The organism is Treponema sp. OMZ 803 (genome assembly GCF_024181165.1).
In the GTDB taxonomy this organism is placed as follows: domain Bacteria; phylum Spirochaetota; class Spirochaetia; order Treponematales; family Treponemataceae; genus Treponema.
The window spans coordinates 2,479,035-2,594,377 of sequence record NZ_CP051195.1; the positions used below are offsets into that span (position 1 = coordinate 2,479,035).

114 protein-coding genes, 4 tRNA genes and 3 rRNA genes (2 of these 121 cut by a window edge) are annotated in these 115,343 nt (G+C 45.7%); 39 read left to right on the forward strand and 82 right to left on the reverse strand.

The genetic code is table 11. The features are described 5' to 3' along the window. Window positions 1-999, forward strand: partial view of an S-methyl-5-thioribose kinase gene (locus ABH09_RS11260; RefSeq protein WP_253714502.1) — the 3' portion only. The gene continues 300 nt to the left of window position 1, outside the view; 999 of the gene's 1,299 nt are visible here — the last part of the coding sequence; its start codon lies off the left edge, out of view; its stop codon occupies window positions 997-999. Window positions 1,000-1,067: 68 nt separating this feature from the next. Here the strand turns inward: ABH09_RS11260 and ABH09_RS11265 are convergent, their stop codons facing one another. From ABH09_RS11265 to tuf, 30 genes are all read right to left on the reverse strand, one after another. Next, on the reverse strand, window positions 1,068-2,219 hold the full coding sequence (locus tag ABH09_RS11265) for an SAM-dependent methyltransferase (protein ID WP_253715770.1): 1,152 nt from the start codon (window positions 2,217-2,219) through the stop codon (window positions 1,068-1,070). A gap of 803 nt (window positions 2,220-3,022) precedes the next feature. Next, a complete protein-coding gene (locus ABH09_RS11270) occupies window positions 3,023-3,211 on the reverse strand; it encodes a hypothetical protein (RefSeq protein WP_006188395.1) in 189 nt (62 codons plus the stop codon). A 3-nt stretch (window positions 3,212-3,214) separates the two neighbouring features. Then, window positions 3,215-3,658: a 50S ribosomal protein L17 gene (gene rplQ, locus ABH09_RS11275; protein WP_162664393.1), complete on the reverse strand. Its 444-nt coding sequence runs from the start codon at window positions 3,656-3,658 to the stop codon at window positions 3,215-3,217. Continuing rightward, entirely contained in the window at window positions 3,648-4,703 is a 1,056-nt protein-coding gene (locus ABH09_RS11280) for a DNA-directed RNA polymerase subunit alpha (protein ID WP_162664394.1), read from the reverse strand. The genes rplQ and ABH09_RS11280 overlap by 11 nt, the downstream gene beginning before the upstream one ends. Before the next feature lie 15 nt (window positions 4,704-4,718). Beyond that, window positions 4,719-5,102 (reverse strand): 30S ribosomal protein S11, encoded by a 384-nt coding sequence (rpsK, locus tag ABH09_RS11285; protein WP_006188392.1) that lies wholly within the window; start codon window positions 5,100-5,102, stop codon window positions 4,719-4,721. 16 nt (window positions 5,103-5,118) lie between these two features. Then, complete coding sequence (gene rpsM, locus ABH09_RS11290; RefSeq protein ID WP_016519026.1) at window positions 5,119-5,484, reverse strand: 30S ribosomal protein S13; 366 nt, start codon at window positions 5,482-5,484, stop codon at window positions 5,119-5,121. Between the two features lie 16 nt (window positions 5,485-5,500). Further along, on the reverse strand, window positions 5,501-5,614 hold the full coding sequence (rpmJ, locus tag ABH09_RS11295; RefSeq protein ID WP_002672206.1) for a 50S ribosomal protein L36: 114 nt from the start codon (window positions 5,612-5,614) through the stop codon (window positions 5,501-5,503). Window positions 5,615-5,656: 42 nt separating this feature from the next. Continuing rightward, entirely contained in the window at window positions 5,657-6,976 is a 1,320-nt protein-coding gene (gene secY, locus ABH09_RS11300; RefSeq protein ID WP_162664395.1) for a preprotein translocase subunit SecY, read from the reverse strand. A 17-nt stretch (window positions 6,977-6,993) separates the two neighbouring features. Further along, complete coding sequence (gene rplO, locus ABH09_RS11305; protein ID WP_162664396.1) at window positions 6,994-7,446, reverse strand: 50S ribosomal protein L15; 453 nt, start codon at window positions 7,444-7,446, stop codon at window positions 6,994-6,996. Then, window positions 7,446-7,631, reverse strand: a complete 186-nt coding sequence (gene rpmD, locus ABH09_RS11310; RefSeq protein ID WP_006188388.1) for a 50S ribosomal protein L30 — start codon at window positions 7,629-7,631, stop codon at window positions 7,446-7,448. The genes rplO and rpmD overlap by 1 nt, the downstream gene beginning before the upstream one ends. Before the next feature lie 3 nt (window positions 7,632-7,634). Continuing rightward, entirely contained in the window at window positions 7,635-8,156 is a 522-nt protein-coding gene (gene rpsE / locus ABH09_RS11315) for a 30S ribosomal protein S5 (RefSeq protein ID WP_016522586.1), read from the reverse strand. An 8-nt stretch (window positions 8,157-8,164) separates the two neighbouring features. Further along, on the reverse strand, window positions 8,165-8,527 hold the full coding sequence (gene rplR / locus ABH09_RS11320; protein ID WP_044014173.1) for a 50S ribosomal protein L18: 363 nt from the start codon (window positions 8,525-8,527) through the stop codon (window positions 8,165-8,167). Between the two features lie 11 nt (window positions 8,528-8,538). Next, window positions 8,539-9,081 (reverse strand): 50S ribosomal protein L6, encoded by a 543-nt coding sequence (gene rplF / locus ABH09_RS11325; protein WP_253714503.1) that lies wholly within the window; start codon window positions 9,079-9,081, stop codon window positions 8,539-8,541. Between the two features lie 9 nt (window positions 9,082-9,090). Further along, window positions 9,091-9,489, reverse strand: a complete 399-nt coding sequence (rpsH, locus tag ABH09_RS11330) for a 30S ribosomal protein S8 (RefSeq protein ID WP_162664397.1) — start codon at window positions 9,487-9,489, stop codon at window positions 9,091-9,093. Window positions 9,490-9,499: 10 nt separating this feature from the next. Then, window positions 9,500-9,685 (reverse strand): type Z 30S ribosomal protein S14, encoded by a 186-nt coding sequence (locus ABH09_RS11335; protein WP_081984397.1) that lies wholly within the window; start codon window positions 9,683-9,685, stop codon window positions 9,500-9,502. A gap of 11 nt (window positions 9,686-9,696) precedes the next feature. Continuing rightward, window positions 9,697-10,248: a 50S ribosomal protein L5 gene (rplE, locus tag ABH09_RS11340; protein WP_162664398.1), complete on the reverse strand. Its 552-nt coding sequence runs from the start codon at window positions 10,246-10,248 to the stop codon at window positions 9,697-9,699. Further along, window positions 10,248-10,562 (reverse strand): 50S ribosomal protein L24, encoded by a 315-nt coding sequence (gene rplX, locus ABH09_RS11345; protein ID WP_006188381.1) that lies wholly within the window; start codon window positions 10,560-10,562, stop codon window positions 10,248-10,250. The genes rplE and rplX overlap by 1 nt, the downstream gene beginning before the upstream one ends. Before the next feature lie 15 nt (window positions 10,563-10,577). Continuing rightward, window positions 10,578-10,946: a 50S ribosomal protein L14 gene (gene rplN / locus ABH09_RS11350; RefSeq protein WP_044014180.1), complete on the reverse strand. Its 369-nt coding sequence runs from the start codon at window positions 10,944-10,946 to the stop codon at window positions 10,578-10,580. A gap of 21 nt (window positions 10,947-10,967) precedes the next feature. Further along, window positions 10,968-11,240, reverse strand: a complete 273-nt coding sequence (rpsQ, locus tag ABH09_RS11355) for a 30S ribosomal protein S17 (RefSeq protein WP_006188379.1) — start codon at window positions 11,238-11,240, stop codon at window positions 10,968-10,970. A 10-nt stretch (window positions 11,241-11,250) separates the two neighbouring features. Further along, a complete protein-coding gene (rpmC, locus tag ABH09_RS11360; protein WP_016522590.1) occupies window positions 11,251-11,457 on the reverse strand; it encodes a 50S ribosomal protein L29 in 207 nt (68 codons plus the stop codon). 15 nt (window positions 11,458-11,472) lie between these two features. After that, window positions 11,473-11,892: a 50S ribosomal protein L16 gene (gene rplP / locus ABH09_RS11365; RefSeq protein ID WP_162664402.1), complete on the reverse strand. Its 420-nt coding sequence runs from the start codon at window positions 11,890-11,892 to the stop codon at window positions 11,473-11,475. Window positions 11,893-11,895: 3 nt separating this feature from the next. Then, the gene (rpsC, locus tag ABH09_RS11370; RefSeq protein ID WP_253714504.1) at window positions 11,896-12,636 is read right to left on the reverse strand and encodes a 30S ribosomal protein S3; all 741 of its coding nucleotides are present in this window, start codon (window positions 12,634-12,636) and stop codon (window positions 11,896-11,898) included. 2 nt (window positions 12,637-12,638) lie between these two features. Next, a complete protein-coding gene (rplV, locus tag ABH09_RS11375) occupies window positions 12,639-13,004 on the reverse strand; it encodes a 50S ribosomal protein L22 (RefSeq protein ID WP_212565611.1) in 366 nt (121 codons plus the stop codon). A 9-nt stretch (window positions 13,005-13,013) separates the two neighbouring features. After that, on the reverse strand, window positions 13,014-13,304 hold the full coding sequence (gene rpsS, locus ABH09_RS11380) for a 30S ribosomal protein S19 (protein WP_016522594.1): 291 nt from the start codon (window positions 13,302-13,304) through the stop codon (window positions 13,014-13,016). A gap of 10 nt (window positions 13,305-13,314) precedes the next feature. Beyond that, window positions 13,315-14,136 (reverse strand): 50S ribosomal protein L2, encoded by an 822-nt coding sequence (gene rplB / locus ABH09_RS11385; protein WP_162664404.1) that lies wholly within the window; start codon window positions 14,134-14,136, stop codon window positions 13,315-13,317. A 33-nt stretch (window positions 14,137-14,169) separates the two neighbouring features. Further along, window positions 14,170-14,454 (reverse strand): 50S ribosomal protein L23, encoded by a 285-nt coding sequence (locus ABH09_RS11390; RefSeq protein WP_006188372.1) that lies wholly within the window; start codon window positions 14,452-14,454, stop codon window positions 14,170-14,172. Further along, on the reverse strand, window positions 14,454-15,092 hold the full coding sequence (gene rplD / locus ABH09_RS11395; protein ID WP_162664405.1) for a 50S ribosomal protein L4: 639 nt from the start codon (window positions 15,090-15,092) through the stop codon (window positions 14,454-14,456). The genes ABH09_RS11390 and rplD overlap by 1 nt, the downstream gene beginning before the upstream one ends. A 15-nt stretch (window positions 15,093-15,107) precedes the next feature. Then, entirely contained in the window at window positions 15,108-15,734 is a 627-nt protein-coding gene (gene rplC / locus ABH09_RS11400; protein ID WP_162664406.1) for a 50S ribosomal protein L3, read from the reverse strand. 73 nt (window positions 15,735-15,807) lie between these two features. Further along, window positions 15,808-16,116, reverse strand: a complete 309-nt coding sequence (rpsJ, locus tag ABH09_RS11405; protein WP_253714505.1) for a 30S ribosomal protein S10 — start codon at window positions 16,114-16,116, stop codon at window positions 15,808-15,810. 59 nt (window positions 16,117-16,175) lie between these two features. Continuing rightward, window positions 16,176-17,363: an elongation factor Tu gene (gene tuf / locus ABH09_RS11410; protein WP_162664408.1), complete on the reverse strand. Its 1,188-nt coding sequence runs from the start codon at window positions 17,361-17,363 to the stop codon at window positions 16,176-16,178. A gap of 538 nt (window positions 17,364-17,901) precedes the next feature. On the opposite strand from tuf, the gene ABH09_RS11415 reads away from it, so the two are divergent. From ABH09_RS11415 to ABH09_RS11450, 8 genes are all read left to right on the forward strand, one after another. Then, window positions 17,902-19,920, forward strand: coding sequence for a DUF4139 domain-containing protein (locus tag ABH09_RS11415; protein ID WP_253714506.1), 2,019 nt, complete (start codon window positions 17,902-17,904; stop codon window positions 19,918-19,920). 255 nt (window positions 19,921-20,175) lie between these two features. After that, entirely contained in the window at window positions 20,176-21,153 is a 978-nt protein-coding gene (locus tag ABH09_RS11420; protein WP_253714507.1) for a molybdopterin-binding protein, read from the forward strand. Beyond that, window positions 21,144-21,761, forward strand: a complete 618-nt coding sequence (locus ABH09_RS11425) for a MogA/MoaB family molybdenum cofactor biosynthesis protein (protein WP_253714508.1) — start codon at window positions 21,144-21,146, stop codon at window positions 21,759-21,761. The genes ABH09_RS11420 and ABH09_RS11425 overlap by 10 nt, the downstream gene beginning before the upstream one ends. A 109-nt stretch (window positions 21,762-21,870) precedes the next feature. Further along, complete coding sequence (gene modA, locus ABH09_RS11430) at window positions 21,871-22,659, forward strand: molybdate ABC transporter substrate-binding protein (RefSeq protein ID WP_253714509.1); 789 nt, start codon at window positions 21,871-21,873, stop codon at window positions 22,657-22,659. 60 nt (window positions 22,660-22,719) lie between these two features. Continuing rightward, window positions 22,720-23,379 carry a molybdate ABC transporter permease subunit gene (modB, locus tag ABH09_RS11435; protein ID WP_253714510.1) on the forward strand — a complete coding sequence of 220 codons (660 nt, stop codon included), beginning with the start codon at window positions 22,720-22,722 and terminating at the stop codon, window positions 23,377-23,379. Next, window positions 23,376-24,035, forward strand: coding sequence for a sulfate/molybdate ABC transporter ATP-binding protein (locus tag ABH09_RS11440; RefSeq protein WP_253714511.1), 660 nt, complete (start codon window positions 23,376-23,378; stop codon window positions 24,033-24,035). Before modB ends, ABH09_RS11440 begins: the two co-directional genes overlap by 4 nt. A 77-nt stretch (window positions 24,036-24,112) precedes the next feature. Beyond that, on the forward strand, window positions 24,113-24,901 hold the full coding sequence (locus tag ABH09_RS11445; protein WP_253714512.1) for a hypothetical protein: 789 nt from the start codon (window positions 24,113-24,115) through the stop codon (window positions 24,899-24,901). Window positions 24,902-24,903: 2 nt separating this feature from the next. After that, on the forward strand, window positions 24,904-26,688 hold the full coding sequence (locus tag ABH09_RS11450; protein WP_253714513.1) for a hypothetical protein: 1,785 nt from the start codon (window positions 24,904-24,906) through the stop codon (window positions 26,686-26,688). On the opposite strand, the gene pheT is transcribed toward ABH09_RS11450, so the two are convergent. Continuing rightward, window positions 26,685-28,427: a phenylalanine--tRNA ligase subunit beta gene (gene pheT / locus ABH09_RS11455; protein ID WP_253714514.1), complete on the reverse strand. Its 1,743-nt coding sequence runs from the start codon at window positions 28,425-28,427 to the stop codon at window positions 26,685-26,687. The genes ABH09_RS11450 and pheT overlap by 4 nt on opposite strands. Window positions 28,428-28,643: 216 nt before the next feature. Then, entirely contained in the window at window positions 28,644-29,321 is a 678-nt protein-coding gene (locus ABH09_RS11460) for a YoaK family protein (protein ID WP_253714515.1), read from the reverse strand. A gap of 611 nt (window positions 29,322-29,932) precedes the next feature. Between ABH09_RS11460 and ABH09_RS11465 the strand changes: the two genes are divergently transcribed. The 5 genes from ABH09_RS11465 to ABH09_RS11485 all read left to right on the forward strand — a co-directional run bounded on the left by ABH09_RS11465 (window position 29,933) and on the right by ABH09_RS11485 (window position 39,556). Further along, window positions 29,933-30,970 (forward strand): Hsp70 family protein, encoded by a 1,038-nt coding sequence (locus ABH09_RS11465; protein WP_253714516.1) that lies wholly within the window; start codon window positions 29,933-29,935, stop codon window positions 30,968-30,970. Beyond that, on the forward strand, window positions 30,951-33,191 hold the full coding sequence (locus tag ABH09_RS11470; RefSeq protein ID WP_253714517.1) for a flagellar assembly lytic transglycosylase: 2,241 nt from the start codon (window positions 30,951-30,953) through the stop codon (window positions 33,189-33,191). Before ABH09_RS11465 ends, ABH09_RS11470 begins: the two co-directional genes overlap by 20 nt. Further along, on the forward strand, window positions 33,188-33,997 hold the full coding sequence (locus ABH09_RS11475) for an undecaprenyl-diphosphate phosphatase (protein WP_253714518.1): 810 nt from the start codon (window positions 33,188-33,190) through the stop codon (window positions 33,995-33,997). The genes ABH09_RS11470 and ABH09_RS11475 overlap by 4 nt, the downstream gene beginning before the upstream one ends. Before the next feature lie 222 nt (window positions 33,998-34,219). Beyond that, window positions 34,220-37,396 carry a DNA translocase FtsK gene (locus ABH09_RS11480; protein WP_253714519.1) on the forward strand — a complete coding sequence of 1,059 codons (3,177 nt, stop codon included), beginning with the start codon at window positions 34,220-34,222 and terminating at the stop codon, window positions 37,394-37,396. Window positions 37,397-37,462: 66 nt separating this feature from the next. Then, window positions 37,463-39,556: a methyl-accepting chemotaxis protein gene (locus tag ABH09_RS11485; protein ID WP_162664420.1), complete on the forward strand. Its 2,094-nt coding sequence runs from the start codon at window positions 37,463-37,465 to the stop codon at window positions 39,554-39,556. Window positions 39,557-39,570: 14 nt separating this feature from the next. Here the strand turns inward: ABH09_RS11485 and ABH09_RS11490 are convergent, their stop codons facing one another. From ABH09_RS11490 to ABH09_RS11515, 6 genes are all read right to left on the reverse strand, one after another. Beyond that, window positions 39,571-40,323 (reverse strand): class I SAM-dependent methyltransferase, encoded by a 753-nt coding sequence (locus ABH09_RS11490; protein ID WP_162664421.1) that lies wholly within the window; start codon window positions 40,321-40,323, stop codon window positions 39,571-39,573. A gap of 48 nt (window positions 40,324-40,371) precedes the next feature. Continuing rightward, the gene (locus ABH09_RS11495) at window positions 40,372-42,111 is read right to left on the reverse strand and encodes a tetratricopeptide repeat protein (RefSeq protein WP_253714520.1); all 1,740 of its coding nucleotides are present in this window, start codon (window positions 42,109-42,111) and stop codon (window positions 40,372-40,374) included. Then, window positions 42,092-42,535, reverse strand: coding sequence for a transcription antitermination factor NusB (gene nusB / locus ABH09_RS11500; protein WP_162664423.1), 444 nt, complete (start codon window positions 42,533-42,535; stop codon window positions 42,092-42,094). Before nusB ends, ABH09_RS11495 begins: the two co-directional genes overlap by 20 nt. 2 nt (window positions 42,536-42,537) lie before the next feature. Beyond that, the gene (locus ABH09_RS11505) at window positions 42,538-43,623 is read right to left on the reverse strand and encodes an MOSP complex formation periplasmic protein, TDE1658 family (RefSeq protein ID WP_253714521.1); all 1,086 of its coding nucleotides are present in this window, start codon (window positions 43,621-43,623) and stop codon (window positions 42,538-42,540) included. Between the two features lie 74 nt (window positions 43,624-43,697). After that, window positions 43,698-45,500 (reverse strand): alanine--tRNA ligase, encoded by a 1,803-nt coding sequence (locus ABH09_RS11510; protein ID WP_253714522.1) that lies wholly within the window; start codon window positions 45,498-45,500, stop codon window positions 43,698-43,700. 171 nt (window positions 45,501-45,671) lie between these two features. After that, entirely contained in the window at window positions 45,672-46,547 is an 876-nt protein-coding gene (locus tag ABH09_RS11515; protein ID WP_253714523.1) for a TatD family hydrolase, read from the reverse strand. 42 nt (window positions 46,548-46,589) lie between these two features. On the opposite strand from ABH09_RS11515, the gene ABH09_RS11520 reads away from it, so the two are divergent. Both ABH09_RS11520 and ABH09_RS11525 read left to right on the forward strand, forming a co-directional pair. Beyond that, window positions 46,590-46,675: transfer RNA gene (locus ABH09_RS11520), tRNA-Leu, on the forward strand. Between the two features lie 219 nt (window positions 46,676-46,894). Beyond that, window positions 46,895-47,827: a septal ring lytic transglycosylase RlpA family protein gene (locus tag ABH09_RS11525; protein WP_253714524.1), complete on the forward strand. Its 933-nt coding sequence runs from the start codon at window positions 46,895-46,897 to the stop codon at window positions 47,825-47,827. Window positions 47,828-47,938: 111 nt separating this feature from the next. Here the strand turns inward: ABH09_RS11525 and ABH09_RS12880 are convergent, their stop codons facing one another. The 11 genes from ABH09_RS12880 to ABH09_RS11575 form a co-directional block, all read right to left on the reverse strand. Then, window positions 47,939-48,070, reverse strand: coding sequence for a hypothetical protein (locus ABH09_RS12880; RefSeq protein WP_256481805.1), 132 nt, complete (start codon window positions 48,068-48,070; stop codon window positions 47,939-47,941). 339 nt (window positions 48,071-48,409) lie between these two features. Continuing rightward, window positions 48,410-48,571 (reverse strand): hypothetical protein, encoded by a 162-nt coding sequence (locus tag ABH09_RS11530; RefSeq protein WP_253714525.1) that lies wholly within the window; start codon window positions 48,569-48,571, stop codon window positions 48,410-48,412. Between the two features lie 12 nt (window positions 48,572-48,583). Next, a complete protein-coding gene (locus ABH09_RS11535; RefSeq protein ID WP_253714526.1) occupies window positions 48,584-49,213 on the reverse strand; it encodes a zinc ribbon domain-containing protein in 630 nt (209 codons plus the stop codon). A gap of 62 nt (window positions 49,214-49,275) precedes the next feature. Next, window positions 49,276-49,842, reverse strand: coding sequence for a hypothetical protein (locus ABH09_RS11540; RefSeq protein WP_253714527.1), 567 nt, complete (start codon window positions 49,840-49,842; stop codon window positions 49,276-49,278). 26 nt (window positions 49,843-49,868) lie between these two features. Further along, window positions 49,869-50,606, reverse strand: a complete 738-nt coding sequence (locus ABH09_RS11545) for a zinc ribbon domain-containing protein (RefSeq protein WP_253714528.1) — start codon at window positions 50,604-50,606, stop codon at window positions 49,869-49,871. A gap of 106 nt (window positions 50,607-50,712) precedes the next feature. Continuing rightward, on the reverse strand, window positions 50,713-51,222 hold the full coding sequence (locus tag ABH09_RS11550) for a hypothetical protein (RefSeq protein WP_162664429.1): 510 nt from the start codon (window positions 51,220-51,222) through the stop codon (window positions 50,713-50,715). A 2-nt stretch (window positions 51,223-51,224) separates the two neighbouring features. Then, on the reverse strand, window positions 51,225-51,641 hold the full coding sequence (locus tag ABH09_RS11555) for a hypothetical protein (protein ID WP_162664430.1): 417 nt from the start codon (window positions 51,639-51,641) through the stop codon (window positions 51,225-51,227). Between the two features lie 35 nt (window positions 51,642-51,676). Then, on the reverse strand, window positions 51,677-52,144 hold the full coding sequence (locus tag ABH09_RS11560) for a DUF2715 domain-containing protein (protein WP_371922113.1): 468 nt from the start codon (window positions 52,142-52,144) through the stop codon (window positions 51,677-51,679). 186 nt (window positions 52,145-52,330) lie between these two features. Next, a complete protein-coding gene (locus ABH09_RS11565) occupies window positions 52,331-52,891 on the reverse strand; it encodes a DUF2715 domain-containing protein (RefSeq protein WP_253714529.1) in 561 nt (186 codons plus the stop codon). 293 nt (window positions 52,892-53,184) lie between these two features. Continuing rightward, window positions 53,185-53,787, reverse strand: a complete 603-nt coding sequence (locus ABH09_RS11570) for a DUF2715 domain-containing protein (protein ID WP_253714530.1) — start codon at window positions 53,785-53,787, stop codon at window positions 53,185-53,187. A gap of 121 nt (window positions 53,788-53,908) precedes the next feature. Continuing rightward, a complete protein-coding gene (locus ABH09_RS11575) occupies window positions 53,909-54,334 on the reverse strand; it encodes an META domain-containing protein (RefSeq protein ID WP_253714531.1) in 426 nt (141 codons plus the stop codon). A 219-nt stretch (window positions 54,335-54,553) separates the two neighbouring features. On the opposite strand from ABH09_RS11575, the gene ABH09_RS11580 reads away from it, so the two are divergent. Both ABH09_RS11580 and ABH09_RS11585 read left to right on the forward strand, forming a co-directional pair. Further along, a complete protein-coding gene (locus tag ABH09_RS11580; RefSeq protein WP_253714532.1) occupies window positions 54,554-54,796 on the forward strand; it encodes a DUF6364 family protein in 243 nt (80 codons plus the stop codon). Then, window positions 54,777-55,196, forward strand: coding sequence for a PIN domain-containing protein (locus ABH09_RS11585; RefSeq protein WP_253714533.1), 420 nt, complete (start codon window positions 54,777-54,779; stop codon window positions 55,194-55,196). Before ABH09_RS11580 ends, ABH09_RS11585 begins: the two co-directional genes overlap by 20 nt. 125 nt (window positions 55,197-55,321) lie before the next feature. Here the strand turns inward: ABH09_RS11585 and ABH09_RS11590 are convergent, their stop codons facing one another. The 7 genes from ABH09_RS11590 to ABH09_RS11620 all read right to left on the reverse strand — a co-directional run bounded on the left by ABH09_RS11590 (window position 55,322) and on the right by ABH09_RS11620 (window position 62,645). Continuing rightward, window positions 55,322-55,534 carry a BrnA antitoxin family protein gene (locus tag ABH09_RS11590; RefSeq protein WP_016522635.1) on the reverse strand — a complete coding sequence of 71 codons (213 nt, stop codon included), beginning with the start codon at window positions 55,532-55,534 and terminating at the stop codon, window positions 55,322-55,324. A 1-nt stretch (window position 55,535) separates the two neighbouring features. Further along, on the reverse strand, window positions 55,536-55,823 hold the full coding sequence (locus ABH09_RS11595) for a BrnT family toxin (RefSeq protein ID WP_253714534.1): 288 nt from the start codon (window positions 55,821-55,823) through the stop codon (window positions 55,536-55,538). Window positions 55,824-56,009: 186 nt separating this feature from the next. Then, window positions 56,010-57,848, reverse strand: a complete 1,839-nt coding sequence (locus ABH09_RS11600) for a tetratricopeptide repeat protein (RefSeq protein WP_253714535.1) — start codon at window positions 57,846-57,848, stop codon at window positions 56,010-56,012. Further along, a complete protein-coding gene (locus ABH09_RS11605; protein WP_253714536.1) occupies window positions 57,845-59,830 on the reverse strand; it encodes a transglutaminase TgpA family protein in 1,986 nt (661 codons plus the stop codon). The genes ABH09_RS11600 and ABH09_RS11605 overlap by 4 nt, the downstream gene beginning before the upstream one ends. Further along, entirely contained in the window at window positions 59,814-61,238 is a 1,425-nt protein-coding gene (locus tag ABH09_RS11610; RefSeq protein ID WP_253714537.1) for a DUF58 domain-containing protein, read from the reverse strand. The genes ABH09_RS11605 and ABH09_RS11610 overlap by 17 nt, the downstream gene beginning before the upstream one ends. A 3-nt stretch (window positions 61,239-61,241) precedes the next feature. Next, the gene (locus tag ABH09_RS11615) at window positions 61,242-62,222 is read right to left on the reverse strand and encodes an AAA family ATPase (RefSeq protein WP_253714538.1); all 981 of its coding nucleotides are present in this window, start codon (window positions 62,220-62,222) and stop codon (window positions 61,242-61,244) included. Between the two features lie 63 nt (window positions 62,223-62,285). Further along, on the reverse strand, window positions 62,286-62,645 hold the full coding sequence (locus ABH09_RS11620) for a NifB/NifX family molybdenum-iron cluster-binding protein (RefSeq protein ID WP_253714539.1): 360 nt from the start codon (window positions 62,643-62,645) through the stop codon (window positions 62,286-62,288). Between the two features lie 149 nt (window positions 62,646-62,794). Here ABH09_RS11620 and ABH09_RS11625 point away from each other — a divergent pair, with 149 nt between their 5' ends. Beyond that, window positions 62,795-65,182: a peptidase U32 family protein gene (locus tag ABH09_RS11625; protein WP_253714540.1), complete on the forward strand. Its 2,388-nt coding sequence runs from the start codon at window positions 62,795-62,797 to the stop codon at window positions 65,180-65,182. Here ABH09_RS11625 and ABH09_RS11630 read toward each other — a convergent pair. Next, window positions 65,133-66,293, reverse strand: a complete 1,161-nt coding sequence (locus tag ABH09_RS11630; protein WP_253714541.1) for a haloacid dehalogenase-like hydrolase — start codon at window positions 66,291-66,293, stop codon at window positions 65,133-65,135. The two genes, ABH09_RS11625 and ABH09_RS11630, sit on opposite strands and share 50 nt — an antisense overlap. A 54-nt stretch (window positions 66,294-66,347) precedes the next feature. After that, the gene (gene sufU / locus ABH09_RS11635; RefSeq protein ID WP_253714542.1) at window positions 66,348-66,770 is read right to left on the reverse strand and encodes a Fe-S cluster assembly sulfur transfer protein SufU; all 423 of its coding nucleotides are present in this window, start codon (window positions 66,768-66,770) and stop codon (window positions 66,348-66,350) included. A 186-nt stretch (window positions 66,771-66,956) separates the two neighbouring features. On the opposite strand from sufU, the gene ABH09_RS11640 reads away from it, so the two are divergent. Next, on the forward strand, window positions 66,957-67,943 hold the full coding sequence (locus ABH09_RS11640; RefSeq protein WP_253714543.1) for an RluA family pseudouridine synthase: 987 nt from the start codon (window positions 66,957-66,959) through the stop codon (window positions 67,941-67,943). Between the two features lie 11 nt (window positions 67,944-67,954). Here ABH09_RS11640 and ruvB read toward each other — a convergent pair whose 3' ends face one another. Further along, window positions 67,955-69,013 (reverse strand): Holliday junction branch migration DNA helicase RuvB, encoded by a 1,059-nt coding sequence (gene ruvB, locus ABH09_RS11645; protein WP_253714544.1) that lies wholly within the window; start codon window positions 69,011-69,013, stop codon window positions 67,955-67,957. 90 nt (window positions 69,014-69,103) lie between these two features. Beyond that, on the reverse strand, window positions 69,104-69,496 hold the full coding sequence (locus tag ABH09_RS11650) for a thioesterase family protein (RefSeq protein WP_162664497.1): 393 nt from the start codon (window positions 69,494-69,496) through the stop codon (window positions 69,104-69,106). A 138-nt stretch (window positions 69,497-69,634) separates the two neighbouring features. Here ABH09_RS11650 and mnmG point away from each other — a divergent pair, with 138 nt between their 5' ends. Continuing rightward, window positions 69,635-71,536: a tRNA uridine-5-carboxymethylaminomethyl(34) synthesis enzyme MnmG gene (gene mnmG, locus ABH09_RS11655; protein ID WP_253714545.1), complete on the forward strand. Its 1,902-nt coding sequence runs from the start codon at window positions 69,635-69,637 to the stop codon at window positions 71,534-71,536. A 52-nt stretch (window positions 71,537-71,588) separates the two neighbouring features. Here the strand turns inward: mnmG and ABH09_RS11660 are convergent, their stop codons facing one another. From ABH09_RS11660 to ABH09_RS11675, 4 genes are all read right to left on the reverse strand, one after another. Next, window positions 71,589-72,491, reverse strand: coding sequence for an amidohydrolase family protein (locus ABH09_RS11660; protein ID WP_253714546.1), 903 nt, complete (start codon window positions 72,489-72,491; stop codon window positions 71,589-71,591). 227 nt (window positions 72,492-72,718) lie between these two features. Further along, window positions 72,719-73,366, reverse strand: coding sequence for a deoxyribose-phosphate aldolase (gene deoC, locus ABH09_RS11665; RefSeq protein WP_253714547.1), 648 nt, complete (start codon window positions 73,364-73,366; stop codon window positions 72,719-72,721). A gap of 47 nt (window positions 73,367-73,413) precedes the next feature. Further along, the gene (locus tag ABH09_RS11670) at window positions 73,414-76,755 is read right to left on the reverse strand and encodes a tetratricopeptide repeat protein (protein ID WP_253714548.1); all 3,342 of its coding nucleotides are present in this window, start codon (window positions 76,753-76,755) and stop codon (window positions 73,414-73,416) included. 14 nt (window positions 76,756-76,769) lie between these two features. Next, a complete protein-coding gene (locus tag ABH09_RS11675; RefSeq protein ID WP_253714549.1) occupies window positions 76,770-78,269 on the reverse strand; it encodes a hypothetical protein in 1,500 nt (499 codons plus the stop codon). A gap of 583 nt (window positions 78,270-78,852) precedes the next feature. Here ABH09_RS11675 and ABH09_RS11680 point away from each other — a divergent pair. The 6 genes from ABH09_RS11680 (at window position 78,853) to ABH09_RS11705 (ending at window position 81,409) form a co-directional block, all read left to right on the forward strand. Continuing rightward, window positions 78,853-79,170, forward strand: a complete 318-nt coding sequence (locus ABH09_RS11680) for a PadR family transcriptional regulator (protein WP_162664502.1) — start codon at window positions 78,853-78,855, stop codon at window positions 79,168-79,170. Continuing rightward, entirely contained in the window at window positions 79,167-79,706 is a 540-nt protein-coding gene (locus ABH09_RS11685; RefSeq protein ID WP_162664503.1) for a DUF1700 domain-containing protein, read from the forward strand. The genes ABH09_RS11680 and ABH09_RS11685 overlap by 4 nt, the downstream gene beginning before the upstream one ends. A 71-nt stretch (window positions 79,707-79,777) precedes the next feature. Continuing rightward, window positions 79,778-80,017, forward strand: coding sequence for a PspC domain-containing protein (locus ABH09_RS11690; RefSeq protein ID WP_162664504.1), 240 nt, complete (start codon window positions 79,778-79,780; stop codon window positions 80,015-80,017). Window positions 80,018-80,027: 10 nt separating this feature from the next. Then, on the forward strand, window positions 80,028-80,225 hold the full coding sequence (locus ABH09_RS11695) for a hypothetical protein (RefSeq protein ID WP_162664505.1): 198 nt from the start codon (window positions 80,028-80,030) through the stop codon (window positions 80,223-80,225). Window positions 80,226-80,267: 42 nt separating this feature from the next. Further along, on the forward strand, window positions 80,268-81,200 hold the full coding sequence (locus tag ABH09_RS11700) for a DUF4097 family beta strand repeat-containing protein (RefSeq protein ID WP_162664506.1): 933 nt from the start codon (window positions 80,268-80,270) through the stop codon (window positions 81,198-81,200). A gap of 137 nt (window positions 81,201-81,337) precedes the next feature. Continuing rightward, window positions 81,338-81,409, forward strand: a tRNA-Glu gene (locus tag ABH09_RS11705). 163 nt (window positions 81,410-81,572) lie between these two features. On the opposite strand, the gene ABH09_RS11710 is transcribed toward ABH09_RS11705, so the two are convergent. The 6 genes from ABH09_RS11710 to ABH09_RS11735 all read right to left on the reverse strand — a co-directional run bounded on the left by ABH09_RS11710 (window position 81,573) and on the right by ABH09_RS11735 (window position 89,063). Continuing rightward, a complete protein-coding gene (locus ABH09_RS11710; protein ID WP_253714550.1) occupies window positions 81,573-83,108 on the reverse strand; it encodes a tetratricopeptide repeat protein in 1,536 nt (511 codons plus the stop codon). Between the two features lie 243 nt (window positions 83,109-83,351). Further along, window positions 83,352-83,466: ribosomal RNA gene (gene rrf, locus ABH09_RS11715) — 5S ribosomal RNA — on the reverse strand. A 115-nt stretch (window positions 83,467-83,581) separates the two neighbouring features. Then, window positions 83,582-86,545 (reverse strand): 23S ribosomal RNA (locus ABH09_RS11720). Window positions 86,546-86,740: 195 nt separating this feature from the next. After that, window positions 86,741-86,814, reverse strand: a tRNA-Ala gene (locus tag ABH09_RS11725). Window positions 86,815-86,916: 102 nt separating this feature from the next. Beyond that, window positions 86,917-88,467, reverse strand: a 16S ribosomal RNA gene (locus tag ABH09_RS11730). The 16S, 23S and 5S rRNA genes sit together here with 1 tRNA gene alongside, the layout of an rRNA operon. 523 nt (window positions 88,468-88,990) lie before the next feature. Further along, window positions 88,991-89,063, reverse strand: a tRNA-Ala gene (locus ABH09_RS11735). A gap of 208 nt (window positions 89,064-89,271) precedes the next feature. Between ABH09_RS11735 and ABH09_RS11740 the strand changes: the two genes are divergently transcribed. Together ABH09_RS11740 and ABH09_RS11745 are read left to right on the forward strand one after the other, a co-directional pair. Next, a complete protein-coding gene (locus ABH09_RS11740) occupies window positions 89,272-89,718 on the forward strand; it encodes a PTS sugar transporter subunit IIA (RefSeq protein WP_016522864.1) in 447 nt (148 codons plus the stop codon). Window positions 89,719-89,770: 52 nt separating this feature from the next. Next, complete coding sequence (locus ABH09_RS11745) at window positions 89,771-90,004, forward strand: thioredoxin domain-containing protein (RefSeq protein WP_162664509.1); 234 nt, start codon at window positions 89,771-89,773, stop codon at window positions 90,002-90,004. A 110-nt stretch (window positions 90,005-90,114) separates the two neighbouring features. On the opposite strand, the gene galE is transcribed toward ABH09_RS11745, so the two are convergent. After that, complete coding sequence (gene galE / locus ABH09_RS11750; RefSeq protein ID WP_253714551.1) at window positions 90,115-91,083, reverse strand: UDP-glucose 4-epimerase GalE; 969 nt, start codon at window positions 91,081-91,083, stop codon at window positions 90,115-90,117. A gap of 68 nt (window positions 91,084-91,151) precedes the next feature. Further along, entirely contained in the window at window positions 91,152-93,212 is a 2,061-nt protein-coding gene (locus ABH09_RS11755; protein WP_253714552.1) for a 4-alpha-glucanotransferase, read from the reverse strand. Between the two features lie 187 nt (window positions 93,213-93,399). Between ABH09_RS11755 and ABH09_RS11760 the strand changes: the two genes are divergently transcribed. Continuing rightward, window positions 93,400-95,364, forward strand: coding sequence for a fructose-1,6-bisphosphatase (locus ABH09_RS11760; RefSeq protein ID WP_253714553.1), 1,965 nt, complete (start codon window positions 93,400-93,402; stop codon window positions 95,362-95,364). Here the strand turns inward: ABH09_RS11760 and ABH09_RS11765 are convergent. From ABH09_RS11765 to ABH09_RS11785, 5 genes are all read right to left on the reverse strand, one after another. Then, window positions 95,361-96,788 (reverse strand): xylulokinase, encoded by a 1,428-nt coding sequence (locus ABH09_RS11765; protein WP_253714554.1) that lies wholly within the window; start codon window positions 96,786-96,788, stop codon window positions 95,361-95,363. The genes ABH09_RS11760 and ABH09_RS11765 overlap by 4 nt on opposite strands. A gap of 4 nt (window positions 96,789-96,792) precedes the next feature. Then, complete coding sequence (creD, locus tag ABH09_RS11770) at window positions 96,793-98,307, reverse strand: cell envelope integrity protein CreD (protein ID WP_253714555.1); 1,515 nt, start codon at window positions 98,305-98,307, stop codon at window positions 96,793-96,795. A 17-nt stretch (window positions 98,308-98,324) separates the two neighbouring features. After that, the gene (prs, locus tag ABH09_RS11775; protein ID WP_253714556.1) at window positions 98,325-99,602 is read right to left on the reverse strand and encodes a ribose-phosphate diphosphokinase; all 1,278 of its coding nucleotides are present in this window, start codon (window positions 99,600-99,602) and stop codon (window positions 98,325-98,327) included. Window positions 99,603-100,046: 444 nt separating this feature from the next. Next, a complete protein-coding gene (locus ABH09_RS11780) occupies window positions 100,047-101,696 on the reverse strand; it encodes a hypothetical protein (protein WP_253714557.1) in 1,650 nt (549 codons plus the stop codon). Between the two features lie 27 nt (window positions 101,697-101,723). Beyond that, on the reverse strand, window positions 101,724-104,267 hold the full coding sequence (locus tag ABH09_RS11785) for a hypothetical protein (protein ID WP_253714558.1): 2,544 nt from the start codon (window positions 104,265-104,267) through the stop codon (window positions 101,724-101,726). Between the two features lie 347 nt (window positions 104,268-104,614). Between ABH09_RS11785 and ABH09_RS11790 the strand changes: the two genes are divergently transcribed. After that, window positions 104,615-106,324 (forward strand): methyl-accepting chemotaxis protein, encoded by a 1,710-nt coding sequence (locus tag ABH09_RS11790; protein WP_253714559.1) that lies wholly within the window; start codon window positions 104,615-104,617, stop codon window positions 106,322-106,324. Window positions 106,325-106,400: 76 nt separating this feature from the next. Here the strand turns inward: ABH09_RS11790 and ABH09_RS11795 are convergent, their stop codons facing one another. Beyond that, complete coding sequence (locus tag ABH09_RS11795) at window positions 106,401-106,625, reverse strand: YdbC family protein (RefSeq protein WP_162664516.1); 225 nt, start codon at window positions 106,623-106,625, stop codon at window positions 106,401-106,403. Between the two features lie 666 nt (window positions 106,626-107,291). On the opposite strand from ABH09_RS11795, the gene ABH09_RS11800 reads away from it, so the two are divergent. Beyond that, window positions 107,292-107,522 (forward strand): hypothetical protein, encoded by a 231-nt coding sequence (locus ABH09_RS11800; RefSeq protein WP_253714560.1) that lies wholly within the window; start codon window positions 107,292-107,294, stop codon window positions 107,520-107,522. Window positions 107,523-107,616: 94 nt separating this feature from the next. Here ABH09_RS11800 and ABH09_RS11805 read toward each other — a convergent pair whose 3' ends face one another. After that, on the reverse strand, window positions 107,617-107,793 hold the full coding sequence (locus tag ABH09_RS11805; protein WP_253714561.1) for a hypothetical protein: 177 nt from the start codon (window positions 107,791-107,793) through the stop codon (window positions 107,617-107,619). Window positions 107,794-107,920: 127 nt separating this feature from the next. On the opposite strand from ABH09_RS11805, the gene ABH09_RS11810 reads away from it, so the two are divergent. Both ABH09_RS11810 and ABH09_RS11815 read left to right on the forward strand, forming a co-directional pair. Beyond that, on the forward strand, window positions 107,921-108,109 hold the full coding sequence (locus ABH09_RS11810; RefSeq protein ID WP_162664517.1) for a type II toxin-antitoxin system HicA family toxin: 189 nt from the start codon (window positions 107,921-107,923) through the stop codon (window positions 108,107-108,109). A gap of 3 nt (window positions 108,110-108,112) precedes the next feature. After that, window positions 108,113-108,496 (forward strand): type II toxin-antitoxin system HicB family antitoxin, encoded by a 384-nt coding sequence (locus tag ABH09_RS11815; RefSeq protein WP_162664518.1) that lies wholly within the window; start codon window positions 108,113-108,115, stop codon window positions 108,494-108,496. Between the two features lie 18 nt (window positions 108,497-108,514). Here ABH09_RS11815 and ABH09_RS11820 read toward each other — a convergent pair whose 3' ends face one another. Beyond that, window positions 108,515-108,889 (reverse strand): hypothetical protein, encoded by a 375-nt coding sequence (locus tag ABH09_RS11820; protein ID WP_253714562.1) that lies wholly within the window; start codon window positions 108,887-108,889, stop codon window positions 108,515-108,517. A gap of 126 nt (window positions 108,890-109,015) precedes the next feature. On the opposite strand from ABH09_RS11820, the gene ABH09_RS11825 reads away from it, so the two are divergent. The 4 genes from ABH09_RS11825 (at window position 109,016) to ABH09_RS11840 (ending at window position 113,405) form a co-directional block, all read left to right on the forward strand. Continuing rightward, complete coding sequence (locus ABH09_RS11825; protein WP_253714563.1) at window positions 109,016-111,001, forward strand: ATP-dependent helicase; 1,986 nt, start codon at window positions 109,016-109,018, stop codon at window positions 110,999-111,001. A gap of 47 nt (window positions 111,002-111,048) precedes the next feature. Beyond that, window positions 111,049-111,546 (forward strand): hypothetical protein, encoded by a 498-nt coding sequence (locus ABH09_RS11830; RefSeq protein WP_162664523.1) that lies wholly within the window; start codon window positions 111,049-111,051, stop codon window positions 111,544-111,546. A gap of 10 nt (window positions 111,547-111,556) precedes the next feature. Then, entirely contained in the window at window positions 111,557-112,384 is an 828-nt protein-coding gene (locus ABH09_RS11835) for a purine-nucleoside phosphorylase (protein WP_253714564.1), read from the forward strand. A gap of 88 nt (window positions 112,385-112,472) precedes the next feature. Beyond that, window positions 112,473-113,405 carry an RluA family pseudouridine synthase gene (locus tag ABH09_RS11840; protein ID WP_253714565.1) on the forward strand — a complete coding sequence of 311 codons (933 nt, stop codon included), beginning with the start codon at window positions 112,473-112,475 and terminating at the stop codon, window positions 113,403-113,405. Here ABH09_RS11840 and ABH09_RS11845 read toward each other — a convergent pair. Then, window positions 113,371-113,916 (reverse strand): histidine phosphatase family protein, encoded by a 546-nt coding sequence (locus tag ABH09_RS11845; RefSeq protein ID WP_253714566.1) that lies wholly within the window; start codon window positions 113,914-113,916, stop codon window positions 113,371-113,373. The two genes, ABH09_RS11840 and ABH09_RS11845, sit on opposite strands and share 35 nt — an antisense overlap. Window positions 113,917-113,975: 59 nt before the next feature. Next, window positions 113,976-115,124, reverse strand: a complete 1,149-nt coding sequence (locus ABH09_RS11850) for a hypothetical protein (protein WP_371922114.1) — start codon at window positions 115,122-115,124, stop codon at window positions 113,976-113,978. Window positions 115,125-115,266: 142 nt separating this feature from the next. On the opposite strand from ABH09_RS11850, the gene ABH09_RS11855 reads away from it, so the two are divergent. Continuing rightward, window positions 115,267-115,343 carry the 5' portion of a Holliday junction resolvase-like protein gene (locus ABH09_RS11855; protein WP_253714568.1) on the forward strand. 361 nt of this gene lie beyond the right edge of the window, so 77 of the gene's 438 nt are visible here — the first part of the coding sequence; its start codon is at window positions 115,267-115,269; the stop codon falls past the right edge of the window.

Genomic DNA, 115,343 nt, shown 5'->3' on the forward strand with positions numbered 1-115,343 from the left:
AATACGATGAGCGCTATCTGTATGGAAGATATTTCCTATTGTGGTAATCTACGGAAAGAGCTGATGGCGGGACATTCGCTTCCGGCGAACTTCGCGGAAAACGTGGCATCCTTTTTGGCGGATGCGGTTTTCGCAACAAGCGATTTGTTTTTGTCTCCGGAAGAAAAGAAGGAGCGGGTAAGTGCTTTTATCAATCCCGAACTATGCGCAATTTCCGAAACGCTTGTTTTTTCCGAGCCGTACTGCAACGGAAAAAACCGCAACCGTATTACCCCCGGTAACGAGAACTTCATTCAAAAAACGCTTTACAATGACGAAGCGCTTAAAGTCGAGGTTGCTTCGCTACGGGAAATCTTTATGAATAAAGCAGAGGCGCTTATCCACGGCGATTTGCACACCGGCTCAATTTTTATCGGCAATACTATCGGCGTGCCTATCGATACGAATGCCACTCCCGATAGGAATACAATGAGCGAACCGTGTACCGAGCCGTGCATGAAAATTATCGACCCCGAATTTGCCTTTTACGGCCCAATCGGATATGACCTCGGCAATATTATCGCAAATCTTTATTGTGCGTGGATGTACGCCGCTTTTACCCGCAAAAAGTTCTCCGCCGCCGATGCTTTTGATAATTTTATTGAACGAATAGCCGCCACAATAGAAGCACTCCCGCAGCTTTTTACCGCAAAGGCGTTGGAACGGTGTAAAACAGTTCCATTAAGCGACCCGCTCTACAACGAACGGTATATCCGGCGGCGGCTTGCTGAAATACTTGCCGATGCCTACGGCTTTGCCGGTACGGAAATAATCCGCCGCGCTGCCGGGGACACAAAAACCGCTGAATTCGATGCGATGGGGCAGGACACACGCCGCATTACTATGGAACGCATCATCATAAAGACAGCCTGTAGGTTAATTAAGCAGCGGCGGCAAGCGAACATCGGAGCACTCACGATTACATACTTTAGGGAAGCGCTTTTACACAGCGGTATATAAATGAGAAAGGCCTTCCGCTAAACTTGCGAAGATATCGGCGATACCCCCAGATCAACAACCATTACCCATTATGTAACGGTCACCCCGCCAATGAACGGTGCACATAGCCACGTCAGTTCGTGTTTGTTTGCAGTAAGATGAACGATTTTTGAATGAGGGATTTCCGCAAAACGGCGAATCGTATCGAAGTCGGGCGCCCCCTGCATTTTAATTGTACAGATAAATTTTGAACAAAGGCCGCTTGACCGCCACCGTCCAATCCATTCCAGTAAGCGAGGCGGATAACAAATAACATCGGAACATACCCAATCCTGTTTACCGAGACTCTCGGGAGTTAATGTAAACGCATCATGCTGCATAAAGGTAATCCGCGGTTCACGCATCAAAAAATCCGCCAGTGGGCTCCGATCGATAGCAGTTATCTCTGCGCCCAGGTTATTCAGCACCCATGTCCAGCCGCCGGGACAGGCCCCCGCATCCACACAATGGGAGCCGCGCTGAGGTAATGCCCAGTCTACCGGTATTATAGATGGAACAGCCGTTCCCTTTTGCTCTGCAGCACGCCGATAGTAAAAGTCTAACAGAGTTAAGGCTTCCCATAGTTTAAGGTAGGCACGGCTTGGCGGATTTTGATGGTCTTCGGTAAAGCGGATAACGCCGAGCGGAAACGGTGAGGAGGTTTTCGCAGACGCAAGCAAGGTATGTTCATCTAGCAACGACCACACCCCCATACCGGCAAGCGGCACGGTATAAGGAAACGGTTTTTCTTTTTTGCTGATATACGGCAGCTTTGCACCAATCAATTCCGCCCGCCTAAAACAGTTAAGCGGATAGTGCGCCCAATTTCGTTGAATACCTCGCAACAGCTCCGCAGCTTCTCCAATACTACGGAACCGCACCACAAACGGTTCTTCCCAGCACAGCTGTTTCCAAAATACTTCCTGCCGTATATCTTCACAGTACACAAGCTTACTTGATTGAACAGTACTATCGTTCAACTTAAAATCACTACAACCCTCGGAAACGGAAGAAAAGCGCCACATACGCTCGGGCAACCCGTGAGCCTGCAAAGCCAGCTCATCATCCAAATGCGATTCAAAACCTTTTACCGGTATCCATGCCTTACCGGCTAACTTACAAATAGAACCATAAGGGTTGGCAGCGGCAATTTTACACAAATCAACAACCCCGACGCAAGCGTCGGAGTATGTTGTTCTCATAAGGTGGTTGCAGTCGGCTTTAATACCCTTTGTTACGACGCAAAGCGTCGGGGTATTAAATCCTCCGCACGAATCAATCATCATCATAATAGTCTTTTCTTTTGTATCGGCAAAAACAATAGGGCATAAATGAGATTAAATCAATAGTATGGTATAATAAGAATCCGAGGTATAAGCAATGAACAGATATAAACAATTGTATTATAAGCTTTTTACAAAATTTGATCATGTTCATCACGGTTGGACAAACTTACATTTCTATTATTATGATTATTCCATAACAGTAAATTTTTCGGCGATAATGGATTCATTTCCGAATTTTTTACAATGGATTAAGCATGTTGAAAATTTAGAAATACATAAAAGTGCATATGTGAATATCGATCAGGAAGGATACTATAAAAGATTAACATGCAAAAAAATTAGTGAAACGTTGCTGAGTTTTACTATTCAATCCAATGACCGTTTTAGTTTCAAAATTGAGGGAATTGATTCAAGATATTTTATATGTCAATTACTTAAAACGTTACATAATTACACTGTACAGTTTCCGAACGAGCCATGGACAGGAATCAAGCTTGATAAATTAATATATACTGAATGCGGCTCTCTAATAGAAAAATATAAAACGGCCTGTAATGCCTGCCTAAAACAATGCGAGCAATTTCAAAATTCAGTTTGTTTATGTGATACATGAGCAAAACTATCAGTATGACAAGTCGCACTACCGCTATGGCAAAAACAATAGGGCATAAAAAAACGCTCGGCAAAGCGAGCGTTTTTTGCAAAACATAGCGTTATATTTACGCCTTAGCTTCGGCGGCCTTTTTGTTTTTCAGCATTGCACGGCCGACTTTTGAGATATTGACTTTCTTTCCGTCAATTTCCTGTTCATACAGGAGTTTAACACCGGTTTGGCCGGTTACGGGGCAGGTTCCCCGCCCATGATTGGGAACGCTTTTAATTCCTTTCCCGCGATGTGCTTTCGACATAGTTTAGCCCTCCGCTGCTTTTGACTTTGCAGCGCCCTTGTCTGCACCGTCTTTCTTTGCATCTGCCGACTTCTTCGTGCTCTTATCGAGCGTATAGTCAACCAGCTCTAAAATTGCAACCTGTGCGGCATCACCCTCACGCAACCCTAATTTAAGTACGCGGGTATATCCGCCGTTCCGATCCTTCATGCGCGGACCGATGTCGGTAAACAATTTATTCAAGATTGCCTCATCCCAAATATAGGTTGCAGCCTGCCGCCGATTATGTACTGAATCGACCTTAGCACGGGTAATAAGCTTTTCTGCGGTTCTCCGAATCTCCATCGCCTTTTGTTTTGTCGTAGTAATCCGCTCGTACTTAAACAGTGATGTAACCATGTTACGATGCAATGCGCGGCGATGTGCACTGGTACGTGAAAGCGGATTAAAGCCGTTTTTATGCTTCATCTGTTTCTTCCTTTTGTCTCGATAACTTGATCGAATTCTTTAAATGACTGTAATCAGTCATACCCAAACTCAAATTACGTTCCGCCAACTTTTCTTGTATTTCCTGCAAACTCTTCTTTCCGACATTTCGAGTTTTCGAAATCTCATCCTCGGTCATCATGGTCAAATCGCGGATTGTTGAAACGTTTGCGTTTTTCAAACAATTGGAAGCCCGCACGGAAAGATCAAGCTCGGTGATCGGAGTGTCAAGCAACTGCTTTATCATTTCATCACTTTCATCGGATTCATCATCACTGAGCAATTCATTTTCGTTGAAATTGACAAAAACGGTAAAATGTTCTTTCGCAATTTTTGCAGCTTCCGCTAAAGCGTCTTCAGGCCGTATAGTACCGTCCGTCCAGATTTCAAGTACAAGCTTGTCATAATCGTTGCGCTGCCCTACTCTGCACGGCTGAATTTCATAGCTGACTTTTCGAACCGGGCTAAAAATGGTATCCAACGAGATTGTTCCAACCACTTCGACATATTTTTCGTTCGTCTCTGCCGGTACATAACCGCGGCCGAAATCAACTTGAATCTCCAATTCAACATGAGCATTTTCCATCAGCTCCATAATATGGAGATCGCCGGATAAAATTTCAAGTTGACCGGGTTTTGCAAAATCGGCCGCACTAACGGAGCAGGGACCTTTAAAATCAAACAAAAAGACATCTTGTTCAATCTCATTCGGGAGCCGCAGCCGCATTTGTTTCAGGTTATTCAAAACCTCCATCGTGTCTTCGGTTACATTTGGAATTGCTTCAAACTCGCTTGAGATACCATGCGGGACATCATCATCACCGTAAGAGGTAATTTTTACAGCGGAAATAGCGTACCCTTGTATCGAAGACAACAAAACACGCCGCAAACAATTGCCGATCGTTGTACCGAAGCCTGTTTCAAAGGGAGACGCCGTAAACTTACCATAGCTGTCGTTTGAGACATCGGCCGCAAACTCCAGACCTTTTGGTTTTTTGAATCCTTTCAAAAGATTTTTACGAGCCATTTAAACTCCTTTTTATTAGATACGGCGGGTCTTGCGGGGACGACAACCGTTATGCGGAATAGGCGTGACGTCATTGATAGAGCGAACCTTTAACCCCATAACGCCAAGCGTTCTGATTGCGGATTCGCGGCCGACACCGGGTCCCTTCACAAATACGTGAACTTCCCGTAATCCATACTGCTGGACGCGCTGTACAGCCGTTTCAGCGACTGTCTGTGCAGCAAAGGGGGTTGATTTTTTCGCACCGTTAAAGCCCAATCCGCCGGAGGATGCCCAAGACAACGCATTGCCCTTCAAATCGGTTATGGTAATAATGGTATTATTAAAGGTAGCCTGAATATAGACATTTCCTTCATATACGCTTTTCTTTTCTTTTCGTTTTTTTGCAGTTGTAGCCACAGCTTATCCTCCAAAATTACTTCTTCTTACCGGCAACGGTCTTCTTCTTACCTTTGCGAGTACGGGAATTGGTTCTTGTACGTTGTCCGCGGACGGGCAAACCCTTTCGATGCCGAAGACCGCGATAGCAGCCGATATCCATCAAGCGTTTGATGTTTAAGGCAACTTCGGTGCGAAGCCGACCTTCAACCTTGTAGTCTTGATCGATAACGGCACGGATAGCGGCAAGTTCATCCTGATTTAAATCGTTGATCATCCGCATCGGATCAATTTTTGACTTTTCACAAATTGCTTTTGCAGATGAGTGAGATATTCCATAGATATACGTCAACGCGATATTAACATGTTTATTGGGGAGGTCGACCCCAGAAATACGAGCCATTCTTCAGTTTCCTCCATTAGCCTTGGCGCTGCTTGTGTTTGGGATTCGTGCAGATAATTCGCACAATTCCGTTGCGTTTAATAACCTTACATTTATCGCAAATAGGCTTTACGCTGGTTCTTACTTTCATATTGTTTTTCTCCTTAACAAAAGAATCACCTTTCCCGAAATACTACAGATTCCGTGATCTGAGCTTTCCTCGTTTTACCAACCCCTCGTGATGGTGCATTTTAAGCTGCGCTTCGATTTGACTCATCGTATCAAGATCAACGCCAACCAAGATGAGAAGCGAGGTTCCGCCCATCAGCATCGAAATCGATTGAGGGAAACCGAAAATGGTCTGTATTACAGTCGGCAAGACGGCAATCAGCGCCAAATACAACGAACCGGGTAAAATCAGCCGGTTTAAAATTCGCTGCAAGTATTCCTCGGTTTTATCGGTTCTAATTCCGGGAATAGAACCTCCGTTTTCCCTTATCTGCTTTGCAATTTCTGTGGGGTTTAACGAAATCTGTGTATAAAAATATGCAAAAAACACAATAAGGATCAAATAGAAAATATTATACCACCAGCCGTTCGGGCGTAAGAAATGCGCAAGGCTGTTCAGCCATCGAACATTCGGCCCTATCGTTGTCGCAATCGAAATCGGGAACGTCAAAAACGATGAGGCAAAGATGATCGGGATAACACCCGATGGATTGATCTTAAACGGAATGTAGGTATTTTGACCGCCATACATTTTCCGTCCGACAACCCGCTTCGCATAGTGCACCGGTATCTTCCGTTGCCCTTGCTGCTCATAAACAACCAGTACGATAATACCGACAAACATAATCAACGCGATAACGACAAAAACGAGGTTCAATTCACCGAGCCGCACCAGCCGAATCATCTGCGAAACGGCATGGGGTAACCGGACAATAATACCCGCAAAGATAATCATCGAAATACCGTTTCCGATACCGCGCGCCGTAATCTGCTCGCCCAACCAAACCGTTATCATAGTACCCGTCGTTACGGTAAGCATCGTAACAAAGATGTACATAAACCGGCTTTGAAGCACGATAGCGCCGGGTATCATATACGCATAAAAGGTTACCGCATACGATTGAATCAATGCGACAAACACGGTGAGAATACGCGTCCATACCTGTATCTTTTTCCGGCCGCCGTCATCTTCCGCAATCTTTTTCAAACTCGGAAATACGAATAACGCAAGCTGCATCAAAATTTGAGTTGAGATATACGGCATAACGCCAAGCATGAATACGGAAAAGTTGGAGAATGCTCCGCCGACAAAGAAGTCCATATAATCGACAAAAGCATTTCCCCGTACCTGCGATTGGAAATATGCCGATAAGGCGTGGGGATCAATACCGGGAATAGTCAGTACCGATCCCAAGCGAAATACGATCAAAATTCCAATCGTAAACAGAATACGATCGCGTAATTCTTTTATCCGAAATACATTTACAAGTGCATTGTTAGCCATGTATGAAGCCCGCCTGTTTAGCCGTTTTGTTTAACGACCGTCCCGCCGGCTTTTTCAATCTTTGCCTGCGCCTGTGCGGAAACTTTATCTACATCAACCGTCAACTTTTTCGTAAGCTCTCCGGAAGCGAGCACTTTTACCAAAGTAGTCTGTTTTTTTACCAGCCCCTTTGCTTTCAGCGTTTCTTTATTAACGGTTTCCCCATCGGAATATTTTTCGTCGATCATAAATAAATTGACGACCGAATACGTTTCCTTAAAGGGATAGTTGGAAAAGCCTTTTTTTGCAACACGACGATACAACGGCATTTGTCCGCCTTCAAAACCGATATAGGTTTTACCGCCGGAGCGTGCATTCTGGCCTTTGTTTCCCTTACCCGATGTCGTTCCCCGACCGGATGAAGAACCGCGGCCTACAATGCGCTTCTTTTTATTTGCCCCTTTCGGCGCATTCAATATAAAATCAGACATTAATCAAGCTCCTCTGTTTCAACTAAGTGAGAAACCGCCCGTACCATACCCAAGATGGCGGGAGAAGCGGAGTGCTCAACTACGGAATGCAATTTTCCAAGCCCCAAGGAACGGACGGTTGCACGAACCGGCTTTTTTTGTCCAATGGTACTTTTAACTAACGTAATCCGAATTTTCTTTGCCATAGTTTACCCCCAGACATCCGTAATAGACTTTCCGCGGTTCTTAGCAATCGTTTTAGCATCCATCAATTCCGATGCAGCCTCGAAAGTCGCCCGCACAACATTTACTGCGGAGTTTGACCCCAAGGATTTTGAAAGAACATTCGCTGCTCCGGCTGCTTCCATAATTGCACGAATAGTACCGCCTGCAATAATTCCCGTACCGGAACGAGCAGGGCGAAGCAATACCGAAGAACCCTTGAACTTAGCCTGCACTTCATGCGGAATAGTGCCGTTTTTCAGTGGGATATAAATCATATTGGCTTTCGCCTTTTCAATGCTCTTCTTAATGGCCTGGCTTACATCATTCGCCTTGCCGAAGCCGTATCCCACGTGTCCGTTCTGATCACCGACAACCGTTAATGCGGAAAAAGAGAAACGGCGGCCACCCTTTACAACCTTTGCAGTCCGGTTTAACTTAACCAGCTTTTCTACCAGTTCCTTCTCGCGATGCGAACTGTCTCTGTTAAAATCTTTCTGACGATCCATATCCGCTCCTAGAAATTTATTCCCGCTTTCCGGGCACCGTCTGCAACCGCCTGTACCACACCGTGATACAGATAACCGTTCCGATCAAAAACAACCGTCGTAATATTCTTTTCCTTGAGGCGCCGACCGAGTTCTTCCCCGATTTTTGCTCCGGATTCGATATTTGCCTTTAAAGGCTTAAAATCTTTTTCGAGCGTGGATACCGATGCAACAGTTACACGTGCGTCATCATCGATAACCTGTACCGAAATATTCTTATTACTGCGGAACACAGTCATACGCGGACGTTCAGCTGTTCCATAAATCCGTTTACGGATATGAACCTTACGCTTAAATCTCTTTCTATCTTTCTCGATTCGCTTTTTAAACATAGTACCTATCCTTATTTAACACCGGTCTTACCGACTTTACGCTTAATGACTTCGGTTTCATAACGGATACCCTTTCCCTTGTAGGGTTCAGGTAATCTGAGTTTACGGATCTGCGCTGCAAATTCGCCGACTTTTTCCTTATCAATACCGGAGATAATAATTTTATTCCCCTGCGGTTCAACCTTTACTTCAATGCCTTCGGGGATCAACGCGATAAAATCGTTTGAATAACCCAAAGCCATTACCAACAGTTTGCCCTGCACTTCTGCACGGTAACCGACACCGTTAACAACCAAGGTCTTAGAAAAGCCCTGACTGACGCCCACGACCATATTGTGAATTAAATTCCGATACAACCCGTGAAATGAGCGGGCTTCTTTGGTATCGTTTACCCGCGTTACGGAAACCTCAGAGTTTTCAAACTTTACCTGTACCAGCGAATTATAGCTACGGGAAAGTTTCCCCTTGGGGCCTTCAACGGTCAACGCACCATCGGCAATATTGATTTTTACTCCGGCAGGAACAGCCACCGGAAGTTTTCCAATTCTTGACACACTCGCCTCCTACCAAACTTTGCAGATAAGCTCGCCGCCGACCTGCTTTTCGCTTGCGTGCTTGCCGGTGATAACGCCCACCGAAGTTGAAAGAATAAGAGTACCGTACCCGTTATATACGCGGGGAAGCATCTTATATCCTGAATATACGCGGCGTCCGGGTGTAGACACTTTTTCAATACCATGGATAACGGGTAATTCATTATCATCGTATTTTAAGAACATCCGGATCGTACTTGCGCCGGCTTCGTTAAGTCTTTTAAAGTTCTTAATAAAACCTTCGGTTTTCAAAATCTTCACAATTTCAAGTTTTAACTTTGAAGAAGGCACATCGACTTTCTCATGACCGGCTGCCGCTGCATTCCGAATCTTTGTAAGCATATCTGCGACGGGATCTGAAACGCTCATTTTTTACCTCCTACCAACTTGATTTTGTAACGCCAGGTATCTGGCCTTCACTTGCTAATTTGCGAAAACAAATACGGCACATCTGAAATTTTCTCATATATCCGCGCGGACGACCGCATACTCTACAGCGATTATATTGGCGGCTGGAATACTTCGGCGTGCTGTTTGCCTTATTTATCATTGCTGTTGTTGCCATGAAAACCTCTCTTACTTTCTAAAGGGCATGCCGAACTTCAAAAGAAGCGCCCGCGCTTCTTTATCGGTTTTTGCCGTCGTTACGACGTTGATATTCAAACCTGCAATCTTTTCGATTTTATCAAAGTCGATTTCAGGGAAGATAATCTGTTCCGTAACACCTAAGGAATAATTTCCTCTCCCGTCAAACCCATTCGGATTGACACCGCGGAAATCTTTAACACGAGGCAGCGCAATATTAATAAAGCGATCCAAAAATTCATACATTTTGGCGCCACGCAACGTTACCATTGCCCCGATTTCATGTCCTTCACGAAGTTTAAAGTTAGCGATACTTTTCTTTGCCTTTGTTTTTACCGCTTTTTGGCCGGTAATAGTACCGAGATCGGTTACAGCCGCATCAAGCAATTTTTTATTTGTCAATGCTTCGCCAACCCCCATACTGAGTACGATTTTAACAAGCTTCGGCACCTGCATAACCGTAGTATAGCCGAACTCTTTTGTAAGCTCAGGCGTTATCGTTTCCGTATAGATTTTCTTAAGCCGTGGCACATAATTGCTCATTATAATACTTCTCCACCCTTACGGCAAAAACGCACTTTTTTATCGCCGTCCATCTTATATCCAATGCGGGATACGCCGCTTTTCTTACCGACTATCATGACATTTGAAATATGTATCGGCATCTCGATTTCAGCAATTCCGCCCTGATCCTGCTGAGAACGCTTGCGCATTGCTTTTTTCCCCATATTGATGCCCTGAATAATCACTTGATTCTTTTCAGGCAAAACACGCAATACGGCGCCGCGCTTTCCTTTCTCGCTTCCCGCAATCACTTCTACCGTATCGTTCTTACGGATCTTGATTTTTCCTTCCATAAATGCTCAATCTCCCTATAGAACTTCAGGCGCAAGCGATACGATTTTCATAAAATCCATATCACGCAGTTCACGCGCAACAGGCCCGAAAACACGCTTACCCTTGGGGTTCTTATTCGCATCGACCAACACACAGGCGTTATCGTCAAAGCGGATATATGTCCCGTCGGGACGGCGATATTCTTTAGAAACGCGGACGATAACCGCTTTTTCTACAGAACCCTTTTTAATTGTAGACGTCGGAAGTGCATCCTTGACCGCTACTACAATAATATCACCGATACCGGCATACCGGCGGTGAGATCCGCCGAGCACCTTAATACACTGTACAATTTTTGCACCCGAGTTATCGGCAACGTTTAATCTTGTTTCTACTTGAACCATAATATAGACGCTCCTTACTCGTTATTTTGCACGCTCAATAATCTCCGCCAAACGCCAGCATTTTTCCTTGCTGATCGGACGGTTCTCTACAATACGCACCGTATCACCAATGTGAGCTGTATTTTGTTCGTCATGCGCCTTATACTTTTTTGTATTGAGCACATACTTTTTATACAGCCGATGAAGTTTCTTGGTAGCGACCTGCACAACAATGGTTTTATCCATTTTATCGCTGGTTACTAAACCAACAAACTCGCGGTTCCCGGATTTCTTTTTTGCCGTTGTTTCTTCCACGGGCCTGCTCCTACTCTGCACTTACACCGGCCAGTTCTTTCTGCCGGATAAATGTGTTCAGCGCTGCAATTTCGCGGCGCATAGACCGTTTCAGCATAGGGTTCTCTACGTGTCCCACTACAAACTGAAACCTCAAATCCATATATTTTTGTTTAAGTTCGCTCCGCTTTGCCACTAATTCGGCAAGGGATAAATCTTTATAGTTCGGCTTTTTCATTCGGAAAACTCCATCTTAGTTCTCGCGCGGCTGCTCGGCAAAGCGCGTCTTAAACGGAAGTTTACTTCCTGCCAAACGCATAGCCTCTTCCGCAAGCGAGCGATCAATACCGGTAAGCTCAAACAGCACCGTTCCGGGTCTTACAACAGCGACCCAATATTCCGGAGCCCCCTTACCTTTACCCATACGTGTTTCAGCCGGTTTTTTTGTATACGGCTTATCGGGGAATACACGAATCCACAACTTACCGCCGCGCTTTACCTTTCTGTTTAAAGCAACACGAGCAGCTTCGAGCTGGCGATTAGTCAGCCAAAAGGGTTCAAGCGATACCAATGCAAATTCACCGAAGTCGATATGATTACACCGTGTTGCGTTTCCCTTAACTCTACCGCGCTGAATTTTGCGGTATTTTACTCTCTTAGGACTTAAAGCCATCGCTTAATCCCTCCCTGCTTCCGCACGCTCACCGCGACCTTTTTCTGTCCGAGGAGCGCGTTCCTTGCGCTGTTTTTTTAACAATAAACCGGCGTCATCTTTTTGGTCGCTGCCGTACATCATACCGCTATAGAGCCAAACTTTTACACCGATTTTTCCGTAGGTGGTATGCGCTTCCGCAAAACCGTAGTCGATATCCGCACGGAGTGTGTGCAACGGTATCCGCCCTTCCTTCATTTCTTCGGTTCGGGACATTTCCGCACCGCCAAGACGGCCAGAAACACGGATCTTAATACCCTGAGCACCGGCCTTCATCGTGGAAAAGCAACCTTGCTTTAAGGCTTTTCTAAAGGAAGCACGTCCCATCAGCTGACGGGCAACATTCTGGGCAACGAGAGAAGCATTCAATTCAGCACGCTTCACCTCTTTAATCTTGATCTGAACCTTTTTATTCAGTTCTTTCTGAATAATAGCGCCGATTTTTTCAATATTGGCACCTTTGGTTCCGATGATTACACCCGGCCGCGCGGTATGAATAACAATTGTTACACGCTGGGGATGACGGATGATTTCGATGTCGGCGACATCCGCATTTTTACACTCAGGCATCGTCTGGAGCATTGCGCGAATCTTTAAGTCTTCGTGCAACAAATCTGCGTATTCTCTCGGACTTGCATACCAGCGAGACGCCCATGTTTTGTTAATTCCAAGTCTTAACCCGATAGGGTTTACTTTCTGTCCCATACTTACGCTCCCGCCTTTTCGTCAACTATTACCGTAATGTGACACATTCGTTTTAATTGAACATCCGCACGTCCGCGGCCGCGGCACCATAAGCGCTTGAGTCTCGGTCCTTCATCAATACGGATCTCTTTGATATAGAGCATATCTTCATCCAGTTTTTTATTACCGTTCAAAGCATTCGAGGCAGCCGACTTAACCGTCTGTGAAATCAGCGCTGCCCCTTTATTGGGTATGTGCTCTAAGATCGCCATTGCATCGGTATAAGACTTGCGTTTAATCACATTCGCAACCGGTCGAACTTTTGTCGGAGAAGCAATAAAATACTTTATCGTAGCGCGGTAACCGTTTTTTGCAGTTGTTTCAGCCATTATTTCCACCTACTTTTTCGCCGCTTTTTTATCCGAGCCGCCATGCCCGCGGAAAATACGGGTAGGAGCAAACTCGCCAAGCTTGTGTCCAACAAATTCCTCTGTGATATACACAGGGATCCATGATTTACCGTTGTATACCGAAATAGTAAAACCAACCATTTCAGGTATAATCGTGGAGCATCGGGAGTAAGACTTAACCATCTTTTTTGTTTTCTGATCTCCCGTCTTGCTCATTTCAACAACCTTTTTGTACAGGCTTTTTTCTACAAAAGGGCCTTTTTTAACAGATCTTGACATTCTCTACTCCCTACTTCCGCCGTGAAACAATAAACCGATCCGAAGTATTCTTCTTCTTACGGGTTTTATATCCCTTACAAGGCTGACCCCACGGAGTAACAGGATTGCGTCCCTTTCCGCGTCCTTCACCACCACCAAGCGGGTGATCGACAGGGTTCATAGCCATACCGCGTACGGAAGGACGAATACCGCGCCAACGAGCACGCCCCGCCTTTCCCAAATTGATATTCATGTGATCGGCATTTCCAACTTCACCGATTGTTGCATAGCATTTTTTATGCACCAAGCGGGTCTCACCTGAAGGAAGGCGCAATGTTACATAATCACCTTCTTTTGCAGCAATGAGCGCAGCCGCACCGGCGGAACGAGCCATTTGCCCGCCCTTTCCCAGCGTCAACTCAACATTATGGACGGTAAAACCGACCGGTATGGATTCAAGCGGCAATGCATTCGCAAGCTCAAGTGCAGCCATTGTTCCGCTCATAATTTTTTGTCCAACCTTCAAGCCCTTGGGAGCAAGGATGTATCGTTTTTCGCCGTCAGCGTAAAAGATCAATGCGATATTTGCACTACGGTTCGGATCATATTCGATAGTTCGAACCGTACCCGGAATACCGTACTTATTGCGTTTAAAATCGATCTCGCGATACTTCCGCTTATGTCCACCGCCCTGATGCCGAACGGAAATACGCCCATGGCTATCCCGCCCTGCATTGGATTTTTTTCCGGTTGTAAGGCTTTTTTCAGGTTTCTGCGCAGTGATTTCATCACGCAGCAAGTCAATTCGACCGCGCATACCCGGTGTTATAGGCTTATATAATTTAAGAGCCATTTATCTTCCCCTTCAAAGCAGCGATAAGTGCTGTTATGCACCTTCAAAAACTTTAATCGATTCGCCTTCAGCAAGCGTCACAATAGCTTTTTTCCAGCTTGCAGTCTTACCTGCCCGATAGCGAACTCGACGCATTTTTCCGTCGACGTTTACAACAGCACAATTAAGCACTTTCACATTAAAAAGCTTCCGTACTGCTTCCTTAATCTGCACCTTTGTAGAGCGCGGATCCACCTTAAAAACATATTTACGCTGCTCACGCATTTCGTTTGATTTTTCCGTAAGCACAGGCGCTATAATAACATCAGTATATTGCATTACTCAGCCCCCTCGACCGCATAAAAACTCGAAAGATTTTTTGCAGCAGACTCAAGCATCAGCACTTTCCGTCCATAAAACAGATCGTGCGCACGCAAACGGTTATACGTTAAAAACGACAGCGTAGGAATATTTTTTCCGGCACGCTTCAACATTGCATCATCATCTTTCAAAACAAGCACCGTGCGCTCATCCTGAACAAATGCCTGCAATATCTTCACCAGATCTTTCGTTTTACCGGTTTCAACCGTAAAATCTTCTATAACAACAAGACGGTCTTCATCCTGAGCTTTCAAGCTCAAAATAGACTTCATTGCCAACCGCTTTGCTTTTTTTGGAATTGCATAGCTGTAATCACGCGGCTTCGGTCCGAAAATCGTACCGCCGCCGATCAGAAGCGGTGATTTTTTATCACCACGGCGCGCACGCCCTGTACCCTTCTGCTTATACGGCTTTGCATTAGAACCGTTTACCTCAGCACGGCCTTTTGTGCACGCCGTACCGACACGCATATTTGCTAATTCATTTGTAATGGCATAGTAAATGACATCTTCATTCACAGGCAAACCGAACACCGCATCGTTAAGTTCAATTGTCCGCAATTCCTTACCATCAATCGAATAGACTTTCTTTTCCATTCTCTTCTCCTGCCGTTATCTTTCCCGTTTTACAGCGGATTTTAGGAACACAACCGCATCCTTTTTACCGGGAACGGAACCACGTACCATAACGACGCCCAATTCGGGATCTATTTTTTCAATCCGCAAATTCTGTACCGTTACTCGTTCGGCACCCATATGACCGGGCATTTTAACGTTTTTAAACGATCGCCCCGGACTGGTGCACTGCCCTGTCGAACCGGGCTCACGGTGAAACTTTGAACCGTGAGAAGCACGTCCACCGCCGAAACCATAGCGCTTTACAACACCCTGAAAGCCCTTTCCTTTTGAAATCGCGGTAATATCAAGATACCGGACAGATTCCAAAACTTCGACACCGATTTTTGCACCAACGGTAACTTCTTTATCAAAACCTCTAAATTCTTTTAAAAGACGGACAGGAGCAACACCTTCTGCAAATTGATTTGCATACACCTTTGAAACACGTCCTTCTTTTAATTCACCCGCTCCTAATACAACCGCTTCATAACCGAAATGATCCGCATCTTTTACTGCGACCACCGTATTCGGCACTACTTGCAAAACGGTAACAGGTGTCAGCCGCCCCTCGTCATCAAACAACTGGGTCATGCCGATTTTTTTACCAATCAGACCAACCATAACTCACAACTCCTTGAGAAACTCATCGCTTCTCCGGTACGCACATCCTGATTAAATGCCGTCTACCGTTCTTTTATTGTTTAATTTCTACGTCAACCCCTGCCGAAAGCTCCAACGCCATTAAAGCATTCATCACATCCGCAGAAGGTTCAATAATATCGATCAACCGTTTATGCGTCCGCATTTCGAACTGTTCGCGCGACTTTTTATTTACGTGCGGAGAACGAAGCACAGTAAACTTATTAATGCGCGTAGGGAGCGGAATAGGCCCCAACACCTTTGCTCCAACTTTCTGTACTGCCTGTACAATTGCTTTAGAACTTTGATCAACCAACTCAACATCAAATCCGCGAAGTTTAACGCGAATCTTTTCCTTAGCCATATTTCCTCCGTACAAAAACAAGCGGCCGAATAGCGCCTACCCGACCGCCCTGTTTTTTATTACGCTAAAATCTCCGTAACCTGTCCGGAGGCGATAGTCCGGCCGCCTTCACGAATAGCAAGCTTCAAACCCTTATCCATAGCGATAGGATGAATCAGCTCACCGATAATCTTGGTGTTATCACCCGGCTTAACCATATCAACGCCTTGAGGCAGTGTAACGGTTCCGGTAATATCGGTTGTTCTAAAATAGAACTGCGGACGATAACCTGTAAAGAACGGGCTGTGACGACCGCCCTCATCCTTGGAAAGAACGTAAATTTGCGCTTCAAACTTAGTATGGGGCTGAATGGTACCCGGCTTAGCCAATACCTGACCTCTTTCAACCTCTTTCTTATCAATACCGCGAAGCAAGAGACCGACGTTATCACCAGCCATACCTTGATCAAGCAGCTTGTTGAACATTTCGATACCGGTAACAACAGTTTTCTTCGTCGGCTTAATACCGACAATTTCAACTTCTTCGTTAAGATTGATGACACCGCGTTCAATACGCCCGGTAACAACAGTACCGCGTCCGGAAATCGTAAAGATATCTTCAATCGGCATCAAGAACGGCTTCGCATCATCACGAACAGGATCAGCAAAATAGCTATCCATCGTCTTCAGCAATTCTTCGATACAAGCAGTATCTTCAACAGAAGCGCCGTCAGCCAAGGCCTTGAATGCGGACCCTTTGATAATCGGCGTGTCACGCGGAAAGCCGTAAGACTCAAGGGTTTCACGAACTTCTTCTTCTACCAATTCAATAAGCTCAGGATCGTCAACAAGATCAACCTTATTAAGGAAAACGATAATAGAAGGAACACCAACCTGACGAGCAAGCAGGATATGCTCTTTAGTCTGAGGCATAACCGAGTCCGGAGCAGAAACAACAAGGATTGCACCATCCATCTGAGCAGCGCCGGTAATCATGTTCTTAACATAGTCGGCGTGTCCGGGACAGTCGATGTGTGCGTAGTGACGCTTGTCGGACTGGTACTCCAAGTGACGAGTATTAATAGTAATACCACGAGCCTTTTCCTCCGGCGCATTATCAATCTCATCATATTTAAGAAGCTTATCACCATACTTTTTCGCACAATAAGTAGTGATCGCTGCCGAAAGAGTTGTCTTACCATGGTCAACGTGACCGATGGTACCAACATTCATGTGAACTTTTGTTCTCTCGAACTTTTCCTTTGCCATGTAAATCCTCCTAACAGACAATAGGCAACTAACAAAAACCCCGCCCATCAAACAGCGAGACCATTTCCATATTGAAAATGAAAAAACGTTATAAACCGGATACCAAATACAGAAAAGAATAGAATGAGGAATAATCAGACAGTAAACACCGTTGTAAAAGACGTGTTGCGTAAGCTCGTCATAGCAATTCGACAAGCCTTATTCGGATCCACCTGATCATCATCAGAATCCATTCCGATGACTGGTTTGGCATCCTGCAGAGTAATAGGCCACAGCCCTTAACGCTTTCAAAAAGCGTTAACACGGAAACCTGCCTAAAAAGGCTTTACGGCACCGGAAAACTCTTAAAGAATACCGGACAAACAGTATTCACCTGTTTATCCAATTGAATAGCGCGACTATACTATTTCAAGTTAGAAATGTCAAGGGCTTTTAAAAATATACGCGCATTTCTATAAATTACAAGAGGGGATTGCCGTGCGCCCTTTCATTTTTCCCCATCGGTTAGTATAATCAAAATATGAATAAGGGAGCTTTCATGAAGAATATGATTTCTATGATTTTATCTGCTGCTTGTATAGTCGGCATCACAGCCGAACCTGCGAAAAACTTTAGTGCGGACGATATTCCGCTTAAAAAGGTAACGTTGTACTCATCGGGCGTTGCGCACTATGTACATGAAGGGACGGTAACCGGTTCGGGGAATATAGCGCTCTTGTTTTCACCCGCTCAAATTAACGATGTGCTGAAATCGCTTGTTGTAACGGATCCCGGTGCAAAAAGTTTAGCCGTCAATTATCAGTCCGAGGACACGCTGAGGAAAACGCTGGAAAGTTTAAAAATCGACCTTTCCGCCGCTACAACACTCTACGATATTTTAAAAGCGCAAAAGGGCGCCGAAGTGGAACTGTTTACACCTCATCAAATTACCGGAAAGATTTTGAGCGTCGATAAAAACAGCTCAAAAGAAACGGACTCTTTCTTTATTTCGCTTGCAGCGAAAGACGGCATCCACCTTATCGCCTTTTCAGACATTCAATCCTTTAAATTTACCGATGCCAGACGGAATGAAGATTTAAATACCGCTTTGGCGCTTATCCTCGACGCTTCGGCAAAGAACCGCAAAAAACTGGACATTAAAATCGATGCGCAAGGTGAACGGAAAATCGGTCTTTCTTATGTTATGGAAGCGCCGGTATGGAAAGCAAGCTATCGGCTCGACATGGGTACCGATAAAGCGGCGTTTCAGGCATGGGCGATTATCGACAATTCAACCGACCTCGACTGGAAGAATATTACGCTTACCCTCACAACGGGAAGGCCGGTCGGTTTTACGCAAAACCTCTATGCCCCCTACTATACGTATCGCCCCGAAGTGCCGCTTGCAATTGCACAAGCCGCGAAAGCAGAAACATTTGCCTCGGCTGATACGGCTGTCGAATATGCCGCAGCTATGCCTCTCGCAGAAAAACGGTCGATGATGATGAAAAAGGAAGCGTCTAGGTATGCATCTGAAGCGTATGATGAAGCGGAGTATCAAGACTTAGAGGAAAAAAATACTTCGGCCTATTTTGAAAATCAAGCTGAAGCCGGTAATGCGGGAGAAATGTTTGCCTTTACGCCGTCAAAACCGATTACACTTGAGCGGCAGCAAAGCACGATGATTCCCCTCACCCTTGCCACTCTTCCTGCAGAAAAGTATTCGGTGTTTTCATCCATTCCATATAACGAGCGTGTTAATCCTAAGTTCTGCATCAGCATTGAAAACACATCGGGCTTAAAACTGCCTGCCGGCCCCATTACGGTTCTTGACGGGGGTGAATATTCAGGCGATGCTCTTTTGGAGTTTTTACCCGAAGCCGAAAAACGTCTGATTGCTTACGGAGACGATATCGAAGTAACCGGTTCAAAGCGAGCCGATTCCACAAGGACGATTGAAACCATAAAGATGGCTGACGGAGTGATGACAACGTCGTACCGGCAAGTCCAAAGCACGATTTATTTGATACGAAATACCAATAAAAAAGAGAGAACCGTTATTGTTGAACACGCAAAGAACGCAGGGTTTGAGCTGACATCAAAACAAGCTCTTGCGGAAACGACTGCAAACAAATACCGATTTAAGTTTAAAGCTGCCGGGAACACCGGAACCGAACTGAAAGTGGAAGAAGCTCGCACCTATCAATCAACTCAAAAAATATTCGATATGAATTCAAATACCTTTATTTCCTACACGACCAATTCTGAAATTCCCGAAAAGGTGCGGAAGGCATTTGCGTCTATTATAACGGAGAAAGAAAAGGTTTCCGCGGCGGAAAAAGCCCTAAAGACTTTGCAGGATCGTCAGACGGAAATCGGAAAAGAACAAGACCGTGTACGTAGGAATCTTGAGGCGGTCGGTTCGGAAAGTCAGCAGGGTAGAGCGTTCTTAACCAAGCTGCTCAAGCTCGAAACCGAACTGGACGAGCTGAAAACAGACATCACAACCGCAACGGAGCAGCTCACCAACGCACAGCAAAAATTTGCCGCATTCGTAAAGAATATCAAGATAGATTAGTAAAATCGGTACGCAGGGCAACCGCACCGAAAATAATTTAAGCGGTTACCTTCCTTTCGTGCAAAATTTTAGAAAAATTTTACACTATTTTTAGAAGAGGGGGTAAACGCATCAGACCAATAAAGAAAACGCGCAGAATAAAGAGGCTGTGAGACCATTTGAACCGCGAAGAGGTTCAACTCTGGTTGAATAGTCTCTTTATTCCGCGGAGCTGTAAAAATATGCCTGATGCGTTTACCCCAAATGGAGAATTTAATGAAAGAAATACCGCTTTCCGAAGCGGTCGGGCATGTGTTGTGCCACGACTTGACTCAGATTATCGTAGGGGTGTCGAAGGACGCTCGGTTTAGAAAGGGGCATATCGTTACGGAAGAGGACATTCCGGTGCTTCGCTCGATGGGCAAAGAGCATCTGTTTGTCTGGGAAAAGAGTGAAAACCTGCTGCATGAGGATGAAGGGGCTGAAGTTCTGGCCGCTGCGGCGATGGGCGCAAATCTGGAAAAGACCGCCCCCAAGGAAGGCAAGATTGAGTTGAAGGCAACGGTTGACGGTATGCTTAAAATCGACACCGATCGGCTCTTTGCAATCAACAAGCTCGGTAAGGTGATGATTGCAACGCAACGCAATTATGTGCCGCTTAAAAAAGGGCAGACGGCAGCGGGAATGCGGGTTATTCCGCTTCTTATCGAAAAAGAAAAAATGACTGAGGTCGCGGCGATTGCCGATGCCTCCAATCCGCTGATGTCCGTCATCCCTTACAGTATCAAAACCTGTACGATTCTGGTAACGGGACATGAAGTTCTGACCGGGGTTATTAAAGATACTTTCGCGCCGGTCGTGCAGGCAAAGCTGGCAGAGTACGGCGTGGAAACATTAAAAACCGTGAATACCGGAGATGATGTAGAAACCATTACGGCAGAGATACAAAAGGCCATACAGGCAGGTTCCCAGATGGTGCTTTGCACGGGGGGTATGAGTGTCGACTCCGACGACAAAACCCCCGCCGCTATCCGCGCAAGCGGCGCACGCATCGTTAGCTACGGTGCCCCCGTCCTTCCCGGCGCGATGATGCTGTTGGCCTACGCGGGCGATGTTCCTATCGCGGGGCTGCCCGGCTGTGTGATGTATGCCAAGCGCACCGTCTTTGACCGGCTGCTGCCGCGTATCCTTGCCCGCGACCCCATCACCGTTGAAGATATTGCGCTCTTGGGAGAGGGCGGCTTATGCCCGTAACGGATACATCCCTGATTACCGGAAGCACGGTTGCCGGGGATGAAGCCGCTGCCGGTAATGTCCGAACCGCTCATATCTCCCAAAACTCTCAAAACAACAGCCCTACCCGGTATAGAGCGGCTATTATCTGCGCGTCCGACCGATGCTTTCAGGGCTTGCGCGAAGATGCAAGTAGCCCTATAATAGTAGAAATGCTCACCGGTCAAGGATATGAGGTTACCGCTACGGTCGTACTCCCCGACGAGTACGAAGCGCTGCGGAAGGCGATGGTGCGCATAGCCGATGAAGGCAGTGCCGATCTTATCGTTACGACGGGCGGTACCGGATTCGCTCCCCGCGATATAACCCCCGAAGCGACCGCTGCGGTTATCGACCGCGCCGTCCCCGGTATTCCCGAAGCAATGCGTGCGGAAAGCATGAAGATAACACCGCACGGAATGCTCTCACGCGGTATCGCAGGCATACGAAAACGCACGCTGATTATCAACCTTCCCGGAAGTCCCAAGGCGGTAAAGGAAAATCTTTCCTGCATTCTGCCCGTTTTGGAGCACGCACTTTTGATGCTTACCGGCGGCACGCAGGACTGTGCTGCAAGCCGGGGCAGATAGAAAAGAGCATCTTTAAAACTTCCGTTTTTAAAGATGCCTGAAACATTTTGCGAAAACTTTTCAGAGAAATTCTTTTTAGAGTTTTTTGCAATCACGTAAGGAGTATCTTATGAAGAAAACCGTTGTAGCGCTGCTTATTGGCAGCATCATTCTTGCCCCGCTCTGTGCGGGAGGTAGCAAAGAAAATGCCGCCCCTGCCAAAAAGACTGAAATTATGATTTCGGCGGCAGCCAGCCTGAAAAACTGTATTCAGGATCTTTCGGCCATGTATACCGAAAAAAATCCGCAGGTGACCGTTACCGCGAATTTCGGTGCATCGGGAGCCTTGCAGCAGCAGATTGAACAGGGCGCTCCGGCAGATATTTTCTTTTCCGCCGGCATTAAGCAGATGAATGCACTAAAGGAAAAGGGGATGATGCTCGATTCAAGCATAAAGAACATCCTTGAAAACAAAGTTGTGCTGATTACCCCAAAAACTGCGGCTGCTCTTGATTTCTTTGAAGATCTCGCAGGAGACTCCGTAAAGAAAATCGGCGTCGGCGAACCGAAATCCGTACCAGTCGGCCAGTATACCGAACAAATTTTCCAAAACCTCGGCCTTACCGATAAGGTTGCTTCCAAGCTCATCCTTGCAAAGGATGTTCGCGAAGTCCTTTCGTGGGTAGAAACCGGCAACGTCGATGCAGGCGTCGTATACGAAACCGATGCGAAGATCAGCAAGGATGTTACCATCTGTTCAACCGCGCCCGAAGGCAGTCATAAAAAAGTTATCTATCCGATCGGTGTCGTAAAGGCAAGTAAACACGCGGCAGAAGCGCAGAAGTTTGTAGACTTCCTGTTCTCCGACGCGGCAAAAGAAGTCTTTGCACGTTACGGATTCACCGTTATTTCCAAGTAACTTTCATCGTTTATATCAGTTCGGCTGAAACCGGACTGATACTCAAGGATTACCTACACTATGTTTGACTACGCGCCGCTTTTTATCTCGCTGCGCGCAGCCGTTCTTTCCGGGATTTTCGTATTCATACTGGGAACGGCAGCGGCGCGGCTCTGTTTGAATATCCGCGGTAAATTACTCGTTCTGATCGATGTACTCTTTACCTTGCCGATGGTATTGCCGCCGACGGTACTGGGCTTTTTCCTACTCGTCATATTCGGACGAAACAGTCCGCTCGGTATGCTGCTTGCAAAAGCAGGAATTTCGCTCATATTTACCTGGCAGGCAACGGTTATTGCCTCGATCGTGGTTTCCTTCCCGCTGATGTATAAGGGAGCAAAGGGCGCGTTGGAACAGGTAAATGAGGATCACGTGTGGGCGGCGCGCACCCTCGGCATGAGTGAGCTTTCCATCTTTATCCGCATTATGCTGCCGGAAGCATGGCCGGGCATCCTTGCAGGGCTTGCCTTGAGCTTTGCCCGCTCGCTCGGCGAATTCGGTGCGACGCTGCTGGTTGCCGGAAACATCCCCGGACGTACTCAAACCATCCCGATGGCTATTTACTTTGCGACCGCCGGCGGCGATATGCACACGGCGTGGGTGTGGGTCGGTGTTATCACCGTTGTTTCGTGCGCGGCGCTTTTTATTATGAATATGTTTTCGAGGGAAAAACGGGTATGAAGCTTGAAGCATCGATTGTAAAAAAAATGAAAGGTTTTACCCTTGATGTGAGTCTTTCGGCCGCGCAGGGGGAAATTGTCGGCTTGCTCGGAGAATCCGGCGGCGGCAAATCTATGACGCTGAAATCCATTGCCGGTATCGTAACCCCCGATTCGGGTAGAATTGTCTTAAACGAGCATGTCCTTTTCGATTCCGAGCGGAACATCAACGTACCGGTGCGGGATCGGAACGCCGGTTATATGTTTCAGTCGTATGCGCTCTTTCCATATATGACCGTGCGGGAAAACATTTGCTGCGGAATAAAAGACCGTAATCGTAAAAAAGAAATTGCCGACCAATTTCTAGAGCTTTTACACATCACCCCCTTTGAAGGACGCTACCCGAAAGAGCTTTCGGGCGGACAGCAGCAGCGGGTTGCCCTTGCGCGTCTCCTCGCCGCCTCCCCCGCACTGATTATGCTGGACGAACCGTTTTCCGCCCTCGATAACGAACTGAAAGATTCCCTCCACGAAGATTTAAAAGCAACGCTCGAACGCGCCGCGTGCCCCGTCCTCTTTGTTTCGCACAATAAAGATGAGGTTGAACGGTACTGCACCCGCTCACTGTTCATCAAAAACGGCAGGATCACGACCGAACAAACGCAACAGATCGTTTAACAATAAGGCATCTGTACCGTTGATTTCAAAAGGTACCCTTGAGATTGTATCTATAACGTGTTACTCTAAGGATACCTATGAAGAATGCTTTACTGGTTCCCGGCGTTTTTTTCTTAAGCCTTTTAAGCGCGGTTGTTATCTTTGCCTTTTTTGGTGGAATAGCCTTGCGCTATGAAATGGCCGTTCCATTTGCATCAGAATCGGCGGGGTTGCTGCTCCTCTGCATGGCACAAAAGGCGTGTTACGTACTCCCATTCGCGGTAATGATGGCCATTATCGGGGTGTATACATTCTTGATGAGACACCCTGCAAAGCTGAGCGTAGCACTTACGCTGTTTCTTGTGTGTTTGATATTTACCGTAACGGTTATTGCACCGATCTGTTATGCGCAGTTTTCCGTCATCGAGAAAGCAATAGCAGCCTACAAAACAACGGCACCCATCGACAAAGCGTTGGCCGCTTTTACAAGCAAACCGTTATTTCTGGCTTTATTACAGCAAGGTTCCGGCAGCCTCTTTTCTGATGTATATACTGCCTATACGTTATATTTTACAACATACCTTTTGTTCACAGGTGCGCTTTTTTTCTGCGTTAGCTCATTTTGGTTTGCATGCATCATAACACGATGGAATCTGTTCAACCTTCTTTTCTTACTTCTCCTTTCCGGTTGTTTGTTGCTCGTATACCCCTATATGCAGCTGGAAGGATTCCGAACCACGCTCTTTAATCTCCATATAACAAATTCGGAAAACAGCATATACGGGATTCCACTCGTTTTGTGCGTTGTTGCCGTAGTGTTCCATTCTCTAGGCGTTTTAAAAATACTGCTAATATATTCAAAGACCAAAAAAAGGAGCGCTGCATAAAAATGCCTGAGATGCTAAAAGGGACTCTATCCGTTCTTATTCACTTTGTGATCGGACTTGGCTGCTGCCTTATATATGTGTTTTTTTTCAAAAAGATCGATGTACTGCCTCAGTTTTTGTTAAGCCGGAGATTAGCGGAAACAGGAATCTTATTTATACGAATTATGCCAAGCTTACTGGTTTCCGCCGTATTGATAGGATATGCCGTCATCTTCGGTACTTGCGGTCAAAATACCGTACCGAGGTTTTCCGACATATTACTTCGTTACTTAAAGGATGCATTTATTATGCTTTTTTCGTGTGTTACTATTTATATCATCTTTATAGAAATAGTATCGCCATTGCTGATGGACTATCGACGCTACAGCGACTTTAAAACACATGATTACTACGATTTTATAAAAGAGACCGATATCTCATTACGTAACGGGGATGCCGAAAAAGCGTACGATAATGTGAAGGCTGCCCTAGGGATTTGGAAAAACAACCCCGACGCGTTACAGCTTTTTGATAAAGCTAAAGTATTGCATGAAGCATACGTGGCCGATCACAAGCGAAACAATATCAGCGAGACTGCTTCTGAGAGTGCCGACCCTGAAAATCTGACGGCGGAAGGCGCATTGTTTATCAGCAAGCGATTTATGAATAAATATGATTTTTACACCGCGCATTATTATGCCATGCGGGCATACCAACTCAGCACCGAAAATGAGCCCTATCGTGAAGAAGCCTTACGACTGGCAGCACAAGCATGGAACCAGATAGAAAAGGGAATTGCCGATTTAACAGCCGAATTCGATATCCGTTTATACCAAGCAAAAAAAGCCGGATACGAGATGATCCAGCAGGGGAACTACATCAAAGCATATTACCAATTTGTAAATGCACAGCGTATGCTTGAGCAAAATAATCCGCTCAAAAGAGACCCCGATATAGACCGTTTTATAGACATTACCCGAAAAAAAGTGTTGGAAGAAGTTTTCTTTATTGATGAAACAGCCTCTCTGCCGCTTTTTGAAACAGCACGGAATATTCATTTTACCGCTCCGGCCTCGGGTACGAGAGCACCGGCACAGATAACAATAGAAGGTCTTTCTTATATCACCAACAACAATATTAAGGTAATATATGGAAGGAATTGTGAACTTACACAATACACCACCGACGGTAAGATTCTTTATCGGTCGCGGATTCCTTTCATCAAACTTATTCCGATTGAGAGTGCAGAAGGAGAGCCCATGCTCCGTATGCTATTCCAGGCCGTGGATAAACAGCGCGATAAAGTAGTGCTAAAACCTATCGTTCTGGAAGGAACAATGCCGATTGAGCGGCAGACATCTTTAAGACTGCCGTTTTCTTATAGCGATTTTGAACTTATTATTGCAGCTAATGAGGGTGAAAAGACCATGACGTTGCCGCAGCTGTACGCCTTCCGCCAGCGGGGAGGGCAATACGGCTTCCCCGGGCAAATATACCATCGGGAACTGTTAGCAAGAATCAGCGATGTTTTTCTGATTTTGATTGTTTCAATTTATATGCTAGTATTGGCGTGGCGCTTCCGTATCCCGCCGCACCGTCAATTTAAGCATTCATGGGCGCTGGCTTTTCCGCTCTTTTTTGTAGCAGCGACCGGATTTGTAGAGGCAGGACGGTATTGTGCCCGCCTCGTAATTGCCCTGCTTACCGACATATCTTATAGCCTATCACCGTTACTGCTATTACTTGCATACACACTCTGTTTTATCGGAATGTGCTTCCTTTTTATCGGTCAGCGCTCGGAAACCTAAGAGTTCTTCTTCAGATGACCAAGGATACTTTCGATATCGAGCTCGCCCGCAAAGGCCGGAACGGTAACAGACCAGTTTTCTAACACTTGCGGATGCAATTCGCCGAAAATGCCGATTTGTTTCCCATCGGCAAGAACCCCCGCCTGTCGCCCTTCGATAAAGCGCGGGTCGTGCGTTTCACATACGTTGTAGTCCATTTGCAGATAGTACAATAAACCGGCGACAAGGCTGGCGGCTTCGTTAAAGTTAGCGTCTTGGTTTACGGTCAGAAAGCCGAGGCTTTGGCGGGTGCGCGTACCGGTATTTTCTTCGGGAGCAAGGTACGCGATTTTCCCCGTTTCAAAGATACGGTGCGGATAGACCGCATTTCCCGAAACCGTTTCTGCGGATAAGAGCGACGGAATGATGGACGGGCGAACAAACTGATAGTTTTCCGACATGGGGTTTGCAATTTCAATTACTGCTGCTCCGTCTATATTCATGCGGTCGATGTAGTCTTTCTTTGAACCGAGATAGTTAAAAATCATCTCTTGATAGCCGAAGCCAACCATCAAACTTTTAATTTTTCTGCTGAGCTGGGTAACCGGAGAGAGCCGCCCGATAGTAAATTCCCGCGGCGTTTCCGGTTCAAAGAACTCGACGGTTTTGCCCATCATCACGTCTTCAATAATATCCACTTCGTGTAAAAAGTCATTCCGGTATGCAGGCGGCATCAGCGACAGGCAATCCCCCTCGACGGTAACGGTGTTGTCCATACGCTCCAATGCTTCCTCAATATCCTGCGCCGAAAGCTCCGTTCCGAGGAGCTTATTAACGGCATGAACCGTCGTCTTTGTCGGCTCTTGGAAGTAAAGCGGCGTAGTAATTGTCTTACCGAAGCCCGTGTCATACGGATATTCTACGCTGACCGGTAAAATCGTGTATCCCGCATCGGAAAAATCACAGGCAACAATGTTGGTTGCAAGCAGCAGAGAGGGCATATCGGTACCGGTCAGCTCAACCAACAGGTCGGCATCCCCCGGCTGTACCGCGCCGATCTCCGCACTGTTGATAATCGGCGCCATTGAAAGCACACCGCCCTTTGAATCCGATAAGAGCGGTACCTTCTTCATATCTTTGAGTATCCAGCCGTATTCCTTGCCTTTCGGGTGTTCGGTGATAATGCGCTCACACGCCATTTCGGTGTCGAATCCGAGCGGTCTAAACGAGGTTGTGTGCGGGTCAACAGCGCGGTAGTGTAGCGGCCAATTGATCAGTTCGCTGCGGTACACTCCCATCGACACGGAACGGCGTTTTCGGCCGAAGTTCCAGCACAGTTTTTCCTGTGTTTGGATAATATCTTTTAGCATAGCATCGTCGATGGGCTTGCCCGAAATGACAAAGGCCGTCATAAAGGGGCGGATATGCTGTAATTCGGGGTCTACGGTTACTATCCGTTTTCCGGAATCCTTCCGCTCGCTCAATGTCGATAAAAATGCTTGATACCGAGCTTTGTTTGAAGCGCCGCCGGTATGCATACGCAAAAGGCGAGCAAGCCCCGCTGTTGACCACAGGTCGGGACGGTTGGTATCGTTTAATTCAATTTTTATAATGCGTTCATTTTGCGGTGCTGCGGCGGAAGGAGCTTCGTCCAGCTCAGCCTTTGCAGAGCTTAATAAATGTTCAAATTTAGGGGAATAATCGTATTTTTTTCCTAACAAGTTGAAAAAAAGCTGTTCATTTACATCGATCTTGGGCATAGTCTATCCTTTTTTAATATGACTGAGCTGAGGCAAATGCTAAAACACACGGTTCACAATGCCTCTGAGACAATTCACATATAATAATATTGAAAGAGTATATGCAATATAGCTCTGTTTGACAAGAATAGTACGAGGTTGGTTATCGGGCACCTCTAAAAATATAACCGAGCTTTTAGAGGTCATTATCGTATTTTCAAGCAGCCGCTTTTTGCTCTACGCAAGCCGTTCCTCTCTTTGTAACATTATAAATGCGATGAGAATAAAGAGCTCACACAATAAAATCGATTTCTCCGCATAGTATTTTATGGCAATAAATCCAAATGAAACGCCAATGCCGAAACTTGCAATGATGAGGAAGTATTTAAAGCACGAGTGCAGGTATTTTATATCTTTTGTTGTTCGATACTTTGCAAGATTTATCATGCAGCTTTTTAAGTTGCCGGTAATCATTGTGGTTGCTATCGGATTGCCGTCAACCTTATCGAAGTTGGCAACCTGTAGCGCTGCAATAAAAGAAATAACGGAATTAATAATATCATGTCGGAAGTAAGAACCGATTAATCCGATTGTAGCAATAACCAATAATTCAAATACTAATACCATAACCATCCGTGCATAATTTTTAACATAATGCTTGTTTTTAAAAAATTCTGAGATAAATATACCGATCGCAAACGTAACAATGGGTATGATATATTTAAGGGCTTTATGAGGTTCCCAACTAGCAACTGAGATAAATAGCAGCACAACATTACCGGTTTGTGCATTCGCAAATACTCTACCTTTTAATAGATAAGAGTAAGCATCCAAGAAGCCTCCTACCAAAGAGAGGCATACACCGATTACAATATTGTCATGCAGTTTTTCTTCTTGTATTTGTACCGTATCCACCTGTACATCCGTTAAAAAGTCTTTAAAAGTTAAAATCTTTAAAAATGTATAGGTATGATAGGATTAAACTTATCACCTGTCAACAGTTGCAGAAACAGATGTCATAGAAACAGAGAACCCCTTCCGTAAGCCTTTTGAAATAGCCTGTCCAGAAGTGTACATCCGTGTACACTTCTGGACGCGAGTTTTTGCGGCGCAAAAACGTCGCTTCTGCGTGGAACCACCGCCATCCGTGCCAAGTTCAAAAATTGACCTCCTTGTCAATTTTTGAACGCGAGTTTTTGCTGCGCAAAAACATCGCTACTGCGTAGAACCACGGACATCCCTGTCCGTTCTGAAACGTCAAGTATTTATTTTTGTGCAGCACGAAGTAGATGCACACACCGCTACCGCTTTTAAAAACACATTTTCCGTAAGCCTTTTGAAATAGACGATACAGATGCTAGGAGCTTAGCAAATTCCAACCGGAGGCGTATCTATGATACGTTGAGGATTGGAATTTGCGTAGCAACGCAGTAGATGAGTCGTATATTTCAAAAGGAATTTCCTTTTGTATTGACTAAGATACGCCGATACTATAAAAGTAAGGTTTTAACAGAAGGAGTAGTGCAATGGCAGCTAAAATAGGCATAAAACTCGCGGATGGGACGTTTTTTCCCATTATGGACGACGATGCATCCGCCTCTGAAACGCTTGAATTAACTACGGTACGCGATAATCAACGGAGTGTACAAATTAATTTGTTCAAAAAAGAGGATGATACTTCTGATCCCTTGTATATCGGTTCGCTGATTGTTGAAGATATTCAAGAGAAGACAGCCGGAGAACCAACAATAGAATTAAAATTGGTCCTTGACGAAGATAAAAATCTTTCTGCTGAGGCTGTCGATAAAGATTCGGGTTCACACCAAGCGTTGCGAGTGTCATTGGAAACATTTGCAGATCAAGCATTCGATGATCTTGATTTTGATTTGAGTTCGGAAACGGCTGATGCTGATATCGACCTTTCCTCTGCCAACATAAACGCTGATGATAATTCTGAAACTCATCCTGAGTTTTCTGCTGCAACTTTTTATACCGATGAAGACGATGAAAAAGAACCGCAGCCGAAACGTGGAATACCGGCTTGGCTTTTAATTTTACTTATTCTACTCGGTATTGCCGCATTAGTTCTCGGTATTCTATTGTTAACGAAAAAGAATCTTAGCAATGATGACCATCCGATGGCCGTGCAACCTGAGGTGGCTGCAGTTATACCGTCTCAAAAACATCCCATACAAGAACAACCAGCATCAAATACGGCACCTTCATTACCGGCGGATAAAGCGGTAACCGAACCTCCTGCTCCTCAACCGGCAGGCCCCGCTCCAATAGAGCAGCCGGTGCCGTCGCAGCCTGTTCAGCCGGAACAACCGGTAAAACAAGAACCGCCCGTTCAGCAGACTAAGCCAGCGGTAAAAGAACCGGCTGCGTCCGGATCAGGACAGAAAGCAATCCGTTATAAACTTCGTTGGGGCGATACGCTCTGGGATCTATCCGAAACGTATTACCGCAATCCGTGGCTGTATACGAAGATTGCAAAGCATAACAAACTGAAAAATCCTGATTTAATCATTTCGGGAACCTATATTGAAATTCCTCCGCAGTAAGATATTATTTGGCAAGCAAGAGCGTTTTTCGCGCTCTTGCTTGCCTCTTTTTCCGTTCCGGCTTTCCCTCTTTTCTCTATTTCTCTTCATAACTTCCGTTGCAGCCTGTGCAGCCGATAAAGGCGCTGTTCTATTAAAAAACTTAAAAGCAGGAAACTATGACTTTTTTTTAAAGGCGGACAACGCGGCTTACCGCAGCGTCAAAATGATGGGACGCGGCAGCGCCTACTATGTCGGGTTGCACTTGAAACGTGCAGGATATGAACAAGCCGCTCGTTTTTACTTTGACCTTGGAGAAAAGCAATATGAGGCACCGCTGAACCGACTGTGCCGCGAAGAATTATACGCAACAGGCGCCCCTGCCGACCGCTTACAATCCGTACAAAAACGCTTGCAAGAACTTACCGGAACGCCTACTGCATTTGGGCAAGAAGATCCGGCACAGGCTGAAAAAGAGCGGTTATCGTTATTGAAAATTCGGCTCCTTTTGCAAATGGGCGCTTACGACAACATTACACAAGCGCCGGAAACCTTGTATCTTACCGGCCCGCTGACGGCGGAGCTTGTCGATGCCTTTCCTCACTTCGGTAAAGACCTGCCGCCATTTTTATATAAGCTCGCCGAAGCCCGCATAGCGGTTTTTGAAAAACGCTATACGGGAGCATGGAGTTCCATACAAGAAGCTTTCGGCATAGAGCATACGTTTGCAGGACTCGCCTCCCCTGCACTGCTTTCCGATATCGGTAAGACGGGCGTTTACGGCGCCGAAAACAGCGCCGAGGCGGCTGCTTTTTTTGAAGATTTCGCAGCGCAGGTACGGGTAGCAGTTTCCAACAGCCAGCTTTCCGATATCGATGCACACCGTTGTCTCTTCTATACTCTATTCTATGAAGCCCGTTGCCGGGCGAAAATCGGCGGCGCTGCGCAACGTGAACAAGCCGTAAAACTTTTCTTACAGGCAGCAGAACTGGCCGATTCCGCTTCCGACTTTGATTCTGCGATGTGGTACTATCTGGATACCATGCGAATGCTCGGCTTATCCCGTTACCTCAAAGCGCTGGCGGATACGGCAGCCCGCTGGAAAAACCCTGCATGGTACGCCGATTTGGTACAATCGTTACGGGCGCAGCTGACCGCAGCAAAAGACTGGAAAAACTTAGAAACACTCCATACGATGTTAGCAAAAACACAACTGCCGGAGCAGCAGGCTGCCGTTGCTTACACGCTTGCCTGCGCAGGGCATCTCCCGCCGGACAGAACGGCACGGTTACTACAAGAAGCCGCCGGTGAATCGCACGATGCGCTGTATTACCGAATTTTAGGAACATACCGGCTCGGCGGCGCTCAGCTGTTGAAAGACAGTTTTAACTTTCACAGTGCAAGCAATGGGCAAACGCAATCCGGCAGACGTACACAATCCCCCGGCACACAAGCGCAAGCCGGTGAATCGCACACTCAGGCCGACGCGGGCAAAGCGCAAACAACCACATTTTCTCCTCAAGAGGCGCGGACGTATATCGACGGCTTGCTTCATTTCGGCTTATACGATATGGTCTATCCCCGCATTGTTGCCGTGTATCCGTCGATTTCCGCTGAAGAGGCACTACAAATCGCCCGCACGTTGGCCGGTGAAAGCCGCTATGCCGATTCGATACGGGTGATCCGCTTCTCGTTAAAAAATCAGGAAGATGCGGCAACAAAGGAGCAGCTTGAGCTGTTGTATCCCCGTCCGTGGGGTAAACTGGTCTCGAAATACGCCGCGGAATATGGGCTGCCGGAATATCTGTTGTATGCGTTAATAAGAAGCGAGAGCTTTTTTCAGCATCAGGTCGTATCAGGGGCAGGCGCTATCGGTCTTACACAGCTGATGCCCGCTACAGCTGCGGACATCGCAAAGAAGTTAAAGGTTGCAGATTACAACCTTACCGATCCTGAAATAAATATCAGATTCGGTGCCTATTATCTTGCGGAAATGATCCGCCGATCCGATAACCGTATTATGCCTGCCTGCTTTGCGTACAATGCAGGTATCTCACGCGTTCGCGGATGGCAAAAAAAAGCGCAAGGCCTGCCGGAAGATCTCTTTTTGGAAAGTTTGGAATACGCCGAAACACGGGATTACGGGCGAAAACTACTGTCCGCTGCAACGGTATACGGAGTACTCTATTATTCGGAAGAGCCAGAAGATATTGTGCGGCTCTTTTTTAAGGAACTGTTATGACGATTATACAAGCAATTTTTCTCGGCGCCGTTCAAGGTGTTGCCGAATTTCTTCCTATTTCAAGCTCCGGCCATCTCGCCGTAGCCGAGTACTTTTTGGGACATACCGATGTTCCCATCATTTTTGATATTCTGCTGCATATCGCGACCCTCGGCGCAGTTTGTATCGTATTTTACAAACAGATATGGCGGCTTTTAACCGTACTCGGCCGGTTTATTATCAGGAAAAATACGATAGAAGACAGCGCAGACCTTAAACTAATCGGTGCACTGCTCATTTCTACCGTTGTTACCGGCGTTATCGGTATCGTTTTGAAAGATATTGTGCAGGCAAAAAACATGCTGTTTATCGCAGTTTGTTTTATTATTACCGGTATTGTGCTCTTGCTTTCGGCCAAACTGCAACCGAAAAAAAATGTTGCCGTGCCGTCCGTGCTGCAAGCGGTGATTATCGGAACAGCGCAGGGTATCGGCGTACTGCCGGGTATTTCCCGCTCAGGGTCTACCATCGCAGCGGCGCTTTTAACCGGCGTAAACCGCGAAAAAGCCGGAGAGTATTCGTTTCTTCTATCCATTCCGGCCATCCTCGCCGCGTTTATCTTTGAACTGAAATCAGCCGATACCATAAGCGGTTCAATCGGCATCGCAGCACTGATTGCGGGGATGCTGACTTCTTTTATCGTAGGCTTTTTTTCATTGACCTTTTTACTCAAATTGATAAAAGGGGGAAAGCTCGGCTTATTCGCCTACTATCTTATCCCCGCGGGGATTATATTATTCGCTGCAGTCGGCATTTTACAATTATAGGACTGCGGGTAAACGCATCAGGCATTTTTTTGTATACCCCCGCAGAATAATATAGGCTGTTCAACCAGAGTTGAACCTTTACGGTTCAAATGGTCTCACTGCCTATATTATTCTGCGGAATTTGATTTACTCTGCCTGATGCGTTTGCCCGCTTATCGGAAAAAAATGTGCGAAATTTTATTCCTTAAAATTTCGCACAGAGTGGAGGGGGAAATAACATTAATGGGAAACCGAGAGAATCGATTTAGAGTTTTAGCGGTCATTTTAAGCGTGCTGTTCTTTTGTGCCGGTATTGTCTTGACGCTTGGCATTTTTTTACCGATTGCCGGATTTACTGCATCGCACTATGCGTTATTTGCGATGGGGCAGCGGGTCTTTTCCGTGTATGGGTTCTCTTCTTTTTTAATTCCTCTCCTTTTTTTGTACGGAGCGGTGTTACTGCTTATCCCCGGCTGGTCGCGCGAATCCAAAGCGGTGTTGCTTGGCGTGCCGTTCTATTTTGTTACCGCGATTATCGGTGAGCGGCTCATCTATGCTTTTGTTCCGTCCGTTTCGATTCCGCTTATCCGACAGTTTGTAACCGTTTCAATACTGATCTGTGCGTTGCTGCTTGTCTGTTTTGAAATTTTTTTAATGCTGACGCTGAGTGAAAAACTATCCGGCCGTCGTCCCTCTTTAGGCGGTATCCCGGAGAAAGATAGTGTCATTGAAAATGAAGAAACAAGCGGCGGCAATACGGATACGGAGGAAGCGTCAGCTTTACCGGAAGATACAACGACCGAGGCATCATCTCCACAGGCACAGACAACGGATACGGATACCGAAACTCCTTCGGAACCGGATACCGCCACAGAATCGGACGGTATTCTCTGCGAGGCGACCGGAACCGGCATTTCGGACATTACAGATGCACAAAGCGAAATACTGCAGCGTGAGCAGATGCTGCCGATTCAATCGGGAGACAGCGCAGAATCGTCGGCTACAGAGGAAGAACTGCCGTTACTAGAAAGGGTTGATGATGAAGACTTGAGCCCTGAGTTTTCCGAACAAGAAATCGAGGTTAACACGCCTAAACCGGAAAAGGATGACAAAACGATAGTAAGAACCGAAGACCAGCCGCTTCCGCTGCCAACCCCGTTATCGGCTGTTATGGATATACAGGAACAAGAGGTTGTCCGTCCGGTATTTGACCCATCCGATCCGAACAACCTGTTTGCAAGTTTGGAGGAAATCACCGCTCCCGTTGAGCGCATTAAACAGACTGATCATTCAGAAGCGCAGTCTAATCCCTTGCCGCAGGAAGACGAAGCGTCGCCTACACCACCGGTCGAAAATGCACCGACTATGGCAGATAGCCCCGAAGCTCTTGCTCCAGTAGCAGAAGAAAGGACTTCTCTACTACCAGAGAACGATGCACCGGCTACAGCGGAAGAGGTCGCAGACGCCGTTGCTCAAATGGATATTATTCCGGAAGAAACAATTTCGGAAAATGAAACTATAGCAGATGTCTCTCAAACGGAGAGTGATTTTTCGGATACCGGTACGGCTACCGAAAACGAAAGCGTCGCTGTATCGAAATCAACTTCTCTGCAGCCGGTTGAAAATGTACCGGCAGCAGAGGATAGTTCTGTTGCTGAGCTTCCTCAAGCAGAACCGGAGATGCCGCTTGTTTTTGTAAACGGCGTACCGCTGCCAAATGAACGTTCAGACCTGCTCGATACAATGGTAGTGATCGACTCGGAAACCGACATTGGCGCCGAAGCCGCGGCTGTACCGGTTGAAGACACTGCGAGAGCGGATATTGCAATTACCGGTTTCGACACACAAAATGAGGATGGCATTGCAAGCAACGAAGCCGAAACAGATGCTGAAAGTGACAAAGCGGAAATCGAAAGCGACACATCGAATACCGATGATGAGTTCTTGGAAACCATCGAACAAACCGTACCGATCATTCCGGCGAAACCGGCACCTCCCCCGCCGCCGCGGAAAAAATATGCCATCCCGTTTGATCTTTTAACGAATTATCCCGACGGCGAATATTGGATTGTTGACGATGCAACAAGGCGAGCAGCGCTGATGCTGAAATCGACCTTTAACGAATTTAAAATCGATGTATCCATCACCGGTATCCGTAAAGGGCCTGTCGTAACGATGTTTGAAATGCTGCCTTCGCCGGGTATCAAACTATCGAAGATTACCAATCTACAGGATAATATCGCATTGCGTCTTGCTGCTTCCAGCGTTCGTATTGTCGCACCCATACCGGGTAAACATGCAGTCGGTATCGAAGTCCCCAATAAGAAGCGTTCGATTGTCAGCTTTCGGGAGCTGATAGAAACCGATTTGCCGGAAGCCGCTAAGATGGCGATCCCCGTTGCCCTCGGAAAAGATGTAACGGGAAATCCGCAAGTCCTTGACCTTGCACAAACACCGCATCTGCTCATTGCCGGTGCGACCGGTTCGGGAAAATCGGTCTGCGTTAATTCAATCATTTTGTCGATTCTCTATAACCGTCGTCCCGATGAGGTAAAGCTGATTTTGGTCGATCCCAAAATCGTCGAGCTGAAACTCTATAACGATATTGCGCATCTTTTAACCCCCGTTATTACCGAACCGAAGCGGGCGTTCCAAGCGTTGCAATATGCGCTCTGCGAAATGGAGCGGCGCTATGCCTTGCTCGATAATATGGGCGTGCGCGACATAAAGACCTTCAATGCGAAAATCAAATCGGAGCATATTGCAACTGAGACGTTGCCCTATATTGTCATCATCATCGATGAATTTGCAGACCTTATGGCCACATCGGGGAAAGAGCTTGAAGCTACAGTCGCGCGCTTGTGCGCAATGAGCCGCGCAGTCGGTATTCATCTGGTGCTTGCAACACAACGGCCGTCCATCGACGTCATCACCGGTTTGATTAAGGCAAATATTCCGAGCAGAATTGCTTTTATGGTTGCATCAAAAACCGATAGCCGAATCATCTTGGATGAGATGGGTGCGGAAAAACTGCTGGGGAAAGGCGATATGCTGTATGTAAGCGCTGCTCGTCCGTTCCCGACCCGTATACAGGGCGCTTTTGTTTCCGAACAGGAAGTAGAACGTGTCGTTGCCTGTGTAAAAGAATATTGCGAGCCTGAATATATCGATGAAGAAATCTTTGTCGATGATGATGACGAGCCCTATGATAACGCCGTGTTCTCCGACGATAATGATCCGCTCTACGATCAAGCGTTGGAAATTGTTACCTTTGCAGGCAAAGCGTCCGCTTCTTATGTGCAGCGCAAACTGAAAATCGGGTACAACCGCGCGGCACGTCTTATCGAAGAGATGGAAGCCCGCGGCATCGTTGGCCCTGCAAACGGTTCAAAACCCCGCGAAGTTATCAGACACGTGTAGTTTTTTCTTGCTGGACACCTGTAGGTAAAAGGTCTATACTTTTATGTACATAGGGAGAGATCAATAATGAAAAAACGCTTTTCTATTCGATATAAACTTATTCTCATTTTTGGGTTTCTTATTGTGACGGCTTTAACAATAGAAAGTGTTCTAGCCGTCCACACAGCACGCAAAGCTGTAATAAAAAATATTGAAGCGCATCTGCTGGATAAGGCGCATGATACAGCCGAAATACTGGACGGCAGAATTGAGCAGTGGTTTCAATTGCTTGAAGGTATTGCCCAGATGCCGGCATTACAAAGTACCGAATTATCGTATTTTGAAAAGGCGGTATTGTTAAAAGAACTCGCTGATAAAAATACTTCTTTCCAAATACTCAATATTATCACTCAAAACGGAATCGGTTATTTAGCTAACGGGCGAACAAGTGATATTTCTTCTACCGCTTGGTTTAAAAGTTATCGAGGAAAACCTTTGATGTGCGAGCCTTTTATGTCCCTTATCAGCGGTAAAATGATTATCATTATTGCTGTTCCGATTTATGATGATAATAATCAAGCACATGATATACTTGCAGCAACAATCGACGGATTCGCGATGTATGATGCTGTAAAAGATATCGTTATCGGACAAACCGGTAATTGTTCTATGATAGGAGATACAGGGATAGTCATTGCTGATCAAGATACGGAGTTGATAAAGAATCAGTTTAACCCAATAGAAGAAGCTAAAAAGAATCCGGCTTTTACTTCTCTTGCAGTATTTTTGCAAACAGCGCTTGAAGCAAAGGATTCTACAATCGGGTATTATGAATACGACAAAGTACGGAAAATTGCGGCGTACGCTGTAATGAAAACGACCGGATGGACAGTGCTTGTCAATGCACCGGCAGAGGAGTTTATGGGCACTGTCAACACCTTACGCGGAACTATGGTGATTATGGGGCTTATCATTTTGCTGCTGGCAATCGTTATTGTATATATTATCGCCCGTACAATGGTAAAGCCGGTACAGACGGCTGTTAATGCTTTAAAAAATATTGCACAAGGTGAAGGTGATTTGACAGTACGGCTACCGGTGATCGGCAATGATGAGGTAACCGATTTATCCGAATATTTTAACGAAACAATTACTAAAATCGGCGCTTCAATACAAGCGGTTGGTAGAAACAGCAATGAAATGGAAGAAATAGGAAATGAATTATCTACTAATATGATTGAAACAGCCGGCGCAGTGAATGAAATTAGCGCAAATATAGATGGAGTAAAGCAGCAGGTGCTTACCCAAGCAGCAAGTGTTACCGAAACAGCTGCTACCATCGAAGAGATTGTCCGAACGATAAAGCAGCTGAACACCAGCATCGAAACTCAAACGACAAGTGTTGCACAATCTTCTTCTTCCGTAGAAGAAATGGTCGCAAATATTGCTTCAATCGGGCAAACGCTCGGTAAAACCGACGATGTAATCAGGACACTCACTGCAGCGACCGGCGATGGCAAAGCTACGCTAGTTTCCTCCAATACTGTAACACAAAAGATTGCCGAAGAATCCGGTTCGTTGATGGATGCCTCCAGCGTTATTCAACATATTGCGTCACAGACAAACCTATTGGCTATGAACGCTGCGATAGAAGCTGCGCATGCGGGGGAAGCGGGTAAAGGCTTTGCCGTCGTTGCCGATGAAATCCGTAAACTCGCAGAAGAATCCTCCGCGCAAGGTAAAACTATTACTACAACGTTGAAAACGCTCAGCGGAGAAATTGAAATGCTTGCAACCTCTTCAAAAACGGTAGAAGAAAAATTCAATGTAATTTTTACCTTAGCCGAACAGGTAAAATCGATGAGTGATCGACTTACCGAAGCAATGAGGGAGCAAGAAAACGGCAGCAGAGAGGTACTCACTGCTATTAAGAGCATTAACACGGTAACAATAGAAGTGCAGGCAGGCTCTGAAGAAATGTTGAAAGGCGGAGAGAGTGTCGCGCAGGAAATGCGTAAATTAGATGATCTTACCCGCATTATCACTGACAGTATGAATGAAATGGCGGCTGGCGCAGTACAAATTAACAATGCGGTACAGGAAGTCAATCAGATTACGCAGAAGAATAAACACAGTATCGAAAGCTTGGCTCAAGAAGTGGGAAAATTTAAGGTCAATTAGAGGGGATATCTCTTCTATTTGTACCCAACCAGTATCATGGTTCGAGCACGTTCATTATAGGGTGAGCGGTCAAAGTCGCCGTATATTTCGACTGAGGTAAAACCGGCAGACAGCATAAGCTGCCGTAATTCGGTAGCGGCATAGAGGCGCTGCACAAAGGTATGATCGGCTTTGAGGCCGTCTTTTGAATAGAGCTGCCAATGCGATCGTAGTCCTTCCCATGCCCCTTCTACCATAAAATCGGTGAGCACGGTATAACCGGCCCGCTCAAACCATTCTCCGGCGGTGAAGTCCCGCACGGCAATTTCGCGCCCTAACATTTCGAGGATAAAACAGCCACCTTCTTTTAAGGATTGCGCAATATTGCTGATAATAAGGGCATCTTCTTCAATCGTTTTGCAGTAGCCAAAGCTCGTATACATATTGATCGCAATATCGAAGGCCCCCGGCCGTATAAACTCCCGTAAATCGGCTCGCACCCATTCTATCGTTACGTTCTCCGCCGCTGCCGCCTCTGACGCTGCATCTAAAAATGGTTTAATAAGATCGACACCGGTAACCCGCGCACCGAGAATAGCAAGCTCAACGGCAATGCGACCTAAACCACATCCCGCATCAAAAATTTTTAATTCCTGCGGCTGTCGTCCCGTCCCGGCAAGTTTAAAAATACCTTCGGCAACGGCAGGCGCCTCCTTCCATCGTGAAGTGTCAAACATGATAGGGGCATACTGTACCCAAAAAGATTCATTTTCAAACCAATCGTCCATATTGCGACCTTTCGATTCTCCTTTTTAAGCCCCACCCTGCTGCTCGTACTACTGCGGATTGGTATCTGTGCCGTTTTGCAAAATAGTATCTAAACCGGAATTCCGATTAACACTGCCGTCGGCAATAAGTTTTTGTTTGAGTACATTTGCTCGGTGGTTTTCGGAATCGAGTTTCAACGACTGATTCAACAATGCGATTGCTTCCGGCATCCCATTGTGTTCGGCATATATCCGTGCAGCTTCGTAGAGCATCTTACTTTTTATACGGTTATCGGAAAGCAGCTCTGCAGCATGGGAAAAATACTTAATTGCCATATCCGGTTCATTGCGTGCATCATAGATATAAGCTTGATCAACCACCGCAGGAATTGTATAGCGGTGTTCGTTTTCCACCTCGGTAAAATTCTTTAGTGCTGCAGTCGAGTATCCCTGCACTGCATGCCGGATACCGTTGTAGAATATATCTTCATCATGGTTGTCTGCTTTGTCGATTCCAAGGCAGGCATTAAAATCGCCCGAAGAAGCAAAGTACCAGCGTGCATACGCCTTTACCAGCGGGTTATGGGGATGGGCTTCTAGGATTTTCCACATCTCTCCGTTTCCCTGTGCATAGTTTTTCGGCTGCACATAACGGTATCGAAATTCTTCTAGCTGAAACCGTATATCGTCGCTATCGGCAGCCATGGCTTCCTCAAGCACTTGCTCGGCAGAAAGCGTAAAAGCCGAAGACACAAACAAGCCTTTTTCCATCTGTAATGAGAAAAAATCTTTGCTTTGCAGATATTCGTCTAAGGGATTTTTTTGATCATGCCCCGCATTGATAGCGGACCAAGCACGGACATACTGTGCCACCGCCGGATAGTATCCCGGATTTTGCGAAATACACTCGATCAATATCTCTGCTTTTTCGTCTTGGGTAGGAGCGGTCATCGCTAAGTTATAAAAAACTTCGCTTGAAGAATCCGCATAACGGTCGACATATATGTGCCAAAAACCACGCGCCTGCTCCATATCACCGAGCCCCGCACTTGCATCAGCGGCAAGCAAGAGATGACGACGGGCATATTCAAAAACCTTAGGATTGTTTTCAGGGAGCCCCGCCATGTCGGCATACGCAAGTGAATAGACTAAATCATCCAGTACCGGTTGGAAATTCCCCATATCATAAGCTAAGCACGACCAAAAATAGGGAGACCGAAGCGCTTCTTCTTTAGCAATTCGGAAACGGAGTGCGGCTGCCTGTGCAATGTCTCCTTGGTGAGCAAGCATTACGGCAGCATTCTCCAAGAAAATATGTTCGCCCGTAAGCCGAAAACTTTCTTGCCAAAAAGAAGCAGGCGTCTGATATGTTTGTTTTTCCTTATCTATATGGATAAGAGCCTCCGCCCCAATACCAACATAAGAGGAGCCACGCAAAGATTCGGCTGCTGTAGCAGCATCTTCTATCCGTCCTTCCTGCATCAATGTATGAGTAAGGGCAGCGTTAAGCATCGGGTCATCAGGATACTTTTTTAGACCGGTCTGAATTGATTGTAGAGCTTGTACAGGGTAATGCAACTGTAATTCCCGTTTTGCAATGCTTAAATAGTGAATGGGGATCTGTGCTTTTTTACGCAATGCACGTAAGTTATTCAGGGCTTTTTGAGTATTCCCCTCTTGCATAACACCGTCAATGACATTCAGTTTTTGTTGAAAAAGCTCATTTTTATCTGTTTTTGAACATGCTGCGGCAATAACGCAGAGGAAAAGACTTCCTATAAGAAAGAGATTAGTTTTTGTCCTTTTCATAAGAGCAGTCTAAACACTCTCGTTTAATGCTGTCAAGTACTGCGTTTACAAACTTAAAGGAATCATCGGTGCCATACGTGCGGGCAATAGTAACCGCTTCGTTAATTACGATCCTGGGATCGGTGTCTTGTTGAAAAAGGAGTGAATAAGTACTGAGGCGAAGAATTGCCTTGTCGACCAATTTAAGCCGATTAAAATCCCAATTTTCTAAGTTCTTGGTAATGAGGGTATCGATTTTATTGATATGCTCAACAGTACCTAAAAAAAGAAGCTGTGAAAATAATAGATCTTCGTCATGCACCTCTTTACTGGTACGTTCCGCCCATGGGAAGCGCAATAAATCATCAGGCGAAAGCGATCCCGCATCCCAAGCAAACAGCGCTTGAAACGCAAGAATCCTTCCGCGTCGTCTCCCGATCGCCATTTTTACCACGAAAGAGCTTTTTCAAGATCGGTGCCGGTTTTAAATATGACGAAATTTTCCGATTTACGGAGCTCATTGGTTACCGAAACCAGCGCGTTGTTAAGTGCTTCATTTTGGCGCTGCATAATCACCATCTTTTTTATATATTCGTAGAGACTGACATTTCCGCCCGGTTCTACTACATCACTTAAACCGAGTATCTTCGCATCTTTTTTCGCTAGGACGACAAAACACTGGTAATTAGCACCTGTTTCCGTTATCGGAGACACATCTCCTACCTTCATGTTAAAGATTTTGAGAAGTTCGTCCATCGGAATACCGAGCTGCTCAGCTGCTAATGAGGTTTTACTGACAAAAATCTCTCCGGCCTGATAACCTGAATTCTTTTCCTGCGATTTTGTCCGAATATCGGCGGTAGCCTTCGAGTTTGCCGTCAGTTTTTTTTGAATATCTTTTATCGTTTTTTCCGCAGTACTTGCTTTGTCGCCTTTCGGGGCTACCACAAGGAAAAGCTGTACTGTGTCAGGCTGCACAAAAGACTGTTTATTCACCTCATAATACGAACGGATTTGATCATCGCTCGGACTTGGAATCGATTGCAGCTCTTTTTGTTTCTTCTGCATCACATATCTTTGCGCAGTCAGTTGGGTTCGTAAAAAGCTCTTAAACTCTGCAAGGGTCATGCCATTTTGTGCTTTCATATATTCATCCAGCGACATATTGGTCTTTTCTTTAATCAGTTTTGCAAAATCTGCTTCGGACACCTGCTGCCCCAATTGATTGGATACGTATTCGGTGAAGTAATTATTTACTTCCGAATCCATGATTTTTATTCCGTCTTTTTCGGCAGCCTGTACGATTAAACGCTCATTGATAAGACCGTCCAGCGTTTGCTGTCGCTCTTCTAAAGTCATCTTCCGTCCGATTTCTTTTTCCAAGGCAGAAACACGAGTTTTTAGCTGACCAAGAGTAATCGGTGTCCTTCCTGTAAGCTTCACTTCTGCAATAGGCTGCAAATTGGTTTGGGCAAAGACGCCGCTTATAGACAAACTTAATACAATAAATAACATGATTACAGTTTTCTTCATCGTATCCTCTTCAAGTTTTGATATTTGTAAACAAATGAACCACCGATAAGTTACTTACCGGTGGTTCACATATCTCATTTTATAAGTACCGCACGGATACGTCTGATACCCGCCGATGACGATTGTTCTTTTTGGATTACGAACTTGCCTAATACACCGGTGTGTTCTACGTGCGGGCCACCACATACCTCTTTTGAAAAGTTCCCGATGGAGTACACTTTTACGGTATCTTCGTATTTTTCTCCGAAGAGTGCCATCGCCCCTGCACGCTTTGCTTCTTCGAGCGACATTATTTCCATCGTAACCGGTAAATCTGCTTGGATCTGCTCGTTGACAATACGTTCTACTTCCGCCTTTTCTTCGGCAGTCATCGGCTGCGGATGAGAAAAGTCGAAGCGGAGTCGCTCTGCCGTAATATTAGACCCTTTTTGCGCAACATGATCGCCAAGTACCATCCTGAGCGCTTTATGCAAAAGATGCGTCGCGGTGTGGTACGCGGTGGTCTGCTCGGAGTGATCTGCCAAACCGCCTTTAAAAATCTGTTCGCTTCCGGCGCGAGAGAGCGCTTGATGTTTTTTAAAGGCTTCTTCAAATTCCTCTTTATCAACGGTTAAACCCGATTCCCGCGCAAGCTCTTCGGTAAGCTCAATAGGGAAGCCGTAGGTATCGTAGAGTTTAAAGGCGAGCCTGCCCGGGATAATCTTTTTAGGATTTTTTAACAGGTTTGGCTTCATTTTTTCGTACTCAGTCTCGCCTTTTTTGAGGGTCTCGAGGAAGCGTTTCTCTTCGGCTTCAAGCTCGGCGGTGATGGTTGCTTCTTTTCCTTTTAATTCGGGATACGCGCCCTTGTATTGTTCGATGACAACCTTTGCCGGAATTGCGAGGAAAGTTCCCTCGATACCAAGCTTCCTGCCATGGCGGACAGCTCGTCTGATAATACGGCGAAGTACGTACCCTGCACCGACATTGGATGGCACCACAGTTTTCGGATCTCCCAAGATAACGGTAGCCGCACGGATGTGGTCACAGATAATACGGACGGATACATCTTTTTCAGCATCGCTGCCGTATTGGTAGCCGGTAATCTTTTCAATTACGGCAATCAGCGGGATAAAAATCTCGGTTTCGTACACGGATTTCTTGCCTTGCAGCATTGCAACGGTACGTTCAATTCCCATACCGGTATCGACACAGTGCCGCTCCAACGTGTGATAGGAACCGTCTTGCTCTTTGCGGTACTGCATAAAGACATCGTTCCATATTTCGACGTATTTACCGCAGCTGCAACCCGGGCGACATTCGGCGCCGCACGCAGGCTTTCCCGTGTCGATGAACATTTCCGTGTCGGGACCGCACGGACCGGTTTCCCCTGCGGGCCCCCACCAGTTATCCTCGCGGGGTAAAAAGTGAATCCGTTCTTTCGGGATACCGTGTTTTTCCCAAATCTCCGCCGATTCGGTGTCGCGTGGCACTTTATCATCGCCTGCAAAAACGGTTACGGAAAGGAGATCAACCGGAATGTTAAGATATTGTGGACTTGTCAAAAATTCAAAGCTGAATCCAATAGCTTCTTTTTTAAAGTAATCGCCAAGCGACCAGTTTCCCAGCATTTCAAAAAAGGTAAGGTGAGAAGCATCCCCTACCGCATCGATGTCGCCGGTGCGGATACACTTTTGATAGTCCGTTAAACGGGTTCCGGCAGGATGCGGTTCACCCATCAGATAGGGAACAAGCGGGTGCATACCTGCGGTGGTAAATAGTACGGTAGGATCGTTTTCGGGGATAACCGACTTACCGGAAATTTCCGTATGGCCTTTACTTTTAAAAAATGCAATATACTTGGAACGGAGTTCGTCTGCTGTAATGTGTTTATTCATATCTTACCATAGTAAGAAAAGCTATTAAGCCTGTCAACTGTACTTTTGAAAATAGGTGGCACATCTGCGTTGTCGCTTAACAAAAAACAGTCCTCGACGTACAACAAGTACGCCTGCGGGTGTTTTTTGTACGCTCCTAGCATCTGTACCGCCTATTTTCAAAAGCGCTGGCTATGCAGAACGGACACAGATGTCCGGGGTTTTACACAGCAGCGAAAAAAGACGGTGGCAGTTCCGGTACACGGTTTCGCATAAGTGTTCTACCGAACACTGCCGGTATTTGCTTGCAGCCTGATAGGTATACGAAATATTCAACGGGGTGTTTACCTCTCGTCTAACCGGTTGAGGGGCGAGGTACGGTGCATCCGTCTCCAATAGCAATTTATCGTCAGGCACCATGCGTACCAATTCCGCTATTGTGGAAGCCGTTTCCGCATTGTCAGTGTATGTGATGGTACCCGGAAATGACAGATACCAGCCTCGTTCTAAAAAAGCCTCCGCTTCTTTCTTCCCGTACGAGAAACAATGAATAACGCCTCGGTGCCAGCCTACTTCGTCGATACAACGGAGCGTCGGTTCAAAGCCGTCGCGTGAATGAATAATCACAGCCAATCCGTACCGTTTGGCAAGAGCAAGCTGTTCTTTAAACAGCGTTTCTTCACCGGCGAGATCATCGGTTCCCGTACCCGTTGCTCCGGCATGGTTCCAATACCGGTCTATACCGCATTCTCCGACTGCCGTATACAGCTGCCCGCTTTTAAGAATCGCTTGAATATCGGCTTCAAGCCTTTGCAATGCCTCTGCCGGATGTTCAATAGCGGCACGCCCCGGCCACAATCCCGCAGAAAAATGGATAAAATCGGGTATAGAGCCGTCTTTGTCGCAAGCTTCCGCAACGGTGCTATACCGAGGGATAAAATCTCCGGCATCTGTCCCGATATCCATTATAAAAGGATACCCTTCTTCCTGCATCGCTTTCAGTATCAGCGGAAAGTGTGCCGTTTTTTGAGAAATATGATGTAAATGACAATGAGAGTCTGTAAACAATCTTGACCGCCTCTATAATTTCCGGTATAGTATATCATCTTTGCCGGAGTGGTGGAATTGGTAGACACCAGGGACTTAAAATCCCTTGACTGGTAACGGTCGTACGAGTTCAAGTCTCGTCTCCGGCACTTCTTTTCATGGAAGTCACGAGCAACCCCGCTTTTTAATATATTTTCTTATCTGTGCTTTATTCTATGTCTTGAACTATTATACGCGACTGCGTCTAATCTATTGTGAACTTATCGATGGTACGTTTCTGCATTCCATTAAAAATCTCTTCCGACTTTTGCACTTAATTTTTTTTCTTGTTTTCCGATATTGTCTGTATGAAGCTATGGGAGGATCTTATGAGAAAATACCATGTACTGTCAGCTCTAGTGGGGGCATTGTTGTTATTACCCCTTGGAGCGGAAGAATTACTCACAGCAGAAACTTATGCATCTTATTACGGAGAGGCTTTTAACGGCCGGCCGACGTCAAGCGGCGAAATTTTCGATATGAATGCCTATACGGCAGCCCACAAAACACTGCCGTTCGGAACTTTTCTTGAAGTAACCAATCTTGAAAACGGGAAAAAAGTGGTGGTACGCGTAAACGACCGCGGCCCATTTGTCCCAAACCGCGAGATAGATTTATCAAAAGCTGCAGCTAAATCCTTGGGGATGATTAGCCGCGGTATCACACGAGTTTCGATTAAAAGGGTTGATTCGCTTGATCATGCAGCACTCGTTGCAACAACTGATGTTTACAGCGACACAACGACGGAATCCGCACCGAAAGGAGCTCATCCCGTTACCGATTCCCAGCCTGAAGCGGTGCCTGTTCAGAAGGAGGCGGTGTCCGATATGCCAGTTAAAGGCTCCGACACAGCGGCAGAAACGGCACCGTCTAAAGCGCCACAAGCTCAAGCATCGCAGCCTAACACAACACAAAGACAACCGGCATCTGTAGATAAACAAACGGCAAAGCCCGACGCCGTCAAAGGTGTTGCAAACCGTTCAGCTTCCGCACAACCGGCACAAACTCCGGCGCAGGTTTATTCACAAGGTACTTCAGGCGTGTTGTGGAGAATTCAGCTGGGCGCTTTTGCACGGGAAGAAAATGCACTGCGGCTTGTTGTCCAACTAAGAAAAGCAGGATTCGACCCTGCGTATGAGCGTACTGAAAAATCGGTACGGGTTGTCCTTCCGGGTATACAACCTGACGATCTTGAAAAAGTAAAAGAAGCACTGGCAAATCATTCTTTCACCGATTACGTAATCAGACAGGAAAGCTGGTAAGCCGATTTTTTTATCAAAGTAAACGTATCAGACAAATCGACAACTCCATGACGCAAGGTGCCGGGGTTGTCGATTGTTATGTGCTATACCCATTTAGTGAGGAGTGTTACATCATTTCTTCTTGCTAATACGACATAATACACCTATTACTTGTTGCGCTATAGTTCTATTTTCGGCTTTTGCAACGTATGAAATTTTTCTATAAATATCTTTAGGACATTCTCTTACTTGTAATACAGGCATACTCCGCCCCCCATTGCATACAATTCACAGCTACTTGTATGTTATATCAAGTAATTGCGGTCTTTGTTCATTTCTTCAAATTCTTCACACCGCAACGTGTTCATACAAGGAATGTTTTTGTCTGATTTATTTAATTCCTTCAATCTTTGATTTAAACATATCTCATGTTTAATTCCATCTACAACTTCAGTTTTGCAATATTTGCAATTATTCATAGAGTCTTCCTCCTAAGTATAAAAAACAAACTTTTACTTAGTTCAGTAAACACTGAACTAAATTTTATAGGAAAAATATATTGGATGATTTTTTCTCGCAACACAAACATACCAGAAGCAATATTTATCCAACATCCTTTGAAATACCAACCGTCGTCATGTTTCCATTTAAGTCGTACTCAAAGTCCGAAACGGGAGAGACGCTCTGCGCCAATACCGGTATCAAACCGATACCGCTGATCAAAACAGCAAGCAGTACCGCCATAGAAAAAAGTTTTTTGTTCATTTTTATAGCTCTTTATACAGTAGGTAATGATTCTGGCAAATCGCTATTACAGTACCGGCATTTAACGGCGGCTTTTTTTATATCTTCTCCGCAGTACGGGCAGGTTTTGTATTCATCAGGATGCGTATGTGCATTGTGTTCGGTATTTTCCGCTGCGGGTTGCGTAGGATGCGGCTCGGATAGGTTGCTGTTGCAGTAGCGGCACACGACGGCAATCTTTTTTATTTGTTCGCCACAGTAAGGGCAGATTTTTACATCGTTGTTCGGAGCGTTTTGAGTACCGTCCGCTTGAGTTTGCGCGACTTGTTTTGCCTGCTTCTCTTTTTGAATTGCTTTGTATCGCCATACGGCGCCGTCGGGGTTATCCGCCTGTAAAGAACATTTAGACACATATCCCGACTTTATCAGTTTCTCTTTAAGCCAGTCGTTACCGTTTATACCGTAGACAAGCGATACGCCTATCAAGCCAAATCCAACGGTAATAAAAGAAATTAAGTCAAGAATTATACCTATCACTGCTTGCAAAGATAAACTATGATACAGCGCCCAAAAACCGTCAAACAAAAACGCGGGCCATGACCAACCTTTTTTTACCGCCTTAATGTCTCCTGAAGGATGTTCATAAATAACAAATGTTTTCATCGGTATCTCCCGTTTAAAAATAAGCAAGACGACTTATCCGCCTGCCTGATATTTCGTATTCTTTACACGTCTCGCTTACAGTACCGGCACTTAACGGCAATCTTTTTTATCTGTTCGCCGCAGTAGGGGCAGGTTTTGTATTCGGCATCGGGGATTTCGCCGTTTATACCGGCTGCCGTTTGTTCGCCTACTTGCCCGTGCCCTGCAGCGGTTCCTTCCGCCATATCGATACTTGGTTCTGCAGCTATCGGGGCATTTTTAAACTCCATAACGGCAATGTCCGCATTATCGGCTTGCATAATGCCTGCAAATTGGTACCCTTCTTTTAATAGTTTTGTTTTGATCCAAGCATTGCCGTTCTTTCCGAAAGAAATAAATACAAAAATCCCAATTAGTGAACATATCGCATTTAGTGTCTGTAGAGCATCCTCATTAATACCTAGCATTATTAAGAACAATAAGAATAGATAAAAAAAAGCGCCGCTAAATCCAAATATTATGTATGGGATAGGCAGCTTTTTATATAATGCCCAAAAACTGCCAAACCAAAAGGCCGGATGTGACCAGCCTTTTTTTACCGCCTTAATGTCTCCCGAATCGGGGTGGACATACATAAAAAAATCTTTCATCGTTATCTCCTTATATGCTTAGGATGTCATTTATATTTAGAATATTTATCATATTCAATAATGAAGTATTTCCCGTATGAACCGACATCAAAACTGTTGGTGATCGCTGCCGCACTCTGGTAGGTTTTAAGCCTCTTAACAGAGTCCGCACCATCCCTACCGTAATGATTTGCCTGAACTTTATCGGAAAATAAGCCGCTGAATGGAATATTGGTAACGGCAATCCCTTTGACACCGTGGACACGATATTCCGGCCGATAGGTTATAAGAAGGGTAAATCCGTATTCCTGCGTGTATACCAATCTGTCTTTTGCATACTTTCCGTCGTAATTTATAACGAAGTCTTTATATAGAAAGGCGAGGCAGCCGAATATTACAACGCCAAATACCGTAATGCGTCTACGTCGCTTTCGCTCTTCCTGCTCGGTATTTTTAGGTCTGGTATATGCGTTTATTTTATCGGGCGGAATAAAATCCGGATGCGAAATATTCCATATCTGCGCCGGCTGCGTGTTTTGTGTTGCTTGTTGCTCTGTTGTCCGTGCCGATGCACTTCGGTGTTCCAGTTGTACCGGTGTTTCATCTTGTACTTCAACTTTTTCTACCGCCTCTGCTGTTTTTACAGTTTCTGCCGCAGTTTCAATTGTTGCAGCCGATTCTTCCTTGGGTAAGTCGCTATTACAGTACCTGCATAGTATGGCAATCTTTTTTATCTGCTCACCGCAGTAGGGGCAGATTTTGTATTCGGCACTTTGTTCCATCATTGTATCTCCTCTGTTATAAATCGTATCAAATAGGATTACCGGACTCTTTGACTCGCAAAAATATGTATACGAGTTCGACGATTTTTATATAATGGTGTTTGATCTGCTATTTATACAGATAATAAATAGTTGTTTTATACTGCCGCCATTTTGCAAAATATTCATTTATCACAACATACTCATAATCGACGGTTGCAATGAGCGCCACGCTGACATCGCAGCCGCGCTGTGTCATTAAAGCCTTTACGGAAGATGCCAAATCGGTATTGGGGTTATACACTTCTATATTGTCAAAATCGATAACGTACCCGAGTTGCTCAACCCAGCGAGGGACAATATTGTTGTATATGTCGGAAGCATCTCCGTCATGATATGTTATCGTATCGTACAGCCAGTAATGCAATTTATATCCTTGCACAATCGCATAACCGTCTTGTTCGCAGTATGAATCGGCAAACGTGTCCGATAGCCATGAATCAGCCTTTGCACCGTAAAAACGCCGACCATTCAGAGTTACTACTTCGGTATATGCCCAGTCATACATCGGTGATGCTTCTTGCGCAAAGCATAACGCTGTAATTACAATAAACAGTGCAATCATTATTCGATTTTTCATCTTTAATCTTTCCTCATATAACTTGAATTAACTGTTATCTTATCCCCTGCATCATCTTCTATTTTGACACAGATTATAAAGCCTTCTCTTATACCGGAATCAGGGGCGGTCGTATCTATTAAAATACTGTACACTTCATTTTTGGCGAGATAATATTCCTTAAGCGCTTCGCTAAACAGCCATATTATTTCTTTGGACAATTTCCGAGTATTGTGAACGCTATATCCTAGCCCGCGTGCTCCAGCTTGTAGCATATCCACCGTGCTATCAAGTAAATTACCATCCGTATCATCTCCGATGAAAGTGATTGAAGCTTCTCCGGAATATCCTGTTTCGTCGTCGTAATAGTATTTCCAGTTTTTAGCATGCGCCGTTCCGATGAAAGCAAGCAAACACATGCATGCGATAATCTTTTTCATAGCAACGCCTCCTTTATAGCAAAATTATTTGCCCCCTATCTTCGCTTATTTTGCAATTCACGAATTTTTTCATTTAACCCTTTTTGACCGGGAATTCTGATAGTCGGGCCTATTTTTACTGCAAAATTCTTACTGGTGGGATGGAACATTGATGCTCTCAGAAAGTATGCAGAAGCACTGTCAACAGGTATTTCGGAAGAAGTAATGAATGACCCTATGCCAAATGTCCCTATACCGGAAATACTTATTCCGACACTGCGGGTAAAATAGTATTTAAGATCCAAATCGATCGGTACGGTAAAAGAGACAAATGATGACCTGCCGAATATACTGGCAGAAAGCCCAATACCACCCGCCGCAGTAAGATAAAAATCTTTTACATTAAAAGTATAACCAATAAGAAGATATCCAGACAAAACCGACGAAAATGCCGCATACGGTTCTCCCCATTGCTTATGAAAAGGTTTCTTTAATGTTTCAACTATTTTGCTACCTAGCGCCAAATCGGCACCTACCATATATGACCAGCGGATAGGGGGCTGCGCGACCTGCAACCAGTCTATACCGAACGTAAATTGGTTGGTTTTTCGTGAAGCATTGAGGCTATAGTAAGAATAATTATACCCTATGGAAGGAGTAAGCAGAAGGACGCTGTTATTTGTTAATAAATCCGGTGCGGGATATTCTTTTCACATTTCACGATTAGGAAGATGTCCGTTTTTCACAACATAGTTAAACAGTTTCATATTAGCTGGGCTGACAAAACGACCTGCTTCACCGTATGCATTCCATTCATCGATATCCATGACTATATTATCAGGATGCGTATTGATCTGTTTTATAAAAAGCCCATTTTTAGAAAGCTCCCAACCGTGCATTGCAACAACATATACGGTTCCTTCGCCACTTTGCGGTTCAACATCAACGGCATGGCCGCGGATATTCAGTTGATTATATGCATGGTGCAAGGTGGGATTACCGACGAGCTTGCAATCAATGCGATAATACTTGCACAGCGCATAGAAAAGGAGAGCATAATCCTGACAGTCCACGAATTTATCATAGTTCATATTGTTGGCGGTTTTAACTGTACGGAAATACTGCGCTGCTTGCGGATTATTTGTACCGGAGGGATTATTGTACTCGAGCACTTCGGCAATATACGGAAGAATCTTATCTTCTATAATATTATGCTCTTTTATTGCTTTCGGCGTATCAATAAGAAAAGCACCGCGTCTATCTACTGTCATACAGGATATTGCTAAAAGGCAGTATATTACTGCGAACGCAGACATCATTATCCAGCGCTTTAGTGTTTTCATAACGTTCTTCCTTATAGTTGCTTACTACCTATTTCTTAACCTTCCCGTTCGGAAATTCGGTTAATCAACAATCCACATACGAACGGATACCGAGTCTTAACTAAAACCACCTAAATCCCGATAGAAAAAAGTATTTCCTACCAGGATTAGTTCATTAAAGGAGACAAAGCTTCTCGCAGTATTTTTCAGCCGTTATTTTTTATACGACTAACAATAAACATTTATTTCTTAGCCGCTTGACCTTTTCCTCCAAGCCTAAACGAGGGACCTACTTTTAAATTGAAGATATTGGCACTTCCGACTGGCAGGCCTGAAAAAATGGAAGGAATCTCGTTAATCGAAACACCGATACCGATCATATTCGTAAAAAAGTATTCAAAACCAACATGAAAAGCCAAGCCTACCGTAATTGCTGTGGATACAGCCTTTGCCTCCGTAACTTCATAACCGAAGGTACCTACGGCAAGTCCGCCTGCTAAACGGAGATATGCATTGTCTTTTGCAAACTTAAACGTATATCCCGGCATTATCCGCGAATTCCATGCTAGCCCCTTACTCACGCTCAGACCTACAGAGTTACCATCAACCTTAGTTGTTACTTTTCCAAAATACTGAAAATCATTATCCATGCAAAGCGTAAAGCCCGAATCCGTCAGGTACGAAAAGTCAAAACCGACCCCAAAGGGAACCATAGACACAGAAGACTTTTCCCCTGTTGAGCCGGAATAATAGCTAAGTCCAAGTCCCGGCACCATAACAAATTCTGCAAACGCATGTGCAGAAACCAACGCAAGACAGAAAAGCATAATAGCAATTTTCCTCATTTAAAAAAAACTCCTTTTTGGTATTAACCATACCGTAAAAAATTATAGACACCCTCTATTCCTATTTTAGAGGTTGTCATTGTAACTGCAAAAAATATGTTACGTTTCGACGTAAAATACCCTATGCTTTTTCGAATTGATACATGGGAGTATCCGTTGCGCCATCCAATAGTGTAAGGATATTCCCTTCAATCTTGTATTTAAATTCCCTATTGAAGAGCATTTGCAGTCCTGGATTAGTAAAACCGGTAAATGTTATTGTATTCCCTGTTATTGTATATGTACCGCTGTCAGACACCTCGACACCAACAGTACTAGTATATGTAACTTTCCCGTTTTTAAGTTGTAAAACCAACTGACCGCCATTAGCCTTCCAACGACCCTCGATACTTGATGCAGTATTTCCGCCTCCGGAACCTAAACCACCCCCTCCGGGAATGCCGCTCCCTCCGGCGGGAGCCCCCTGCCAGCACGCGGTAACCACGAATGCTGTACCGATAAGAGCCGCAAACAGCGCGGCTGTTAAACTAGATTTTTTGCTTTTCATATAAAGCTCCTTTCAAAATACTTTCTTCCATATTACCTCAAAGTCAAGAGGAAAATTCAAGATAGGCAGGGCAAATATAACGGAAATACTTAAAGCAGACGTATTCTTTCTATATGAAATTTCGGAGGTGTAAGGGGAGCAGCAGTAAAGTTAGCGAGAAAGTTCAATTCTTTGACAATTATTACGTGTATTATTATATTTTATACGTAGGAGAGGGCTATGCAAAAAAAACTGACACTTAATATCGACGATGAACTCATTAACTTCGCCCATACGTATTCTCGTCAAAACGGTTTATCCATTTCAAAGTTATTTGAACAATATTTAAGCAAATTAAAAATAAATAATCAAACGCAGCCGCTCCAGTCAAAGGTGCAGGCTTTATACGGAATCTTTCATAACTCACCCATTCCGGATAAAAACGAATTAAGGCAAATATTCAATGAAAAAAGTACTCATTGATTTAAATATCATTCTTGATTTTTTAAACAAACGAAATTTTCATCAAGAAGCTGCGCGACTCATTAATATGTGCGCTGAAAGTGTATTAACGGGCTACATTTGTGCACATGAAGTTACAACATTATCATATTTCTTATTCAAAGAACAAAAAGATAAAAATAAAGTAGTAACTACTATTTCAACATTGTTTGATATTTTTCAGATTATTCCAATTGATGAAACAATACTGAGAACTTCATTACTATCACCAATAACGGATTATGAAGACGCATTAATCGAAGCCAGTGCCGTTAAATTCAATATTGATTATATACTTTCCCGCAATATTTCCGATTTTAAATTATCACGCATTCCGACATACACACCTGAACAATTTTTTTTATTCGTGCGGAGGGTTTAATACCCCGACGCTTGCGTCGTAACAAAGGGTATTAAAGCCGACTGCAACCACCTTATGAGAACAACAACCCCGACGCTTGCGTCGGGGTTGTTGATTGTGATAGGGAATGGATATGACAGTACCGTCTATTCCCGAAATGCAACTTCCAAGTGTCTTTTTTCTTTTACACAATCCTTTAGATAATAATTAATTATATTCTGATACGGCATACCTGTTTCCTCTGCCATATTTTTAAAATAATTGATTACTTCGTCATCAAGACGGATGGTAATCTGTTTCTTTAATTTATCTGCATAGGGATTTTTGATTCCGTTTGAAAAATCATAATCGTCTCTCATATTAATTACCTCCGTATTGTTTTGCTTCCTGTAAATTTGCTTTTCTTGCAGAAATTATTCTGATTCTGTCATTTTCTCTATAGCAATGACAAACGAGCAGCATATGCATTTCTGAACTCAAGCCAAGCATAATAAACCGATCTTCATCTATATTTGAATGATCAGGATCTGCAATCAATATTGCATTTTCATCATAGAATACGGTTTTTGCTTCCTCAAAAGTTACTTTGTGCTTTGCGTAATTCAAATCTGCTTTTACCGGATCCCATTCAAAAATTATTGAATCCATAATTATATTATAATTCCCCCTTTGCTTTCGTCAATATAAAAAGAGCTGTTCCATGATCTGCCGATTATCGATGTAATACCGTATGATAACTTCGGTAAAGGAAACTTGAAGCTACGGAAACAAAATTATCAAACTGCCGGACATCTTGTTTTTGCACTGATGAGACTGTTTGTCCGTAATTAATTATTAATTTATACCTCTATTCACCGCAACTCTAAACAACTGCGCAGCAAAACGATTGACACAGGCGGCAGCCTCATGTTTATCGGCAACGGGAGCGGGATGTTCGTAGCGGAAATAGATGCTGCCGTCTTGACCGATAAGACTGAGCCGGATGCTGCTTTCGGTACATACTGCCGTGATGGAAAACGGCGCGTGTTTGGAAACCGTAAATAACGATTTGTTTAAAGCGGCGGCGATGCGTTTCTCGGTTCGTTTGCTAAAGCGTTCGTCTGAACCGGTACAGGTCAGCGTAACCGGCAGCCGTATCCAATGTTCGGGAAAGCAGGCGGGATTACTTTGCAACAGCTCTTGATAGAGCGCCGTTTTCAGTTCGGTGTTTCTCGTGCAGAGTATCAGCGCCGCCACAGTTTGTTCCCGCAGTTCTTTCTCCCATACGGGGTCGAGGGCATCCAGCGCTTCCCGCAGCAGTTGTTCATCGCGGAGCAGGATACCTTTTTCGGCAATGTATGACGGACGCGCCTGCGGAATAACCGAAGTTTCCAGCACTTCCGCACGGCGTAAATACCGCCGCGCCTTAAACGGTACCGATTGAAACGCCCGATAATAGAAGCTATTTTTATACAACCCGTGTGTATTGCCGTCCGTATCCGCTATCGTGTACTCCTTTGCCAATTTCAAATTATGTATACTAAAAGCCGCTCGATAATATCGAATCAAAGCAGAATACTTTGTAAGATTTTTAGACCGAACAAAAAAATCCTTGGCGCTTTCAGGTATCCGCATCTTTTCCGCCGCATATTTTTTTTCATATAACGCCTGATAGAGTCCGTACAGTTCGGTATAAAACTGCGCGGTACTCATCCCAAAGTTCGCAATCCACGAATAGTCGGTAACCCGCTCGATCTGTGTAATATAACGTTCCGCTTGCTCCCAATGCCCCATCCGCAGATAGATTTTTGCAAGATTGATCAGCGGCAGCGGCGTATAATTATCTTTTGTCGATTGCGCATAATAGGCAATCGCACGGTCAAAATTATTTTTCCGCTCTTCAAGCTCTCCGAGAATCAAATATCCCGATGAGCGTGAAAAATAGTCGGAAGCATTGCGGGCGTCTTCTTCAGCTTGATCAAAATGATAGAATTCGGTTTCCAAGATCGCCTTGTTGTAGGAATACACCGAAGCCGAGTACAGCGAATCGTTTTGCAGCGCGAGTTCAATGCCTTTCCGGTAATAGAGCGCCGCATTCCGATAGTCGAAGAGTTCTCCGTACAGATTTCCGAGCGCGTTCGCAATACAGCCGTCGTCGCCGTAGCTGCTGCGGGCATCGAGCATCGCTTTAATCCCTTCATCGGTTCGGTGTGTTTTAAAACAAAGCCATCCGTACGTTGACCATCCGAAAATATCGGTAGGATTATATGAAAGATATTCATGCAGGAGACCGCGCGCCTCATCTGCTTTATTCAACGCCGCTGCTGCGCTCGCTGCGCCGTACAGGAGTTTGATGTTATACCGATTGATACGCAGGCCTTCGGTAAAGCGGCGGTATGCGGGTTCGTACAGTCCGTTGCTAAAATACATATCGCCGAGCTTGAGTTGGAAGAGTTCATTTGTCGGGTATCGCGCGATACCTTCTTCGAGCAGCGCAGCAACAGTATCCCAGTTTTCAGCTTGCACCGCCGCGTCCGCTTTTTGCAGCAGCTCATCAGCGTTCGATGTGCTTGATGCAGGGAAGAGGTACAATGGTAATAGAAACAAAACCAGCACGAGGAGCAGCCCGTTCCGTGATGCATGGCCGTTATGATGTTTATCGGTCTGCCGGTATTTTCGGTATTGCGCTTTCATTTGCCGTCCCTCCGACTTCGTTTCCAAGCGTTTTTTCCCTGCTTTTTCTCCGAGTGATAGAGCTGCTTTGCAATTACAACATCTTCGCCGGTACAGGAGGGGGCAAATTTTGCTTTTTGAGTGAGTGCGTAAAAAGCATCGCTCGGATGCTTATGGAGCCGTTTCAGCGTGAGAATGATTTTCCGGTTATTCCTTGAAAATCTGATAATCAGGTACGGATAGGCACGGAAGGCGCCGTACAAGAGAATCACAACGAGTACAGCAATGCAGAATAGTATTCCACGGTGCATTTTGAAGAACTGCGAAACACGATGAGCAACGGTTTGGGCTTCTGCGGCCGAAAGCGTTTCGCCGTGCCTGATACGGAGCGTCGAGCGGTTTAATAGGATTTCGTCAAGGAGCTGCGTAAATTGATCGCCGCCTGCCTGAAAAGAAAAATCGAGCGATTCACCGTCTGCAAGCTGTTCGGTGGTCGGGTCTATGTCCACCCAGCCGAGATAGGGGAAAAAGACTTCCACCCACGCATGAGCCATATTCGCCCGCACCGGATAATAATTGAGGATGCCCGATTCAGGCTGTAGAAAAAAACCGGCGGCAAGCCGCGCAGGAATGCCGAGGCTACGGAGCATGAGGCAGTACGCAAAGGCGAAGTACGAGCAATAACCCTTTTTCGACTCGGTTACAAAATACCGGAGCTGATCGCCGTCGGGAGCCTGCCCGGGCCGAAGCGAATATCGATACTCACCCTCGCGGAAATAGTCGAGCAAGGCGTAAACCTTATCATAGTAGAGCGCAAAGGGAGCGGTAACCGATTCTGCGATAGGAAAGAGCAGCGCCTTTGTGCTGGAATCTACGGACGTATAAAAACGCAAGGCTTCCGCCGACAGCCCCTCTGCCGGATTTCCCGACGGAGGCTCCGCCGTAATAAGGTCGAGCGGCACGCCATGCAGCACCTCGCTTTCCGCCTTGTAAGCGCCTTTAAAACTCACCGTGTCCCAAACCGTATACGGCGTTACCGACAGCGGATAATCGAGCGCGACAAGAGAATCGGGATCAAGGTTGACGGTAAATATTTCTTGACTGACCCGCTCGCGGCACAGAAAAGACTGATGCGGAAGTTCCGCCGGTTGCTGAGTAATCCGCAGCGGCTGCTCCGGTTCGCCGGGCGCCGACTTTTCGTAAAAACCTTTTTGCGGACTCCAGCCTGACAGGTACATACGGCGGAACAAGTGTGAATCATATTCCTGATCAACATGCACCACCATCACCAGATTGGTGTTCATTTTTACTTCATCCTGCAACTGCAAAAACTGAGAAAAATCGAACTCGAAAAGCTTTTGTTCAAGCAGTCCGCCGTTATTACCGACGGAGCCTTTATTAAATGTCCTGATAAGGAGCGCGAGCAAAACCGCCGTTAAGCCGATAAAGATGAATGCAAACGCTGCGAACCGTCTGCGTTTTAAAAACGGAATACAGAGCAAGGCTGTTTGAAGCAGCATGAAAACACCGACAAAGCCCGCCGCAAAGATCGGATGGGAAAAGGCTGTCAGACGATAATGCTGCTGCGGAAAAAACAGCAGGGAGAACACGAGAATAGCAACAAGCGGTTCATAGCGCCGCCACCGTTCGGTAGAAATGAACAGTGCTGTTGAGGTAACGCTGATGAAGGCGGTGAGCGCAAGTAAGCCGAATATCAGCTTGATGCGCAAAAAGAGAGTATCCGCAATAAGCTGCGGTATCAACGCGAGCAAGCCGAGGACACATGTAGGGATAAGCAGCGCGGCGGAAAAGCCGATAATCCCCGCCGCTTCCGCACGAATTCCCTTTCTATACAGAAAGTGAATTACCGCCGTGCAGCAAAGCCCCCATACCGGCAACGCCGCTGCGGGTAGAATACCGGCAAGGTAGCGGTACGGTACCGAAAGGAGCAGCAGGAGTGAACAGATACGGAGCACGGCGGCAGGTTTAGAGTAGTTCTGCATGACAATTTCCTGCGGTAAAGATACGGAGTGCCCGTTCGGCAGCTTCCTGTACTTTTCGATAAAAAGCATCCTGCCGTGCGGAAGCGGCGGAAGAATACAGCAGCCGGTGTATCCCCCTCCGGCTAAGAACACGATGCGCTAGCTCATCAGCCTGCATACAGTTTTCCGATACCGGCGGCACGGCAACGCAAAACAACGTTTCAACGCCGCTCCGGCTGTAAGCGGTGATTTTCCGGTAAGCGGCAATATTTTGGTAAGCTGCGATGTGTTCGCCGCCGCCGGTTATACCTTCTGTATGCGGTGGGCGAAACGGCGCAACAGACGCATTTCGAAGGACGCCTCCGGTCGGCATATAGCAGTATAACAGTTCCCCGCCGTCCGGCACTGCACTAAAGACCGCCGCCGCATCGGGAAGCGCTTCCGGTGAAGCACGGAGCGCCGGTATGGCTAGCAGAGTTTGTATCTGCGCAGCAGCAGCGGACGCGCCTTCCTCGGTTATCTTGTACCGCTGCAAGGACTGCTGCGGATAATCATATAATAGAAGAGAGCATTGGATACCGGCATTGAGCAGCTCTATAATCACGCCGGAAAGGCGGCCGATAAAGGCGTCAAACACGGAGGCTGTCAAAGCTCGTTCTTTTTTTTTAACGCACACCGGCTCTTCTATATATATCGTTAAGCGCTTAACCGGCGGCGGTTCAAAAGCACCGAGCTTTATGGAAAGCGTATTGGTATGTGCATAGAGCTTCCAGTGAATTTTCCGCGGATCGTCGCCGGGAAAATACGGACGGGATTCATAGAGTTCATGCGTGCGCTCTTGTGAGGGAAGGTCGTTTACGGCACGGGAACGGAGGTCGGGAAATACCGCTTTTTGCGGCGGAATCACCGGCTGTACTACAATGTAGGGCACGGACAGGCAAGGCGGCTGCGTATATGCCGCGGCAAAAAAACCGGCAAAGTCCCGGATATTGAGATACTGCCGTTTATAAAAGTACCGTCCGCGGGTTAGATTTTCAGGATGATATTTTGTTTGTATTCCCTGCAAGGGGATGCAAAGACGTGCGGCCGTTTCTGCGGTAGGATCAGGCGATAGTGAAAACTCAATGGTATAAAAGGCTGCGGTTCCGGGAATACAGTGCGGGAAGGTCTTTGCAGATTCGGACTGAGTCGCTTTGGAACGGGCGGGAGTAACCGTAAAGCCGCCGCCGTCTGAGGCAAGGTCAGGCTCTTCCGATTTCCAACACAGGGCGCTAACCGCTACAGCGGTGACAGCAAAACCGGCATAGAGCATAAGAACCCCGCCGCATACCGCGCTCAAAAGCTCTCCGCGGAGCAAGCCGCTTATTAAGAGCAGCGCACCCATCACGGTGTATACTGCGCCGTGCCTCGTAATCCGTATCCGCATCATGCCTTATTGTGCCTCAGCCGGTTTTGTCCAATCCGTTTGTTTGTCGGCGGTGCGGATAACCGCTTCGGTAATGCTGCTGATGAGTTCCGAAGCCGCGCCGTCGCCGGTTTTTATCAAACATCGGTGCGCAAGGACGAGGGAGCTAAGCGTGCGGATATCTCCGTCCTCAACCCAATTGCGTCCGTTGACAAGCGCAAAGGTGCGGGCGAGGTACAGCAAATGCAAACCGGCGCGGGGAGAGGTTCCGAGCTTAAACGCAGGATGAGCGCGGGTCTCTTTTCCGATTCGCGCGATTATCTTTTCGAGTACGGGATGCACAAATACCTGCCGCTGTTCTTCCCGCGAAGCTGCGATATCCTCTATGGAAACAACCGGCGTAACCGGCTCCGGTTCTGCAGCGGGAAGGTGTGTTTGTTCATGCAGCAATTCGGTTTCCGCTTCTTCATCGGGGTAGCCGATCGACAGGCATACACTGAACCGATCCAGCTGAGCGGCGGGAAGCGGATAGGTACCTAAACTTTCCACAGGGTTTTGCGTAGCCGCCGTAAAAAAGTAAGGGCTTAACGGACGGGTTACCGTACCGGCGGTTACCTGCCGCTCAGCCATCGCTTCCAGCAAGGCGGACTGTACCTTCGGCGGGGTGCGGTTCAGCTCATCCGCAAGCAGGATGTCTGCGAACACCGGGCCTTCCATAAATTCAAAGGTATTCAGCCCTGCATTAAAGACTTCCACGCCGGTGATGTCGTAGGGCAAAAGGTCGGGGGTGCATTGGATACGCCTGAACCGCGCCGGCTGCCCGTCTTTTTCGATGAGCGCTGCAAATGTTTTTACCAGTGTGGTTTTTCCGACGCCCGGCACATCCTCTAAAAGAACATGCCCGCCGGTCAGATATGCGGTAATAAAAAGCCGGAGAACATCCTTCTTTCCTTTAATCGCTTTTTCCAGTGCGGAAAGAAGCCGTTCCGCCGTTTTTTCGGTATTCATAGCGGAGATTATAGCATAGTATGCGGAACACCTCAACTTTATAAAAAGAGGTACTGTCCTATCCTATTCGTGATGATGTTCCCCATGATGATTGCATTGAGCATTCGGATCATCCTGTAATGTGCCTGTTAAAAAAGCTGCGACAGCTTCATCCGGGGAGCCGGTAATTCCCGCCAGCTGATGAATTCCGGCGTTATTCAGCGCATCAATCGCACCCTGTCCGCGGTTTCCTAAGATGAGCGTTTCAACTCCAAGGCTTTTAAGATAGGTTGCCAAATCGTGATGACCGAAACCGCCGTTATCGATTACTTCAGTTTTCGTTACTTTTCCAGCTTCAATTGTGTAAACCTTAAAATGCTCTGTTTTTCCAAAATGCTGGAAAATTGAATTCGTTAAAATATCATAAGTCACTGCGATTTTCATATTGGTTGAGTGTATCATAATTCATGAAGGCTGTCTAAAGGTTGGTATAATCATCGAGGATCAATACCCCTCACGCTTTCCCAGATAATCCGATAAAACCGGTCACCCCATATCTATGCAGCGCCGCATTTTTTCAGTATGATGACTGGATGGTCGAATTATTAGCACCGGCGGGGAATCCCGAAGCATTGGAAGCTGCGATTGCGGAAGGGGCGGACGCCGTTTATTTAGGTTTAAAGAGCTTTAATGCCCGTATGCGGTCTTCAAACTTTGCGTGGAATCAGTTTGAGGCAACGGTTGATGTACTGCATAAGCGGAATAAAAAAATATATGTTACCGTCAATACGGTTGTAACCGAGAATGAGATGGAGCGGCTCTATCGGTTCTTGGCATATCTCAACAATGTCGGCTCGGACGGCATCATCGTGCAGGATCTCGGGCTGATTCAGATGGCACACAAACACTTTCCGAATCTCAAGCTCCATGCTTCTACGCAGCTCAATATTGCGAGCGCAAAGGCAGCCAATGCGATGAGCCGCTGGGGGGTGTCGCGGACGGTTCTTGCCCGGGAACTGAGCTTGGAAGAAATCCGTGCCGTTCATGCAAACACCTCCTGCGAGCTGGAAGTATTCGTACATGGGGCGCTCTGTGTCAGCGAATCAGGCTTGTGCCTTTTTTCGAGCTACCTCGGCGGAAAATCGGCGAACCGCGGGATGTGTACCCAAGCGTGCCGCCGCCTCTATACCGCGCATGAGCCGGAGGGCGACCGGGAAGGCTACTTTTTCTCCCCTGCGGACTTACAGCTCATCGAGTATATCCCCGATTTGATTCAGGCAGGTGTTGCCTCATTTAAAATAGAAGGAAGAATGAAAAGCGCCGAGTATGTCGGCACGGTGGTTTCCGCCTACCGGTATGTCATCGACAACTGGGAAGCCGATAAAAAGGCGGCGGTAGAAACAGGCAAGCGTATCTTAGCGAACGACTTTGCACGGAAAAAGACAAGCTACCGCTTTAAAAGCACCAGTGCGGAAGAAGTGCTCAACCCCGATCAGGCGGGCGGCACCGGTATCTACCTCGGCATTATCGACGGCATTAAAAAAGGTGCCGTGGAGGAAGTCCCGTTTAAAGACGGCACGAGGGCGGTACACTATGTACAGCTGAAAGACGGACATTATACGCCGGAAAAAGGCGACTCGGTGCGCATTCATAAGAAGGACGACAGCGGACGCGAAAGCTGGAAAATTCAGGATATAATGGAAAGCAAATCCGGCGCATGGCTGCAACTGCCTGCGGATTCCGGCAAAGGCGACAGCGTATATCTCTTGCAAACCAAGGCGATGACCAAACGCTACCCACATTTGCTGCCCGCCTCGCTCGAAAAATACCGCAAACAGCCCAACGACGAAGCGCTACCGATGCTAACGCTCGAAGCAGGCTTCCCGACGCTCGGCGATACAAGCAAGTCCGCGCCCTCAAAACCAGTAACCGCAACACCTGCCGGAGCTGCACTGCCGGCGAAATCAGCGGCTGCGACAACCGCACCATCTGCGACACCCGTCAAAAAGAGCCTTGCGAAAAAGCCTGCGGATATCTTCCCCGAAGGGCTCTACGTTCAGGTTTCTTCCATTGCGGATTTGCATACTATCCTTGCGGATAAACCGGTGCGGGTCATTATCAATTTGAATGAGGACACCTATCCGGCGCTGACTGGACAACAGCCCAATCCGCAACCGCAAAATCAGCAGCAGGCAAAACCGCTGCCGTTCTCCAAACGGGAAATTTTTATTTCACTTGATCCCTTTGTTCCGCAAGAACAGGAACTGATCCTTGCGGAGCAGCTTGAACAGCTAACCGCACAGGGGTATACGCAATTTATCGTGAATAATCCGGCGCATATTTCCATGCTCCGCAATAAAAAGAACTTTTTGGTCGCGGGACCGTACCTTTATACCTTTAACTGCTGGGCGGTTTCGTGGCTGCAGGAGAACGGCATCTGTGCTTACATTCCCCCAGCCGAAAGCTCTCAGGCGAATATCGAAACGGTGTTTGCGCCGGAGCTGCGCCCGCAGGTACTGCTGCCGCTTTTTTCGTATTCCGTGCTGTTCAGAATGCGCTTTACGCTGCCGAAAAACTACAACTTCCTCTACTTTTCCGACAAGCAAGGTGAGGCGTTCAGAGCTTTTTCTACACCGTCCGCCTCTTTTGTGCTATCCGACAAGCCGTTCTCGGTTGTAGACCGCTACCACGCCTTACAGCATCATCAGTTCTCACGCTTTTTGCTGGATTTTTCGCATACGAGCGTTGAACGCCGCGCTTATCGGTTTATTTTACAGTCGCTGCGAAACGGCACTCCTCTCCCCGACTCGGTGCGCTTTAACTGGAAGGAAGGCTTCTACGATCCGCAGCGGGTGGAAGAACTCAAGCAGCTGGGACAAAAATCGGCGGCAGAGCGCGGCCCCAAAAACTCCGGCGGACGAGCAAAACCGCCTAAAGGACGTTCACAGAACCGCCGGCACAATCAGACACACCGGAAATAAATAATCCCGTCTCTTCATCCCGATGCTGTACGATAATCGATGCATCGGGGGCATTGCGCTCGGCTAAACCGCGCTGTATCAGCGGATAGAGCTTTTCGTGCGGCTTTTGATTGCGGTACAGGATAAGCAGCAATGCCTCATTTTTGAACGCATCCATCATACAAAAATCGCCGTCACTGTCGCCCGCAACAAGGATGGGAGCTTTCCCGCCATGCCGCGGAGCAATCAACGTCCGTATCGCCTCCGCCTTTCCTTCCCGCCACGTTTGTGGAATGGAGTAATCCCGCTCATCAGTAAACACGCCGTCGGCATTCCGCAGCCGCCGTCTGCCGAACACTTGTTCGGGACGGAGACAATAGCCATACGCAGGATTACAGGCAAACACTCGCACGCCGTCCTCCTGCGAGGCGGAGCAGATGTAGGGAGTAATATCGTGTTCTTCAAAGCGGCGGAACAGCGCCCGTATTTCCGGCTGTATCCGTATACCCTTCCGGTACGTTGCGGTAACGACACCGGACAGCCCTGCCTGCCGCACGGGTGATACGAGCGTGTATTGTTTTATTTCAGCGGTAAGCGCTTCAGCAATCGTTTTTTCTACAAGACTATTTAATTCGGGGAGCGTCATGCCCGTACATACCGATTGAGAAATATCGGTATCGCAGACCGTTACCGCATACCGCATCAGCGTCAGAATTTTTGCCTTAAAATCAAGGTACTCCTCGGTTTGCACGACTTCCTCAAGCGGGAGCGTTCCGTTCAAATGTTGATATGCATGATATAAGAACCGGTAACGGTCATCCAAATCCGCTGAAAGATCGGCTGCAGTGAGCTGCCGCCCTTCGCTATTAAAGCAGCCGACGAGCGGAATATCCTGCGGAATTTCGTGCCGAATGGTAACGGCAAACTGTTCGGGCGTCAGATTGAAGCAAAGGTGCTCAAGCTGATACAGAAAAAGACTATCCTGTATATCATAGAAGATACACGTATAATCCCAATCAAAGACGGCATAGTTGTCCGCACAAGCTTTTTCCGCAATCAAGCGTTCCAACCGCAGTTTGTTCTGTGGTTCCCAATTTCCGGTTAATGTCGGTCTATTTGTTTTATCCATCATTTTAGTTTCCATGCCTGATGTTCCGGTGAGGTTGTCCTGAAATGTCCGATTATCTTATTTGAGTAAAACCTGTGCGCTGTGCCAGCTCAGTGTCGCGCATTTGATGCGGGCAGGCATTTCGGCAAAATAGCTGAGAATCTGCGCATCACCGAGGCTCTCCAATTCTTCCTCGGGCTGCGGCTTTCCTGCCATCATATTAAAAAACACCTCAAGGCAATGCTGCGCCTCTTTAACCGTTTTGCCTTTGATTAAATCGATCAGCATATTGGTAGAAGCGGTTGAAACCGCACAACCGGCGCCTAAAAAAGAAGCGTCCTCAACAATCCCGTCCTTTTGCTTAATCAGCAAAGTTAAATCGTCGCCGCAGCTGGGATTATGCCCGCGCTCAATGCCGGTCGCTCCGTCCAACTGATGTTTATGTTCGATTCTCCGCGAATAATCCAATAATGTTTGTTGATATACCGTCTCGATGCTCACGTCCCGCTCCTCTATTGCTATCACCTAAAAGATTCAATCTAAAAAGTTCGGTGATAATTTTACACAAAATAGTTCCATTAGTATAGTAAATCATGTTAATGAAGCATTACCGCAATACAAACTTATTGAAAGATAAATACGCTCAATAAGCTAGCTATGCTTCCACAAAAGGGCTATCATAATCAGATGAAATTCACGTTTCAGATAGAAACAAAAACGCGACTCGACATTTTCCTACGTTCGGAACTTGTTCAGGCCGTATCCGTTCCGGTTGAAAACGCTTCTATTACGCCTCTGTCAAATTCAAAAATACGGCGGATGATTATCGCAGGAGCAGTCAGTGTTGACGGACTACAGATTCGCCGCCCTTCATATGAGCTTTTGCAAGGGCAGATTGTCTGCGCCGAATTCGATAAAGAAAAATTCTTCTTTGAAAAACAGGCGGATGATATTGCCTTTGAATTGACTGCCGCTGATGTGCTTTATGAAGACAACAATTTGATTGCCGTGAACAAGCCGGCATTTTTTCCGACGGAAGAAACGATTGTCGGCGGCGAAAAGCGGGACTGCCTGCACGCGGCGGTTGTACGCTACTTATGGACAAAAGCCGCGCTCCGAAATCCTCCTTACGCAGGGATCATGCACCGCCTTGACCGCGAAACCAGCGGCGTTATTATGTTTACAAAAAACCGCGCTGTAAATGCTGCCGTTCACGAAATATTTGAAAAACACACCGCGCAAAAAATCTACCGCGCCGTATGTGCCGTTGCAGGAAACAAGGGAAATACGCAGCGATACCGTAATTTGGAGAAAGGCTCCAAGTTTTTTGTAGAGAATAATATCGGGCGCATAAGCCCTAAAAGCACACGGGCAAAGTGGGGAGAGCTGAGCACGACGCACGGCGGATTGTATGCGCGCACGGAGTTTACAGTTTTGGAACGCTGCATGATCGGCGGTATTTCTGCCGTCAAGATTGAAGCGCGTCCGCTTACGGGACGCACCCACCAGATCCGCGTTCACCTTGCGTCGGTCGGTTTGCCAATTTTAGGCGACACACTTTACGGCGCACCGGAATACAAGCGCACAATGCTCCATGCACAAAGCTTGATATTCTCGCATCCCATTAGCAAAAACACAATGACGGTGAGCGCACCGCTGCCGGATGGCTTCTAGCGGCAGCCGGTCTACTCAAAAAGGCTGCCGGTCTGCGCCGCTGACGCCGGAATTTTTAGTCCGAGATGGGTGTATGCTTTTTCCGTAACCATACGTCCGCGCGGAGTACGCTGCAACAGTCCCGTTTGAATAAGGTAGGGTTCGTAGTAGTCTTCAAGCGTATCTTGCGACTCCCCGATAGAAATCGCAAGGGTCTCCGCCCCAACCGGTCCCCCTCCGTAGTTTTCGATGATAGAGCGGAGTATCTGCCGGTCATAGTTTTCCAAACCGAGCCGGTCGATGTGCAATTTTTCCAATCCCTGCGCAACGGTTGTTTCGCGGATAGTATCACTGCCTTCGATAAACGCAAAATCCCGCATACGCCTCAGCAGCCGATTGGCAACGCGTGGGGTTCCGCGGGAACAGCGGGCAAGTGCAACGGCCGCTTTTTTCCCGATGTTAATTTCGAGGATATCGGCGGAACGCATAATAATGGAAGCAAGCTCTTCGTCGCTGTAAAATTCAAAGCGCTGCACGATCCCGAACCGGCTAATAAGCGGACTGGAAACCATACCGGCACGAGTTGTCGCACCGATCAGCGTAAACGGCGGCAGCGGAATACGAACAGTCCGCGCCCCCGGCCCTTGCCCGATAATCCAGTCAAGCTCATAATCTTCCATAGCGATATAGAGCATTTCTTCGATGGCGGGCTTTAACCGATGAATTTCGTCGATAAAGAATACGCTCCGTTCGGACAGCGTTGTCAAAATACCCGCCAAATCCTTAGGTTTATCGAGGGCGGGGGCGCCGGTGATCTTGCATTCAACGCCAAGCTCTTGCGCGGTAATTTGCGCAAGGGTAGTTTTTCCCAGCCCAGGAGGCCCAATCAAAAAAAGGTGATCAAGGCTCTCTCCCCTACTCCGCGCCGCTTTGATAAAGACCGACAGGTTTTCTTTGATGTTTTGCTGTCCCTGAAAATCCTTCAAAAGCTGCGGGCGCAACGCGCGGTCTTTTTCATCCCCCGCACGCTTTTCTCCGCGTATAATGCCGAATTCATCTATTTCATTATCCTGATATATTTCGCCGTTCATCTGCATTGCTAAAAGATACTCATCGTATTAAAATAGTAGGAACCTCTAAAAATCTCGTTTTTTTGAGGTTTCCCTTACATGTAATTTGAGTTATGCGTTTTTCTTTTTATTTACTTTTTCCATAAAGCGGTCGACATTGATAATCGCCCGTTCATGAATACCGCTGCCTATCACGCCGCGCTCATCACGCGCTTCAACCTGAAAGGTCAGAAATTTCCCATTTGCATTGATCTCTACCAATTCGGTATGGATTGAAACCTTCATCCCCTCAGGGGTTGCATCAAGATGCCGTACATCCACATGGGTACCGACCGTTGCCTGCCCCTCGTCCAAATACGGCATCACGCTGCGCGTTGCCGTATCTTCCATTCGAGCAATCATAGCCGGTGTCGCAAATACCTCCACCGTCCCGCTCCCCACCGCAGTTGCGAGCATCTCCTTTGTAACAACAAAGGTATAATCTCCTTTAATCCCGACTTCCATAGCTGCCTCCAACTAGTTGTACATCAGGGTAATCGCATTGGCACTATTTCAAGCGATTGCCTTGCTTTTTACATAGTTATAGCCGAAAATACAAATCTATGCCAGACAAACAGGAGCCGTTTCGCTATAATATCCGCTATGAATTTTCGTTATTCGGACTATGACGTAATTGTCGTCGGCGGAGGGCACGCGGGCATTGAAGCCTCGCTCGCTGCCGCGCGGATGGGCGCACAAACCCTTCTTATTACACAAACGGTTGATACTATCGGCAGGATGTCCTGCAACCCCTCGATTGGCGGCGTTTCCAAAGGCAATATCGTGCGGGAAATAGATGCCCTCGGCGGCGAGATGGGAAAACTCGCTGATGCTTGTATGATTCAATACCGCCTCCTCAATAAAAGCCGCGGGCCGGCAGTGCAATCCCCCCGCATTCAGGCGGATAAATTCTTATATGCGCAGACTGCGCAGTACACCCTCGAAAAAGAAAAAAATCTCCATATTTATCAAGATACGGTTGTTGATGTTATCTCCTCGCAGACTGCAGAAAGCGGGCTTGTAGAAGGTGGTAGCGTACAGGCGGTACTGACGGCGCGCGGCAGGACAATTTCCGCACGGGCGGTGGTGCTTACCACCGGAACCTTTATGGAAGGGAAAATCTACATCGGCGAGTTCGAAGCTGAAGAAGGCCGCCTCGGCGAAAAAGCGGCGATTGGGCTCGGTACCGCCCTTGCACGCAAGGGCTTCACGATGAGCAGGCTCAAAACCGGTACCCCCTGCCGCGTACTGAGGAAATCAGTCGATCTTTCTCAGCTGGAAATACAGGAAGCGGATGCGGTGATGCGTCCGTTCTCCTTCGACACGGCGGAAATATTTCGCCCCTCGGCAGTGTGCTATGTCTGCTACACCAACGAGCATACCCACGAGGTTATCCGGCAAAACTTTCACCGCTCGCCGCTTTTTTCGGGGAAAATTCACGCAACGGGCGCCCGCTACTGCCCTTCCATCGAGGATAAGGTACGGAAGTTCCCCGAACGCACGCGGCACCAACTGTATATCGAACCGGAAGGCCTGATGAGCGATGAGCTGTACATCAACGGATTTTCATCTTCGCTGCCGGAGGATGTGCAGGATCAAATGCTCCGCACCCTCACCGGTTTTGCCGATGCCGTAATCACCCGCCCCGCGTATGCAGTCGATTATGCAGTTGTCTCTCCGCTGCAGCTGGGGCCAGACTTACAAACCCGCCGGATCGCAGGGCTTTTTACCGCGGGGCAGATTAACGGCACCTCCGGCTACGAAGAAGCGGGCGGCCAAGGCCTCATCGCCGGAATCAACGCAACGCTGTACGCCCGAGCTTTCAGCCACAGCAGCGCACAACCGGCAGCCTACGAACCGTTCACACTCCGCCGCGACGAAGCCTACATTGGCGTAATGATCGACGACCTTATCACGCAAGGGGTCGATGAACCCTACCGAATGTTCACCGCCCGCGCCGAATACCGGCTCAAGCTCCGGCACGATACTGCCGATGAGCGGCTCACCGAGCGTGCATACCGCATCGGCTTGCAAAAGCAAAGCTCCTTTACCCGCCTGCAGGAAAAACTTGCACAGCGCGGTGAGCTTATTAAACACTGGCGGGAGGTGAAAATTACCGGCAGCATTGTGGAGGCGGAACCCGCGTTGCAGTGTCATCTCGGCAAGTCTTTCGCCGACGCGCTGCACGATCCGCTCATTCCGCTTGAGCTGATCTGTCGATGCGATCCCGCAAGTGCACAGTATTCCGAGACAATTAAAAACTCGGCGGAACTTGAAATCCGCTATGAGCATTACATTATTGCGCAGGATAAACGAATTGATAAAATGAAGAAGATGGAAACGAGCCGCATCCCGCCGAATTTTAACTACGATGCGGTTTCGGGGCTTTCGACGGAATCGCTTGCACGCTTAAAGCGGGTAATGCCCACAACAATCGGACAGGCAAGCAGAATTCCCGGCATCCGCCCTTCGGACATTATGGTATTGATGGTCGCGATAAAATAAGAAAAGATTAGTTTCGTATATTCTCCGGCTAATCGCAGAGAAGACGAATCACCTAGCCCCGCACCGCCATCAGCATCTCAGCATCAGCATCGGTAATAAGCCCGCATTCCAGCATATCGTAGAGTTGATCGCTGTTTGTCTTGCCGAAGAACAACAGATCATCGGTACCGAGCCCTATCGGAATTCCCGCATCGATCATTTTTTTGATGGGGTGCTCTTTTAAACTGGGGACGGCGCTCAGCATCACGTTGCTCATCGGACACACATTACAGCGTATTTTACGATCGGCTAAAAATTTCAGCACCGAATCGTCAGAAGCGGCTCCGATACCGTGCTGCACTTCATCCAACTCAAAAAATTCAACGAATTTACGAACCGATTGTGCATCCGAAAATTCTCCGATATGCGCTTTCTTTTTGATATTATGTTTTTCGGCCAGTTTAAAGATATAACCGAAATCCTCGATCCCTTCAAAAACCTCGGGGCCATATAAATCGACATTCTTAAATACCTTGCTTTCAAAAAGCGGATATACCCACGTGCGAATAAAATCTCGGTCGAGTGTTTTCGGAATACCGACTTCGGGGCGTATTTCAATTTGTTTTTTGTATTTTGATACAAGCCTCGAAACATCCGATAAGAACTTATCAATATTGTTGTCGTAATGCTTTATAAAACCGATATCAATTGACGTTTCAAGCCAAACAACGTTGTCGGCAATCGCATCCTGAATGGACATTTCGAAAAGGGCTTTGACGTCTTTTGCCGTTTTACAGCGCGGGCGGGTATAAGAACCGATTACTTGATGCATTTCATCGAGACCTGCCATTTTGCGGGGAAAATTCGGAATAACCACACCCGCCCAATGCTTGTAGTGTTCATACTTCATGCTCAAATTAAGATGATTATGCGTATCCGACTTTGGTCGCGATTTTAAATACTCAATATCTTTCATTCTAAAACCCTTTTTGCGCCTCTACTGATATCCGACATGCATATTCCGACAAGCCGACGGTATAATTATCGGTAAATATCGGGAAATCTTGAAGCCCCTGACTCTTATAGTATTCGCCGGAATATCCTCCGAGATACTCCGCAAGTATATCATTTGTACGGCATCAATACGACAGTTTCAATTCATTCACTCACCATGCTTGAGAAAACAGCAATCGATCGGCGCATCTACCCCTTAATTATTTTGACGCCGCTACTAGTGCCAATCCTTGAACACCCTGCTTCAATATATTTAAGCGCATCCTCACGACTGCGAATACCGCCTGACGCCTTAATCTTGGTATCTTTTTTGAGATATTTCTTAAATAAAGTGATATCTTCAAGCGATGCTCCGCGCGGACCGTAACCGGTAGAAGTTTTAATAAAATCCGCCCCGGCCTGTTCAACCGCAACACAGACATTTGCAATATCCTTTTCGGACAAATAGCAAGTCTCCACAATGACCTTTAAATGAGCTTTTTTTGCATGGCAGATTGAGGCAAGCGCAGCAATTTCTTTTTCAACATAGCTTGTATTGCCTTCCAGCAATTTTCCGATATTAATCACCATATCGATTTCGTCAGCGCCATCTTTTAACGCTTGTTCAGTCTCAGCACATTTTACTTGGGTTGTCTGTGTGCCGAATGGGAAACCGATAACGCTGCACGTCATAACATCGGAGCCTGCAAGTTCTTTTTTTACCAACGCAACATTGCAAGGATTCACACAAACCGAAGCAAAATGATATTCCTTCGCTTCTTTGCACAAAGTAACAAGCTCTGCCTCGACGGCATTAGGCTTTAATAAAGTATGATCGATATACTTATTTAATTCCATGTTATTCTCCTAAAAAATAACAGACACCTATTTGGTATCTTTGCATCTTATGATAAGTCAGGCAACACCGCCGACATATTCGCCATTAATTGTTCCAATTCCTGTCTTACTCTTATCCCCAAATCCTGATCCGGCAACTCAATACTTAAATCACGTAAATAACTCAGCAATTTAAATACTGATACATCATTATATGGCGGCTGAGCACTCGCTACGCTGCAGGCCTGCTTAATAAGATTCGCACGTTCTTTAAGTCCCAGTTCTCCCGACAACCGGGCAATAATATAATATATCTGTATTCTTTCACTGCTGTTAAGAAATATTTCGAGCTCTTCTTGCGGAAGATAGGCGGCTAAATCACGCAAATACAAGAACAACTGAGCAAGCTGTTCGGGATCGGTAGTATTAAGATATTGCTCAAATGAAGGTGAGTCTTTAATCTGGTGTTTTGCATGGCACCATAAAAGATTTTGCTGTTCCTGATCAAGGACAAATGGCGTTTGGTTATCACTCGACTCATATTCTTCCTCTATCTCGGAATCTTCGGAAGCAGCAACTTCTTCATCCTCAACGGCAACTTCTGCGTCACCTTCTTGATTTAGATCAGATTGAATATCAACAGGTTCTTCCTCCACTGCACCTTCTGTAACCGCTTCGGCATGATCTTGCTCCATTATTTCATCAATCGGAACAGTTTCGGTTTCAAGTGAAATTGCCTGATTTTCCTCGGTGCCAAAAATATCTTCTTCCGCAGTTTCGACAACCTGAACACTATCATCATTCACCGATACATCCTTATCAACCGGCACACGATCTTCTTCCGTATCCGGGAAAGTTTCCTGTGGTTCGGCAATCTGTAGACATTCCTCCCCTTCTGTTACTGCAACAGCTTCCTCTTCTACGGGAGTGTCTTCGGATTCCTTTTCTGCTACAGCAGCAGTATTTTCTTCTTCTACTGCTGCTTCTGTGGCAGCAGCAGTGTCTTCGGCTTCCTCTACTGTCGCAATAGCTTCTTCTGTGGTAGCGGCTGCCACTCTGTCTTCTTGAGATATTTCCGCCGATTCTTGCAATGTCTGTTCTTCCGATTGAACCGGTTGCTCCTCAGGTTCTTGCTTTAGAGCGGTCGATTGAAGCGGTATTTTTCGACTAAGATTTTCAGCTATCCTTTCAGCCAAAACCTCGACTGCCTGTGCATATTGGTTTTCATCCAGTTGCTTATCAATATCTGAAATGACATCCTGTAAAAAACCGATTGTCGTTCCGTAGATATCCATATCTTTTAATCTTTCCTGTATTACCTCGTCACGAAGAAGATCTTGGCGTTTATGCAATGCGCGTGCATTTTTTTGAGAGATACTGCCTACACCAAAGGTGGCACTATTTCCAAGATGATTAGGATTAAGATAAAGTTCATCGACAGGAGAAGCAAAAGTCTCACTGGCTGCTACACCTACTTGGCCATCCGACAAGCCGGTTTTTACTTGCGGAATGTCACCGGCACTACGTCCTGTTGCTGCAAGCCCGGTAGCATCAAAATTCCCGGCGCCGAATGCATGGGGTACAGATACCGCGCTTGGCTGGGACGGAAATACGGGCTGACCGGATATATCCGATTGTTGACCAGTTGTCAACTGTATACCGTCCATAGAAACATCGTCTTTTTCCGACGGGAGTTCTTTCACTTCTTCAGTCCCTTCGATAAGCATTTCAAAAGGGAGTTCTCGCTCGGATATTGATATATCTCGTAATGAAGGAATTCTCTGTTTTGGCTCCGGGTTCAGCTCAGCCGGAGAAATATAAAGATCCGAATCGTCAGATTTCAGCTGTTCAAGGTTTTTGGTTAACAACGGATCCGCTATATAGTTTTCTGCTGCCTGCTCATAGAGATCAAGTGAGGCAGCCATATCTTGTCCCGGTTCATCAGATTCGGAGTCGCTCTGCATATTAAGGATCTCATTTGCCGTTTTTAATGCCTCAAGCGTATCCCCTCGTTTTTGAAATAACCGCGAAAGAGCAGATCGAGCTTCAATAGCATTCGGTTTTAATTCGAGTACTTTTTGATATTCTTGATATGCAGCCTGAGGATTATTCAGCAATTCTTCGGTTCTACCTAATGCCATCAATGCGGAAATATCGATCGGCTTTTGCTTCAAGAAGAGCCTCAGCTGCTCCTTAGCTTCCTCATATTTATGCGCCAAAAGATACTGCTCCGCGAGTTCTTGGCGGAATTCTATCGCTGACGGCGCTATGTTTAATATTTGTCTGAATGTCTCTTCAGCTCGTTCAACCTCGCCTGTAAGGGCATACAACTCTCCCCGTAATTTAAGAGCATTGAGACTGTTATTGTGTTCTGTGTCCAGCCGTCCAAAAAGCTCATGAGCCTTTGCATAATCTTTAGCATATATGCACATTTGGATAGCCTTAAGCCGTAGTGCATGATTGTCGGTATTTACCGGAGCAGATTCCGCAGCAAGTAAGATTGGAAGCGCTTCATTATACCGCTGTTTCTTTTCTAAAAGATTTGTTAAGGCAAGTGCAGCAGGAGCATATCCGAAATCAATTGCTAACGCGTCATAATAATATTGCTCAGCTTCTTGTTGAAGCTGTTTCTTTTCAAAAAGATAACCGAGCTTAGTATAAAGCGGAGCATTTTCACCGGCTATACGAAGCAACGATCGATAGGTATTCAATGCATCATCAAGTTTATCCAGTTGTAAATAGGCAGCAGCGATGCCCGTCAATACTTCCCCCCATGCCGGATTAACACGAAGCGCCGAGTTGTAATATACAATCGCTTCTTCATACCTCTTTTCTTGGCATAAAAGTCCGGCAAGGTGGAAATTCAAATAGGGATGATTAGAGTCTACGCGGAGACCCTGCTTATATATTTCAATTGCTTTATCCGTTTCACCGGTTAAAACATACAGATTACCGAGCCGATCATAGGCATGGGCATGATCAGGTTTAACTTCGATTGCGCGGGAAAAATACTCAGCAGATTTTGCATACTCCCCCATCTTTTTATAGGTTTTTGCAAGACTGTATAATACTTCATCGGTATCGCCGCCGATCGCCTGTGCTTTCTCTAATATCTTGAGTGCTTCTTCATAACGCTCCAAATGGCGATAGATACGGCCGAGGTTCAGCATCAGCTCAATATTATCGGGAGCACGTTCATATAAGTAAAGATAAGTCGCAAGTGACTGCTCAAGATTACCTTCATCACCATAAACGCGCGCTAACAAGTTCTCAATTTTTTCCTTATCACTCGGTAGTATGTCCGGATGTTTTTTCAGCACATTGGTCAACAACCGTTCAGCATATTCGAAATCTTGAGTAATTAAAGCTGAATTCGCACGTTCAAAGATAAAATCAAGTGAGTCTGACATAATCCCTCTGACCGCTATTCCTTCCGCGGCCTTGCCCATACTTCTTGAGAAAACGCCCCTACCCGCGTACCTGCCTCGTCATCATAGGCAGCAACGGCAAAAAAATAAATTTTACCGTTATGCAAATTCGGTATGCGATAAGAAAGGACTTTACCCACATTCAGAGGTGAGCCTGCCGAAAAATATTCTCCTCGGCGTTCTCCATAATATACCATATAACCTTTTACATCAAAATCAATCGATGGCGTCCATGACAACTCGATACTACCGTCTTTCGGTTCTGCAAATAAGCGCGCAGGAGGCAGCGGTTCTGAGTCTTTTTCATATTCAAGGCTGATGGAATGTACAATAGGCGTTTTCTGTCCCTCTGCATCCGGATACAAATCACCCGCAATTTGGAAGAACCGCCCTCGCATCCCCGTAATTGCCTGCCCGCTGCGTATAGGTTTCCATGCCGGCTCCGTATCTGTCCATGCATAGCGGTTCTCTCCGGAGCGAATAAAAAATACAGCATCCGTTTGTACCGGCGTATCTGCAGAGACGGTTAACAGTTTGGCCTCAGACAGAGAGCCCCCCGAATCAATAATCAGAGATTCGAAACGCCCTCCATTAAGGTGGTACCGGTCAAACAGTGCAGTCTGCTCGGCAAAAGTCGGCGGTTCAATAAATCGCTTGGTTATTTTCATTTCATCAAGTAATCCCGAATAATGCACGCCGATTGAAAGGTCTGCTGCGTGCCCCATTTTTGATAATAAGATGGCATCGCTTTCTCGCCCATTCTCGGTAACGTAGACGATATTCTCCGTATGCCCATTCATCCGGTACTCTAACAGCCCGATTTCTTCATCATACGTAATCAAATGATGTGACCACTGCGATGGAATTAAATTGGTGCGTCCCCGCAGCAAAATGGAAATACCGTTATTATATTTATCCTGCCAAATGTTAAAAAAATCCCATTGCACCTTGTTTTGAATAATCTGTGCAATGATATGTTGATCGGTCAAGCGTTCTTTTTCAAAATATGACGAATACCACTGTAGAATAATACTACCGCTCTCGGTAACCGCCGGCGCTATCCAGAATTCAATCGTAAACGATCCGGCAGAACTTTCGCCTGCAAAAAAAGAACCGTCCTGCGGTTTTAGCACTAACCCTGCAGTTTTTATATGGGGACTGCACATCGCCGCCCCTGCGCCGAGTTTCGCCTGTTCAGCTCCTATGAAACGCATATTCGAAGAGGCAACCGTATAGGAACTAGTCTCCTCTACAATAGAAGGGGAATCGAAATTGAGATAAAGATCGGTTTCCTGCGTTATTTTTGGAGCACTGCTGCTGAGTGAAATACCGGGATTCCCATATTTTCCCGGACACATCTGTATATTTTCGGTATACTGCAACATTCCCCAGCCATGTTTTCCGCCTAATTCAAACACTGCGGGGTCGGTAAAGGAGACAGTAAGAACGCTTGAGAAAAAAAACAGCACTGCAAAAATCTTTTTTATACACATCATCGCTTTCAATTATCGGTCAGAAGTATATATCATTTAAGGAAGTTTTAATAGACCGGAACGTTAGGACAAACGCATCAGTTCATTTTTTAACAGTCCCGCAGAATCAACAACCTCGACGCAAGCGTCGGGGTATGTTGTTCTCATAAGGTGGTTGCAGTCGGCTTTAATACCCTTTGTTACGACGCAAGCGTCGGGGGATTAAACCCTCCGCACGAATAAAGAGGCCGTTCAACCAGAGTTGAACCTCTTTGCGGTTCAAATTGTCTCACAACCTCTTTATTCTACGGAATTGGATTTATTCATCTGATGCGTTTATCCTTCTCCTAAAATAAACTGTGCAAAATTTTGCTTAAAATTTCGCACAAACGGGGAAACCTGTTTAGCATATTTTCAGTGCGGTTGTCATGAGGAGAGTGTAACGGCCAATCGTAATATTTTCTTAAATATTATACTTGACAACATATTATATTATGAATAATATTATAAAAGTTGCAACCTAAGATGAGAGTATCTCTAACAACTTGGTTAGATTTTTCCACAAATGGTTGCGTATATTTAGAAATATAAACCTCAGGAGGTAAAAGTGCTTTTTTCAATTAACTCAGGATTGCTTGAAGCTTGCGTGCTCGCCCTCTTGAGTAATGAAGACTCCTACGGATATAAGTTAACACAGGATGTAAAGGACGTCATGTCCATCTCCGAATCGACACTCTATCCGGTATTAAAACGCTTGCAAAGTGCCGGTTTTTTAGAAACATATGATATGCCTATTGATGGGCGCAATAGAAAATATTATCGCATAACGTCCGCAGGAAAAAGGCAGCAGAGCTTATACTGCGACGAATGGAAGTCTTACAAGGAATTGATTGAAAAAATTTTTAAAGGAGCACAGCATTCATGACCCGTAGAGAATTTATGACTGAGCTGGCTGCACGGCTGCACCGACTGCCAAAAGAAGATTTACAAGCTGCATTACAGTATTACGAAGAATACTTTGACGAGGCCGGCAGTCAAAATGAACAAGAGGTAATACGGGAACTGAGAAGCCCCGCACATGTTGCTTCAAAAATTTTATCCGATTATGCCGTAAAAGAAGCAAAAAAAGCCCGCGCTTCTACAAAAAGTGGCTGGCGCGCTTTTTGGTTTACCATACTGGCTATTTGCGCCGCGCCCGTTGCGGTACCGCTTATCATTGCCGCAGTGGTAACTATCGTAGCGCTCGGATTTGCCGGCTTTGCAGTTGTCTTTGCTTTGATAATTGCCGCCGGTGCAATTTTTATCAAAGGAATCGGCAGCTTGTTTTTCGGCTCTGCCACAGCCTTATTATTGTTCGGCAGTGCATTAATACTTGTCGGTTTTGCACTTCTGATCTTTTACGGCATCAGCGCCTTAATTGTCGCTATTGGCAAGCATATTAAAAACAAATCAAATAAATAAATGAGCGAGCATTGCTAAAAGCTCAAGTGAGCTTTTAGTGATTCTTAAAACTACATACATTGGAGGCTTATATGGACAAGAAACTCTATCGAAGTGAAAGCGATAAGAAAATCTGCGGCGTATGCGGCGGTATTGCCGAATACTTTGACATCGACTCAACCGTTATCCGGTTGCTGTGGATTCTTGCGACTCTTTTTTTCGGAAGCGGTATTTTCTGCTATATTATCTGCGCATTGGTAATGCCTATTAAAAAAGAAGAACCGCTCGAATACGAGTATATCAGGAAAAACACAAGCGATACTGACCGGTAAGGAGAGGAAAATGCTGATGATCATTATTTTGTGCATTCTGCTTAGTCTGTTCGGAATAGGCGGATTAGTCTTTGCCATCGCAGGCGGTCTCCTGAAATTCTCATTCAAACTCTTAATCTTTAGCATTACGTTGATTATTATGATTTTATGCAGCATCCCTCTCCTATTGGCAGGATTATTTTTCAGCGGTTTAGCATTCTTATTTTAGAATATTGCTAAGATATGTTTTTAGAATATTAGGATTATATCGATGAAAAGAAGAATAAGAACGGTATTTACAATTATTGGAATTGGAGGACTCCTCATCATTATTGGAATTCTGATGGGTGGCAACGTGAAAAAGACCTTCTACGACAATGGTTATCTCGATGAGGGATGGTGTATGGACAAGGAGGAATTGAGTATGGATAACGAAAATACAAGTAGTGCCCTATCGACACATACGAATGAAACACAGCTCATATCTGATGCTTCCGTTCTAAAACAGCTAAAAGCGGATGTTTCTTATGCCGCGCTGCGAATTGAACCGCATGATAAGCAATCCATTGCCTACAGCATCACAAATAACACAAAAAGGATCGGAGCTTCCGTACAAATTGACGGCGACACCTTAGTAATCAGCACAAAAAAGAACCACACATGGAGTTGGCCATTCGGATGGAAAGGCGACAGGCTGGGACGTTCTAAAACAGCCATCACGGTTAAGATACCTCAAAATACACTGTTTGATACCGCTAACATCAATATCGGGGCTGGCTTACTGATACTTGACGGTTTTACTGCAAATCAACGGTTTAAATTGAATAGCGGAGCAGGTAAAGTAGACGTCAAAAATATTACCGCCTCAAATGTAAACATCGAAACAGGCGTAGGAGAAACAGTCTTTCACAATTGTAGTTTTACGGATACTGTGATGAACACCGGCATCGGAGAGACCGTCTTTGACGGCAGAATTTTTACGAAACTTGAAATTAACGCAGGAATCGGCGAAATAGACATGCGCATAAATGGGAAAAAAGACGATTATTTGATCAATGCTACCTCAGGGATCGGTTCGATACTGATAGACGGACGCAGTGCGACAGGGATCGACTCCACATTCCGTATCAACAATCAAAATGCGCTGCATACCATCCGTGTTAAAGCCGGTATCGGGGAAGTCAATATCAATTTTACCGAATAACGTTATATATACGAAAGCAGAAACGCATCCTGCTGTTTTTGAATTTTCCGATAGAATAAAAAATAAAAAAGAGCTACTTGACAATAATGTTTTTTTGAGATATAAATATATCTCATTGTTGAGCAATGAATACTAATGTCTCCTTCGTCTAGTGGTTAGGACATCGGGTTTTCATCCCGACAACAGGGGTTCAATTCCCCTAGGAGATGGTTAAAGCCTGAAATAAACAGCGCGGTTTATTTCAGGCTTTTTATTTTCCAGACAGTCAGCTTACTTCTCGCTCAATCTCATACTGAAAAACCTTTTTTCAGCTAGCGCCCCACTTCATCGCTAAAAAAATCTACTAAATCACGGCATTATGCGCTTACATTTTTACTGAAGCCTTTCCAATTTTTCAGCAAGCTGAAGATACGTTTTATTATAAGGATCAAGCGCAATAACTTGCTGCAAATAATAATATGCTTTGCGATAATCCTTATGCTTAAAATACCACTCATATAGAGCAAAGAGCGTCAACGAGCTACGCGGATCGGACAAAAGACTCGACCGTAAGAGGGTCAGTTTCTCCTCATCGCTGGGCGCAAGTAATGCTTGATAATAAATTAAAATTGACTTTAAGGCAGATCGAGCATCACTGAGATGGCGGTTAATAACTTGCCTAAGCGTACCGTATTTTTTTGCACCGTAAAGAACCTGTAAATACAACGCGATAATTTCGTCAGAAGGCCGCTTTTGGGCGGCAGCCATATATGCAGCTTGCGCCGTATTCATCGCTTCTTCCCAGTTATTCATCCCTGCGCAGACACGGGCATATAACACGATATCTTGCTCAGAAGGATTATTATTATATAGATACTGTGCGCGTTCAAAGGCGTTTCCCCATCGTTTTTCAGCTATATCTTCTTTGACCAAAAGGCGGATTGCAAGAATATTACGCGGATTTTGTTTTAAAAGTACACTGAGAAAATCATTCGTAGTCTTCCCGTTAACGGTATTTTTTGTTTCAAAGCAAAAATTTGCACAAGCGAGAATAACATCAGGAGATTGCGGATAAAGAGAGTCAGCCTTTTCAAGGCATTGTTTTGCCTCAACAATATTCTTACTCCATTCGAGTAATACACGGCTCCGCAACAGAAGGTAAGCCTTATCAACCTTATTTTGTTTGGCAAACTCATCAAGCAGAGTATTTGCAGCTAAATATTCTTTTTTTTCTACATATAGCCGGACTTGCAAAAAGAAGGCACGCCCAAAATCATTATCTTTTTTGATGACCGCGGAAACAAGTTCCTCAGCTTTTTCAAAATTCCTTTTGTCAAGATATGTTTCGGCAAGTAATAGTCGAATTATTACAGCATCAGGATAACGAGTATACAATCTTTCAGCAATTTTATGCGATGTTTCAATGTTATTACTAAAGAGGGCTAAATAAGCAAAGCGCATACCGGCCGGATAGCAGCTCTCATCTTGCGCCCATGCCATCTGATAGTAATTCTCTGCATCTGAAAGCCTACCAAGCTGCTCATATAAAAGCCCTAAAAGATAAGGGGGCAATACAGAAGAAGGATTTAAGCCTCTTGCAATAAAGAGACGTTTTTCCAATACAGTAGCGTATTCCTCCCCCCCGACACCCTTTATCAAAATCATTGCCGGAATAACCGCATCGAAAAACGTATTTGTTCCAAGGTTTTGTGGATAATTGCTTTTCTCAATTTGATCCAATGCATCAAGATACGGGTCAGCTTGTTGATAATTCGGAGTATTCCAATCGATAGACTCGAGCGGATATAAAAGGCGCATCAACCGGGTAGCCAATGTCAATTGCAATTGTTTTTCCTTCATTAAACCTTGAGAAGTCGCATATACACGGGTTACGGCACTACGAATGCTTGCCGGCGAAGCTATTTCCATATCAGTTTGAACCTGTGAGTCGATACGGTTTGATGCCAAATCAGCGGCAGAAGGTAATGGCAGGATAGTGGCCGAAACAGTCTGTCCAGATATAGAATCAGTATGAGTATTATTTCTTGCCGTAGCACATGATATAAAGAGAAGAATCGGAAATAATAAATACAATACACAATATTTTGAGATAGGGCGAGGAAACAACATCATCAATACCTACCTTTATCCCACTCAGAGGAGTAAAAAAAAGCCCGGCAGCTACCTACTTTCCCACTCTGGATGAGCAGTATCATCGGCGTAATGAGAGCTTGACTTCCGTGTTCGGGATGGGAACGGGTATGACCTCTCCACTATGGCAACCGGGCAATAAAAGACGAAACAAAAAAGAAACGAAATTTATTAAATAAAGGGAAGCGCTTTATTATTGATAAGCGACAGGAAAGAAAGTAAATAAAAGAGAATAAAGAAGAGAAGATAATATGGTCAAGCCTCACGACTTATTAGTATTGCTCGGCTAGAACACATTACTGTGCTTAGACCTGCAACCTATCAACCTTGTAGTGTGCAAGGAGTCTTTAGCGGGGTTAAACCCCGAGGGATATGTAATCTTGAGGTGGGCTTCCCGCTTAGATGCCTTCAGCGGTTATCCCTTCCGAACGATAGCTACCCAGCACTTACCCTTGGCAGGATAACTGGTACACCAGAGGTTCGTCCACTTCGGTCCTCTCGTACTAAAAGCAGCCCCTCTCACATATCCAACGCCCATAGCAGATAGGGACCGAACTGTCTCGCGACGTTCTGAACCCAGCTCACGTACCGCTTTAATTGGCGAACAGCCAAACCCTTGGGGACCTACTTCAGCCCCAGGATGCGATGAGCCGACATCGAGGTGCCAAACTTTCCCGTCGATGTGAACTCTTGGGGAAAATCAGCCTGTTATCCCCGGAGTACCTTTTATCCGTTAAGTGACGGCGCTTCCACTCGCGACCGCCAGATCACTAAGACCTACTTTCGTATCTGCTTGAGCTGTCACTCTTGCAGTTAAGCCTCCTTGTGCCTTTACACTCACTGCGTCGATTTCCAACCGACGTGAGGAGACCTTCGCGCACCTCCGTTACATTTTAGGAGGCGACCGCCCCAGTCAAACCGCCTGCCTACCACTGTTCCCATTCCGGCTTCACGGAACGGGTTAGAAACCTAATTCATCAAGGGTGGTATTTCACTTGGCAACTCCACTCACCCTAACGAGCAAGTTTCACTGTTTCCCACCTATTCTACACATGATAAACCAAGTCCCAATAGTAAGTTACGGTGAAGGTTCACGGGGTCTTTCCGTCTAACTATGGGTAACCGGCTTCTTTACCGGTATATAAATTTCACCGAGCCTCGCGTTGAGACAGTGCCCAGATACGTTACACCATTCGTGCGGGTCGGAACTTACCCGACAAGGAATTTCGCTACCTTAGGACCGTTATAGTTACGGCCGCCGTTTACCGGGGCTTCAATTAACAGCTTCGCATTACTGCTCACCGCTCCTCTTAACCTTCCGGCACCGGGCAGGTGTCACCACCTATACGTCTCATTACTGATTCGCAGATGGCTGTGTTTTTGATAAACAGTCGCCTGGGCCTGCTTTATGCTACCTCCACTCATTACTAAACAGAGGCCACACTTTTCCCTAAGTTACGTGTGCATTTTGCCGAGTTCCTTAACGCGAGTTCTCTCGAGCGCCTTAGATTTCTCATCCTACCTACCTGTGTCGGTTTACGGTACGGTCTTTTATAACCTAGCCTTAGACAGTATTTCCCGGCACCATGACTTACCCCGCTTCGCTTCTCTCATCGATCCACTCGCTGTCGCTTCTCACCTTGGATAGCGGATTTACCTACCATCCTTCATAACGGCTTAAATACTTCGACCGGAACAACCGTTCTCCGGCCGGGGGTCGCCTCATGCGTCCTGCCATCGAAATTATAAAAGGTATCGGAATATGAACCGATTTCCCATCGACTACGGCTTTCGCCCTCGCCTTAGGGGCCGACTAACCCTGGGCAGATGACCTTTACCCAGGAAACCTGAGGTTTTCGGCGGAAAGGAATCTCACCTTTCTTTTCGTGTACTTATACCTGCATTCTCTCTTCCATCCCCTCCAGTGCCCCTGTCAGGTACACCTTCATCAGTCCATGGAATGCTCCCCTACCGCCTTATGCTTTTAATACATAAGACCCGTAGCTTCGGTATACTGCTTAGCCCCGTTACATTATCTGCGCATGTATACTCGACCAGTGAGCTATTACGCACTCTTTTAAGGAATGGCTGCTTCTAAGCCAACCTCCTGGCTGTCTAGGTATCCACACTTCATTTCACACTCAAGCAGTATTTCGGGACCTTAGCTGACGGTCTGGGCTGTTTCCCTTTTGACTACGAACCTTGTCGCACGCAGTCTCACTCCTATACGTTGATTACCGGCATTCAGAGTTTGATTGGGTTTGGTAGGCGGTGAAGCCCCCTAGTCCATCCAGTGCTTTACCTCCGGTAATTTTGTATAAGGCTGTCCCTAAAGGCATTTCGGGGAGAACCAGCTATTTCCAGGTTTGTTTAGCCTTTCACTCTAGTCACAAGTCATCCAAACCTTTTTAACAGATTGTAGTTCATCCTCCACAGCGTTTTACCGCTGCTTCAACCTGCTCATGACTAGATCACTCTGGCTTCGGGTCTACGACATGCAACTCTTACTTCGCCCTTTTCAGACTCGGTTTCCCTCCGGCTCCGGAACTTCTATTCCTTAACCTCGCTGCATACCGTAACTCGCAGGCTCATTCTACAAAAGGCACGCTACCACCCATAAAGGGCTGTAACATCTTGTTGGTTTATGGTTTCAGGTTCTATTTCACTCCCCTCACCGGGGTTCTTTTCATCTTTCCCTCACGGTACTTGTCCGCTATCGGTAGCCAACTCGTATTTAGCCTTGGATCGTGGTCGACCCGGATTCCGACAGGATTTCTCGTGTCCCGCCGTACTCAGGTACTGCACCGGCAAGACGACTGTATTTCGCGTACGGGGATTTCACCCTCTCTGTCAGGCTTTCCCAAAACCTTTCCGCTATACATTCGCTTTATCACTTGCTGTACGTAAGCCCGTGCAGCCCTACAACCCCCGTTTAACGGGTTTGGGCTCTTCCAATTTCGCTCGCCACTACTTTCGGAATCTCTTTTGATGTCTTTTCCTTGAGTTACTTAGATGGTTCAGTTCACTCAGTATTGCTTTACCTCTCTATTTTATTCAAGAGTGTAATGATAGAATCACTCCTATCGGGTTACCCCATTCGGCTATCTCCGGATCACAGGATATGTGCTCCTCCCCGAAGCTTTTCGCAGCTTATCACGGCCTTCTTCGCCGGTTGGCTCCAAGACATCCACCATAAACCTATTCTTCGCTTGACCATATTATGTTCTCTTCTTAAAACGATCATCTATTCAATAACCGTCAAGAATTCTTCTTTTCACCTTATTTTTCACTCTCCAGTTCATCCCTTTACTTTAAATAAAGAAAATTCACCTTCAAGCATTCTTTCTTTCCCTTCCCTAGCTTTTCAAAGATCTCTTCGTAAAAACAAAACACTTTCTGTTTTACGTTTTTGGAGATAAGGGGATTCGAACCCCTGACCTACGGCTTGCAAAGCCGCCGCTCTAGCCAGCTGAGCTATATCCCCTTACTACAAACCAAAAATATAAAAAAGGGAGGGAAAGAAGAGAAGATAAGCGGACGCTTTGTGTACAACTTACAAAGCATTTAGTATTTACCTTTCTCTAAGAAAGGAGGTGATCCAGCCGCACCTTCCGGTACGGCTACCTTGTTACGACTTCACCCTCCTTACCAAGCGTACCTTCGGCACCGTCCTCCTTTGCAGGTTAGACAAGCGACTTCGGGTACCCCCAACTCGGATGGTGTGACGGGCGGTGTGTACAAGGCCCGGGAACGTATTCACCGCGCCGTGCTGATGCGCGATTACTAGCGATTCCAACTTCATGAAGTCGAGTTTCAGACTTCAATCCGAACTACGATTGCTTTTTTGCGGTTTGCTCCACCTTACGGTCTCGCTTCGCTTTGTAGCAACCATTGTAGCACGTGTGTAGCCCTGGACATAAGGGCCATGATGACTTGACGTCATCCCCACCTTCCTCCGATTTGTCATCGGCAGTTCCGCCAGAGTCCTCAAGCTTTACCTGTTAGTAACTGGCAGTAGGGGGTTGCGCTCGTTGCGGGACTTAACCCAACACCTCACGGCACGAGCTGACGACAGCCATGCAGCACCTGTCTAGCAGGGTATTGCTACCCGGCCTTATCTCTAAGACCTTCTACTAGATGTCAAACCCAGGTAAGGTTCCTCGCGTACCATCGAATTAAACCACATGCTCCACCGCTTGTGCGGGCCCCCGTCAATTCCTTTGAGTTTCACCCTTGCGGGCATACTCCCCAGGCGGTACACTTATCGCGTTTGCTTTGGCACTGAAGCTCTTGCCCCAACACCTAGTGTACATCGTTTACAGTGTGGACTACCAGGGTATCTAATCCTGTTCGATCCCCACACTTTCGCATCTCAGCGTCAATTATCGGCCAGAAACCCGCCTTCGCCACCGGTGTTCTTCCAAATATCTACAGATTCCACCCCTACACTTGGAATTCCAGTTTCCCTTCCGTAATTCAAGTTATACAGTACCCAATGCTATTCTAGGGTTAAGCCCCAGGATTTCACACCAAGCTTACATAACCGCCTACATGCCCTTTACGCCCAATAATTCCGAACAACGCTCGCCCCTTACGTGTTACCGCGGCTGCTGGCACGTAATTAGCCGGGGCTTATTCGTCGATTACCGTCATCAGATGAGCATTCCCTCTCACCCTTATTCTTCATCAACAAAAGGATTTTACAACTTTTCAGCCTTCTTCATCCACGCGGCGTCGCTCCGTCAGACTTCCGTCCATTGCGGAATATTCTTAGCTGCTGCCTCCCGTAGGAGTTTGGGCCGTATCTCAGTCCCAATGTGTCCGTTCACCCTCTCAGGCCGGATACCCATCGTCGCCTTGGTGGGCCTTTACCTCACCAACTAGCTAATGGGACGCAAGCTCATCCTCAAGCGAAGCCGTAGCTTCCTTTCCTCAACATCTCTTGTGATATGCCGAGTGTATTCGGTATTACCTGCTATTTCTAGCAGCTATCCCCATCTTAAGGGTAGATTACCCACGTGTTCCTCACCAGTCCGCCACTCTAGGAGAGAAGCAAGCTCCTCTCTTGCCGTTCGACTTGCATGCTTAAGACGCGCCGCCAGCGTTCGTTCTGAGCCAGGATCAAACTCTCCATTATTTTATTTCAAACACCCCGAAGGGCGTCTGATCTCAATAATTTTGAAAGCAAGTCCCGTTTCTTTTATTTTTAGGAACGTTGACCTTTAAAAGAAAGAAAAAATAACAATGCAAAGCAATTATTCATCACTCCGCACGCCCTCTTTCTCTCTCAATTCTTTGTTCTACGCTTATTTCCTTACCAAAGATTTTTCGCTCTTTGGCTTTTTCTTCTTTCCCTTCCCTTTAATTTCAAAGACCAGTTTGCTTAACTGCGCTTCGCCTTGGCATCGCAGCAAGCGAAAAAGAATATATCAAAAAACCATTCGTTTTGTCAAGTACCTTTTGTTCTTTTTTATTTTTATTTTTTTAAGTCAAGACCGAGTTAAAGAACGCAAGAGAACGGCGACAAACTCACGAACATGCAATGCCCACAATATGAAAACACTATAGGCAAATTTCTCACCAAACCACTAAGCCGTTTTGAGAAAAATTCCTTCAAGAATTAATTGCAATATAAATTATTATAGAAAGGAATAAAACTATGGAGAATAGGGGATTCGAACCCCTGACCTATTGATTGCGAACCAATCGCTCTACCACCTGAGCTAATTCCCCAAAGCGGTATTGAGTATATAGTTTTTAGATAAATTGAGCAAGTGCTTTTTAGGACATACGAAAAATTTTTATGTACTATTAAAACAATGTGGCACGTTATATTATAAAGAAATACCCCTAAAGACCTCGGTTTCTAGAGCTGCCTAAAGGTATAAAAATACAAAATATAATCCTTGACTTTTCCAGCAAAGTCCCGTACACTAAACATATGAACTTGAAAACCGTTTTGACACCTGAAACTGTCAATCTCCATTTAAAAGGAACCTCTAAAGAGGAAATTATTGATGAATTACTTGAAATGCTTGTTCAGGCAGGAAAAGTAAAAGATAAAGCCGTCGCCCGCGCTTGCGTATTAGATCGTGAACGAAAAATGTCTACGGGAATGAAGCATGGTATTGCAATCCCGCACGGAAAGACCGATTCGGTTAACGATCTCGTTGCCTGTATCGGCATTTCGGATCATCCGGTCGATTTCGATTCACTGGATCAAGAGCCATGCCGTATTTTTATTATGACACTTTCACCGATTGACAAAACAGGACCGCACTTGCAGTTCTTGGCAGAAGTCAGTCTGCTGTTCAAGAGTGCCGAAAAACGGCAAGAAATATTGAATGCAACTGACAAGTCCGATATTATCCGTATCTTGACCGAATAGTGTACACGACTGGAGCAAATGCACTTAAACTAACAAAGCATGAGGAGGTTTTATGCTTGTAAATGTATTAACAACAGGAGACGATGTAAGTGAAAAACTAAAGACATACTGCAATGGGCTGCCTGATGTCGATAAGAAGGTTATGGATGCTGCATCCGATGAAGGAAAAAGCTTTATGGGTGCGCATGGCGTATCTGCAGCTCCGATGGTTGTCGTACTTGATGAAGACGGAAAGGATTTGTTAAAGACTACCGATATGAGCGAACTTGAAAAGTTCTTTTCTTAAATTTCTGCAAACTTAATTTAAAAACCTCTCGGAAGCATTATTCCGAGAGGTTTTCTTTTAATATATGGCTATATTTTCTCTGCTTTACAAGCAAAAGCGCCGCACCGTATTTAAAGATTTTTATACATATTCCAAGTTGATTCAATCAATGTTTTGATATCGGAGTATTTCGGATTCCAGCCTATCGTTTCGCGGGCATGCTGAGATGTTGCATAAAGCTCGGCAGGGTCTCCGGCACGGCGGCCGACAAAGCGTGCGGGTATTGCCTTTCCGGTAATAGAGCGCGCTGCGGTAAGCATTTCGCTGACAGTAATGCCAACTTCGCTGCCGAGATTGACGATAAGGCTGTTGTCAGTTTTATCGATATAGTGCAGCGCGTCGGTATGCGCTTTCGCAAGGTCACTGACATGTACATAATCACGGATACAAGTGCCGTCGCGTGTAGGATAATCATTGCCGAAAATCTGAAGTTCTTTCCGCATACCGGCAGCGACCTCCATAATAATCGGCAAAAGGTTTTGCGGATTCCGCTCGAGCCCCTTAACGGCGCCGGACGGATCATAGCCTGCGGCATTAAAGTACCGCAACGATGCAAACTTGAACCCCTTGAGCCGGTCATACCACTGCAAAAACTCTTCGGTTTTGAGCTTGGTAAACCCATAATAACTTTCAGGATTTTTCGGATGCTTTTCGTCAATTGGTAGATATTCCGGCGAGCCGTAGACGGCTGCCGATGACGAAAACACAAAGCGGAGGCACCCATGCTTAACCGCGGCATTTAAAATGTTCATCGTTGCCGAAATATTATTGATGGAGTATTTTTCAGGGGTAACCATCGATTCCCCCACCGCTTTAAATGCAGCTAAGTATACAGCCCCGTCAAATCCGCGGGCAAAAGCTGCATCAATATCGTCACTGTGTCGGGTATCTCCTGCAATAAATTCCGTACCCGGGAAAATATTGCATAATTGTCCCGTCGATAAATTGTCGAATACCGTAACTGAATGCCCGGCTTCCAGCATCGCTTTAACTACGTGGCTGCCGATATATCCGGCTCCACCGATAACCAATACACGCATAATAATCCTCTTATAAATCCGCTCTATTTGAGCGCTATATATATGAAACCTCCAAAAAGCTGTAGATTTTAGAGGTTTTTCTTCGGCGGATTCCGTAATGCCGTTATACTCCGCAATCGTTTTATCAATTCTTTATCCTTGCTTAAAGTTTCTATCGGAAACGACAGTCGGTATGTCCAGTTCGAATCACTGACCGTACCGGGGATGTTAATCCGCTCATCCTGCGGCTTGACCGTATGTATTTCATCAATCATGAGTCCCAACCAATCTTGTATGGGAAAGATGGCAAAAACCGACGGAACTTTGACTAAAGCGCTCAATAAGGCTGCAGCTAAGTCCGCCGTATAGGGCGGCTTTTTCCCGTCGATAGGACACAGGGCTCTCCGTATATTACCATCAATACGCAGAGCATTAAAAAACGAAAGCATATCTGCATAAGACAATTCTTCCTCCCACCATTCCCGCAGTGTCGAAGAATCATGCACGGAAGTTACCGCAACCGCTTCTTGAGGATAGTCGCACAGCGGAATAAAAGGGGCACCGTCCTTTTCCCATTCACGTTCCCAGCGGAATACCCGCAGGCTCAAAATATGTAATTTTCCCAGAATTTCTGGCAATGCCGCAGGTTTCGCGCCCAAATCTTCGGCGCATGGCTGCATATCGACGGAAGCACATAATTCCGACAAAATATCTTCTGCCTGCACTGCCCACAGTTTGTTTTGCTCTGTTTCTTTCTCTTCGACCAACAATGAAAATCGTCTTTGTTCGTCCTCCGATAGCGTTCCCCATGCGGTTGTATTCCGGTATAGATATGCCGCAGTATACACAACTGTTCCCCGTAAGTCTTTTCCGGCTTTTACAAGCATACGGTCAGTCCATTTTTGCCGCAAAGCTGTTTCTACTTCCGGCGGCAGCCCGCAACGACGTATATCCACTTCGCTTTGTATTTCATCTTTAAAAAGCCAGAGCTCTTCCGTACCGATTCTATCGGCAACTTTATGCAATAACCCATGCGCATACAAATAGTCGCCGTTCACCGCAGTTTGAACGATATCGGTATTGATATGCGGCTCTGCCATCCATCGAATACGTTCTTGGGAAAAACCTGCTTTTCTTAAATCTTTCATTGTGATTTCCGCATAAGGGATGGGTTTTCCCAAAAGCCCTGTTGTTTCCCCTTCGGGAATAGCCCAAATTCTAAAAAAACCTAAGATATGATCAAGCCGGTACGCATGATAATACTGCGATGCATGGGCGAGCCGGTCCTTCCACCAACGGTAGCCGGTTGCTTTTAAATTTACCCAGTTGTAAATAGGGAAACCCCAATTTTGTCCCGTAGGATTATCCCCATCAGGAGGACTGCCCGCACGGAGATCACCGCGGAAATATTCGGGATGTGCCCACACCTCTACGGAATCCTCGTTCATCAAAATCGGAATATCGCCTTTTACCGAAATCCCGTTATCGGCACAATAGGCAATGGCTTTTAACAGTTGTTTATGCAGATGCATTTGTACCCACGCATAGAACAGATGTTCTCGTTTCAAGACAGAATCGTTCCATGCAGCAGTGATTTTCGCCGTTGAAGGAGAACGCATATCGGCACATTCTTTCCAGTCCTTCCACGAAGCATGATAGTTTTGCCTCTTGATATTTTTAAACACTGCATATTCGATTATCCACGGATTTGCCTTTATCCATTCCGCAAGCTCACCGGTCTGAGAATCCGCAATAATCTGTGATTCAGCCTTATTAAATACGGCATGCAGCAGTACATTTTTTTCGTGAAGTATATCCCGGTACCGAAAACGTTCCGCCGGAGTGTTCGGTCTAAAGGCAGTGCGTATTTTTTTTATCTCAGCTTTGAAGGTATGCGCTTCCGGTATATCATCCAAGCAGATATAGAGCGGATGCAATGCAAAAGCCGAAAGAGCATTATATGGAGAACTGTCAGTACCTGTATCATTGACGGGCAAAAGTTGGATAATACGCAACCCTGCTTTTTTACAAAAGTCGGCAAAAGGAATAAGATCGGAGAACTCACCGACGCCACAGCTTTTTTGACTATATAGAGCGGAAACCGGTATGGCAGCCCCGCATAAGGCCTGATTAAGCGGTGAACATTTCATTTCATCTCTCCTCGCTACTTGAGCCTATCATAGACCAAAAACGGAAAGTTAGAAAGGGGGAAGTGTCAAAACAACAAACATTATTCCATTTGACAAAAGGCCGTATGCGTATTACCGTGTAGAGAGAAACTTCAAAATCCGCCGATTTTTGGAAATCTCCCTATAATGCTCTATAAAGGAAAGATATATGAAAAACGTACCGGCAGAAACTCTCCGACACAATATAAAGTATTTGGATTTACTCTCCCGCTCATTTCCCAATGTTACCGCCGCAGTTGAAGAAGTGGTCAATCTGAAAGCTATCCTGAATTTACCGAAAGGAACCGAGCATTTTTTGACGGATATACACGGAGAAGCGGAAGCGTTTAATCATGTGATGCAAAATGCGTCTGGAGCTATCCGGCGGAAAGTCTCCGAAGAACTCAGCTCAACGGTCAGTATCGATGATTTAGAAGAGCTCACCACGCTCATCTACTATCCTAAGGAAAAGCTCGAACTGATCAAAGCGGAAAAAAAAGCCAATATTACAAACTGGTACGAGCTCACCATTTATCGGTTGGTACGGGTGGCGCGGGCAACTGCTTCGAAGTACACGCGATCAAAGGTGAGGAAACTGCTGCCGAAAAGTTTTGCCTACATAATGGAAGAGCTGTTGCAGGAAGATGAACACCGCTTTAACAAAAAGGATTATTACAGCGAAATTATCAAAAGCCTCGTAGAATACGGACGCGCGGATTTATTCATCATCGAGCTGTCCGAAGTGATAAAAAAATGCACGATCGATCATCTGCATATTATCGGCGACATTTTCGACAGAGGCCCGTCCCCGCATAAGGTGATGGATACGCTGATGGCACAAAACAGCCTTGATATCCAGTGGGGTAACCATGACATTCTCTGGATGGGCGCTGCTGCGGGATGCAGGGCATGTGTTGCAACGGCGATACGGATTGCGCTCCGCTATTCCAATATCGATTCCATTGAGGACGGATACGGGATTAGCCTCTTGCCGTTGGTGAGTTTTGCACAGCATGTGTATAAGGATGATCCATGCACGCAGTTTATACCGAAGGTAAACGAGAAAAAGCCCTTCGATGTCGATGCGGAGCTGCTGGCAAAAATGCACAAGGCAATCAGCATCATCCAATTCAAAATTGAAGAGAATATCATCGCGCAGAATCCTTCGTATAATATGGAACACCGGAGGATACTGCGTACCCTTAATCCTGCGGCGGGCACCATTGAAATTGAAGGAAAAACCTACACGCTGAACGACACCTCGTTCCCGACCATCGATCCCGCGCACCAAACAGCGCTTACCGACGAAGAACAATACCTCATCGATACACTGACCAATACGTTCATGGCAAGCGAAAAACTCAAGCAGCATGTGCGGTTTTTATATGCAAAGGGGAGCATGTATCGGCGCTATAACGATAACCTGCTCTTCCATGCGTGCCTGTTGCTAAACGAGGACGGCAGCTTTAAGGAGAAAGAGATAGACGGCGCCGTATATTATGGCAAAAGCCTGATGGATAAATACGACCAAATGGCACGGGAAGCCTACTTTTCCGGGCAAAATGCGGATTTTCTGTGGTTCTTATGGTGCAATCAGGATTCGACGCTGTTCGGTAAGACGAAGATGACCACCTTTGAACGCTACTTTATCGATGATAAAGCGACGCATAAGGAGCCGTCCTCGCCGTACTATAAGCTGATGGAACGGGATGACGGAACACTTGCCGCACGGATTCTCAAGGAGTTCGGACTAAGCGGCAACGCTCATATCGTTAACGGGCATACACCGGTCAAAGTTGTAAAAGGCGAAAGTCCGATTAAAGCGGGCGGCAAGCTCTTGGTCATCGACGGCGGATTTTCAAAAGCCTACCAAAAGACCACCGGTATTGCAGGCTATACGCTTACCTATAACTCTTATGGGATGACGCTGATAAGCCACCACCCGTTTGAGTCCGTTGACAAAGTATTGCGCGAAGGCTTCGACATTGAATCGACCAAAGAGGTAATCGAAACTTTAGTTGAACGAAAGCGGGTTGCAGATACCGACACCGGCGCCGACATGAAGGAAAAAATCCAAAATTTGGAAATGCTGATCAGCGCCTACAACAAGGGCATTTTAAAACAGCAGGATTAACGACGCGAATACTTTTCCGTATACCGCTGTGCAGCAGCCGGTTCCGGTTCGTAGTACCGTTTGATGCGGATAAGCCGCTGTGCGATAGCGGCAAGGTTGTCTCCCCTACCGAGACCGTAGAATGCCAACGCTGCATCACCGATCAACTCTCCGTCGGCAAAAGCGGGAAGCGCGAAAGTTCTGCCGGTCATATCGGCCTTCATTTGGCACCAGATAGCATTATGCGCCTGCCCGCCGGATAAGGTATACACAGGATTAAACCCGGAAGCCTGTTCAAGTAAATCACAGCCGTGCCGGATACGGAAGGCAAGCTCCTCTACAAACGCGCGCCCCTGTCCCGCAAAGGTTGCGGGATACGCACCCGATGCGGCAAACGGTTCCGCGGCGATCCGTTCCATTGCAGCGATGTAATCGTTACCTAAAAACCCGTGAGATACCAGAAACGAAGAAAACGCTGCACCGGATGATGGAATAACGGATGACAGATTCCACAAATCAGGCATAACCGACGGCAACAGCAGTGTTTTTTCAGCACGGTGCGGCTGCGAGATGCAAACGTTAATGCCCTCACTTGAACCGGCACGGTCGCAGGCGGTACCCGCCGTCAGCGTTCCCGTCCCGATAAGCGCCGCGATAAAATCAGGTACACCGGCAATAACCGGAATACCGCAAAAGCGACCGATTACCGTACCGGCGGCTGTGAAAGGAGGCAGCAAACCGGCTAGTCTTTCCGTATCGATATGCAGCGCTTCCGAAAACCGGAAAAGCTCTTCTTTACTCCAATAGGCCGCCTCGTAGCGCGGATCAGGGAGGCTGGTTACCACCGCGCCGGTTAAAAGGTACGAGACATATTCCGACCCGGAAAAAAGCTGCGCGGCGCCGGCGAATACATCAGGATACTTTGCACGGAAAGCCGCAATCCGCGGCAAAAAAAGGGACAGCCCCGTCGGCGGGATAGATGCAGCTCCATCTTGCGGCGCCGGTATAGTAGCTCCCTGATGCCCCGATACGGTAAGCCCTTGCGACACAGGTTCATTCCATAAAAACAGGGTATCGTTTTTTGCCGCATCAATAATACCGTTCATAACATCATCGGGGGGGAGAGACGCGGAGAATAAATGCTTGTCAACGTTGATATGTATCTTGGGTACGCGTCCGGCAGAGTTTATGTTTGCTTCCGGCACACGGCGGTTTTGAGGTACGGCAACAAACGAAGGACCATTTCCGGAAACACAAATAGCTTCTATCACATAATCAGCGGGTAAGATATGCCATGCAGCAAAAAAGGCCTGCACCCAGTCTACCGCCTGAACAGGCTGAGGGAACAGCAAGCGTATAAACTTGAGTACTGTTCCGGCCTCGGTAATAAACGCTGCTTTTAGCGACGACGTACCGATATCGGCACATAAAATACCACTTTGCATGAACCTATTGAGCGCCGCCGGAGAAAGATTCGTCGTTTGCAAGTATTTGGTTTATATCGCCGTCATCAACTTCCGAACGAGTATGTACAGAGGCAAAACGGGTACTATACCAATCAACCCGCCGAGTAAGGAACATCAACAGTGAAACAACACAGAAAATACCGATACTGCCGATAAGCAGTGCATAATCTTCCGATTGCAATATGCCGAACAATAAAAAATAGGATATGGCTTGCACCGCCGTTAACAAGACACCCCAACGGATTTGCTTAAAAATTGCCGCAGTATAAAATCCGACAACGGTACACACACCAGCCGTCGCAATCAAATAGCTAAGGCTAAACGAAACATGTTCGGAAAAAGACAATAACAGCAAGTAAAATAACACATCAGCAAGCCCGATAAGAAAATACTGGATGGGATGAATCCGCACCGCGCTCCACAATTCACATAAAAAGATCGCTAAAAACGGCACCGCTAAAAAAAGGAGCGCATAAGTAATGCACCGCTTTACTTGCGAATAATGATTAACGGGAGTGATAAAACCGATCTTTACCGTTTCGGGCGAACTGCGGAGACTTGGAGAAGCTTTTGTCGCATAACTGTCGTATTCATCGTACACATCCGTATCTTTGGATATACTGAAATCTTGAGCTCTCCAGCTGCGGGGAAATACCGTGCTTAACCCGGAAATACGCCAGTCGGCGGAAAAGCCCGAATTGTCGAGTGTTCGGTTTTTCGGCAGCCATCCTCCCGCAAAGCTGGGCGCAGACCATGTCGACTGTACGGCAAAACTGTTGTCCGCAGCAAGCGGTACGATACAAAGGCTTTTACCCCCTTGGATGGAAATGGAACCTTCTATCGAAAAGCCGGAACGCACAATATCTTCCGGCACCATGTAATACACGGCATTGCGAAATGGAGAGGCTCCCGCAGGAGCAGTCAGCGCTTCAAGCAGCGGTTTACCGTTCCCATAAAGCGCAGGATAAGCGGTTAATGTCTTTTTATCTTTTATTCCAAGGATAAGCACCGCATCCTTATAACGGATATTTTTTTCCGCGATATTGAATTGACTAAATTGGAAACCGGAGAATGAGGCGGTTACTGCAAGATCGCCGCTAAAAACGGGCACGGTAAAGATACCCCGCGAAAGGCGATAGGGATTGATCTGTGTTACCAGATTATATGTTTCAGGAACCGTGAGAATATAGTCCGTTTTTTTCCCTTTTTGCACAACCTTCCTTGACGAATCTGTGTATTCGACTAATTCATCATACGGCACGGCAAGCAAAAGCCCCTCAATAACAGGCTCCCCCCCTGCCGGTTCCATGATAGACGCTTCGGCAGTCCGTCGATACCCTTCCCGATCATTAACAAGCGAGCGGATAAATGCAAGCGGGATAAGCAGTACCAACATCATAACAAAAATGATAATAGGCTTTATCCACGCTGCTTGATGGGGAAATAGTGATTTCTTCGGTATAACAGCGGTAATCTCTGTTGATTGTTTTACATCCATATCAACCACGGCCTTGCTTAATCTTGTTTATTATCCGTCTTATGCTGCGCGTTCGAATCCGCAGTATGGAGCATCCGTTCGATAATATCTCTATTATCCAATAGACCGCTTAAAGACTGATTATGATGCAATCGCGAAATCGTTTGCGCAAATAGTCCCGAAACATCGGTTGAAATATACCATTCTTTCTTGAGCAACTCTTCGTGGTATACCGCATTAGTACCGATGATGCGGTAAAAAAAACCTTTTTGATAGGCTTCATCAAAAAGCTGGATTGCATCGCCGGTAAAGAACGGCAAACTCACAGCCGCAATAACCTTTTTTGCCCCTTTGTTTTTAAGGAACTCCATTGCCTTTAACAGCGTGCCGCCCGTACCGAGCATATCATCGGCAAGAAAGGCGGTTTTGCCGTTTACATCACCTAATAAGTTGATATTGACAATATTTGACTGCTTTGCATTCTGCGTAACCACGGAATAATCCCGCTCTTTGTAAATCATCGCGAGCGGTTTTTTAAGTCCGCTGGAATAAAATTTATTCCGGTCTACAGCTCCACTATCGGGTGCAACGATGACAAACTCCGCATTGGGATCAGCAAGATTTTCAATCTTTGAAAGTTCGCGCATAATCTGATAACTTGCATGGAGGTTTTCGATACGAGCCGTATGAAAGGCATTCTCAATCTCACGAGAATGGATATCCAGTGTAATGATTTGATCGACGCCGAGTGTTTCGTAAAAATGGCCTAACATACTAGCAGTTAGCCCTTCACGCCCCTTCTTTTTATGTTGACGACTATATGGATAGACGGGAACTACCAGTGTAATATGTGCAGCTCCGGCATAGCGTACGGCGTCGATGGTTACCATCATCGACATAAGATGATCATTTACCGAAAAAACATGCTGATTTTTACCTTCATTCACCCAAAGCGGATAATGGTTTTCTACATCTTGAAAAATAAATACGTTCTTACCGCGGATACATTCCAATATTTCAGTCTTAAATTCACCGTTTGTAAAATAGGTAAAACGAGCATTCACTTTAAATCGGGGAACACGAATTTTTTCAATCTCGTTATTTTCATGTAATCCGGAAGAAATAAGGTCGTTATAAAAATTGATGTCCCGGATAAGTCTTTCTTTTTGTAAATTATATCGTTTTATTAACTTGTCTATCTTTCTATTAAGTTTTTCTACATAAATATGTTTTAAGTGTTTAATTACCGCATCGGCAAAATGTTCGCCGCCCGGACACGCCAGAATTGCCAAATTCGCAGACCCGGAGTATATCATACCCGCCCCCTCATGTCGGAATAAATTTGAGCATTAGTTTACATATTTCACAAAAAAATTCAATCGGTCGTTGTAGGGTAAACGCATCAGGTTGCTTTTTAACAACCCCGCGGAAAGATTGATACTATTCGACCAGAGTTGAACCGCTTCGCGTTTCAAATGGTCTCATAGTATCAATCTTTCCGCGTTTTTTATCTACTCTACCTGATGCGTTTACCCGCTTGTTAGAAAAAATGTACGAAATTTTAAGCAAAATTTCATACAAAAGGAAGGCAAACGCATTAGGGCACACACGGATTTAGCTTTCCGTTAGCCTTTTGAAAATAGACGATGCAGATACAAGGAATTAGGCAAAAAAGTACCGCAGGCGTATCTATGATACGTTGAGGACACTTTTTTGTCGTATGACGCAGTAGATGCGTCGTATATTTTCAAAAGATCATCCTAGAAACCAAGACCGATACCAAGCTTTATTCCTAGACCGGACAGCGTTGTAAATGCCCGCTTGAAATCTTGTGAGGCAACGGATGCAGCAAGGCTAAAAGTAAACCAGCGCGAATCTATAAAAAGACAAAACTCATGCTTCCACATCCGTTCGACATATCGGCTATCCAAATATACGCCGAGCACCTTTGCAAAACGGCTTTCAATTTTAAGCCCTCCGTCTACATAATACGGCTTTGCATTAAGAATCGGAAAAGCAAGAAATGGTGATAAAATCAAGTAATCATTTTGGAACGGCTTAAAATCGGCGCCGATACTTACCTTACACGGGCGCATAATTTTCTTTTTAGCCAAGGTACCGGAAAGGCTCGTTTTTGTTGTTTGGTTAAAAAAGGAAGTACCCCCACTCGTAATACCGTCTAAAAGGTTAGCCACAGAACCGTCATAGTTAAATGTAGCCTGCATACCTTTCGTCGTTACGATCGGCATAATCGGTAAGTAGTCGATACCGCCCGTAATCGCGACCCAACCTGTTGGCCGGAATACACCGGTTAAACTTAAATCAACACCGCCGTTTTTTAAAACCTCAAGTATAGAAAAATTTCTATTGGCTAAATAATCCGGTAGATACCCATAAATATTTGCAGTACCTTGAGCTTTCAGTGTAATACCATCAACCACACCGCCTGTCATATGCGGAGACAGACTATATGTTCCGCTGGGATTTTCCATATATGCGACAGGTGCAAAATATGCAACCCGTGCCGAAAAACCGTAAGTCGGATTATTAAACTGATACATTAGTCCGGCATCAGCGAACACATTGATCTTTGCATTCAAAGTACCATGAATTGTCTGACCGGTTGCAATCGCCGGGTTACCGTTAGCTGCAAGATCAAGCAAACTCTTCGGTAAATTTCCCCATACATCCCCATTAGCGGTAATAGAAAACTTTACCGTATGTTTTTCCAATACGGTAAACCGGAAAAATGTGTCAACATCCAAAAGCGCACCTACATGTATGCCCGATTTCATCGTATCTTTTGAAAGTTGATTAAGGTCGATAACCAATTCAGGCCGAAAAAAATCCAACACAGAAACCATATTATTGGCAGCGGTAGCCGAAACAACAAATCCCGTATGCAGAGAGAACGGACGAACCTTCTTAGGCTGCTGTGTCGGTTCATTCATTTCAACCGACTGTGATACATCTTTCTGCTCTTGCGCTTTATTGTTCTGTTCCGGAGCAATTCCCGTTCCGGCGCCGGAAGATTCGTCTTTAGCATTTGCGTTTGGAGCCGGCGAAGCCGGGGATTCAGCCACTCCGGTATCCGTATGAGCGGCAGGCGCGGCAGAAACGTTTTCGGCAGCCGCAGCAGCAGGCAGTGCGGTACTGCCGTTATCAGCAGCAGAAACGGCAGCGGACGCTTCGCTTTCGGGTAGAGCAGCCGCATTTTCTTGGGGAGACTCTGCCTCTTCTGCGCCAGTCGCTTGAGCAGGAACGATAGCTCCATCGGCTTGATCACGATCAGTTGTCGCTGCTTGTTCGGTTACTATTTTAGAATCGGTACTCGTACCTACCGCATCCTGTCCAAACGCTGTAACAACGCCTAGTACGATATATAATACAATAAACCATTTTTTTTTCATTTTACTTTCCTCAGGATATTCCGGTAATTAGTTCACTTTCATCGAATAATTGATATCCGTTTCCGCTAAGACAGTAATCGATGCTCCCAGTTTAAAATCACGCTTCAACGAATATGAGCCTTGCGGTAGTTCCAACACCAACTCCGGTGAGACGGGATACTTTTCGAGAAGCTTTTTCAATTCTGAAGAAGTGAGCGTTACCGTCTGCTCTACTGCAGCCGCTGTTATCTTTTTTTCAATGGGGTTGCCGAAATCATCGTTAATAGGATTACCTAAACCGTCTTTGAATTGCAATATACATTTAGGCACAGAACCGCTCAAATCATTTTTTAAGTTAATATGTACATTAAGTGCCTGTAATGAATCTAAAATCTGATCATCAAGGCCGAAAGGTTTATCATGAGCACTACGCCTGCCGAATAAATCGGTGCCGGACATATTTATACCGAACATATCCATCAATGAAAACGTACGATTCGACGCTACTTTAAAACCTACCGGCACATCCAAAACAAGATCGATACTTACCTTCGGCTTTTTATCTTTGAGAGTATTATACTTCGCACGGGTAATCGGAATTTCCCCCATATTAAGCGTACAGGTAAGTTGCAAATTTTTCGGATAGTCGTTCATAATACCCGCCAAGGTTTTTGTAATACCGGACTCTCCCTGCTTTATAGAAAGCATAGCATCCGGAATAGCGCCCGTAAATATTTTATCCGAAGGGAATGTACCGACAGGAAGTGCTTTTAAGGCAACATTGTTTTTGTCTACCAAGACTGCCGATGTATCAGTCGTCTCTCCCGTCTTAATATATGTTGCCGTTAATTTTACATTCATTTTTGTACTTCCAAGCAGCCCCGAATCGGAGCCTGCATAAAAATACACGGGGATTTCTTCCAGTTGTATACCTGCTGTTTTCAATTTTGAAGTCAGCTCGGATAAGTCCATCTTTCCCGTCTGTGGGAAAGAAACGGTTTGATCAGCTTTTGCCTTTAAAATAATTTCTTCCCAATCGGGATTAAACTGAATAGAACCGGATAATGTTATATCCTTACCTGTCTCTATGTTCTTCAAGGTAAAGGTAGTGCCAGTAGTATTCGGTAAAACCACCTGCATTTTTAAATCAAACTTAGGCAGATGCTCAATATCTAAATCGAAAGCATTCCCGCCATTACAGCTATACTCTTGTTCCGTTTTGCCGGATACGAATACTCTTTCCTCTGGTGGCACCATTTTAAAACTAGTGGAAGAAAGCTTTATTTTTATATCATTTTCTGCTGGTAAACCGTTATCAAGTTTAATTTTTGCAGATACTGTCTTAAACTTTATCTTTTTAACCCAGTCTTTCATATCTTGCGGAACATCCTGCTCCCTATCAACTGTAAGGCCGGAAGGATGTTGCAGTGTAATTTCTTTAAACTTTTTAATATCAAGCGCTAAGGTAACAGGCAGACTGTCTTGTTTCGTATATGTTGCATTATTCAGCTTTACTTTGAATGCAGGAGTATAGGAGAGCTGCTGCTTATTCAAATTTTGATTTTCCAGAGAAACGGTATTTCCTAACGGCCGATAGTCCGAAGGGATAATAGAGAAGCCGCCTACCCCACCTTGTTCTACCTTCATTTTTTCTTTTATCGTAATGCCTGACCACTCGTTCGGCATTTGCGCGGTAAACTTCATAAAACCTTCAGCAATCGTTGCCTTTTCAAATTCAGTAGGTAAGGACAGAGGAATGGTTTGAGTCGGCAAAGAAACATCAATATCAGCAGCAGTTACACCCGTCGCTTTTTTTATGTCACCTTCCAACTTGGTACCCAGAGAAATAGTACCGGAACCGCTTGTAAGATTTAGCGTCAATTGAAACCTTACCGTGTTGTTTATAGTAATACCGTCTAATGAAAATTCAATCTTCTTTCCATCAAGGGATATAGTTCCCGGAACAGACGCTCCATGACTTTCCATCGTTGCTGCTGTAATGGTATAAGTTACAGTCGCAGAGCTTGATGATAACGTGAGCTTTGCACCGTTTTCAAAAGAAATCGCATTAAAACCTGTAAAACTGACATTAACAGACTGCCTATGTGAGAGGAACGGTGCTATACCTGGCGGGATAGTAATAGGGATTGCAGTGCCGGTATTAAACCGATTAAGTAATTCCTGATTGATACCAGACACATCTATAGGAACATCTTTCTTTTGCTGTAAATCGGGAACAGAAATCTTCTTCTCAAAATTTTGAGAAAGTGCGGCATTGTCTCCCGATCCGCCGTTTCCCAGCGGATCCCCATTGAAATACTTGCTTATATCAAGCTCTAAGGTTTGGAGCGGATAATGCACTAAATAGCGGAGTTTATCATCCCCTCCGGAAGGCTGATACCGGTACAGACGAATGTTTTTATTGTTCTTTTGCAGCGTTTCTTCAAGTTTTGTGAATACTTCAGCTTCAGTAATACTTTTTTCACCCAGCGGTACATAAACCGTCGGTTTTGCCTTTATTCTAACGCTTGAAAAAGGCTGTAAACCACAGGCGGCAGTAAAAGCCAAAGCAATAAGTATACTGATACACATAGGATATTTGCTATATTTATGATAAGACATCTTTTCCCCCTTACTTTACAGGCAGGATGCTGCCAAAAAATCATGACGGTTTAGAACGATGGTGCTATTTAATAGTTTATAGAATATACCATGTTATCTATGCAAAAACAAGAAGTTACGATAAAGAGCTCCACCTAAAATAGCGTCGGAGCTTTTTATCTCTTTACGTGTACGCGTAATGCGCGCACGACTAAAAGCTTTTTCGGAAACTGATGTTTCCTGTAAAAGTTTTTATGGGAGCAAGAAAGATAATTACATCAGGTTGTTTTTAATCTATCGAGAATTATTTTCCGATACTCATACTGAGGCTTATTGTTATGAACATAAAACTGAAAATCGGAATCTTATCGGGCATATTGGTGTTGCTATTGCTTATTGCGGCCGGAACTTTTATGCAGATTTCTAAACCGGCTGATACGCTCGAACATCAGATTGTGCTACTTGCCGGTTACGAACGTAACATACTCTACGTACGCGGTACTATATATCGTTATGGTGTTGCCGGTGTACATATCCCTTCTTCTGTTACCAGTGCGTTAAGTAAATACGAGCCCACATTAGTTGCCGTGGAATATGCAGCGGAAAAATATACGGAAAAGGATGCTGTATTGCGGAACAGCCTTTCGGAATATTTTACTTCAGCCCGTTCAATAAATGCGGAATTTACCACGCTGGTTAATGACTATAACCAGTTGGGCGCAGCAAAACCGAAGCCGTTTGATGAAAGGAAGTTGGAAACAATTGAAAAACTAATCAACACTCATGTTAATAACTTTGACACAGTATCAGGCACATTAGAGAGCGCCGCCAGCCGGTATCGTAAACAGGCAGCAATTCTTTCGGGGATATTGATTTCGGTAACCTGGCTGTTAGGTCTTTTTGTTACATGGGCACTGGTACAAACTATTTATACCATCTTACTTGCCCGCAATGCGAAAAGACGAATTGTGCTGAAAGCAGGGCCAAAAACTGATGTTTCTGGGCAAAGATTGACGACCGGTTTGAGTGGGGTGCAAAACAGGACGGATAGAAACGGCTTATATGTTCATAAAGCAGATGGGGAATTGGTGGATGCAGGTGGTGCTTTGAAAAACTACGGCTCGGCTGATGCCACATCGCAGCTACAACTTGCTTCCGAGGTATTACCTTTCCGGTCGTCTCAATCGGGACAATCAGCACAGTCGACACGCTTCACGTTCGGCAACTATGAAGCAGGGGTATCTGCAGAATCCGAGGCATCGATAACATCGTGGAAAGCGAAAAACCGTAGCGATATGGAAAGCCGCTTTACTGGTAATACGCAGCCCGATACAAAGAATAGTGCTTTTGCTGAAAAACAGGCAGATCTTCTTGAGCGAAATACACAGCTGGAACAAAATCTTACCGAACTCCAACGTAGCTATGATTCACTGGAAAAGAAACACGCCGATCTGCAGGCAACATATAAAACGATGCAAGTAACAGCCGAGAAAGAGCGTACCGGATACCACCATTCGGCCGCTCAGATGAAAGAAATTCTTTCTTCGGTACAACAAACCGCTGAAAATCACCGCAGCGATTCCGAAGCGGCAAAAAAGCTAGTGGAAACATTTAAAACAGGGCATCAGCTGTTCAAAACAACCCATGAGCATTTGCAGTTTATTATCCAAAATGTTTCGAAAATCCAAGAAATGTCCGAAATTATAGAAAGTATTGCAGAACAAACAAAGATGCTGAGTATGAATGCGGCAATCGAAGCGGCACATGCCGGCGATGCCGGTAAAGGCTTTGCCGTTGTTGCCGAAGAGCTGAGCCGTCTCGCCGCTGCCGCGCTGGAAAGTTCACACGATATCGGCGGAACGATAAAACAAGTAGTAACCGTCATTACCGGCATTGGAACCACCAGTGATGAACTCGATCAATCTTTCGAAAAAATTCATTTGCAAACGGATACTATTTATACATCGCTAGTAGACTTTTCATCAATGATTGAAAAAACCGGCGACGAGGCAAAAACGGCTTTAATGCACTTTTCTACCTTAGAATAGATGTTTTTGAGATTGTTGAGTCATGAGAACCTCTGAAAGCTCCGTCCGCTTTTGAGGTTCTCGATAGAAGAAATGTTTACAACTGCATACTATCCAATAACGCTTTGAGCGCGGTCACCTCTTCTGTAGTGAGCGTAACCCCCTTGCCCATCTTTTCGTGATCGGGAGACCAACTACGAAGGTCATATTTAGGGCTGCGTCCATTCCATGCTACTGAGTTTAATTCCATTGTCCATCCGCTTTTTGAAGTAGAAAGAACCCCATATTTTTGTGTAATTTCATAGCTGAATTCATCTGCCATACCTACCTCCATGTATATTGAACAAACGCATTATAAAATTTTAAGCGTTTGCTTTCATTTCTACACAAAATTTTGAACAAAATTTTGCATATTTTTTCAGGGTAAGGGCAAATGCATCAGATAAATAGATAAAAATCGCAGAATGAGGAGGCCGGGCAACCATTTGGGCCGCAATGCGGCGAAATTCTGGTTGAACAGCCTCATCATTCTGCGGGGATATTCAAGAAATCTCTGATGCGTTTACCCTGCTATCCATGTATGTGTTATAACATAATCTCATCGATAGGACTAGCGAGTAAAAATTATTTTGTTATTTTTGTTATATATGCTTGACATTAATGTAATCTTTTGCTAACATAACAGTATACAAGAACTTTCTTGTAAGGAGGTTGCTATAAGTCAAAGGCGTTCGTAAAAGTATTGATAAGTGTGAATGATTTATACTCTATTTTAAACCGCTCCATCTTGCATACTCCTGGAGCGGTTTTTTTATGTAATCACCACCTCCGGCACAGAGCGTAGGCGAGAAGCCGCACCCGGTTCAACCAAACCGTTGTTCAGGTTACAGATAATGCAGTATGTTTTCAGAAAGACAAATCTCAATTATAATAGTTACCAGAAATTATATCCATTTATAATATAACATCCGGAGACTTTGATAATGTTTTGCGGTGCCGTTATGAAGTTCCGGATTATTGGACAATCGGTGCAGTATACGAACGCCTTATTGAAGATATTTGTGCAGAAAACGAATCTATTGATTTTATTGTTGACACATTGGTCTCTGTTTATTCGTCATGGATTGACGGGGCAATTTCAAATTATAATACGGATTTTTTCTATCAATCCCGTGAGTATATTTTTGAATCGTGGAAAGAGGGTGCGCCGGTGGAATAAAAACAAAACTTCTTAGCAGGCGCCTTTATAGTGGCTAAAATTCGCTTTTTCATCTCATTTTAAAAGAAACCGAAACAGTCTTAGTCTACCAAAATCATATCAAACTTGCCTCGCGTAATTCGGCTACTGTATATTGGTCAAGATGGATTTTCCCTGCTAATGCAAAGAATGCTTGCTTATCTTTAGGCTTTGCTTGCTTAGTATAATTTTCCGTAAAATCACCCGCCAATAGCGGCTCCGACAGCATTTTTACTTGTTCAATAACTGACATCCTTTTGTAATTATGTTCCCATCATCCTATCATAATGCTTTTTAGATTAAAATAGGTAATTCAGAGTATTTATTTTCATTTGAGTAAAGTCACTTGACAACATGCGCATAAATACATATCATAAATTATGACATTTAAAGAAATAGAAAAGTTAATAAAAAAAGACGGCTGGTATTTACAATCTACAATAGGCTCTCATTATCATTATGTGCACGATTCTAAAAAAGGAAAAGTAACAATTCCATTTCATGGTAATAAAGAATTATCAAAATATGTTGTAAATAGTATTTTGAAGCAAGCAGGCTTAAAGGAGTAAAGAATGTATATATACCCTGCATTTTTCTATAAAGATAATGACGGTTATTCAGTTGTTTTCAAAGATTTAGAACTGGCGACCGGCGGCTCTACTTTACAAGAAGCCTTACTAATGGCTGAAGAAGCATTAACGGGAAGAGTGTATCTTATGCTGCAAGATGGTGAAACGTTACCGGCAGCTACGGAAATTGGAAATATAACAAAACCGCAAGATGCTGATTTCGTTACACTTATAAAAACCGATAAAAAATATTTGATACAAGACAAAAGTGTTCGTAAAAATGTAACACTACCTGCTTGGCTTGCAGAGGCAGCGGAAAATGCAAACCTCAATTTTTCACAGGAGCTGCAAAACGCATTAAAACAAAGGCTGCAAATAGCATTGTAATTTTATTCGTGCGGAGAGTTAAACACCCGCCATTCCTCCACCACCACGGACGGCAGTGATTCCACGCAGTAGCGATGTTTCGGTAATTTGTAACGTCCATATTGCAAATTGCCTTGCGAATTTCACAAAAATAAGGTTTTTGTAAAACATCGTTTCTGATCTATCCGCCCGCCATCCATGTCGGTACTGAGGGGGGTAGCGGAGGATCGCCTGCTTGAACACAGAAACAGCAGAAGCCGGTTTTTGACCGTGAGGGAAAAACACCGGCTCAAGATACAGGCTGCCGAAATGTTTCGGCAGGTTCAAGCAGGAAGCCGGATCGGTGCCCATCATTTTACGTCCGTGTAAAATGATGGGCGCGAGTTTTGCGTTTCGCAAAACATCGCTAATCATTTTCTCCTGCGCCGTCCATGGCGCAAGTTTTTAATCGGGGAGACTTCCCCCACCAAATACCCAACTAAAAAAGCCCCACTTCTTCCATATCTTTTTCCAACCTTTTATGCTATACTCCTCTCTCTTATGAATACGGAACATTTAAATCCTGAGCAGGCGAAGGCGGTCAATACGATTAACGGGCCGGTGCTGATTATTGCGGGGGCGGGGTCGGGGAAGACGCGCGTGATTACGTTTAGGATTGCGCACATGCTGGAAAGCGGGATTCCTCAGTCGCAGATTTTGGCGTTGACTTTTACGAACAAGGCGGCGCGGGAGATGGAGCAGCGGATTAAAGAGCTGACGGGTAAGAAGTTACAGAATTTAACGATTAGTACTTTTCACGCGCTGGGGGTGAAAATCCTGCGGGAATATATTGACCGGCTGGGCTGGCGGCAGAACTTTAGCATTTACGACGAGGTAGACCGCAATCAGCTGATTAAGGAGTCGGCAAAGGAACTGAAAATTGCAACGGAAACGCTCGATGTGTACGGTGTGGGGACGCTGTTTTCTCAGATAAAGACGGGGCAGAAAAACTTTACGGCGCAGACGGCGGTGTATCGTCCGCTGTACAACGAATATCAAGCGGGACTCAAGCTGTTTAATGCGGTGGATTTTGACGATTTGATTATGCTGCCGATTAAACTTTTTACCGAACATCCCGATGTGCTTGCGGTGTACAAGAACCGCTACCGGTATGTGATGGTGGATGAGTTTCAGGACACGAGTATTCAGCAGTATCAGATGATGCATTTGATTGCGGATGATAATGTCTGCGTGGTAGGCGATGATGATCAGTCTATTTATTCGTGGCGGGGGGCGAATTATGAAAATATCCGCCTGTTTGAAAAGGATTTCCCGCATCTGGTGGAGATTAAGCTTGAGCAGAATTACCGTTCCACCGGTACGATTTTGGCGGCTGCGAACGGGGTGATTTCGCACAATACCAACCGGAAGGAAAAAGCGCTGTGGTCGGGGAACGGCTCCGGTAAGCCGATTGAAATTTTTATTCCGGAGAATGAGGCGGCAGAGGCTGATTTTATTGCGGACACCATCCTTACGGAGAAGCTGCGCGAGAACCGGAGCTATGCGGACTTCGGTGTTTTGATCCGCACCAACGGCTTAGGGCGCGCGATTGAAGAAGCCTTCCTCGATGCCAATATTCCGTACCGGATGTCCGGCGGCACGAGCTTTTTTCAGCGCAAAGAAATTAAAGACATTATCAGCTATCTGCGGGTGATTGCGAATCCCGACGATGATATTAACCTCTTGCGTATTATCAACACACCGCGGCGCGGTATTGGGAAAAAAACACTGGAAGTGCTCTCCGCAATCGCAACGGAAAAGGAATGCTCTATCCGCATGGCGATTCATGCGCTGCTTGAGCGTCCGCCGGATGACTTCCGCGAAAAGAGCCTTGCCGATTTGGAGGAATTTGTCGAGCTGATAAGTTCCGAACGGAAACAGCTGCTTTCGGGAAAGGGCTTGGCAAACAAGGTACGGAAACTCGTAGAGCGCATTCAGTATTTTGATTATTTGACGCAGGAATTTCAGAAAAACGAAAAAGCGGCGCGCTTTAAGTTTTTGAATATCGAAAGCCTCTTGCAGTCCATCGACACGTGGGAGACAAACCCCGACAACTTTGACCCTTCGCTGTATACTTATCTCAATCGCATCACACTGTTGAGCCGCGATGACCAAAATGAGGAAGATACCGGCGAGGTGAATATCATGACCATCCACGCAGCGAAGGGATTGGAGTTCCCGGTGGTGTTTATCGCTGGCGCCGAGGAAGGCATTATTCCCCATGCCCGTAGTATGGAAGAAAATGCGGGAGATGTGGAAGAAGAGCGCCGCCTGTTCTATGTCGCCATTACCCGCGCCCGCGACAAGCTCATTATTACAAGCTGCCGGACTCGGCGTAGGCAAGCAGGCTTGCTGGAGTGCAGCCCCTCACCGTTCTTGGAAGAAATTCCTGCGGAGCTGGTGCAGTACCATGAGCCGGACACCGAAGCTGAGGAAGAAGACATCGCCAAGATGTTTGCCCAGATGAAGAAGAAGTTTTCTATGTAAGATGTTTATACTTGTAAAAACCTGTGAACTGATATATAGTAAAGTCCATGTTAGTGGATGATAGAATTATCGCTGAAATAATCGTAAGAATTGGGCGGCATTACAATGAAAATATCGCAACGCGTTTCTTACGTCCTTTGTTTGCACAAATTCTTTCTAATATTGATTTATCACGACACATAGTTGATTTGACCGAACATTCCGATGATTTTGTCTTACAAGGGTTTCATCTTGATGACCTCTATTATGACATTATTGCGCTTGCCCGTTTTATCTATTTAGTCCGGCGCGATGTCCTCCCCAATATTAATTCGATTGCCGAAGCAAATACTAAAATGGCGACTGCCGATAAAGTGTACCGCAATATGGCATTCAGTAATCTGGCCCCGAACCTTAACTTATTGTCTTCAATGGTGCTTGAACTTTACCGCGCAACACTCCAATATGATACAAAAATGGCTGGACGCAGCAAGACTGTGGCGAGTCGTATTACAAGCTTGGCCGACATAGAACGCCTGTTGACGGGTACCGGTATAGATGATTAAAGGAAACTATATGACTGCTGAAGAAAAATTGATACAATGTTTTAAAAATATCAAAGATCACATTCCGTACCCCCCTAAGATCGCACTAGTGCTTGGCTCCGGACTGGGTGATCTGGCGAACGAATTGGAGATTGACGCGGCTATTCCGTATGCTTCCATTCGTAATTTCCCGCTTTCTACAGCACCGGGACACCGCGGCGCATTTGTATTTGCAAAAATAGGAGAAATTCCTATCGTTATTATGCAAGGGAGAATCCACTATTACGAAGGATATCCGATGACCGATGTGGTGCTTCCTATCAGGATTATGAAAATGATGGGGGCGGAAATCCTCTTTTTAACCAATGCGGCAGGCGGGGCGAACAAAAACTTCAGCGCAGGTAATTTTATGCTGATTACCGATCATATCACCTGCCTTGTGCCTTCTCCACTCATCGGGAAAAACTTCGAAACACTCGGTGTGCGCTTCCCCGATATGACTCAAGTTTATGATAGAGATCTCCGAATACATATCAAAGCGGCAGCAGATGCCTTGCATATTCCCCTGAAAGAAGGGGTATATTGTCAATTCACCGGACCGGCTTATGAAACGCCGCAAGAAGTTCGCCTGGCAGGGATGCTCGGCGCCGATGCCGTTGGTATGAGTACTGCTGTAGAAGCAGTCGCTGCCCGCCATGCCGGTATGCGTGTTTGCGGCGTCTCGTTCATTTCGAATCTTGCGGCAGGTATGAGCAGTTCCTTATTGAGCGAACGAGAAGTGCTGGACGCAGGGGAAAAAGCAGCTCCGCTATTTAAACAACTGGTATTAAACAGCATCGGCCGCATAGGAAAAGCATAAAACGGAATTTATTCTTTCGGAAAACGATGCCGGCAGGCGGCTTGACCGTGTAATCAGAAAATTTCTGGCGGACACTCCGCTTTCGACGTTGTATGCAGCAATCCGTAAGGGCTCCATCCGCATCAACGGCAAGCGAACAGTGCTTAACTACCGGACAGCAGTAGGCGATACATTATCGATTTCCGAAACACTCCTCTCTGCTGAAAAACGACCGGTATGGAAGCAATCAGCACCCGGTGAACAAAACCATATCTCCGGCAAACGGTGCCGTGTCTCAAGCAGGCAAACTCGCATTCATACCGATATCCCGATCTTGTTAAAAACAACCGACTTGCTCATTGTCAATAAGCCGGCGGGAATTCCCGTACATGGGGAACACAGCATTGACACGCTACTTTCCGATGCTACGGCACAATTATCCGCCGATATACCGCCTTCTACCAGCTCCGCTAGTCATCCTCTGCGAAGCCTTTCTTTTAAATCAGGGCCGTTGCACCGGCTGGATAAAGATACTACCGGTGTGCTCTGTTTTTCGCAGACACTTGCCGGAGCGCAATGGTTTTCTCAATGTCTGCGGGAAAAAACGGTAGGCAAGTACTATTTAGGCGTTGTACGCGGTAATCTGCAAACACAGCTTATTACCGTCGAAGACGAAAGCGCTAAAACTATCACGCAATGTTATTCGCTGAGCTACAATAGAGGGATTGATGCGTCGCTGATACTGTTTAAGCTTATTACCGGTAAAAAACATCAGATACGAAAGCATAGCGCGAACGCAGGCCATCCGTTGGTTGGGGATCGTAAATACCGCGGTGGGAATCCGCTGCCTACCTGCAAGCACTATTTACTCCATGCGTGGCGGTTGTATTTTCCCGCCTCAAGACCGGCGGATATGCCCGCTCTTATTGAAGCTCCGTTTTTTCCCGAAATGCAAACTTCTCTCAAACAATATTTTTCAGGTTGGAGAAAAGCAGCATCCGCCATTCTTACAAATCAAACTCGAGCAGCTGGCAATTTTTAATTTCCAATCGCAATAATTCCTCTGCTGAGAAAGGCTTAAAATACGTATAAATAGCCGCTGCCATCACGCCATGGCAGACAAAAAGAATATTACCGGCTCCTGTATGTTTATCCTTTACGTCTTCTATAATACTGTATGCACGGTGCGCCACCTGTGCAAAGGATTCACCCGCAGGAAATTTTAAAAAAGGATTTTTATGAATATATAAAAACTCGGGACTATTCCACGGTTTTCCTTCGAAATCACCGAAATTTATCTCTTGTAAGTGGGTATTAGGAATAGCCGTAAGCTGTAATGCCTGTTCAATATATACTGCCGTATCCCTCGCTCTTTTGAGCGGAGATACATAAATTGTCGTGATATTATTTTTTTCTTTATCTTCTTTTAACCGAGTGGCTACGGATTGCGCTTGTAGCCGCCCCTTTTCCGTTAGCATAGATTCCGAAACGCCGCATGCCAATTCTTTTACATTCCAGTCTGTTTCGCCGTGCCGCACAACAAAAAGCTTCATACTGTAAAGTATAAGCTGATTCGGCCTTCACGGCAAGGGGATAAAAAGCCTTACAGGCCTTACAGACTGTAGTTGAATGTTTCGGCAATCACCGCTTCACCCAAATCAGCACGAGCAAGCGAAATTGCTTGAGTTTTTGTTTTAGCTTTTGCAGTATGGGTAAAGGTAAATCGGTTTATTTTCCGCGCCTGTTTAAAATCCCAAATAGATACATCAGCCCGTATGGTACAGGTAAACATGATATTATCTTCTGTATTTACCGTAATATATGTTCTTCCGAAAATAAAACGATCGACAGCAGCGCCGATCTTCGCCTGCGCAGCACGGATAACAGAAGTGTCATCCGCATTAGCAAGTTCACGATATTCATCAAGCCCAACCCTAGTAAAACCGCGTTTCATAAGCCCCATAAGAAGTCGTGTCGAGGTTGTATTACTGGAAAAAATAGGCGCATTATTTTCATCATAATCAAGAATAGCAATAATAGACGGTATCCGTTTCTCCGTTGTTGCAACTTTATAAGGGAAGAAAACGGATAGATTATCGTCTGCGCCATTAATTAAAGCGGTATCCGCTCTTACCGGGTAAAGACAAAATAAAAGTTTCCCATCACATGCTCGATTGGGGGTGGGTGGTGTAAAGTATAAAAAACCATCGGAATCCGTCCGTACAAACTCTCTTTTTAAACTGCTGCCTGTACCGGCGGATGGGTAGAGAACGGTGATAGGATAATTATCAAGCGGGAACTGTTTTCCGGGTATGGTAATGACAATACGTGCTGTAAATGGCTGTGTGAACGGAGATCCGGCATTCACAGGTGCGGGTTTATTGATCACCTCTATGGAAATAGACTCCAATAACGGTTTTATTCGATTGCGAGCATCGATAAGGCTCGCATCAGCTTCTTGCCCATTGCACGATTCATAAATAGTACTAAACAATGCAAGCCCTTTATGTACATCGTGATTTTCAACAGCCTGTGTAAGCCCTGAAAGCAGCCGTACAGCTGTTTGCGTCTCTGACGATGTCTCGGTAATTTTATTACCCAATCCCTCTGTTTGAGAAGATCGTTTCGAGTATTCTTGTTCAGAACCTCCACTTAGGTCCGTTACCGGTGATACAGTAATACCTTGTGCGGCACTGGACGCACAAGAAATGGATAACAATAAAAAATAGCAGCAACACAGTACAGATACTATACGATACATACACTAACGCCTCAATTTCGTAGAAAAAATCAACTCTTATATCGGATATTTTATAGAATCCTTTAGGAATACAACGGACAACCGATACTCACAATAACACGATATATTACGTCGGTAAGAAATTCTTTGGGGGAGGAGAGTCATGCTTGATACGTTAGAAGTAAAGTTCTTGCTTATTATTTTAGTAACTACGGGAATTCTATTCATTATTGTCGCTTT

Bases quoted from the DNA above. Each gene is read 5' to 3' on its own strand.
- ABH09_RS11265 (WP_253715770.1), bottom strand. From the start codon at position 2,219: ATGAGAACAACATACTCCGACGCTTGCGTCGGGGTTGTTGATTTGTGT.
- ABH09_RS11270 (WP_006188395.1), bottom strand. From the start codon at position 3,211: ATGTCGAAAGCACATCGCGGGAAAGGAATTAAAAGCGTTCCCAATCAT.
- rplQ (WP_162664393.1), bottom strand. From the start codon at position 3,658: ATGAAGCATAAAAACGGCTTTAATCCGCTTTCACGTACCAGTGCACAT.
- ABH09_RS11280 (WP_162664394.1), bottom strand. From the start codon at position 4,703: ATGGCTCGTAAAAATCTTTTGAAAGGATTCAAAAAACCAAAAGGTCTG.
- rpsM (WP_016519026.1), bottom strand. From the start codon at position 5,484: ATGGCTCGTATTTCTGGGGTCGACCTCCCCAATAAACATGTTAATATC.
- rpmJ (WP_002672206.1), bottom strand. From the start codon at position 5,614: ATGAAAGTAAGAACCAGCGTAAAGCCTATTTGCGATAAATGTAAGGTT.
- secY (WP_162664395.1), bottom strand. From the start codon at position 6,976: ATGGCTAACAATGCACTTGTAAATGTATTTCGGATAAAAGAATTACGC.
- rplO (WP_162664396.1), bottom strand. From the start codon at position 7,446: ATGTCTGATTTTATATTGAATGCGCCGAAAGGGGCAAATAAAAAGAAG.
- rpmD (WP_006188388.1), bottom strand. From the start codon at position 7,631: ATGGCAAAGAAAATTCGGATTACGTTAGTTAAAAGTACCATTGGACAA.
- rpsE (WP_016522586.1), bottom strand. From the start codon at position 8,156: ATGGATCGTCAGAAAGATTTTAACAGAGACAGTTCGCATCGCGAGAAG.
- rplR (WP_044014173.1), bottom strand. From the start codon at position 8,527: ATGTTTAAAAAGCGAATCGAGAAAGATAGAAAGAGATTTAAGCGTAAG.
- rpsH (WP_162664397.1), bottom strand. From the start codon at position 9,489: ATGAGCGTTTCAGATCCCGTCGCAGATATGCTTACAAAGATTCGGAAT.
- ABH09_RS11335 (WP_081984397.1), bottom strand. From the start codon at position 9,685: ATGGCAACAACAGCAATGATAAATAAGGCAAACAGCACGCCGAAGTAT.
- rplE (WP_162664398.1), bottom strand. From the start codon at position 10,248: ATGAGCAATTATGTGCCACGGCTTAAGAAAATCTATACGGAAACGATA.
- rplX (WP_006188381.1), bottom strand. From the start codon at position 10,562: ATGGAAGGAAAAATCAAGATCCGTAAGAACGATACGGTAGAAGTGATT.
- rplN (WP_044014180.1), bottom strand. From the start codon at position 10,946: ATGGTTCAAGTAGAAACAAGATTAAACGTTGCCGATAACTCGGGTGCA.
- rpmC (WP_016522590.1), bottom strand. From the start codon at position 11,457: ATGAAAAAGCCGAACTATAAAGATTTATCCCTTGCCGAATTAGTGGCA.
- rplP (WP_162664402.1), bottom strand. From the start codon at position 11,892: ATGGCTTTAAGTCCTAAGAGAGTAAAATACCGCAAAATTCAGCGCGGT.
- rpsC (WP_253714504.1), bottom strand. From the start codon at position 12,636: ATGGGACAGAAAGTAAACCCTATCGGGTTAAGACTTGGAATTAACAAA.
- rplV (WP_212565611.1), bottom strand. From the start codon at position 13,004: ATGGCTGAAACAACTGCAAAAAACGGTTACCGCGCTACGATAAAGTAT.
- rpsS (WP_016522594.1), bottom strand. From the start codon at position 13,304: ATGTCAAGATCTGTTAAAAAAGGCCCTTTTGTAGAAAAAAGCCTGTAC.
- rplB (WP_162664404.1), bottom strand. From the start codon at position 14,136: ATGGCTCTTAAATTATATAAGCCTATAACACCGGGTATGCGCGGTCGA.
- ABH09_RS11390 (WP_006188372.1), bottom strand. From the start codon at position 14,454: ATGCAATATACTGATGTTATTATAGCGCCTGTGCTTACGGAAAAATCA.
- rplD (WP_162664405.1), bottom strand. From the start codon at position 15,092: ATGGAAAAGAAAGTCTATTCGATTGATGGTAAGGAATTGCGGACAATT.
- rplC (WP_162664406.1), bottom strand. From the start codon at position 15,734: ATGGTTGGTCTGATTGGTAAAAAAATCGGCATGACCCAGTTGTTTGAT.
- rpsJ (WP_253714505.1), bottom strand. From the start codon at position 16,116: ATGGCTAAGGAAAAGATTCGCGTTAAACTTCGCGGATTTGATGTTGAG.
- tuf (WP_162664408.1), bottom strand. From the start codon at position 17,363: ATGGCAAAGGAAAAGTTCGAGAGAACAAAAGTTCACATGAATGTTGGT.
- ABH09_RS11415 (WP_253714506.1), top strand. From the start codon at position 17,902: ATGAAGAATATGATTTCTATGATTTTATCTGCTGCTTGTATAGTCGGC.
- ABH09_RS11420 (WP_253714507.1), top strand. From the start codon at position 20,176: ATGAAAGAAATACCGCTTTCCGAAGCGGTCGGGCATGTGTTGTGCCAC.
- ABH09_RS11425 (WP_253714508.1), top strand. From the start codon at position 21,144: ATGCCCGTAACGGATACATCCCTGATTACCGGAAGCACGGTTGCCGGG.
- modA (WP_253714509.1), top strand. From the start codon at position 21,871: ATGAAGAAAACCGTTGTAGCGCTGCTTATTGGCAGCATCATTCTTGCC.
- modB (WP_253714510.1), top strand. From the start codon at position 22,720: ATGTTTGACTACGCGCCGCTTTTTATCTCGCTGCGCGCAGCCGTTCTT.
- ABH09_RS11440 (WP_253714511.1), top strand. From the start codon at position 23,376: ATGAAGCTTGAAGCATCGATTGTAAAAAAAATGAAAGGTTTTACCCTT.
- ABH09_RS11445 (WP_253714512.1), top strand. From the start codon at position 24,113: ATGAAGAATGCTTTACTGGTTCCCGGCGTTTTTTTCTTAAGCCTTTTA.
- ABH09_RS11450 (WP_253714513.1), top strand. From the start codon at position 24,904: ATGCCTGAGATGCTAAAAGGGACTCTATCCGTTCTTATTCACTTTGTG.
- pheT (WP_253714514.1), bottom strand. From the start codon at position 28,427: ATGCCCAAGATCGATGTAAATGAACAGCTTTTTTTCAACTTGTTAGGA.
- ABH09_RS11465 (WP_253714516.1), top strand. From the start codon at position 29,933: ATGGCAGCTAAAATAGGCATAAAACTCGCGGATGGGACGTTTTTTCCC.
- ABH09_RS11475 (WP_253714518.1), top strand. From the start codon at position 33,188: ATGACGATTATACAAGCAATTTTTCTCGGCGCCGTTCAAGGTGTTGCC.
- ABH09_RS11480 (WP_253714519.1), top strand. From the start codon at position 34,220: ATGGGAAACCGAGAGAATCGATTTAGAGTTTTAGCGGTCATTTTAAGC.
- ABH09_RS11485 (WP_162664420.1), top strand. From the start codon at position 37,463: ATGAAAAAACGCTTTTCTATTCGATATAAACTTATTCTCATTTTTGGG.
- ABH09_RS11490 (WP_162664421.1), bottom strand. From the start codon at position 40,323: ATGGACGATTGGTTTGAAAATGAATCTTTTTGGGTACAGTATGCCCCT.
- ABH09_RS11495 (WP_253714520.1), bottom strand. From the start codon at position 42,111: ATGAAAAGGACAAAAACTAATCTCTTTCTTATAGGAAGTCTTTTCCTC.
- nusB (WP_162664423.1), bottom strand. From the start codon at position 42,535: ATGGCGATCGGGAGACGACGCGGAAGGATTCTTGCGTTTCAAGCGCTG.
- ABH09_RS11505 (WP_253714521.1), bottom strand. From the start codon at position 43,623: ATGAAGAAAACTGTAATCATGTTATTTATTGTATTAAGTTTGTCTATA.
- ABH09_RS11510 (WP_253714522.1), bottom strand. From the start codon at position 45,500: ATGAATAAACACATTACAGCAGACGAACTCCGTTCCAAGTATATTGCA.
- ABH09_RS11525 (WP_253714524.1), top strand. From the start codon at position 46,895: ATGAGAAAATACCATGTACTGTCAGCTCTAGTGGGGGCATTGTTGTTA.
- ABH09_RS12880 (WP_256481805.1), bottom strand. From the start codon at position 48,070: ATGCCTGTATTACAAGTAAGAGAATGTCCTAAAGATATTTATAGAAAA.
- ABH09_RS11530 (WP_253714525.1), bottom strand. From the start codon at position 48,571: ATGAACAAAAAACTTTTTTCTATGGCGGTACTGCTTGCTGTTTTGATC.
- ABH09_RS11535 (WP_253714526.1), bottom strand. From the start codon at position 49,213: ATGAAAACATTTGTTATTTATGAACATCCTTCAGGAGACATTAAGGCG.
- ABH09_RS11540 (WP_253714527.1), bottom strand. From the start codon at position 49,842: ATGAAAGATTTTTTTATGTATGTCCACCCCGATTCGGGAGACATTAAG.
- ABH09_RS11545 (WP_253714528.1), bottom strand. From the start codon at position 50,606: ATGATGGAACAAAGTGCCGAATACAAAATCTGCCCCTACTGCGGTGAG.
- ABH09_RS11550 (WP_162664429.1), bottom strand. From the start codon at position 51,222: ATGAAAAATCGAATAATGATTGCACTGTTTATTGTAATTACAGCGTTA.
- ABH09_RS11555 (WP_162664430.1), bottom strand. From the start codon at position 51,641: ATGAAAAAGATTATCGCATGCATGTGTTTGCTTGCTTTCATCGGAACG.
- ABH09_RS11565 (WP_253714529.1), bottom strand. From the start codon at position 52,891: ATGACAGTAGATAGACGCGGTGCTTTTCTTATTGATACGCCGAAAGCA.
- ABH09_RS11570 (WP_253714530.1), bottom strand. From the start codon at position 53,787: ATGAGGAAAATTGCTATTATGCTTTTCTGTCTTGCGTTGGTTTCTGCA.
- ABH09_RS11575 (WP_253714531.1), bottom strand. From the start codon at position 54,334: ATGAAAAGCAAAAAATCTAGTTTAACAGCCGCGCTGTTTGCGGCTCTT.
- ABH09_RS11580 (WP_253714532.1), top strand. From the start codon at position 54,554: ATGCAAAAAAAACTGACACTTAATATCGACGATGAACTCATTAACTTC.
- ABH09_RS11585 (WP_253714533.1), top strand. From the start codon at position 54,777: ATGAAAAAAGTACTCATTGATTTAAATATCATTCTTGATTTTTTAAAC.
- ABH09_RS11590 (WP_016522635.1), bottom strand. From the start codon at position 55,534: ATGAGAGACGATTATGATTTTTCAAACGGAATCAAAAATCCCTATGCA.
- ABH09_RS11595 (WP_253714534.1), bottom strand. From the start codon at position 55,823: ATGGATTCAATAATTTTTGAATGGGATCCGGTAAAAGCAGATTTGAAT.
- ABH09_RS11600 (WP_253714535.1), bottom strand. From the start codon at position 57,848: ATGAAAGCGCAATACCGAAAATACCGGCAGACCGATAAACATCATAAC.
- ABH09_RS11605 (WP_253714536.1), bottom strand. From the start codon at position 59,830: ATGCAGAACTACTCTAAACCTGCCGCCGTGCTCCGTATCTGTTCACTC.
- ABH09_RS11610 (WP_253714537.1), bottom strand. From the start codon at position 61,238: ATGATGCGGATACGGATTACGAGGCACGGCGCAGTATACACCGTGATG.
- ABH09_RS11615 (WP_253714538.1), bottom strand. From the start codon at position 62,222: ATGAATACCGAAAAAACGGCGGAACGGCTTCTTTCCGCACTGGAAAAA.
- ABH09_RS11620 (WP_253714539.1), bottom strand. From the start codon at position 62,645: ATGAAAATCGCAGTGACTTATGATATTTTAACGAATTCAATTTTCCAG.
- ABH09_RS11625 (WP_253714540.1), top strand. From the start codon at position 62,795: ATGGTCGAATTATTAGCACCGGCGGGGAATCCCGAAGCATTGGAAGCT.
- ABH09_RS11630 (WP_253714541.1), bottom strand. From the start codon at position 66,293: ATGATGGATAAAACAAATAGACCGACATTAACCGGAAATTGGGAACCA.
- ABH09_RS11640 (WP_253714543.1), top strand. From the start codon at position 66,957: ATGAAATTCACGTTTCAGATAGAAACAAAAACGCGACTCGACATTTTC.
- ruvB (WP_253714544.1), bottom strand. From the start codon at position 69,013: ATGAACGGCGAAATATATCAGGATAATGAAATAGATGAATTCGGCATT.
- ABH09_RS11650 (WP_162664497.1), bottom strand. From the start codon at position 69,496: ATGGAAGTCGGGATTAAAGGAGATTATACCTTTGTTGTTACAAAGGAG.
- mnmG (WP_253714545.1), top strand. From the start codon at position 69,635: ATGAATTTTCGTTATTCGGACTATGACGTAATTGTCGTCGGCGGAGGG.
- ABH09_RS11660 (WP_253714546.1), bottom strand. From the start codon at position 72,491: ATGAAAGATATTGAGTATTTAAAATCGCGACCAAAGTCGGATACGCAT.
- deoC (WP_253714547.1), bottom strand. From the start codon at position 73,366: ATGGAATTAAATAAGTATATCGATCATACTTTATTAAAGCCTAATGCC.
- ABH09_RS11670 (WP_253714548.1), bottom strand. From the start codon at position 76,755: ATGTCAGACTCACTTGATTTTATCTTTGAACGTGCGAATTCAGCTTTA.
- ABH09_RS11675 (WP_253714549.1), bottom strand. From the start codon at position 78,269: ATGATGTGTATAAAAAAGATTTTTGCAGTGCTGTTTTTTTTCTCAAGC.
- ABH09_RS11685 (WP_162664503.1), top strand. From the start codon at position 79,167: ATGACCCGTAGAGAATTTATGACTGAGCTGGCTGCACGGCTGCACCGA.
- ABH09_RS11690 (WP_162664504.1), top strand. From the start codon at position 79,778: ATGGACAAGAAACTCTATCGAAGTGAAAGCGATAAGAAAATCTGCGGC.
- ABH09_RS11695 (WP_162664505.1), top strand. From the start codon at position 80,028: ATGCTGATGATCATTATTTTGTGCATTCTGCTTAGTCTGTTCGGAATA.
- ABH09_RS11700 (WP_162664506.1), top strand. From the start codon at position 80,268: ATGAAAAGAAGAATAAGAACGGTATTTACAATTATTGGAATTGGAGGA.
- ABH09_RS11710 (WP_253714550.1), bottom strand. From the start codon at position 83,108: ATGGAAATAGCTTCGCCGGCAAGCATTCGTAGTGCCGTAACCCGTGTA.
- ABH09_RS11740 (WP_016522864.1), top strand. From the start codon at position 89,272: ATGAACTTGAAAACCGTTTTGACACCTGAAACTGTCAATCTCCATTTA.
- ABH09_RS11745 (WP_162664509.1), top strand. From the start codon at position 89,771: ATGCTTGTAAATGTATTAACAACAGGAGACGATGTAAGTGAAAAACTA.
- galE (WP_253714551.1), bottom strand. From the start codon at position 91,083: ATGCGTGTATTGGTTATCGGTGGAGCCGGATATATCGGCAGCCACGTA.
- ABH09_RS11755 (WP_253714552.1), bottom strand. From the start codon at position 93,212: ATGAAATGTTCACCGCTTAATCAGGCCTTATGCGGGGCTGCCATACCG.
- ABH09_RS11760 (WP_253714553.1), top strand. From the start codon at position 93,400: ATGAAAAACGTACCGGCAGAAACTCTCCGACACAATATAAAGTATTTG.
- ABH09_RS11765 (WP_253714554.1), bottom strand. From the start codon at position 96,788: ATGCAAAGTGGTATTTTATGTGCCGATATCGGTACGTCGTCGCTAAAA.
- creD (WP_253714555.1), bottom strand. From the start codon at position 98,307: ATGGATGTAAAACAATCAACAGAGATTACCGCTGTTATACCGAAGAAA.
- prs (WP_253714556.1), bottom strand. From the start codon at position 99,602: ATGATATACTCCGGGTCTGCGAATTTGGCAATTCTGGCGTGTCCGGGC.
- ABH09_RS11780 (WP_253714557.1), bottom strand. From the start codon at position 101,696: ATGAAAAAAAAATGGTTTATTGTATTATATATCGTACTAGGCGTTGTT.
- ABH09_RS11785 (WP_253714558.1), bottom strand. From the start codon at position 104,267: ATGTGTATCAGTATACTTATTGCTTTGGCTTTTACTGCCGCCTGTGGT.
- ABH09_RS11790 (WP_253714559.1), top strand. From the start codon at position 104,615: ATGAACATAAAACTGAAAATCGGAATCTTATCGGGCATATTGGTGTTG.
- ABH09_RS11795 (WP_162664516.1), bottom strand. From the start codon at position 106,625: ATGGCAGATGAATTCAGCTATGAAATTACACAAAAATATGGGGTTCTT.
- ABH09_RS11805 (WP_253714561.1), bottom strand. From the start codon at position 107,793: ATGTCAGTTATTGAACAAGTAAAAATGCTGTCGGAGCCGCTATTGGCG.
- ABH09_RS11810 (WP_162664517.1), top strand. From the start codon at position 107,921: ATGACATTTAAAGAAATAGAAAAGTTAATAAAAAAAGACGGCTGGTAT.
- ABH09_RS11815 (WP_162664518.1), top strand. From the start codon at position 108,113: ATGTATATATACCCTGCATTTTTCTATAAAGATAATGACGGTTATTCA.
- ABH09_RS11820 (WP_253714562.1), bottom strand. From the start codon at position 108,889: ATGATTAGCGATGTTTTGCGAAACGCAAAACTCGCGCCCATCATTTTA.
- ABH09_RS11825 (WP_253714563.1), top strand. From the start codon at position 109,016: ATGAATACGGAACATTTAAATCCTGAGCAGGCGAAGGCGGTCAATACG.
- ABH09_RS11830 (WP_162664523.1), top strand. From the start codon at position 111,049: ATGTTAGTGGATGATAGAATTATCGCTGAAATAATCGTAAGAATTGGG.
- ABH09_RS11835 (WP_253714564.1), top strand. From the start codon at position 111,557: ATGACTGCTGAAGAAAAATTGATACAATGTTTTAAAAATATCAAAGAT.
- ABH09_RS11845 (WP_253714566.1), bottom strand. From the start codon at position 113,916: ATGAAGCTTTTTGTTGTGCGGCACGGCGAAACAGACTGGAATGTAAAA.
- ABH09_RS11850 (WP_371922114.1), bottom strand. From the start codon at position 115,124: ATGTATCGTATAGTATCTGTACTGTGTTGCTGCTATTTTTTATTGTTA.